Origin of the sequence: Roseovarius spongiae (assembly GCF_003651245.1) — a bacterium.
In the GTDB taxonomy this organism is placed as follows: domain Bacteria; phylum Pseudomonadota; class Alphaproteobacteria; order Rhodobacterales; family Rhodobacteraceae; genus Roseovarius; species Roseovarius spongiae.
The window spans coordinates 109972-220891 of record NZ_RAPE01000005.1; the positions used below are offsets into that span (position 1 = coordinate 109972).

A 110920-nucleotide genomic window follows, 5' to 3' on the forward strand; every position below is an offset into this window, starting at 1 on the left:
GCAGCAGGACCTGCGTGACCTTGGCATGAACGGCCCGTTCTTCGGGGCGATGACCAAGCCCATCGGTTTCGCGCTCAACCCGCTGAAATACGTCCAGGGCCTCGCGACCGCCGTGCGCGCCGCCGGGGTGCGCGTCTTCGGGCAGAGCCCGGTGCAGCGCATCGACCACGGCAGCGGCTTTACCCTGCTGACCGCGCAGGCGCGGATCAACGCCCGCCGCATGATCGTGGCGACCAACGGCTATTCCTCTGACGATCTGCCCGACTGGATGGCGGCGCGCTACCTGCCGACGCAATCCAACGTGATCGTCACCCGCGAGATGACCGAGGACGAGATCGCGGCGCAGGGCTGGTCCACGCACCAGGCCTGTTACGACGACCGCTTCTTCCTGCACTACTTCCGCCTGATGCCAAATCGCCGGATGCTCTTCGGGATGCGGGGCGGGCTGTTCTCGGGCGACTGGGCGGACCGGCGGATGCAGGGCAACATCCGCGGCCATTTCGAGCGCATGTTCCCCGCCTGGAAAGACGTCGAAACACCGCATGGCTGGCACGGGCTGCTCAGCATCTCGCGCGACCTCACGCCCTATGTCGGCCCCATCGACACCATGCCGGGCGCGTTCACCGGCCTCTCCTATCACGGCAACGGCGTCGCGATGGCCAGCTACGCGGGCGCGCTTCTTGCCGATCTGGCGATGGACCGCACGCCCGTCCGCCCCTACCCCGAGATCATGCAGCGCCCGCCGAGGAAATGGCCGCTGGGGCGACTGCGCCGGGCATGGTTCTGGCCGATTTACGGCGCGGCCTGGCTCACCGGGCAGTAGCTCAGCCCTGCGGCGTGCGGAACGCGCGCGCCGCGCCGCGCTCAAGGCCGAGCCGGTGTTCACGCACGATGATGACGATCCCCGCCAGCACGATCAGCGCCGCGCCTCCCAGCATCGGCAGCGTCGGAACCTCGTCGAAGACGGCATAGCCGATGGCCAGCGCAAAGAGGATCGAGGCATAGTCGAAGGGCGCCACCACGCTCGCATCCGCGAAACGGAACGCGGAGGTGAGGAATATCTGCGCCGCCCCGCCCAGGAGCCCGGCGAGGATCAGCAGCATCACCGTGAATCCGTCCGGCACGACCCAGCCGAACGGCAGCGTGATGAGCGATAGCGCCGTCGCGGTCACGGAGAAGTAGAACACGATGGCCGAGGTCTGTTCATACTGCACGAGCTTGCGGATGTAGATCTGCGCCAGCGCCGCGCACATCGCGCCCATCAGCACCACCATCGCGCCGACCGCCTGCGCGTTCTCCACGACGCCGTCCTCGAACGCAGTAAGCCGCGGCGCGAGGATGATGAGCACCCCGGCAAAGCCCAGCATCACCGCGCTGATGCGAAAGACGCCGACGCTTTCGCCCAGGAACATCGCGGCGAAGATCACCACCAGCAGCGGCGCGGCATAGCTCAGCGCCGTCACCTCGGGCAGGGGCAACAGGCCCAGCCCGGCAAAGCTCAACCCCATCGCGCCGGTCCCCGCGATCCCCCGCCAGACATGACCCATGACCGACTGCACCCTCAGCCCGGTGCGCAGATCACCCCGCATGATCAGCCAGAGCAGGATAACCGGGATGGCGAAGAACGATCGGAAGAACACCGCCTGCCCCGGCGGCACGGTTTCGGAGGCGGCCTTGATGAGCGCGGACATGACGATGAAGAGCATGACCGCGCAGAGCTTGAGTGATATTCCCTTGACCGGCTGCATCGGCGCGCTCCTACCCCGCCATGCTTGGGGCGCGTTCGCGCGAAGGTCAAGCCGGAGCGCGGGTCAGGCCGGCGTCTTGGTCCGGGGCAGCACCCAGTCGGGCCGCGGGAAATGACAGGTATAGCCGTTCGGCACCCGCTCGAGGTAATCCTGATGCTCGGGCTCCGCCTCCCAGAAGTCGCCGGCGGGCTCCACCTCGGTCACCACCTTGCCGGGCCAGAGGCCGCTCGCCTCCACATCCCGGATGGTGCGCCGCGCCTCGAGCTTCTGGGAGTCGTCTGTGTAGTAGATGGCCGAACGGTAGCTCAGCCCGATATCGTTGCCCTGTCGGTTGGGCGTCGTGGGATCGTGGATCTGGAAGAAAAGCTCGAGCAGCCGCCGATAGCTAAGCTTCTCGGGGTCGAAGACCACCTCGATCGCCTCGGCATGTGTGCCGTGGTCGCGGTAGGTCGCATTCGGCGTGTCGCCCCCGGAATAACCCACGCGGGTCGAAATCACGCCGTCCATCTTGCGGATGAGGTCCTGCATACCCCAGAAGCAGCCCCCGGCCAGTATCGCGCGTTCGCTCATCTCACGTCCTCCACCTGGTCAATGTAGTCGCCATAGCCCTCGGCTTCCATATCGTCGCGATGGATGAACCGCAGGCTGGCGGAATTGATGCAGTAGCGCAGCCCGCCCCTGTCCTGCGGCCCGTCAGGAAAGACGTGGCCGAGATGGCTGTCGCCATGCGTGCTGCGCACCTCGGTGCGCACCATGCCGAGGCTCTCGTCGCGCAGCTCGGTCAGATGGGCGGGCTCGATCGGCTTGGTGAAGCTCGGCCAGCCGCAACCGCTTTCGAACTTGTCGGAGGACGCGAAGAGCGGCTCGCCCGAAACGATATCGACATAGATCCCCGGCTCCTTGTTATCGAGCAGCTTGCCGGTGCCGGGGCGCTCGGTCCCGCTTTGCTGGGTGACGCGGTATTCCTCGGGCGAAAGCCGGGCGATCGCGTCGGGATCCCTAGTGTAACGTGTCATGTGCGGCGTTCCTCGTGGCTCGGTTCCGGCCCAATATCGTAATATGACGCCCCCGGTCGGAACAATGCGCAATGCGAAATCAACCGGGCGCAAACACGCATTTGTGAGGTGGGCGTCGTGAAATCATCGCCACCCGGCGTGTCGCGCGCGGATGGCCGAGCCCCTGCCCCCGAACGACAAAGGCCGCCGGTCCTGCTGAACCGGCGGCCAATCGCATCGTCCCGCGCCGCGTCCGACAGCCACCCGCCGTCCGGAAACGCGCCACGAGCATTCGTTACTTCAGACGCTGCCCGTTGGCGAGGATCTGGCCCTCTTCCGTGAATTCGATCTTCGATTTCAACGCGTCGTCGCCATCGCCCGGCACCGCGAAAAGACCCATCATCATCCGCGCGCCCATCGCCTGATCCTGGGGGACGAAGCCCATCTCGACCAGCTTGTCCAGAAGCGCGTTGGCCCCGGTCATGTTCAGGTTCACGGTTCCGACCGGCTTGGGCAGGCCGTCATAGCTTTCCGTGTCGGAGTTGTCGAAGGTCAGATCGCCGGCGCCGGTCAGTTCCGCGCCGATCAGCCGCACGGTCAGATCGTTGAGCGTCATCGTTTCCAGCTCACCCGGCATCTCGCCGCTTTCCTCGGCCGCCTCGATCTGTTCGGGATCGAGCAGGTCGAGGAACAGCTTGGCCTGTCCCGCCAGGTCGAAGGCGACGGTCGCGGGATCGCGGGGCAGCTTGCCCGCCGGATCGAAGATCCCCCAGATCATGTCGCTCATGGTGAAATCGCCAAGCACCAGCTTCAGCCCGAAATCCTGGCTCTCCTCGCTCTCGGCGACGGGCATCGTCAGGTTGAAAACCGCCTCTTTCATCGCCATCGCCACCGGGAACGGAATATCTCCGCCCGCGAATTCGACGTTAAGCCCGTTCACCCCGACATTGTAGTCGAGCCCGTCGTCGGCCATCGAGAAGCCGAACGCGCCGCCTTCGCTGCTGGTGGCGCCCTGCGTAGTCTTGCCGGCTTCGGTGATCGAGAACTGCGATTCACCGGGGCCGAATTCATAGCCGCCCTCCCCGGAGAACCCTGCGTCGATCGCTGCGCCCATTTCCTCGAAGTCCATCTCGGGCGGCACTGCGACGGTGGAGTTCATCGCGAGGCTGTCGGTGCGGCCGTTCGCGACGATCCGCGCCTCGGCGTCGTCCGGGTTCGTGATGTCGACGGAATAGGACACGGGCCCGGAGGTGATCCTCTGCACGATCTTGCGCAGGTTGCCCTGCGTCACCCGCGACTCCCCCTCGACATCCGTCATCTCGATCCTGGCCTCGCCGATGTCGATCGTCTGGCCCTCGGCCCCGACTCCGGTCAGCTCCATCGCCGCCGAGTCGGCGGAATATGTATAGACAATATCGTCGGCGTCCCCCGCCGCGACCATGTCCCAGCCGGACGTGACGTAGTCGAGCGTCACCTCGAACGGATCGGAGCCGGTCGCCGAGATGGACACCGGCAGCGGCGACGGAAACTGGATGGAAACGGCGCCGTCGCCGTTGTCGATGAAGGATATCTCGGACATGGCGATTTCGACCGTAATGTCGTCCTCGGGGACGGTCATGCTCATCACGATGTCCGACACGGTCAGCCCGTCGCCTCGCGCGCTCTCGGTCGCCGTGACGTCGTAACCGAAGCCTTCCATGTAGGCTTCCCAATCGTCCCAGACCTGTTGCGCGCTGACATCGGCCAGGGCCGCGCTGCCGCTAATGGCGATTGCTGCCGCGGCGGCGAGACCGCCCGCATAGCTCAAGGTGTTCATGACAACCCTTTCGTTTGAATGTATCCGCGACAGCTTCTGTGGTTCTCGGGTTCGGGTCAAGTAGGGTTCTGGCTGGACCGGCGCGGCCCGCGGCGTTACCACCGGGGCGATGCAGACCCAATGGAAAGGCGCGATATGCAAGCGACGGACATGACCGGTAAAACGGTGCTCATCACCGGCGCGAGCCGTGGAATCGGGGCCGCGGCAGCGCGGGTTTTCGCCGATGCGGGCGCCTCTCTGCTGCTGGTGGCGCGCAGCGAAGCGTTGCTTGGGGAGCTCGCCGCGGAGCTCGGCCCCCGGACGCGGGCGCTGGCCTGCGACGTGGCGCGCTTCGATCACATGCAGCGCGCGGTCGACACCGCGCTGGAAGCGTTCGGCCGGCTCGACGTGCTGATAAACAACGCCGGGGTGATCGAGCCGATCGCGCCACTCGCCGAGTCCGATCCGGACGGCTGGGCGCGCGCCATCGATATCAACCTCACCGGCGTCTATAATGGCATGCGCGCGGCGATCCCGGTCATGCAGCAGGCCGGCGGCGGCACGATCCTCAACGTGTCCTCGGGCGCGGCGCACAACCCGCTTGAAGGCTGGAGCCATTACTGCGCCTCCAAGGCGGGCGCCGCGATGCTGACGAAATGCGCCCACCACGAATGCGCGGCAGGCGGCCTGCGCGTCATGGGCCTGTCGCCCGGCACGGTCGCCACGCAGATGCAGCACGAGATCAAGTCCAGCGGCGTCAACCCGGTGAGCGCGCTCGACTGGTCCGATCACGTTCCGCCTGAATGGCCCGCGCGCGCCCTGCTCTGGATGTGCTCGACCGACGCCGACGACCTCGCCGGCACGGAGATCTCGCTGCGCGACGCCGGGATCCGCGCGCGGATCGGCCTCGCATGATCGGCCTCGACAAGGAGGGCGGCGTCTGGACCGTGCGGATCGACCGCCGCGACAAGGCCAACGCGCTCACCGCCGAGATGCTGACGCGGCTGGCCGACATCGCCGAGGACGCGGCCGAGGCGCGGGTGCTGATCCTGACCGGGGCGGGCGAGGTGTTCAGCGCCGGCGCCGATCTCGACGCGGCGCGCGCGGGCCTCGCGACCAGCCCGGACTGGGAGCGCCTGTCAGGCGCCATCGCCGCGCTTCCGGGGCTGAGCATCGCCGCACTCAACGGCCCGGTGGCCGGCGGCGCGCTCGGCATGGTTCTGGCGTGCGATCTGCGCATCGCAACGTCCGAGACGCGGATTTTCTACCCCGTCATGAAGCTCGGCTTCCTGCCGCAACCGTCGGACCCGGCCCGCCTTGCCGCGCTGGTCGGCCCGGCCCGCGCCAAGCTGATCCTGATGGCCGGCCAGAAGATCGACGCACACACCGCCCGGGCATGGGGCCTCGTCAACGCGCTCTGCGCGCGCGATGCGCTCCTGCCCACGGCGCACGCGCTCGCCGCCGATACGCTTCAGGCGGCGCCCGACCACGCGACCGCGATAAAGTCCATGATTCCCTAAAGCTTTTCCCCGGTGGAAATGCCTCTCCCCCGGCTGCGTCGGACGTGCGCCGCCGGCTGCGGCGCGCCGGTCTGACCCTTGGGTCAGACCCGAAACAACCAGCGCGCCGCAAGGCGCTCATCCGGATCAGTCCAGTTTACGCGCCTCGTCGGCGAGAAGCACCGGGATGCCGTTGCGGATGGGATAGGCAAGGCCCGTGGGGCGGCTCAGCAGTTCCTGCGCCTCGGCGTCATACTCAAGCCGCTGATGCGTTTCGGGGCATACCAGCGCCTCGAGCATGCGGCGGTCGAACGCCGGGGTTTGGGGGGTCTCGGTCATTGCATCGTCTCCTCTTCGCCACCGCCGCCGCGCAGAGCGTATTCGATCAGCGTCACCAGCGTCTCGCGGCGCGTGCTCAGCGACGGCGCCTCGAGCAGCGCCTGCTTGTCCTCGGGCTCGAACCCGAGCAGCATGGACAGCGAATTGATCAGCAACTCGTCATCGGCCTGTTCAAGGCTCTCCCAGTCCGTGTTCAGATCGCGCGCGGCGAAAAACTGGCGGAGGAGCGACATGAGCCGGGGCCGATCGAACCCGGGATCGTCCTCGTGCGGGCCGAGATCGCGTTCGAACCCGGTCCAGGAGACCTGCGCGCGGCGGTAGGGGGTGAAACCCTCGATTTCCTCGCCCAAGCGGAATCGCGATACGCCGGTCAGCGTTATCATGTACCGCCCGTCCTCGGTTTCGGAAAACTGCGTGACGCGGCCCATGCAGCCGATGGCGTGCAAACCGGCGCCGTCGCGTCCGGGCGTCACGTTCGGCTGGATCATACCGATCGCGCGTTCCGGCGTCTTGAGCGCATCCTCGAGCATCACGAGGTAGCGCGGCTCGAACAGGTGCAGCGGCAGGCAGGCGCGCGGCAGAAGCAACGCGCCTGGCAACGGAAAGATCGGTATGACCTCGGGAAGGTCGGGGCGTTTGCTCATGCTCCGTAATTTAGCCCGCGCGCAGCGTCAGGCAAATATCATCGAGCTGAGTTTGCGCCGGCCGCTGAGCACGATCGGATCATTCGGTTTCAGCGCCTCGAAGATGGTGAAAAGCTGCTGCTTGGCCGCGCCGTCATTCCATTCGCGATCCCGGCGGAAGAGGTCGAGCAACTGATCCACCGCCTCCTGCGTCTGGCCATTGGCCTGCAACGCCTGCGCCAGGTCGAACCGCGCCTGCAGATCGTCCGGGTTGGCGTCGACCGCCGCCTGGAGTTCGCCCACCGGGCCAACGCCCGCGGCCTGCCGCAGAAGCGCGAGTTGCGCGTGCGCCGCCTCGATCTCGGGGGCGGTGCTGATGTCGGCGGGCGCGCCGTTCAGGATCGCCTCGGCCTGATCGGTATCGTCGAGCGCCATGTAGGCGCGCGCCATGCCGGCATAGGCCCTCGCGCTGGTTGGATCCTCCTGCACGATGGCGGCGAAGGTTTCGGCGGCGTCGGAGGCCGCGCCCTGGTCGAGCATCTCCTCGGCCGCATCCAGCGCGTCGTCGAGCCCGCCGCCGCCCTCACCGGCCTGACCGCCCGCGGCAGCGACGACGCGGCCAACGAAGGCGTCGATTTCGGATTGCGGGACCGCGCCCTGGAAGCCGTCGACCGGCTGGCCCTGCCAGAAGGCGTAAACGGTCGGGATCGACTGCACCCGCAGTTGCCCGGCGATCATCTGGTTCTCGTCCACGTTGACCTTGGCCATGCGCACCGCGCCGTTGGCCTTGGTCACCGCCGCCTCGAGCGCGGGACCGAGCGTCTTGCAGGGACCGCACCAGGGGGCCCAGAAGTCGACGATCACCGGGACGGTTTGCGACATCTCGACGACCTCCGCCATGAAATCGGCCTCGGTGACGTCCTTGATCAGGTCCGTCGCAGGGGCGGCTGTTCCTCCAAGTTCAATCATCTCTCAACATCCAATAAATGCGGTTTCGCGTGTCCCGTTTTACATGGCGCAGCGCGGCCCCCCTTGCAAGGGGGGGGCGCCGGGCGTCCCTGGGTCAGAGCGGGTCGAGGTAGCCGTCCCAGAGCGCGTTGCGGAAGACGAGATCGGGGTCGAGATCGCGCTTGGCCGCGGCGAAGGGGCGGGCGCGCGGGTAGGCGTCCGAGAACTGTCCGAGGCTCGCATGCGGGCGGTAGGGCAGGTAGTATGCGCCGCTCATTTCCATCACGCGGTAGATCAGTTCACGCGTGAGGCGGGCCATGTCGGCCTCGGCCCGGCGGGTCATTTCCTGGCTGAAGGACAGGGCGAGGGCGATGCGGGGTTCGGGTGCGTAGGTCAGCCAGCTGTCGGAATCGCGCCCCACGTAGCGCAGGGTTGCGTCGAGGCAGGATTGATAGGAGGCCGGGATCACCTCCCGGCAGGCGGCGAGGAAATCGGCGAGGCGGTCGGGCGGGACGAAATATTCATGCCGGATGTCAGTGCGCATCGGATGGTCCCCGGGGCGCGCGGCGACGGGGGTGTCGAGCAGGCTGTTGCGCGTCACCCGGCCCGCGCCCAGCGCCGGGGCGAGGCCGGTTTCGGTCCACCAGCGAAACCGCTTCGCCCGCTCATTACCAAGCTGCGCGCGATAGACGCGACGGGCAAGACGCGCCTCGAGCCCCGGGGCGCGGATCGCGGGCAGGTCATCCTGGTCGCCGGAGGGGCGGTAAGTGACCATGAGGGCGTGATCGAAGAACGCGGCGCGATCCACGTTGAGGCGGCCATAGGCCATGCTGACGCCGTCATCGGCGATCGCCTGCAGGAAGCGCGGGCCGAATGCGGCGGCGGGCATTTCCTGATAGGCGGGTTTCAGGCGCTGGTTCGGGGCGATCTCGACCTCAAGCCGGGTGATCGCGCCGGTCAGGCCGTAGCCGCCAATCGTCATGCCGAAGAGGTCGACGTTGTGCGCGCGCGAGCATGTGACCAGATCGCCGGAGGGCAGGATCATGTCGAAGGCGCGCACGGTCGCGCCCATCGGCCCCATCCGCACCGGCCACCCGTGGGCGTTGACGCTGAAACTCGCCGCGACGCCGAAATCGCTGTTGGACTGCATTACCTTGGGACCGTATCCCAGCGGGTCGAGTGCGGCGATCACCTGGCGCCAGCGGGCGCCGGCATGGACCTGCATGACGCCCGCTCCGGTGTCCGGTTCGATCCAGCCGTTGTCATAGGTGATTGCGTGCCCCTCGCGCGGGATCGCCTGCCCGCCCATCGAGTGCCGCGCGGCGCCGACATTGACGGGTCGGCCTTCGGCCCGGGCCTCCGTGATCTCGCGACGGAGCGCGGCGTGCAGCGCCTCCGTCGGGTCGTCGCGCAGCGTGACGTGGCGGAAGATCGGGGTCTCGGCAAGGCGGCTGGCGTCGTTCAGCGTGCGCTCGCCGCGCTTGGGCGCGAGCGAGGCGGTTCCCTCCATGTTCGGCAGTTTGTCCGCCCAGCGCCGCGTGGCCCATGCGCCGAGCCATGCCCCGGCCCCGAGGAGCGCCGCGCGTCTCGTGAGTTTGAGCATGGGCGATCCCTCTGCCATTCGCGGCCAATTTCGGAGATTTTCTCTGGAATGCAAAGGTCCCTGGCGCGCGACCGTGGCCGGGCAGCGAAAAAAGACCCCCGGACCCGGCCCGGCACGGCTGTTTCAGAGGTCGAACGTGGCGAAGACCGGGGCGTGGTCGGAGGGTTTCTCCCAGCCGCGCGCGGGGCGCAGGATGCGGCTGGAATGGGCGGCGGCGGCGATGTCGGGCGAGGCCCAGACGTGATCGAGCCGGCGCCCCTTGTCGGCGGCGTCCCAGTCGCGGGCGCGATAGGACCACCAGCTGTAGAGCTGCCCGTCGGGAATATCGGCGCGGGTCACGTCGGCCCAACCACCAGCGTCCATCACGTCGCCCAGCGCGTTCACCTCGACAGGGGTGTGGCTGACGACCTTCAGGAGCTGCTTGTGCGACCAGACGTCATCCTCGCGCGGGGCGATGTTGAGATCGCCGACAAGGATGGATTTCTGCGGCTTGTCGCCGTGGAACCAGTCGCGCATCTCTGCGAGGTAGTCGAGCTTCTGGCCGAATTTCACGTTGACCTCGCGATCCGGGACGTCGCCGCCGGCGGGAACGTAGAAGTTATGGATCACGGTCCCGTTCTCCAGTCGCCCCGCGACGTGGCGGGCGTGGCCGAGCTGGGCGAAATCCTGATCCCCGATATCCTCGATCGGCAGCTTGGAGAGGATCGCCACGCCGTTGTAGCCCTTCTGCCCGCGCGCGATCATGTGGGTATAGCCGAGGGCGGTGAAATCCTGCACCGGAATCTTGTCCACGGGGCTCTTGCATTCCTGGAGACAGAGGATGTCCGGGGCCTCCTCGCTCAGCAAGCGGCACACGAGAGGCGCGCGCAGGCGGACCGAATTGATGTTCCAGGTGGCGAGGGTGAAGGACATGGGCGGCTCCGGCATGTGGGGTCGGGCCTGACATAGCAGACGGGTTCGATGCGGACCAGCGGCGGGAAAGGTTAACGATCCGTTGACAGTGAGACCTATCAAGATATTGATTTTGCTTGATTTTATGATCTCTTTCCCGTATAGGTTGTGACATGCTGGACTCGAAGGGCACGCGGCCCCCGGGGATGCGGAGGGGCAACGCACCGCAACGGCATGAGGCAACGTCAAGCATGAGCATGATAACCCCCGACGAGGGGCCTACGGACCTCGGCTTCGCGATCACGTCACTGAAGGAACAACTGGGTGACATGCGCGCGGAGCTCGAGGCGATACAGGCCGGGCTGAGAGCAGGCAAGCATGACCTGGCGGGCGCGAGCCGGATGAGAAGCGATATCCGGCAGTGGCTGAAACTCGCAATTGATGTGGAGATGGAAATTGAGAAACGCGAAAAGACGGACAAGGGAATCGTCAACGGATACGCGCTCGACCTCGACGCCGCGCGGACTTCGGTCGGGTGCCGCCTGGATCGCCTCCGAAGGGCCAGATGCCCAAAAGGATTTCCTCGACAGCCTTGAGGATAGCGACGTGCTGGCGCTTCCCTACCTGTTCGAGTTCTGGGCGCTCGATCACCAGTTGCCGCCCGAGGGCGACTGGCGGGCCTGGGTCATCATGGGCGGGCGCGGCGCGGGCAAAACCCGCGCCGGGGCCGAATGGGTGCGCGCGCAGGTCGAGGGCGCGAAGCCCACGGATGCGGGGCGGCGCCGGCGGATCGCCCTGATCGGCGAAACGGTGGCGCAGGTGCGCGACGTAATGGTGTTCGGCGAGAGCGGCATCCTCGCCTGTTCGCCCCCAGATCGGCGGCCGGTCTGGGAGGCGACACGCCGCCGCCTGGTCTGGCCCAACGGGGCGGTCGCGCAGGTGTTTTCGGCGCATGACCCCGAGTCCCTGCGCGGGCCGCAGTTCGACGGGGCGTGGGTCGACGAGCTGGCCAAGTGGAAGAAGGCGCGCGAGACCTGGGATATGCTGCAATTCGGGCTGCGGCTGGGCGAGGCGCCGCAGGTCTGCGTCACCACGACGCCGCGCAACGTGGGCGTTTTGAAAGACATCCTGAGCGCCGACACCACCGTGGTGACCAGCGCGCCGACCGAGTCCAACCGCGCCTTCCTTGCCGACAGCTTCCTGCGCGAGGTGCAGGCGCGCTATGCCGGCACGCGGCTGGGGCGGCAGGAGTTGGAAGGCGTGCTGCTGGAGGATGTCGAAGGCGCGCTCTGGACGCAGGCCGCGCTCGGATCGGCGCGGGTCGAGGAGGCGCCCGAGATGGACCGGATCGTGGTCGCGCTCGACCCGCCGGTAAGCGGAAAGGCCAGTTCGGACGAATGCGGCATCATCGTCGTCGGCGCCTGCACGCAGGGACCGCCCGAGAACTGGCGGGCCTGCGTGCTGGCCGATGCGAGCGTGAGCGCGTCCGGCCCGACCGTTTGGGCGCGCGCGGCGGTGCGCGCGATGGAGGTCTGGGGGGCCGACCGGTTGGTCGCGGAGGTCAACCAGGGCGGTGATCTGGTGCGCGAGGTGCTGCGCCAGGTCGACCCGCTGGTTGCCGTGCGCGCGGTTCACGCCACGCGCGGCAAGGTCGCGCGGGCCGAGCCGGTGGCCGCGCTCTACGAGCAGGGGCGGGTGCGGCACATGCGGGGGTTGGGCGCGCTCGAGGACCAGATGTGCGCGATGACGACCCAAGGTTTCGAGGGCAAGGGCAGCCCGGACCGCGTCGATGCGCTGGTCTGGGCGCTGTTCGATCTGATGATCGAACCGGCGGGCAAGTGGCGGACGCCGAGGGTGCGCGCGGTCTGATTCAGTTTTCTTAAACCTTTCGGTGTCTGATGCACGCAACGGCAAGAAGGCCCGGTTCTGCGGGACGGGCGGCCAGCGGAACAACAAGGAGTGAGGCGCGATGATCATGGATTTCTTTCGGCAAGGCGGCGCGCAGGCGGCGGCCCCGGCCGAGACCAAGGCGAGCGCGACGGGCCGGGTCATGGCCTGGCACGGGGCGGGCCGGGTGGCGTGGAGCCCGCGCGACGCGGCGACGCTGACGCGCACGGGCTTTGCCGGCAACCCGGTGGGTTTCCGCTGTGTGAAGATGATCGCGGAGGCCGCGGCGTCCCTGCCGCTCGTGCTTCAAGACGACCGTCAGCGGTTCGCGACGCACCCCGTGCTCGACCTCATCAAGCGGCCCAATCCGGCGCAGGGCCGAGCGGAGCTGTTCGAGGCGCTATACGGCCAGCTTCTGTTGACCGGCAACGGCTATATCGAGGCCGTGGGCCACGAGACCGGCGCGCCGGTCGAGCTGCATGTGCTGCGCTCTGATCGGATGAACGTAGTGCCGGGCTCGGATGGCTGGCCGGTGGGCTATGAATACGCGGTGGGCGGGCGCAAGCACCGCTTTGACGTGAGTCAGGGCCATCCGGCGGTTTGTCACGTCAAGAGCTTCCACCCGCAGGACGACCATTACGGGCTGTCGCCCATGCAGGCGGCGGCGCAGGCGGTCGACGTGCACAACGCCGCCTCGCGCTGGTCCAAGGCGCTCCTCGACAACGCGGCGCGGCCAAGCGGGGCCATCGTCTATCGCGGGGCCGAGGGGCAAGGAATGCTGAGCGGCGAGCAATATAACCGCCTGGTCGACGAGATGGAGAGCCATCACCAGGGCGCGCGCAACGCCGGGCGGCCGATGCTGCTGGAAGGAGGGCTCGACTGGAAGCCGATGGGCTTCAGCCCCTCGGACATGGAGTTCCAGAAGACCAAGGAGGCGGCGGCGCGCGAAATCGCGCTGGCCTTCGGGGTGCCGCCGATGCTGCTGGGCGTGCCGGGCGATGCGACCTACGCCAACTACCAGGAAGCGAACCGCGCGTTCTTTCGCCTGACGGTGCTGCCGCTGGCGACGCGGGTGGCGGCGAGCATCGGCGACTGGCTGAGCGGGTTCGGGAGCGAGACGCTGGAGCTTTCGCCCGACCTTGACCAGGTCGCGGCGCTGGCGAGCGAGCGGGACGCCCAATGGTCGCGCGTCGCAGGCGTCGATTTTCTGAGCGTCGCGGAAAAGCGGCGTTTGCTGGGGCTGCCCGCCGAGGCCGGGGATGAATGAGGGGCCGGAGGCGCGCTACGGGTTCGAGGCGTTCGATTGCGCCCCGGCGCTCAGGCTCCAGGCGAACGAGCGGGTGGCGAACCTGCAGTTCTCGGCGCTGAACGCGCGGATGGCCAAGCTCGAGGCGGCGATGGAGCGGCTCGAGCGGCGGCTGTGGCTGGCGGTTTACGGCGTGGTCGCGACGATACTGGCGCAGGCGTTTCAGCCGCTTCTGGCGGCGGTTCAATAGGCGGAGCGGCGGGTGGCACCCGCCCTATGGGAAAAGGATGAGGTTGATGGACATGAACACGGGGCTCGAGCGGAAATTCGCGCGGTTGGGCGATGACCTGACGGTGACGGAGGACGCGGTGATCGAAGGCTACGCGAGCTATTTCGGCGAGGGCGACCAGGGCGGCGACATCGTCGTGAAGGGCGCCTATGCGGCCTCGCTCGCGCGGCTGGAGCGGGAGGAGCGCAAGGTGCGGATGCTCTGGCAGCACGACCCGGCGCAACCCATCGGCATATGGGACGAGGTGCGCGAGGACGACCGCGGGCTTTACGTCAAGGGCCGTCTGCTCGACAGCGTGGCGCGCGGGCGCGAGGCGATGGCGCTGATCGGCGCGGGGGCGATCGACGGGCTCAGCATCGGCTACCGCACGGTGCGAGCCGCGAAGAATGACGAGGGCCGCAGGCTCTTGAGGGAACTGGAGCTGTGGGAGGTGTCGCTGGTGACCTTCCCGATGCTGCCCAGTGCGCGGGTGGCCGCCAAGGGCGAGAGCCTGGTCGGCGCGGACCTGCGCGAATTGGCGGCGGCCTTCGAGGACGCCCGCCGGGAGTTGGCGCGCATGTAGCGTTCGCCGCCTTTTCACAACCGAAGGACCAAGTGATGACGATACCCGAGGAAAATCCTCGGACCGGGGGAGATCTGTCTGCTGACACGTCTCCGGCGGCCGAGGTGAAGTCAGCCGTGGCGGGCTTCATGAGCGACTTCAAGGGCTTCCAGGCCGATATCCGCAACCGACTGCAACAACAGGAAGAGAAACTGACCATGTTCGAACGCAAATCCTTTGCCCCCGCCCGGCCTGCGCTGGCCACGCGCACCGACACCGAAGCGCCACACCAGAAGGCGTTCAACGCCTACCTGCGCTCGGGCGACGATGACGGGCTGCGCGGGCTCGAGCTCGAGGGCAAGGCGCTGGGCACCTCCGTCGCCGCCGACGGCGGCTACCTCGTAGATCCGCAGACCGCCGACACGATCAAGTCGACACTGTCTTCCACTGCATCGATCCGCGCCATCGCCAATGTCGTGGCGGTCGAGGCGACGAGCTTTGACGTGCTGATCGATCATTCGGACGTCGGCCACGGCTGGGCCACCGAAAGCGCGGCGGTCACCGAAACCGGAACACCGGCGATCGACCGGATCACCATCCCACTCCATGAGCTGAGCGCACTGCCCAAGGCAAGCCAGCGCCTGCTGGACGACAGCGCGTTCGATATCGAGACCTGGCTTGCGACCCGCATCGCCGACAAGTTCGCCCGCGCCGAGGCGGCTGCGTTCGTGTCGGGTGACGGCGTGGACAAGCCGCGCGGGTTCCTAACTCATCCGACCGTCGATAACGACGTCTGGGCCTGGGATAACATCGGCTATGTGCCGACCGGCGCCGATGGCGACTTCTCCGGCGCGGATGAGATCATCGACCTCGTCTATGCGCTGGGCGCGCAATACCGCGCCAACGCGTCCTTTGTGATGAATTCAAAGACCGCCGGCGCGGTGCGCAAGATGAAGGACGCCGATGGCCGGTTCCTGTGGTCGGACGGTCTTGCCGCTGGCGAACCCGCGCGGCTGCTGGGCTACCCGGTGCTTATCGCCGAGGACATGCCTGACATCGCAAGCGGGTCGATGTCGATCGCGTTCGGCGATTTCGGCGCGGGTTACACCGTGGCCGAACGGCCCGATCTGCGCGTGCTGCGTGACCCGTTCAGCGCCAAGCCGCATGTCCTCTTCTACGCGACCAAGCGCGTGGGCGGCGATGTGAGCGATTTCGCCGCGATCAAGCTGCTGAAGTTCGCCACCTCCTGAGGTTGCGCGAACGGGCGGGGGTGTAACGCCCCCGCTCCGGGGCGCGCGCCGCCAATCCAACCGCGTCTTCCAGCTGCTCCCCCTCCGTGCGGGGCGCGGGGCCGCGCGCGCCTTGACCCCGGAGGGACCGGGAAATTCGGAGTAAATCCATGATCTTGATCGAAGAAACGGCTGTTCCGCTCTCCGCGTTGCCGGTAAGTGAATTCAAGGCCCACCTGCGGCTCGGCACAGGGTTTTCGGATGACAACATCCAGGACGGCGTGCTCGAGGGGTTCCTGCGGGCCGCGCTGGCCGCCATCGAGGCGCGCACCGGCAAGGCGCTGATCGCGCGGACGTTCAGCTGGGAGATCCCAGCCTGGCGCGGGGCCCAGGGACAGGCGTTGCCGGTCGCTTCGGTGGCGGAGGTGCTGGAGCTTGCGCTGCGCGACGCGGAAGGAGCGGAAACGGTCGCCGATCCCGCGACCTATCGCCTGGAGCGGGACACGCACCGCCCCCGGCTGCTGCCGAGGGGAACCAGCCTGCCGGCGATCCCGGCGCGCGGCGCGGCGATCATTCGGTTCAGTGCGGGATACGGATCCGTATGGGGCGACCTGCCGGCCGATCTCGGGCAGGCGGTGCTGCTGCTGGCGGCGCATTACTACGAATACCGGCACGAAACCGCGCTGGGCGGCGGCTGCATGCCGTTCGGCGTGACCAGCCTGATCGAACGCTACCGCACCGTGCGGCTGCTGGGCGGGGGGATGGTTTGATGAAACGGATCACGCTCAACCGGCAACTGGTGCTGGAAGCGCCCGAGCGCGTCGCGGACGGCGCGGGCGGCTTTGACGAGACATGGGCGCCGCGCGGCACGCTTTGGGCCGAGGTTCACGCGCGCACCGGGCGCGAGATGACCGGGGGCGCGGCGCAGGTGTCCAGCACCGGCTACCGCATCACCGTCCGTGCGGCGCCATATGGCGCGCCGTCGCGCCCGAAACCCGAACAGCGGTTCCGCGACGGCGCGCGCATCTTTCGTATCGAGGCGGTCGCCGACATGGACCCGGTGGGGCGTTACCTCACCTGCTTTGCCGAAGAGGAGGTGGCGGTATGAGCTATGGCGTCTCGGCCGCGCTGCAGGCGGCAATCTATCAGAAACTGTCCGGCGACGGGGCGATCGGGGCGATTGTCGGCGACGCGATCTATGACGCGATCCCGGCGGGGCCGCTGCCCGAAACCTACCTCGCGCTTGGCGCCGAGGACGTGCGCGACCGCTCGGACGGCACGGCGGGCGGGGCGTGGCACCGGTTCACCATCTCGGTCGTCACCGAGGCGGCCGGGTTTCACGCCGCCAAGCTGCTGGCCGCCGCCGTGTGCGACGCGGTGGTGGACACGGACCTGGCGCTGAGCCGCGGGCGGCTCGTCGGCTTGCATTTCGACCGCGCCCGCGCCCGGCGGGAGAGCGGCGGGCAGAACCGGCGCATTGACCTCACCTTTCGCGCGCGCATCGACGACGCGCCAACCCCCTAACCAACGGAGACCAGACACATGGCAGTTCAGAACGGCAAGGACCTTCTCATCAAGGTCGATCTCACGGGTGACGGCAATTTCCAGTCGGTGGCTGGGCTGCGCGCGACGCGCATCAGCTTCAACGCGGAGAGCGTGGACGTGACCAACCTCGACAGCGACGGGGGCTGGCGCGAATTGCTGGCCGGCGCGGGGGTCAAGTCGGCGGCGATCAGCGGCTCGGGCATCTTTCGCGACGCGGATTCGGACGAGCGCGCGCGCCAGATCTTCTTTGACGGCGAGACGCCTGATTTCCAGGTGGTGATCCCCGATTTCGGCATCGTCGAGGGGCCGTTCCAGGTCACCTCGATCGAATATGCCGGCGCCCATGACGGCGAGGCGACCTACGAGCTTGCCCTCGCCTCGGCGGGGCGGCTGATCTTCAGCGCGCTCTGAACCGATGGCGAATCCCTGGGCAGGCGAGGTGGCGCTGACCATCGACGGCGAGCGGCGTGTGCTCAAGCTCACGCTGGGCGCGCTGGCCGAGTTGGAGGCGTCGCTCGACGCCGGATCGCTGGTCGAGCTGGTGGAGCGGTTCGAGAGCGGCGCGTTCCGGTCGCGCGACGTGCTGGCGCTGATCGTGGCGGGGCTGCGCGGCGGCGGATGGCGGGGCCACGCCGCCGACCTCGTCGCCGCCGAGATCGAGGGCGGCCCCCTTGGGGCCGCGCGGACGGCGGCGGAACTGCTGGCGCGCGCCTTCGCGCTGCCGGAGCAGGCATGAGCGGGTTCGACTGGCCCGCGCTCATGCAGGCGGGGCTGCGCGGCCTGAGGCTGCGCCCGGCGGAGTTCTGGGCGCTCACCCCGGCGGAGTTCCGGCTGATGCTGGGCGAGGCGCAGGGCCTTGCGCCGCTGGCGCGCGATGGGCTGGAGGCGTTGATGCGGAGCTTTCCGGACATGAACGGAGATGTGAAAGATGGATGACACCGACCACATGGATGCGCTCGACGCGCAGATAGAGGCGCTCGATGCGTCGCTGGGGGACGCGACGCAGATGGCCGCCGCCTTCAACGCCGAGTTGGGCCGCGTGCGCGCCGGTTTCGAGCAGACGGGATACGACGTGGCGACGCTGGACCGGGGCATCAGCCGCGGCTTGCGCGGCGCGATCAAGGGCGCGGTCGTGGATGGCGACAACCTGTCCACGTCGCTGCGGAGCCTTGCCAACACGATGATCAACACCGCGTTCAACGCCGCGGTGAAGCCGGTGACGAACCATGTTGGCGGGTTGCTGTCGACCGGGATCGGCGACTTCGTGGGCGGCCTGCTGCCGTTCGAGAAGGGCGGCACGTTCGCGCAGGGGCGCGTGCAGCCCTTCGCCAACGGCGGCGTGGTAAACGGGCCCGTGACCTTTCCGATGCGCGGCGGCACGGGCCTGATGGGCGAGGCGGGGCCGGAGGCGATCATGCCGTTGGCGCGCAGTGCGGACGGCAAGCTGGGCGTGCGCGGCGCGGGCGGCGGCGGTCCGGTCAACGTGGTGATGAACGTCAGCACGCCGGACGCCGACAGTTTCCGCCGCAGTCAGGGTCAGATCGCCGCGCAACTGGGCCGGGCCATCGGGCGCGGCGGGCGCAATCGCTGAGAAAGGGGAGCAAGAGCATGGGATTTCACGAGATACGGTTTCCGGCGAACCTGAGCTTCGGCGCATTGGGCGGGCCGCACCGGCATACCGACATCGTCACGCTGGCCAACGGACACGAGGAGCGCAACACGCCCTGGGCGCATTCGCGCCGCCGCTATGACGCGGGCGTGGCGATGCGCAGCCTGGACGACATCGAAACCTTGATCGCCTTCTTCGAGGCGCGCCAGGGTCAGATCCACGGCTTCCGCTGGAAGGATTGGTCGGATTACCGCACCTGCGGCGGCGCGCGCGTGCCGGAATACACCGACGTCACCATCGCCCACGGCGACGACGTCACGCCGGTCTTTCCGCTGGTCAAGACCTATCGCTCGGGCGAGCAGGGCTATGCGCGCCCGATCACCAAGCCGGTGCGCGGCACTGTGCGGATCGGAATCGGCGGGGACGAGCAGCAGGAAGGCATACATTACGAGGTGGACACCGCCACGGGTCTGGTCACCTTCGCCCACCCGCCGAACGATGGTGAGCCGATCACCGCGGGGTTCGAGTTCGACGTGCCGGTCAGGTTCGACACCGACCGACTCGAGGTGAGCATCGCGAGCTTTCGCGCGGGCGAGGCGCCGAGCGTGCCGGTGGTGGAGATCCGGACATGAGCGCGCTCAACCCCGCGCTGGCGGCGCATCTGCGAACCGGGACGACGACGACCTGCCGCTGCTGGGCGCTGGCGCGCGTTGACGGCGTGGTCATGGGGTTCACCGATCACGACGGGCCGCTGGAATTCGACGGGATCACCTTCCGTGCCGATACCGGGCTCAGCGCGCTCGCCTTGCAGCAGGGCACCGGGCTTGCGGTGGATAACACCGAGGCGCTGGGCGCGCTCAGCGATGCGGCGATCCGCGAGGACGATATCGAGGCGGGGCGCTATGACGGGGCCGAGATCCGCGCCTGGCTGGTGAACTGGCGGGACGTGAGCCAGCGCCACCTGCAGTTCCGCGGGACCATCGGCGAGCTGCGCCGCAAGAACGGCGCCTTCGAGGCGGAACTGCGCGGGCTGACCGAGGCGTTGAACCAGCCGCTGGGCCGGGTTTACCAGAAGCCGTGCTCGGCGGTGTTGGGCGACAGCGCGTGCGGCTTCGACATGAGCAAGCCGGGATACACGTCCGAGCGGCCCGTCGAGGAGGTAGAGGACCGGCAGGCGTTCCGCTTTGCCGCGTTCGGCGGGTTCGATGACGGCTGGTTTCAGCATGGCCGGCTCAGGGTGCTGAGCGGCGCGGCGGAGGGATTGGGCGGCGTGGTGAAACGCGACCGCGAGATCGACGGCGTGCGCCGGATCGACCTGTGGCAACCGCTGCGCGCGCCCATCGCGCCGGGCGACGTGGTGCGGCTCGAGGCGGGCTGCGACAAGCGCGTGGCGACCTGCCGGCTGAAGTTCCAGAACTTGGTGAACTACCAGGGCTTCCCCGACATTCCCGGCGACGACTGGTCGATCTCGGATCCGGCCAAGGCCGGGAACCTCGACGGAGGAAGCCGGAGATGAGCGGTTTCGAGCAACGGATCGTCACCGCCGCGCGCGGCTGGATCGGCACGCCCTACCTGCATCAGGCGTCATGCAAGGGGGCCGGAACCGATTGCCTCGGCCTTTTGCGCGGCGTCTGGCGCGAGGTGCTGGGCGCGGAGCCCGAGACGCCGCCCGCCTACTCGATGGACTGGTCCGAGCCTGCGCGGATCGAGGCGCTCTGGGCGGCGGCGCGGCGGCATCTCTGCGCCAAGGCGCGCTTGGCCGCCGCGCCCGGTGACGTGCTGCTCTTCCGGATGCGCGAAGGCGCAATCGCCAAGCATCTCGGCATCCAGGGGCGCACCGGCGCAGAGGCCAGTTTCATTCATGCCTATTCCGGCCACGCGGTGGTCGAAAGCCCGCTGGGCGCGCCATGGCGGCGGCGCATCGTGGCGCGGTTCACCTTTCCAGAGGAGCGTTCCTGATGGCGACCATACTTCTTTCAGCGGCGGGCGCGGCGATCGGCGGATCGGTCGGCGGCAGCATCCTCGGCCTGTCGATGACGGCGGTGGGCCGCTTCGCGGGCGGCGTGATCGGGCGCTCCATCGACCAGCGCCTGATGGGTGGCGGTTCGGAAGTGGTCGAAACGGGCCGCGCGCAGCGGCTGCGCCTCACCGGTTCGGGCGAGGGCGACGCGATCGCGCAGGTTTACGGGCGGATGCGCGTGGCCGGACAGGTGATCTGGGCCACCGAGTTCCGGGAGGAGGTCACGACCAGCGGCGGCGGGCGCGGCAAGGGCGGAGGGCCAAGCCGCCCCACGACTCGGAAATACAGCTATTCGGTGAGCCTTGCGCTCGCGCTCTGCGAGGGCGAGATCAGCCATGTCGGCCGCGTCTGGGCCGACGGGAACGAGATCGCGCGCAGCGACCTGGCGATGCGGGTCTATACGGGCGCGCGCGACCAGTTGCCCGACCCAAGGATCGAGGCGGTCGAGGGCGCGGGCAGCGTGCCCGCCTATCGCGGCAGCGCCTACGTTGTGATCGAGGACCTCGAGCTGGGCGAGTTCGGAAACCGCGTGCCGCAGTTCACCTTCGAGGTGATGCGCCCGGCGCAGGCAGACGCGCCGGGGGCGGAGCTCGACCCGCCGCAGGCGGTGCGCGCGGTGGCGATGCTGCCCGGGACCGGCGAATACACGCTGGCGACGACGCCGGTGACGATGAATTACGGCTATGGCTCGAGCGGGCTCGCCAATGTCAACACGCCATCGGGGCAGGCGGATTTCGCCACGGCTCTGGAATCGCTCGAGGGCGAGCTGCCGAATTGCGGCGCGACCTCGCTGGTGGTGAGCTGGTTCGGCGACGACCTGCGGGCGGGCGAATGCAAGCTGCGGCCCAAGGTCGAACAGCAGGAGTATGACGCCAGCAACATGCCTTGGCAGGTGGCCGGGTTGACCCGCTACACGGCGCAGCCGGTGGCGCGCGACGCGGAGGACGCGCCGGTCTATGGCGGCACGCCCGCCGACGCGGCGGTGATCGAGAGCATCCTCGCGCTGCACCAGGCCGGGCAGGACGTGATGTTCTACCCTTTCATCCTGATGGAGCAGCTGGACGGCAACCTGCGCGCCGATCCCTACAGCGACGCCGACAGTCAGCCGCCCTTGCCCTGGCGTGGGCGCATCACGCTGAGCGAGGCGCCGGGGCGGGACGGCAGCCCCGACGGGACCGCCGCCGCCGATGCCGAGGTCGCCGCCTTCTTCGGCACGGCGCGTGCAGCGGATTTCACCGTGCAGCCGATCACCCCAGTGCCGCCGCCCGCGCCCGCCAACGGCGCGCTGGACCTGCTGACCTATGGCGGGCCGGTCAAGCTGAGCCCGGTGGTCTATACCGGCCCGGACGAGTGGAGCTATCGCCGGTTCATCCTGCACAACGCGGCGCTGTGCGCCGCCGTGGGCGGTGTCGAGAGCTTCTGCATCGGCTCGGAAATGCGCGGGCTCACGCAGATACGCGGGGCCGGGGGCGGCTTTCCGGCGGTGGCGGAACTGGTCGCGCTCGCGGCGGAGGTACGCAGCATCCTGGGGCCGGATGTCAGGATCGGCTATGCCGCGGACTGGTCGGAATATTTCGGCTACCAGCCACAGGACGGCAGCGGCGATCGGTATTTCCACCTCGACCCGCTCTGGGCGGACGCCAATATCGATTTCATCGGGATCGACAATTACATGCCACTCTCAGATTGGCGCGAAGGGCGCGATCACGCCGATGCGGGGCATGGCTCGATCTACGACCTCGGCTACCTGCAAGGCAATATCGAGGGCGGCGAGGGCTATGACTGGTTCTACCACTCGCCCGAGGCGCGCGCGGCGCAGATCCGCACCCCGATCACCGACGATGAGCATGGCGAGCCTTGGATATGGCGTTACAAGGATATTCGCGGCTGGTGGGAGAACGCGCATCACGAGCGGGTGGACGGCGTGCGCGCCGCCAAACCGACCGCCTGGGTTCCGCAATCCAAACCGATCCGCTTTACCGAGATCGGCTGCCCGGCGGTGGACAAGGGCACGAACGAACCGAACAAGTTTCTGGACGCGAAATCCTCGGAATCCGCCCTGCCCCGCTACTCGACGGGCCGGCGCGACGATCTGATCCAGATGCAATACCTGCGCGCGATGATGGGTTATTGGAGCGATCCGGCGAACAACCCGGTGTCGGTTGAGTATGAGGCGCCGATGATCGACATGGATCATGCCCATGTCTGGGCATGGGACGCGCGGCCCTTTCCGTTCTTTCCGAACAACCGCACCCTCTGGGCTGACGGGGCGAATTACGCGCGCGGGCACTGGATCACCGGACGCAGCTCGGGCCGCAGGCTGGCGTCAGTCCTAGAGGAGATATGCGCACGCGCCGGAGTGCGCGCGCTCGATACCGAGGAATTGCACGACTACCTGCGCGGCTACACCATCGAGCAGGTCGGCGAAGCGCGCAGCGCGCTGCAACCGCTGATGCTGCGCTACGGGTTCGACGCGGTGGAGCGTGACGGCGCGCTGCGCTTCGTGCCGCGCGACGGGGTGGCCGACGCCGCCGTCGCGGCCGAGCGGTTGGTGCGCGACCCGCGCTCGGGCGAGACGCTCGAGGAAACCCGCGCGAGCGCGGCGGAAATCGCCGGACGCGTGCGGCTGCGCTTCATCGAGGCCGACGGCGATTACGAGGTGATCGCCGAAGAAGCGATCGTGCCGGACGACGCCACGCACGCGGTGTCGACCTCGGAGATGCCGCTCGCCATGACCCGCGCTGAAGGGCGCGCCGTCACCGAGCGTTGGCTGTCCGAGGCGCGGGTTTCGACCGACGCGGTCAGCCTGACGCTGCCGCCTTCGATGCAGCACCTGGGCGCGGGCGACGTGATCGCGCTGGACGAGACGGGCGGCCAGGGCCTTTTTCGCATCGACCGGGTCGAGAACATGGGCGGCGCGCAAGCAGTCGAGGGTGTGCGGATCGAGCCCGAAAGCTATGTCCCGATGGACATCACGGTCGAGCCGCCCACGGTGCGCCCGTTCACCGCGCCGGTGCCGGTGCTGCCGCTCTTCCTCGACCTGCCGCTGATGACGGGCGCCGAGGCGCCGCACGCGCCGCATCTCGCCGTCACCTCGTCGCCCTGGCCCGGAAACGTAGCGCTCTATGCGTCCGATTCGGACGCCAACTACCGGCTGAGCGACGTGAGCGAAGCGCGGTCGCGCGTGGGCGTGACCGAATCGGCGCTCGCCGCCGCGCCGGCGGGGCTGAGCGACGGGGGCGAGGGGCTGTTCGTCCGAATGCTGTCTGGGCAGTTGGAAAGCGTGGGGTCGGATGCGCTGCTGAACGGCGCCAACCTCTGCGCCATTGGCGACGGCACGCCGGAGGGCTGGGAGCTGATGCAATTCCGCGACGCGGAGCTGGTGGCTGCGAACACCTACATCCTGCGCCACCGCCTGCGCGGGCAGTTGGGCACCGATGCGGCGATGCCGTCGCAATGGCCTGCGGGCAGTTATGTCGTCATGCTGGACGGCACGCCCGAGCAGATCGCGCTGAGCGAGGCTGCGCGCGGGCGCGCGCGACACTACCGCATCGGACCGGCGGGGCGCGCGGTGGACGACCCGTCCTATCAGCATGCGTTCATCGCCTTTGAGGGACTCGGGCTGCGCCCCCTTGCGCCCGTCCACCTGCGCAACCGCTCGGAGGACGGCGACGATTCGATCAGCTGGATCCGGCGCACCCGCGTCGACGGCGATCGATGGGACACGCCGGACGTACCGCTGGGCGAGGAGAGCGAGCAATACGCCGTGCGCGTGCTTCGGGCGGGCGCGGTGAAGCGCGATGAACTGGTGAGCGCGCCGCGCTGGACCTACACCGCCGCGGCGCGCGCCGCAGACGGTGTCGCCGGCGCATATCGCGTGGAGGTCGCACAGGTCTCGGCCCGGTTCGGCGCGGGGGTCTTCGCGGGGCTGGACGTACCGGCCTAACCGCGCGCGCAGCTGATGCACCTTGTCGCGGCCGGATCGAGATCCAGCCGCGCAGGCGCGATATCGTCGCCGCAATCCTCGCAATACCCGAATTCGCCCTCCTCGACTCGTTCGAGCGCGGCGAGCAGGCGCTTGCGCTCGGCCCCGCGCCGGGCGTGCGACGCCTTGGCCATCGCCTGGTTCTGCAGCGCGTCCATGCGGCTGAGCCGACCGACCGACTGCTGGTCGAGCGTGACGGTCGATTGCCCTTCCGCCCCGCGGTCATCGGCGGATTCGAGCGCGGCAAGACGCGCCTTGATCTGCTCGCGGAACTTTCGGGACTGTGTTTCATTCATACCAAGAGATGCTCCGATCACGGCTTTCGTTTTTGCCATCGTCGCCGATCTGGTATAATCGGGCGCGAACACGAAGGAGACTCCGATGGCCGGAACCCGCGCGCAACTGTCCGAATTCGATCCGGTCTGGCGTCAGATTACCACCGAGGCGCAGGCCGCCGTCAAGGACGAGCCGCTGCTCGGCGGGCTCGTCCATTCGAGCATCCTGCATTACGACAACATCGAAGCCGCCCTCGCCTACCGGATTTCGCTTAAACTCGCCTCTTCCGAGATGCCCGAGCAGATCCTGCGCGAGATCTGCGACTGGGCCTATCGCTCGGACCCGGACCTCGCGCTGGCGGCGCGCGCCGATATCGTCGCCGTCAACGACCGTGACCCGGCGTGCGACCGCTATATCCTGCCAATGCTGTTCTTCAAGGGGTTCCAGGCGGTGCAGGCCTACCGCGTGGCGCATTGGCTCTGGTGCGAGGGACGGCATGACATGGGGCGGTTCTTCCAGATGCGCGCCTCGGAAGTGTTCGGCGTCGACATCCACCCGGCAGCAAGGATCGGCATGGGGATCATGATCGACCACGCCCATTCCATCGTCATCGGGGAAACTGCGGTGGTGGGCGACAACGTGTCGATGCTGCACTCCGTGACCCTTGGCGGCACCGGCAAGGAAGAAGAGGATCGCCACCCCAAGATCGGCGACGGCGTCCTGATAGGCGCGGGAGCCAAGGTGCTGGGCAACATCAAGGTAGGCCGCTGTTCGCGCATCGCCGCCGGGTCGGTCGTGCTCGAGGAGGTGCCGCCGTGCAAGACGGTGGCCGGCGTGCCCGCGCGCATCGTCGGCGAGGCTGGCTGCGATCAGCCGTCGGTGTCGATGAACCAGCTTCTGGGCGTGCGATAGGGTCGCGCAAGCGACGAGTGGCGCGCTAGCTCACGACTGATCATTCCTGCCGGCGCTTTCCAGCGCACTGACCGTGATCGCGGGCGGCACGGCAAAGGGCTGGGTCGCGGCCTGCGATTCCGCGGGCGGCAAGAAGGCGACCTTGCCCGCCATGGCGAGGGCGGCCAGGCTCAGTAGAAACACGGCTTTCATCTCTTGGACCTCCGGATTTCGGGTTGGCCAGCGCGCGGATGGCGGCTGGCGCTGGACCGAAATTGAGGCCAAAGCTGCGTGTCATTCAAAGACAGCCCGCGCACGACGGGCCGTTATCGGATATCATGTGCGACAAGCGCCTGATCTATCCGGGAAAAATGATCAACTCGTCCGGACCCGAGGCATATCGCGTGCGAACCGGTTCACCAGCCGGCCCGAACGCATTCGCTTTGCAAACGCTGTCCCTCGCCGGTGGAAGGATGCTGAAAACGACACGCTATCGCCTGCGCGGTTCCGCGTCAGGTCACGCCAGCATCACCATCGGGTTCTCCAGGTTGTCGACGATGTGCTGCAACAATTCGGCCCCCAGCGCCCCGTCGATCACCCGGTGATCCACCGAGAGCGTGACCGACATGACCGTGGCCACCGTCAGTTCGCCGTCCTTGCCGACGACCGGCTTCTTCACCCCCGCCCCTACCGCGAGGATGGCGCCATGCGGCGGGTTGATGACCGCGTCGAAATTGTCGATCCCGAACATGCCGAGGTTGGAGACGGCAAAGCTGCCGCCCTGGTATTCCTGCGGCGCCAGCTTGCGGTCGCGCGCGCGGGTGGCGAGATCCTTCATCTCGGCGGAGAGCGTCGAGAGCGATTTCATCTCGGCGTCCTTCAAGACCGGCGTGAACAGCCCGCCCTCGATGGCGACCGCCACGGCCACGTCCGACGGCTTCAACTGCAACACCCGGTCGCCGGCCCAGACCGCGTTGGCCGCGGGAACCGATTGCAGCGCCAGCGCGCAGGCCTTGATGATGAAGTCGTTGACGCTCAGCTTGACGCCCCGCCCCTCGAGCTGGCTGTTCAGCTCACCCCGGAACTTCAGCAGCGCGTCGAGCCGGATGTCCCGGCGCAGGTAGAAATGCGGGATGGACTGCTTGGCCTCGGTCAGCCGCGCGGCGATGGTCTTGCGCATCCCGTCGAGCTTGATCTCCTCGTATTCGCGCCCCTCGTACATGGCGGCCACGGCGTCGGCGGAGGGTCCCTTGGCCGGGGCCGCCGCAGCGGGTGCGGCCTCGGCGGGTGCGGCCTCGGCAGGTTTGTCGCCCGGCTTCGCCTTCTCGACATCGGCTTTCACGATCCGCCCGCGCGGGCCGGAGCCCTTGATCTGCGCGAGGTTCAGCCCCTTGTCCGCCGCGATCCGGCGCGCCAGCGGCGAGGCGAAGATGCGCTCGCCATCCGCCGACTTCGGCGCGGCGGGCGCGGACGTGGTCTCGCCCCGGCCTTCCGGGGCCTCGCCGCCATCGGCGCCGCCCTCGTCCGCGCGCGGCTTCGGGTCGGGGGTAGGCGCGGGTTTGCTGTCGCCGCCCGCATCCCCTATATCCTCCGCGCTCTCACCCTCTTCGAGCAGCACCGCGATGGGGCTGTTGACCTTCACGCCCTCGGTGCCCTCCGCGACGAGGATCTTTCCGATGACGCCCTCGTCCACGGCCTCGAACTCCATCGTCGCCTTGTCGGTCTCGATCTCGGCCAGCAGGTCGCCCGAGGACACGGTATCGCCCTCCTTGACCAGCCACTTGGCGAGCGCGCCCTCCTCCATCGTCGGGCTGAGCGCAGGCATGAGAATTTCCGTCGGCATCACTCCACCTCCTCGACCAGAACACGATCCCAGGGTTCCTTGACCCAGCCGCCCTCGATCCGGGCGGTATAGGCGCCCAGGATATGCGGCAGGTTCCGCGTCAGCCAGGCGCGCCGGGCCGCAGCGTCCGCCTCTTCGCCCAGTTCCTCGTTCACGAAGCCGCGGGCGATGACGATGCGGTAACGGTCGTCCCCCGACGGCCCCTCGAGGACATAGGCATCCCGGCTCTCGTGGTATTCGAACGGATCGCTCATCTGTAGGTCACCTTGTTCACCGCTTCCAGCACCTCTTCGGTCGAGGTCAGCGCCAACCGCTCGAGGTTGGCCGCGTAGGGCATCGGCACATCCTTGCCCGTGCAGCTCAGCACCGGCGCGTCGAGGTAGTCGAACGCGCGCTCCATGATCGTCGCGGCGATATGGTTGCCGATCGCCCCCACCGGCCAGCCTTCCTCGACGGTGACGCAACGGTTGGTCTTCTGCACGCTGGCAAGCACCGTGTCGTAATCGATGGGGCGCAGCGTGCGCAGGTCGATCACCTCGGCCTCCACCCCGTCGGCGGCGAGCTTCTCGGCCGCCTCGAGCGCATAGGTCATGCCGATGCCGAAGCTCACGATGGTCACGTCGGACCCTTCGCGCCAGACGCGCGCCTTGCCGAAGGGCACGGTGAAATCGTCCAGCACCGGCACCTCGAAGCTTTTGCCATAAAGGATCTCGTTCTCGAGGAAGATCACCGGGTTGGGATCGCGGATCGCGGATTTGAGCAGCCCCTTGGCATCCGACGCCGAATAGGGCTGCACCACCTTGAGCCCGGGGATCTGCGCGTACCACGCGGCGTAATCCTGGCTGTGCTGCGCGGCCACACGCGCCGCCGCTCCGTTCGGGCCGCGGAACACGATAGGACAGCCCATCTGCCCGCCCGACATGTAGAGCGTCTTGGCCGCAGAGTTGATGATCTGGTCGATCGCCTGCATGGCGAAGTTCCAGGTCATGAATTCCACGATCGGCCGCAGGCCGGCGAACGCCGCGCCGACCCCGATCCCGGCGAACCCGTGCTCGGTGATCGGCGTGTCGATCACGCGCCTTTCGCTGAACTCATCCAGCAATCCCTGGGTGATCTTGTAGGCGCCTTGGTACTCGGCCACCTCCTCGCCCATGATGAAGACGTCGTCATCGCGGCGCATTTCCTCGGCCATCGCGGCGTTGAGCGCCTCGCGCACCGTCTGCTTCTGCGTTTCGGTCCCCTCGGGCCAGTCGGGGCTACGATCCGGCTGCGGGGCCTTGGCCTCTGCCGGGGCCGGCGTCTCCTTGCTGGCTGGACGAGCCTCCGGCTCGGCCGCCGGGGCAGGCTCGCCACCGGCGTCGTCGATATCCTCGGCGCTCTCACCTTCTTCCAGCAACACCGCGATGGGGCTATTCACCTTTACCCCCTCGGTCCCTTCGGCAACGATGATCTTGCCGATCACGCCTTCATCGACGGCCTCGAACTCCATCGTCGCCTTGTCGGTCTCAATCTCGGCGAGGATGTCGCCGGAGGCGACGGTATCCCCTTCCTTCACGAGCCATTTGGCCAATGTCCCCTCTTCCATCGTCGGGCTGAGGGCGGGCATGAGAATTTCTGTGGGCATGTCAGCGACCCTCCTGCGGTGTAATCATTCCGACGACATTGCCCTGACCGTCCTCGACATAGGCGCAGCGCCCGATGCCGGGATAATCCGCGGGCGGCAGCGCCTCGGCCCCGCCATTCGCGAGCGCCCAGGCATACCGTTCATCGCAATCGGCGACCTCGAATGTCACGACGCCGCCCCGGATCGGCCCACCGGAGACGCCGGGACCATCCGCGCGTTTCAGAATGCCGCCGCTCAGCGCCTTGTCGGCGCCGATATCGGACCCCTCGACAAGATGATAGGCGACGGCGTCGCCCCCCTTCATCGCGTCGAAACGCCAACCGAAGAGACCGCCGTAGAACGCCTTGGCGGCGGGGACATCATCGGCATGTATCTCGAAATGCGGCATCAGGCCTGAGCCTCCTGCGGGACGACGTCGGTATAGATGTCGGTCCACAACTCCTCGATCGCGGGTTCGGGGCTCTCCTTGGCGAACTCGGCCGAGTCGTTGACGATCTTCTTGATCTCCTTATCGATCGCCTTCAGGTCCTCCTCGCTGGCGTGCTTGCCGGTCAGCAGCAGGTCGCGCACATGCTCGATCGGGTCCTTCTCGTCGCGGATCTTCTGCACTTCCTCGCGGGTGCGGTACTTGGCCGGGTCGGACATGGAATGCCCGCGATAGCGGTAGGTCCTGACCTCAAGAATGTAGGGTCCCTTGCCGGACCGGCAATGCGCGACCGCCTTCTCGCCTGCTTCCTTGACCGCCAGCACATCCATGCCGTCGACGATCTCGCCGGGGATGCCGAACGCCTCGCCGCGCTTGTAGAGGTCGGGCGTCGAGGTCGAGCGTTTCTGCGCGGTGCCCATCGCGTACTGGTTGTTCTCGATCACGAAAACCACTGGCAGGGACCAGAGCGCGGCCATGTTGAACGTCTCGTAAACCTGGCCCTGGTTCGCCGCGCCGTCGCCGAAATAGGTGAAGGTCACGCGATCATTGCCGCGATACTTGTCCGCGAATGCCAGCCCGGCGCCCAGCGGCACGTTGGCCCCGACGATGCCGTGCCCGCCGTAGAAATGCTTTTCCTTCGAGAACATGTGCATCGAACCGCCCTTGCCCCGGGAATAGCCCCCGTCGCGGCCCGTCAGTTCGGCCATGACGCCGTTCGGATCCATCCCGCAGGCCAGCATATGGCCGTGATCCCGATAGGCTGTGATGCGCTTGTCGCCCTCTTCGGCGGCCGCTTCGAGCCCGACGACCACCGCCTCCTGCCCGATATAAAGGTGACAGAACCCGCCGATCAGCCCCATACCGTATAACTGCCCTGCCTTCTCCTCGAACCGGCGGATCAGCAGCATGTCGTGGTAATGGGCCTTCAACTCGTCGGCGGAGGCGTTCGCTTTCGCGGCGGATTTCTTGGCAGCCATTGGCGCGCAGCTCCTCTTGCAGCCATCGGTGTGTCATAATAGTTTAACGTTAAACTACATTATACACCCTTCTGACGCCTCTGACGACCCGATTCTTTTTCACGCCCGGCCACAAGGGCCTCGCCTGCTTCTTCTTGCCTGAAAATATCCTCGCCGAAGGCCGCCATCCGAAGACGCCCGCTAGGGCGGATGAGGCGCGCGTTCAGCGAATGACGATCTCGTCGCTGCGCAGCAGACCCAACACGTTGCGCGCCTGTTCGTCCAACAGATCGAGATCGAGATAGGTGTCCGACAACCGGTGCGTCAGGTTCTCCATCCGCTCGACCTGCCGCTCGATCTCGCTCAGCTGCGCCTGCAACTCGGCGCTCTCAGCCTCGATCTCGGCCCGGCTGAAAAGCCCGTAATCCCCCTGCACCGCGGCAAACGTGAAATACGCCCCGAGCCCGAAAGCCACGAAAAAATACGCCAGGACGCCAAAACCGGGCCGGGAACGGGTGGTCATGCTGCTCTGCCTTCTGCCTCGCGCGCCTCTTTGCGGGCGCAGCCACGCGGACATTCGCACAGAAGCCGGCGCTTGTGAATCGTTTTCCGGCCCCTCGACGCTATGTGTTGCATCCGAAGCGTTGCAATCAGAACGTGCGATCCGCTTAATGCCCGGCGACAGGAGGCCGCCAAATGCACGCATCACCCCCCCACCCCGAAACCGACACCCACGAGGTCACGAACCAGCCCCTGCCGCGCGGCGATCTCGACCTCTGGGCTACCGATCCGGCGCTGCGCGATCACGCCTTCGCCGCCGACGCCGCGCACCTCGCGCGCTACGGCGCCAAGATCGGCCGCGCGCCCATGCGCGAGGCCGGGCGCGAGGCCAACCGTCACCCGCCCGAGGCGGTGCTGTTCGACGCCGGCGGGCGGCGGCTCGACGAGGTGCGCTATCACCCCGCCTATCACGACCTGATGCAGACCGGGTTCGCCGCGGGATACGCCGCGCTGCCCTGGGAGGGCGCGGAGGGCGGCCATTCGACCCATGCGGCGATGGTCTATCTGCACAGTCAGGTCGAGCCGGGTTCCTGCTGCCCAATGACGATGACCTACGCCGCCGTGCCCGCCCTGCGCGCGGACAAGGCGCTGTTCGCGGAATGGGTGCCGAAACTGACCGCGCGTCTGTTCGATCCCACGCCCGCCCCACTGCGGCACAAGGCGGCGGCGACGATGGGCATGGCGATGACCGAGAAGCAGGGCGGCTCGGACCTGCGCGGCGTCTCGACGCGAGCGGTGCGCGACGGCGATCTCTACCGGCTGCGCGGGCATAAATGGTTCTGCTCCGCACCGATGTCCGACGGGTTCCTCACATTGGCGCAGGCGCCCGGCGGGCTCACCTGTTTCGTCGTTCCGCGCTGGCGCGAGGAGGGGCGGAACATGATCCATATCCAACGGCTCAAGGACAAGCTCGGCAACCGCTCCAATGCCTCGGCCGAGATCGAATACGCCGACGCCTACGCGCACCGCCTCGGGGACGAGGGCGCGGGCGTGCGCACGATCATCGAGATGGTGCACCACACCCGGCTCGACACCTCGCTCGCCCCTGCCGGGCTGATGCGCGCGGCGCTGGGGGAGGCGCATCACTGGGCCGCGCACCGCACCGCGTTCGACGCGAAGCTGATCGACCAGCCGCTGATGCGGCAGGTGCTGGCGGATCTCACGCTCGACTGGGAGGGCGCGCTCGCGCTCGGGATGCATGTCGCGCGCGCCTTCGACGGCGCGGACGACGCGGCCCGCGCGCTGGCCCGAGTCGGCGTGGCGCTGGCGAAATACCTCAACAACAAGCTCTGCCCGTGGCTGGTGCATGAGGCGATGGAGTGCCTCGGCGGCATGGGCTATATCGAGGACACGCCGCTGCCCCTGCTCTACCGCGAGGCGCCGCTCAACGGCATTTGGGAAGGCTCGGGCAACGTGATCTGCCTCGATATCCTGCGCACGCTCACCCGGATGACCGCCGCGGCCGAGGCGCTTGACCTTGAGCTCGACGCCGCGACCGGGCAGGACCGCCGCTATGACGCCGCACTGTCCGCGCATCGCGACCGTTTCCCGGAGCCGGCCGAGGAACACGAGGCCCGCTGGTATGTCGAAAGCCTGGCGACGCTGCTCACCGCCTCGGTGCTGATCCGCCACGCGCCGCCCGCGGTCGCCGACGGCTATTCCGCCACGCGGCTCGAGGCGCGTGGGCGCACGGCGGGGGCGATCCTCGGGGGGGATGTGGACGGTATCCTCGCACGCCTCGACGGCTGAGTCAGAGGCTCCGCACGGCCGGCTGTCACCGCTCGACCTGCGCGCGATAATACTCGGCCTCCTGGCGCGCCTCGCGCAGCCCGTCCATCGTGGCCGAGAGCTCAGCCTCGGTCTGGCTCAGCTGGTTGGTCAACTCGGCCTCACGCTGTTGCAGGTAGGTGATCGCCTGGTCGCGGGTTTCCTCGGCCTCGTGCAATTCCTGCGCCAGCCGGTCAAGTTCGCCGACATCGGACGACGACACCCTTATGAAACGGCTCACCAGCCAGTTCGCGAACCAGCCAAGGCAGAACGCCACGAAAAGGATGATCGCCGTGGCGAATATAAACTCAGTCCTGTTCATCGCTCGCGCCTTCCCCCTCGGCGGCCTCGCCGTCGCCTTCTTGGGCCGCTTCCCCGGCGCTTTCAACCCCTGGTTCGCCCTCTTCTTCGGTCTCGGGCTCGATCAGCCTGAATTCGATCCTGCGGTTGGCCTCGCGGCCCGCCTCGGTGGCGTTGTCGGCGATCGGGTCGGCCTCGCCATGGCCAACGGCGGTGAGGTTGCCGGTGATGACGCGCCGCATGCGCAGGGCTTCCAGCACGGCGTTGGCGCGGGCCTGGCTCAGTTGCTGGTTCATCACCTCGCGCCCCTGGCTGTCGGTATAGCCCGCGATCTCGACCGGGATATCGCCGCAGGAGTTCAGGATATCGGCAATATCGTCGAGGATCGCGGCGCTTTCGCCCACGACATCGGCTTCGCCGGGATCGAATGTCAGCTTGCGCCCGACCTGCGCCTTGGCGATCAGTTCGATGCACTCCTCGGGCGTGGGAATGCCGGAATTCGGGTCGAGCTTCTCGTCATAGGTCACGGAGATGTCGAACCGCTCGGCCTCGCCCAGCTTCTCGGCCAGCAGGCCGGCGATCTGCGCACTCGCGTCCTTGCGCCCGGTCTGGCCGCTGACGGTCAGCGTGTCGGGCGTCACCGTCACCGCGCCATGGGCCAGAAACGACATGGCTTCGAGCCCGGTCAGCACGCGCACCGGCCAGTCCTCGGGCAGACCCTCAACCACGCGCGCCTTGGTATAGACCGCGTCCGAGCGGAACCGCGCCTTGGCGAAACTGTCGACCATCTGGCGCAGACGGTCGCTTCCCAACCGGCCGCGCAGCTGCACCAGACCCTCGGGTGACAGGGTGGCGACGAATTCGGGCGTCACGGGGGCGGAATCGTCGGGCGGGGGCGGCAGCACCGCGTGTAGCGCAAAGACATCCGGCAGGTCGCTGTCCAGCGCGCCCACCACGTCATCGAACAGGCTCTCGGGCGTGCCCTGCGCGGCGATCAGCGAAACATCCGCATCCGCGAAGGTCACGCTGCCCGCGCCAAGCCGGCCCAGCGCCTTGATGGCGAGCGCTCCGGCGCGCCCCCATTGTGGCGTCGGCACGCCAAGCCCGATCACGCAATCCACGCCACCCGTCAGCCCGACCTCGCGCGCGGCGGCGAGGATGCGCGCGCGAGCCTCCTCGGTATCCGCAGAGCAGGCGTCGAAATGCGGCCTGTCGTCCTCGATCAGGAACCGCAGGGTAAAGGGTGTGATGACCGGACGCGGCGCCGAGACGTCGATCGACAGCTTGATCCCCGGCGGCGTCCGGCGGCTCAGTTCCTTTTCGAGCGTCAGCTTTTCCTCGACGCTGTCGGCCATGGTGGTGATCGCGACGCGATTGGCGTCGGCCGATATCTTGGCGCGCGGCAACTTGCCCAGGGCGCGCACCGCGTAATCCATCGCGATCTCCCAGCGGTCGGGCATCGGGTAATCGGCGCTTTCCAGAAGGTCGGTCACCTCTGCTTCCCCGGCCGCCGAGCGCACCCGCGCGAGAAACGCCTCGCGGTCCATCTCGGCGGGGACCAGGCCGATCAGCGACAGCCCGCTGTCGTTGCGCAGAATCTCGACCGAGAAATGCGGCGGCGTGATGTCGGCCGCATCCTCGACCAGCATCTGGTCGAGGACCCGCGCGGCGTCCACGACCCTTCCGGCGACCGACAGCGCGCCGAACCGGCTCGCCTCGGTCGGGGCGGTGCCGGCAAGGAACACCTGGAGCCCGTCGGTATCGACCTCGACCCAGGTCATGCCCTCCATGTCGAGCGCGTTGCGCACGTCGGCGCGCGAGTTGTCCTCGATCACCGTGACCGAGAACCCGGCCACGATCCAGCACAGCACCGCGGCGGCCACAAAGGTCCCGATGATGACGAAGAGCGAGGAAAGGCGCATCCGCAAGGCCGTTCATTGTTGTTGTTGGGCCAACTCTTTAGGCCCGTGCAGACCCAAGCACAATCAAAGGAGAAGCGCGACGGCAAAAAACGGCAGAGGCAAAAGACCGGAATCCCGGTTCGACCTGAAGAGCCGAAGAAGCCCCTGCGCGCTCTCCGGTTCGAAGCGCGTGAGCTGCCACATCAGGTGCAGCCCGAAGGCCCACGGCCCCAGCAGCGCGACGAGAACCGCGATCGGGTCGCCGCCGCGCAGCGCGAGGATGACCGCGATGCTCATCAGCGCGACCGACGCGACGAGGAACCGGCGCAGCCAGGCGGGCGTGTGGACGCCGAACAGTCGCGCGGTGGATTTCACCCCGATCAGCGCGTCGTCCTCGACATCCTGCTGGGCGTAGATCGTGTCGTAGAACAGTGTCCAGGCGATGCCCGCGAGGTAGAGAACGACCGCCGGCCATTCCAGCCGCCCGGTATGCGCCGTCCAGGCCAGCAGCGCGCCCCAGTTGAAGGCGATCCCGAGGAAGATCTGCGGCCACCACGTGAACCGCTTGGCGAAGGGGTAGATCGCGACCGGCCCCAGCGCGACGACGCCAAGCAGGATCGCGGCGGCCGGGAATGTCAGCAGGATGCAGAACGCCGCCAGCGCCTGCGCCGCAAGCCACGCCAGCGCGCCGGCCACGCTGACCTGCCCCGAGGGGATGGGCCGCGACGCCGTGCGCGCGACGCTGCCATCGATGTGGCGGTCGGTGATGTCGTTCCACGTGCAGCCCGCGCCACGCATCAGGAACGCGCCGATCCCGCAGCCGGCGAAGATCCATAGGTCCAGCCAGCGCGCCTGCCCGTCCGACAGCATCGCCAACAGCAGCCCCCACCAGCAGGGCAGCAGCAACAGCCAGGTGCCGATGGGCCGGTCGGCGCGGCTCAGCCGCAGGTAGGGGCGTGTCACCGGCGGCGCCAGCCGGTCGACCCAGTTGCCGCGCACGGCGTCGGCGACCTCGCCTGTTCCGGCCTCTGGTCTCGGCCCGTTCCCGGTCATATGTTGCCCCCATGCGCAGCGCGAAGATCAGGCTCTATGTAGAACACCCTCTGGCGGAGGGGCAAACGGTTCCCCTCACCCGCGAGCAGGCGCATTACCTGTTTGGCGTGATGCGGCAGGGCGCGGGGGCGGCGGTTCTGCTCTTCAACGGGCGGGACGGCGAATGGCTGGCCGAGGTGGCCGAGGCGGGCAAGCGCGGCGGCGCCTTGCGGGTCTTGCGGCAAACCGCGCCGCTGCGCCGCCCGCCGGATCTCTGGCTGCTTTTCGCGCCGATCAAGAAGGCGCGCACCGATTTCATCGTCGAAAAGGCGGCCGAACTGGGCGCCGCGCGCATCTGCCCGGTGCAGACCGAATTCACCAATTCCGAACGCATCCGCCGCGACCGACTGCAGGCGCACGCCGTCGAGGCCGCCGAGCAATGCGGCGGCACATATGTCCCCGAGGTGGCGGAGCTGCAGAAGCTCGACCGCGTGCTCGCCGAGTGGGACGCAACGCGCCGGATCCTCTTTTGCGACGAGGCGCTGGCCGGTCCCTCCTCCGCCCTGGCGGGCGTCGGCGGATCGGATGCCCCCTGGGCCATCCTGATCGGCCCCGAGGGCGGGTTCTCCGACGCCGAACGCGCCCGGCTTGCCGCGCTGTCGCACGCGCGCGCCGTCAGCCTCGGCCCGCGCATCCTGCGCGCCGACACCGCCGCCGTCGCGGCGATGACGCTCTGGCAGCAGGCGTTGGGGGACTGGCGATGAGCTTTGTTCGCCCCGAAGCGGCGCGCGCGATCCTGCGTTGGCGGGCGGTGATCCTGTCCGCGCTGGTCGTTCTCGGCGGTCTCTGGTGGGCTTGGGCCAGCGTCGGGCCGATCGCGTGGATCGGCTGGGTGATCGCCGCGCTGGGCGTTGGCGGCATTCTCTCCGCGCTGCAACGGATGCGGTTCCACAGCGGCCGGGAAGGCCCCGGCGTGGTGCAGGTGGACGAGGGCGCCATCGCCTATTTCGGGCCGCTCACCGGCGGCGTCGTCGCGCGTTCCGAGATCACCGCACTGGCGCTTGATCGCGGGATGAAGCCGCCGCACTGGGTTCTGAGCCAGCCGGGCCAGCCCGACCTTATGATCCCGCTCACCGCCGCGGGGGCGGACGCGCTATTCGACAGTTTCGCGAGCCTGCCGGGCATCCGCACCGAGCGGATGCTGACCGAGATGCGCCGCGGAGGGCGCGACCGGGTCGCGATATGGCAGCGCGCCCCGTCGCGCCAGCACGCATTGCTGCACTGAGCCGCGACTTGACACCCCGCGCCGGTCACGGCACGACGTGGCAAGCGCACAACCGGAGGCCGCGGCCCATGTCCATTCCACAGTCCGGCGGCGGGCCGATCGAATCGCACGATCAACTGGCGCAATACTTGGCCGACGGCTGCAAGCCCGTCGAGGCATGGCGCATCGGCACCGAGCACGAGAAGTTCGGCTATTGCAAGGACACCCACGAGCCGATCCCCTACGCCGGCGAACGCAGCGTGCTGGCGGTGCTCGAGGGGCTGCGCGACGTGCACGGCTGGGCGCCGCTGACCGAGGACGGGAACCTCATCGGTCTGGAAAAGGACGGCGCCAACGTGAGCCTTGAGCCCGGCGGGCAACTGGAGCTGAGCGGCGCCCCGCTCGAGACAATCCACGAGACCTGCGACGAGGTGAACGCCCATCTTCGCGAGGTGAAGGACGTGGCCGACAAGGTCGGCGTCGGCTTTATCGGCCTCGGCGCCGCGCCGGAATGGTCGCACGAGGACATGCCGCTCATGCCCAAGGGGCGCTACAAGCTGATGGACGCCTACATGGGCAAGGTCGGCACGATGGGCCGGGTGATGATGCGCCGCACCTGCACCGTGCAGGTGAACCTCGATTTCGCGTCCGAGGCGGACATGGTGCAGAAGTTCCGCGTGGCGCTGGCGCTCCAGCCGGTCGCGACCGCGCTCTTCGCCAATTCGCCCTTCTTCGAGGGCAAGCCCAATGGGCACAAGTCCTGGCGCTCGCGCGTGTGGCGCGATCTGGACCCGGACCGGACGGGCATGCTGCCCTTCGTCTTCGAGGACGGGATGGGGTTCGAGAGGTATGTCGACTACGCGCTCGACGTGCCGATGTATTTCGTCTACCGCGACGGCGTCTACATCGATGCGCTCGGCATGTCGTTCCGCGATTTCCTGCGCGGCGAATTGCCCGCGTTGCCGGGCGAAGAACCCACGCTGAGCGACTGGGCCGATCACCTGACGACGATATTCCCCGAGGCGCGGATCAAGAAATTCATGGAAATGCGCGGCGCCGATGGCGGGCCGTGGCGCAGGCTCTGCGCGTTGCCGGCGTTCTGGACCGGGCTGCTCTATGATCAGTCGAGCCTCGACGCGGCGTGGGACGTGGCCAAGGGCTGGAGCACCGAACAGCGCGAGGCGCTACGCGTCGCGGCCAGCGAATCCGCGCTAGACGCGCGCGTTGACGGCATCGACATGCACGACCTCGCGCGCGAGGTGCTGGACATCGCCGAGGCCGGCCTGAAGGCGCGCGCCCGTCCCGGCGCGGGCGGTCTGATCCCGGACGAGACGCATTTCCTCAACGCGCTGCGCGAAAGCGTCGACACCGGCCAGACGCCCGCGGACGAGCTGCTGTCGCGCTATCACGGTGAATGGGATGGCGATCTGGGCCGGATCTACGACGAATTTTCCTACTGAGCGGGGCTGTCGCTCTGCTAGAGTCGGGTCGGAACCGGCTACGTGTCGCGCCGGCCCGAAATCAAGGCGCGCTTGGGTGCCGCCGGGCGGCGCACACCCGCGGTCGGATGCCGCCCGGCGCGCGGCGCGCAAACCGATCGCGCTTTCTCCCGTTCACTTCCGCCGCGCCTTCGGGATCGTGTGCACCACGCCCCGCTCCGCGTCCCCCTGGTAGATGCCGAACTTCCCGTGCCGGTATTCCTGCCGGTAGCGCTCGAGCATCGCGCGTTCGGCCATGCTCTCCACGCGGGGCAGCGGCACCTCCTCGAGCGGGACATAGCGCATGCCCTCGGGCGCCTCTCCGGATGCGGCGCCGTGGTAGATGATCGCATGATCATTGCGCCCGGCGTCCTCGTAGACCGAGTAGAGATGATCGAGCGTGACCGACAGCCCGGCCTCCTCGAGCATGGCGATCAGCCCCGGCAGCGTCGGCGCGTCCCCGGGCGCGACCGGAACCGTCATCCGCCCATCCGCGTCCTCGCGCAGCAGGATCGCGCCCTCGCGCTCGAGGATCGCGCCGATGCGGATCACGCCCGCTCCGGCGATGGCGTTGACCAGCCGGTCCTCCAGACCGATCGAAAAATAATTGCCCCGGTGATACCCCAGCGGCGGCCCCTCGGAGACATCGAAGCTGACCACGCGACCGATCAGGACGACGTGATCGCCCGCCTCGACCTCCTCGTGGCGCTCGCAGACCATCCGGCAGAGCGAACCGGGCAGCAGCGGCACCCCTTCCGCACCCGGCCGCCATGAGGTCTGCGCGAACTTGTCGGGTTCTTGCGACGCGAACAGCCCGGACAGGTCGCGCTGATCCTCCGCGAGGATGTTGACCCCGAAATGCGACGCCGCGCGAAAGGTCGCGCAGCTATGCGCCGCGTTGGCGATGCAGATCAGCACCAATGGCGGATCGAGCGACACGGAGGTAAAGGAATTGGCCGTGAAGCCGCGCGGCGCGCCACCGGGTTCAAGCGCGGTCACGATGGTCACGCCGGTCGCGAAGGCGCCGAACGCATCGCGCAGCGCCCGCTTTTCCGCTTCGGTCATGGCTGGGGTCGTCCCGCTCACACGCGCCTCGTTTTGCTGCCGCGCCGCTCTCGGGCGGTCCTGCGGCCGGTTTCCACCGGGTATGCGCGAAAATGCCGCGGGATGCCACATTCAACATGGCGCGGGTCAGCCGATTGCGGTGACCTCGACCTTCTCGCCGCCCCGTTCCGCCGAGCACCCGATCGCCTGCATCGCCGCGACGCCGGCCAGGATGTCGGCGGCCGGGATCGGCCAGTTTGCGCCGCCGCGGATCGCGCGGGCGAAGACCGACAGTTCCGCCCCGAGCGAATTGCCCGCCGGAAGCGCCGTGCGCGTCGGCGCATCGCCGTCCAACCGCTCGACCGAGTCCTGGTCGGGCATGGCGATCCAGCCTTCGGTTCCGGCGACATGCAACCGCCAATATGTCGGCGAAGCCATCAGCGTCGTCAGCGTACCCGCCGCGCCCGAGGCGAAATCCAGCAGCGTGACCGTGGTGTCGTGCAGGTCCGACTCCAACGCCTGCGTCCGGCTCAGCGTGCGCACCGCGGCGACCGGCCCCATCAGCGCAATCATCGCGTCGAGCACGTGGATCCCCATCGCCGCCATGCCGCCCGCCGGGTTCTCGGCCGCGCTGCCGCGCCACATGTCCGCGCTGTAGCCGAATCCCCACGGCCCCGAGAACTGCCCCTCAATGAGCAGCGGCTTGCCGATGGCGCCTTCCTTCATTCGGTCCCGCATCTCCCGAAACGCCGGCATGAAACGGCGGTTGAACCCTACGGCGAGGCAGCGGCGATGCGCCGCGGCGGCGTCGGTCATCTCGCGCGCGTCACCGAGGGTGAGCGCGAACGGCTTCTCGACGAAGATGTGCTTGCCCGCCTCGGCGGCGGCGATCACCTGCTCGTGGTGCTGGCTGTGGGGCGTGGCGAACACGACCGCCTCGACCTCGGGGTCGGCCAGAACCTCGCGGTAATCGTCACAAAGTGGCAGGTCGTGCTCCGCGCAGAAATCCTCGGCCTTCGCCGGCGTCCTCGTCGCCGCCCGCACGAAGCGCAGCGGCGCGTCCGCGTTCCCGGCCGCGGAAGTGACGAGGTTCCGCCCCCACCTGCCGAGGCCGACAATCGCGCATTTCACCTGGGTGTCGGTCATGTCGCTCCTTACTTGTCAAACAGCCAGTTGGGCAGCCAGAGCGCGATCTCGGGGAAGACCACCAGCAGCGCCGCCCCGATGCACATCAGCACGAAGAAAGGCAACGCAGCCAGCGCGACGCGCATGATCGGCGTGCCCGTCAGCCCCTGGATGATGAACAGGTTGAACCCGATGGGCGGCGTCACTTGCGCCAGTTCGACCATGACGACGAGGAACACGCCGAACCAGATCGGATCGTAGCCTGCGGCGATGATCAGCGGCAAGGTGATCGGCAGGCTCATCACCGTGATCGAGATCCCTTCGAGGAACATGCCCAGCAGGATGTAGAATACCGCGAGGATCACGATCAGTCCGACGGGCGTGAGGTCGAGCGCGGCGATCGCGTTGGCCACGTCCTGCGGCACATGCAAGAACCCCATCGCGGTCGACAAGAACGCGGCGGCGACGAGGATGATCGCGATCATGCAACTCGTGTGGACCGAGGAGCGCAGGCTGGCGAAGAACATCCCGAACGTGAACTGCCCGGTGAGGATCGTCATCGCGATGGTGGCCACGACGCCGACGGCGGCCGCCTCGGACGGGGTGGCGTAACCGGTGTAGATCGACCCCAGCACCAGCACGATCAGGATGGAGATCGGGATCAGATCCATGATCCCGCGCAGCACGTCGCGGAACCCGGGCCGCGCGCGGTCCGGCGGCGCCGCGCCGGGTTGCAGCAGGCTCGCCATGATGACGTAGCCCGAGTAGAGCCCGGCGATCATCATCCCCGGAAAGACCCCGGCGGCGAACAGGCGCGAGATCGAGACCTCGGCCAGCACGCCATAGACGATCATCACGATCGAGGGCGGGATGAGCAGCCCGAGGCTGCCCGCCCCGGCGAGTGACCCGTAGGTGAGCGACTTGGAATACCCGCGCTTGCTCAGCTCGGTGATGGTGATCTTGCCCACGGTGGCGGTGGTCGCGGCGCTAGACCCGCTGATCGCGGCGAACAGGGCCGATCCGGCGATGTTGGTATGCAGAAGCCGTCCGGGCAAATGATAGGTCAGCGGCGACAGGCCGCGAAACAACCGGTCCGACATGTCGGTGCGCAGCATCATCTCGCCCATCCAGATGAAGAGTGGGATCGCCGACACCTCCCACGCCGTCGCGCTGCGGATCACCAGCGGCCCCATGATCGTGCCGACGCGGAACCATGACATGTCGATCAGGAAGACGAGGCCGGTAATGCTGACCAGCAGCAAGCCGGCGAAGACCCAGACCCCGAGGCCCAGGAAAAACATGATGAGGATGAGGATGACGAAGGCTATGAAGAGGCTGGTCATGCGTCGCTCTCCACGTCTTCGGGAACGCCCTCGGTGATCGCCTGTATGGCGCTGGCGACCAGTTGCACCATGAACAGCGCCAGCCCGACAAAGATCACCGCATCCATCCACCACAGCGGCACCTCCATCAGCGTCGGACTGACCGAACCGCGCGAGAAGTCGCGCGCCAGCGTGCGCCAGATGAACCGCGCGAGGAACAACGTGACCCCGAAGGTGAGCGCGATGCAGATCAGCTCCACCGCCAGCGCCGCGCGCGTCCCCTGGAGATAGCCGGTGAGGATGCTCACGCGGATATGCTTGCGATGGCGAAACGTGTCGGCCAGCGCGAGGAACGTCATCGCGCCCACGGCGTAGCCGACGAATTCATCCATCGAAAAGGTCGAGGTGCTGAAGAAGCTGCGCAGGATGATCTCGAGCGTGATGTGGCAGGTCATGTAGACCAGCAAACCCGCCGAGATCCACATGGCGGCCGCGCTCGCCATGTTGTTGATGTGGATGAAGGCTCTGGCGATCATGTCGTCCCCTTCTGCAAAAAACATGCGGGCGCCGTCCGGCGGCGCCCGCACCGTCGCTTTATCCTACCGGATTACATGCCACGTGCGGCATTATAGGCGTCAAGGATTTCCTGACCTTCCGGCCCCATCTTATCCAGCCAGTCGGCATAGACGTTCTGCCCGGCCTTTGACAGCGCGGCCAGGAATTCGTCCGGCACCTCCTTGGTGACGGTGACGCCATTTGCCTCCATGTCGGCATAGTTCTGCGCGACCCGCTCTTCCAAAGCTGCCCATGCCATGTCGCTGGCGATCTGCGCCGCCTTCTGCACCGCGGCCTGCTGATCCTCGGAGAGCGAATTGTACACGTCCGCGTTGATATGCGTCATGCTCAGGTTCATGGAATAGTTCACCGCCGAGAAGTTCGACAGGTGCTCCCAGAACTTGGAGTTGGCGCCGCCCTCGGCAGAGGTCAGCACCGCCTCGATCCCGCCGGTGGCGAGCTGCGGCACGACGTCGGCCCAGCTAAGCTGGATCGGCGCGGCGCCCACCGCCTTGAGCGTGATGACGCCGCTGGCGTCCCAGGCGCGGATCTTGAGATCCTGAAGGTCCTCGACCGATGTGATCGGCTTGTTCGCCCAGATGCCCGCGGGGGGCCACGGAGAAGCATAGAGCAGGATCTGGTTATTGTCCTCGAACACCTTGTCGTAATAGGGCCGCGCCGTTTCCCACAGGAGCTTGGCGTCATCCGCGCCCCGCACGAGGAACGGCAATGACGAAACCAGAAGCAGCGGCTCGATCCCGGCCAGCGGGCCGGAATTGGTGTTGGCGATGGGCAGCGCGCCATCCGCGACCGCGTCGAACTGTTCAAGCGACTTGTAGCCAAGGGATGCGCTGAAATGGTTGGTGATCTTGATCGCGCCGTCGGTTTCCTCGGCCAGCACCTCTCCGAACTTGATCTGCGCCTGCCCGTGCAGCGAGTTCTCGGCGTATTCGTTGGCCATGTCCCACCGGATGTCCTGCGCGCCCGCGGTGGTGGCCGCGAGGACGGAAACGGCGATCGCGCCCAGTGTTCTGCTGATTTTCATGAGTATCTCTTCCTCCTGTTGCGCCCATGATCGGGCAGTTCGATCCCTGGTCGGACGGGGTCGTCAGACCGTGAATTTCTCCAATGCCGCCTCGTCCAGCTCCACTCCGAGGCCCGGCGCATCCGGCGGCGCGACGCCGCCATCGCGCACGTCCCACTTGTCGCCCAGCACCAGATCCTCGTCGATCCAGTTGAAAAGCGCCTGCGCCGGGCGCTGCACCTCGGGGACGGCGACCATGAAGTGACACATCGCCGCCCATGAAATCCCCAGTTCCCAGACCGAGCGGAACCACGGCCGTTTGCCCAGCGCATGAGCGCGGATCGCATGGTTGCGCCAGGCCTCGAGCCCGCCGAGGCTGTGCAGGTCCGCGACACAGCCGGTGACCGCGTCATGGGGTTTCAGCGCGTCGAGGTTGAAGCAATGGCTCGACACCGGCACGCCGAACGCGCGCGCGAGGCGGTTCATCTCGGTCAGGTCCGCGACGGGTTCCTCGACATTCTCGAACCCGACATCGCGGGTGGCGGTCAGGAACGTGCGCGCCTCGTCCGCGCTCCATCCCATGTTGGCGTCGATGGCGATCCCCACGTCCGGGCCGAGGCGGTCGCGCACCGCATGGGCGGCGGCGATGTCATGGGCCAGCGGATAGACTCCGACCTTGAACTCGAAGACCGACGCGCCCGACCGGGCGATCGCCGCCTCGGCCTGGTCCGCCATCGCCCGCGCGGTGGCGGCGGGTGACGTGGCCTTGTCCGCGTCCACCACGTAATCGTAGGCGACGAAGGGCGCGCGCTCGCGCACCTTGCCGCCCAGCAGCGCATGAAGCGGCATCTTCGCGGCCTTGCCGGTCACGTCCCAGACCGCGAGGTCGATAGCGGTATAAGCGTTCGCATCGACCAATTGCTCGGGGTAGCCGTGATCGAAAGCGTCCGGAATACAGAGCCGCCGCAGCGCCCGGCGATCCGCGACCGGCTGCCCGGCAAGCGCCGGAGCGAAGCGCGTGTTGATGATGTCCGCCGCCCCGGTCCCGCGTGTCTCGCCCACGCCGCGCAGGCCGGTATCCGTTTCCAGCACGACGATGGTGCGATCCGCGTGGGTCCGCTCGGCGCGGGTGAACGTCCCCTTGCGGGCAAGCGGGATGCGAACGGCATAGGCGCTGATCTGCGTGATTTTCAACTGCGGCCCTCCCACCCCGTCGGCTGAATCGGTGAATCACCTTGACGGATTTATTAATACACAGATAATACACGACGACAACCATTAGTATTCACGAGGGAGCGGCACATGGGATGGATCATCGGCGTGGACGTGGGCGGGACGTTCACCGACTTTCAGGCCATTCACTCCGAAACGCGCGAGATGCACCTGGGCAAGCGCCCCTCCACCCCCGAGGATCCGTCTCGCGCCATCCTCGACGGGCTGCAAGAGATCGCGGCCGAGTTCGACATCGACCTCGCCGAGGTGGACCGCCTGTCGCACGGCACCACGGTGGCCACCAACGCGCTGATCCAGCGGCGCGGCGGCGAGGTGGCGCTCATCACCAATGCGGGGTTCCGCGACCTGCTCGAGATCGGGCGCCAGACCCGGCCGCACATGTATGACACGCATCTCGACGCCGAGGCGCCGCTGGTCGGGCGCGAACGGCGTCTCACGGTGGGCGGGCGCATCCTTGCCGATGGCAGTGAATTCGCCCCGCTCGACATGGACGCGGTGGACGCGGCCATCGAAAAGATGCGCGAGGCGGGCGTCGAGGCCTGCGCCGTCTGCCTCATCTTCTCGTTCCTCAATGGCGATCACGAATCGCAGATCCGGGACCGCGTGCAGGCCGCCCTCCCCGACGTGAGCCTGTCGCTGTCGAGCGAGGTGCAGCCCGAGTTCCGCGAATTCGAACGCTTCACCGCGACCACGATCAACGCCTACCTGCGCCCGGTGATGGATGCCTATATCGACCAGCTGGGCGCGGGCCTCGCGGACCTGATCCCCAACGCGCGGATCAGCATCAACCAATCGAACGGCGGGCTGATGTCGCTCGGCATGGCGCGGTCATTTCCGATCCGCACGGCGCTGTCGGGACCGGCGGCGGGCGTAGTGGCGGCGGTCGATACATCCAAGCTGACCAAGCGCGCCAACGTCATCACGCTCGACGTGGGCGGCACCAGCGCGGATCTCGCGCTCATCCGCGACACGGCGGCCAAGCTCACCTATGAAAGCGACGTTGCGGGCTTCCCGATCCGCCTGCCGATGGTGGACGTGAGCACCATCGGCGCGGGCGGCGGCTCGATCGCGTGGTTCGACCGCGACGGGCTGCTGAAGGTCGGCCCGCAAAGCGCGGGCGCCGTCCCCGGCCCGGCCTGCTACGCGCGCGGCGGGACCGAACCCACCGTGTCGGATGCGAACCTGATCCTCGGCCGTCTGTCGCCCACCCTGATCGAGGGCGGCATGACGCTTGACGTGGACCTCGCGCGCCGCGCGTTCGAGCCGTTGGCCGAACGGCTCGGCATCCCCATCGAGGAGGCGGCGCAGGGCGTCATCGACATCGTCGTCGCCAACATGGTGCGCGCGATCCGCACGATTTCGGTCGAACGCGGGCACGATCCGCGCGACTTCGTGCTCATGCCCTTCGGGGGCGCCGGGCCGCTTCATGCCCGCCCCGTCGCGCTTGAACTCGGCATCACCGAAATGATCGTGCCCGGCGCGCCCGGCATCCTCTGCGCAGAAGGGCTGCTGGTGTCGGACCTGAAGGAAAGCTTCGTGCAGAGCCACCGCACCGACCTCGCCGATGGCGCGCTCGAACGGATCAACGCCACCGCAGCGGACCTCATGAAACAGGCCGAGGACTGGTTCGGAACCGAGGGCATATCCGAGGCCGACCGCAGCTATGAACTCAGCCTCGACATGCGCTTCGTCGGCCAGAACTTCGAGCTGAACGTGCCGGTCTGGTCCGGCCCCACGCCCGAACGCACGGCCTTCACCGATGTGGACACGCTGCGCCAGGCGTTCTTTGACGAACACGACACGGTCTACGGTTTCCACAACGCGGAGGCGCCGGTCGAGATCGTGAACTACCGCATCTCCGCCAACGGCCGCCAGAGCCGGAACGAGGCGGCCGCCAAACCGCAGATCGAAGCGGGGGGCGGGGAACCATCCTCCACCCGGCAGGTCTGGTTCGAGGGCGGCGAGAGCGTCGAAACCCCGGTCTACACCCGCAAGACGCTCGATATCGGGCAGACCCTCACCGGGCCGGCCATCATCGAGCAGCTGGACGCCACGGTCCCGCTGCATCCGGGCGACCGCGCCACTGTCGACCCCTTGGGCAACCTTCTTATCGAGGTGAAGAAATGACCGACATGACCCCCGCGACCGTCGACCCGATCAAGCTGGAGATCCTTTCCAGCGCCTATAAATCCGTGACCGAGGAATGCTTCATCTCGCTGATGAAGAGCGCATACTCGACCAACATCAAGGAACGCAAGGACCACTCGACCGCGATCATGGACGCGGATGGGCGGCTGGTGATGCAGACGATGGTGTCACCGATCCACATCGCGTCGATGACGGCGAGCCTTGCGGCGGTGCTGGAGAAGTTCGGCGACGGGCGCAACGGCGGGATCAAACCCGGCGACATGTTCGTCGGCAACGATCCTCACGTCGCGGGCGGCACGCACCTGCCGGACGTGAACCTGACCTCGCCCATCTTCAGCGGGGGCAAGCTGATCGCCTTCGCCGTCAACATCGCGCACCACGCCGATATCGGCGGCATGGCGCCGGGCAGCATGATCGGCGGCATGACCGAAATCTACCAGGAGGGCTTGCGCATCCCCTGCGTCAAGCTCTTCCGCGAGGGCGAATTGCAGCAGGACATCATGGATCTTCTGCTGCTCAACGCGCGGCTGCCGGCCGAACGCCGGGGCGACTACTTCGCGCAGATCGCCGCCTGCCGCCTCGGCGTGCGCCGGGTGGAGGAAATCATCGGCGTGCACGGCGCCGACACCGTGGTCGCGTCCTTTGATGAACTGATCCGCCGCACCCACGCCCGGATGCGCGATTCGATCGCGACGGTGAAGGACGGAACCACCACCTTCGAGGACGTGATGGACGATGACGGGCGCGATGCGCGCGACATCCCGATCAAGGTCAGCGTCACCATCGACGGACCCAGCATCGCCTTCGATTTCACCGGCACAGCGCCACAGGTCGAAGGCAACGTGAACGTCACCATGAACGCCACTGTCGCCAGCGTCTGCTACGCGGTGCAGGCGCTGCTTGATCCCTACATGACCAACAACCAGGGCGTGCTCGACGCGATCGACATCCACGCGCCCGAGGGTTCGCTGCTGAACGCGGTGTTCCCTGCCGCCGTGGCGTCGCGCGCGCATACTTGCCAGCGGATCGTGGACGTGGTGATCGGCGCGCTGGCGCCGCTGATGCCCGAACGCGCGGTCGCGGCCGGCAACGGGGCCAACACGATGGCGGTGTTCTCGGGCAACGATCCGCGCACCGGCGAGGGGTATGTCTACCTCGAGACGATCGGCGGCGGCATGGGCGCGCGCTCGGACAAGGACGGCAAGGACTGCGTGCAGGTGCATATCACCAACACCTCGAACCTGCCGGTCGAGGCGATCGAGATGGAATACCCTCTCTTGATCGAAGAATACGGGCTGGTTCCGGATTCCGGCGGCGCCGGCGCGTTCCGCGGCGGCTGCGGCATCCGGCGGGTGGTGCGCCCGGTGGATCACGAATTCACCTTCAGCGGCGTCGGGGAGCGGTTCAGACACAAGCCCTGGGGCATCTTCGGCGGCCATGACGGCAAGACCGGGCGCTTCGCGCTCGCGCCGCAGGACGGCGCGGAGACCGTCCTGCCGGGCAAGCCGTCGAACGTGCGGGTGAAACCCGACACCGCGGTGATCCTCGAATCCCCCGGCGCGGGCGGCTATGGCGCACCTGAAAACCGCAGCCCCGAGAACGTTCAGGCGGACCGGCGCAGCGAGAAGTTCTCGGAAGACTACTTGTCGGTTTACGAATCTTCGGCATGATGCGGGGCGGCGCCTGCGGGCGCTGCTTTCGCAACACCGAAAACCGCGGGGAGCCAGGACATCGCAAAGGGATCGAAAGAAACGGGCAAGCGGCGGCTCATCAAGGGGACCGGCAGCCAGGTCGTGTATGACATCCTGCGCGCGCAGATCCTCAACCTCGACCGCGAGCCGGGGACCGATCTGGACGAGGCCGCGCTGGTCAAGGAGATCGGCATTTCCCGCACCCCCGTGCGCGAGGCGATCATCCGGCTCGCCTCCGAAGAGCTGGTGACGATCCTGCCCAATCGCGGCGCGATGGTCGCCCCGATCAACCTGACCGATTTTCCGCGTTATCTCGAGGCGTTCGACCTCCTGCAGCGCGCGGTGACGCGGCTGGCCGCGATCCGGCGCAGCGATGCGGACATGGGGGCGATCGAACAGGCCATGCAGGATTTCGACACCCAAGCCCGCGCCGGCGATCCGGTCGCCACCACGATCGCGAATCGCGACTTCCACAACACGATCGGCGCCGCGTCGGGAAACAGGTTCCTGTGCGATCAATACGCGCGGATGCTGAACCTCGGCATGCGGTATTCACGCTTTCCCTTCGGGATCGGAACCGACGACCGCGACGAAGAGGGGCTGGAGCAGCACCTGCAAAACGTGATGAACGATCACCACCGCATCGCGCAGGCGATCCGGGCGCGGGATGCGGAGCTTGCCGAACGGCTCGGGCATGAGCACACGATCCTGTTCCGCGAACGGATCATGAAATACCTGAACGACAGCAAGACGACCAAGATCGCCTGCGCCCAATCGGACGTCTTCTCGGCCTGACGGCGTCGCCGCGCCTCACCCCGGAACGAGCGCCTGCACCAGCCTGCGGATATCCTGCGCCACGCTGTCGAACTCCGCGCCGCCATTGGCGATCCCCTGGCTGGCGTTGAACAACAGCGCGGCAAGGCGTGACGCCTCTCCGGCCTTGCTTCCGCCGACGCGCAACTCGGCGGCGATCTCCGCCTCGATAGCCCGGTCGAGTGCTGCGAAACGGCCGCTGCTCGTGCGGGTCTTTTCCGCGAACAGGTCATCCGCGAAGGGCGAGCGGCGCACCAGTTCGTCAATGATCCGATGCTTGGCGATCAGCGCGGCTGCGATCCGCGTGGGCGCCGGCCCGTCGCCGGCAAGCGCGGATTCCACGGCATGCTGCAACCGTTCCGCAACCCGATCAGCGGCGGCGGCAAAAACCGCGTCCTTGTCCGGCGCATAGCCGTAGAGCGTCGCCTTGGACACGCCTGCGGCCTCGGCGATCCCCTCCATCGTCGCGCCTCGGAACCCCCGCGCGACAAAGACCGCCTCCGCGGCGTCGAGGATCTTCTGCCAGCGCGCGGCCTTCAGCGGCGAGAGCGGAGGCGTCGGCATCTTGCGTATCGTCTTGTCAAAATCATACGAAATCGCTTATATTCGTTCATATTGTATGATTCAATCGGGAACATCATGACCGATTCCATCCTTCTGAGCGGCGCGACCGGCTTTATCGCCGGCCACGCGATCGAGTCGCTTCTCGCCGCCGGGCATCGCGTCAGGGGCACGGTGCGCGACCCCGCACAGACGGACAGGACGGCGCATCTGCGCGCCATGCCCGGCGCGGAGGAGCGGCTCGAACTGGTCGCCGCCGACCTCACGGATGACGACCCGTTCTCGGCCCACGCGGATGTCGACGTCGCGCTGCACATGGCGAGCCCCTACGTGCTGAACGTGACCGATCCGCAGCGCGACCTGGTCGATCCGGCGGTGCAGGGCACGCTGTCGATGCTGACCGCGGCGGCCGCGTCGAAACGGGTGCGCCGGGTGGTCCTGACCTCCTCCATGGCGGCGATCACCGACCAGCCCGACGGGCGCATCCTGACGGAGGAGGACTGGAACGCGCGCAGCAGCCTGACCCGCAACCCCTATTACTACTCCAAGACGATGGCCGAACGCGCCGCGTGGGATTTCATGGAGCGCGATAAGCCCGGTTTCGACCTGGTCGTGATCAACCCGTTCATGGTGATCGGCCCGGCGCATACGGATGCGATCAATACCTCCAATCAGGTTCTGGCGGACATCGCGACCGGCAGGTATCCGGCGATCATGGCGCTGGAATGGGGCTTCGTCGACGTACGCGACGTGGCGGCGGCCCATGTGGCGGCGCTGGATCCCGACGTGCCGTCCGGTCGATATATCTGCGCCAGCGGCAACATGGACATGGCCCAAATCGTCGACCTGATGCGCCGCGAGGGCTATGGCCGTGGCAAGCTGCCGAAGCTGCGCCTCGCCGGCAGGTTCGGCACCGCGCTGATGCGCCTGGCGAGCCGCACCCAGCCCGCCGGAGTCGGCTCCTACCTGCGCACGCACCTGGGGCGGGCGCCGCATTTCGACAACTCCAAGATCCGGCGCGAGATGGGCCTCACATTCCGCCCGCCCGAAGAAAGCGTGACCGACGCGCTGGCCGACCTCGCCGCACGCGGGCATGTCCCGGCCCCGCGCGCCTGACGCCTGAAGGAAACGCCGCGACGTGGTTCCAGTAGCCGCGGCGATGAGCTAAGGGTGGGGGCGACTCAATCGAAAGACCCCGAGAGATGACGATCGCGACCCGCTCCGGGACCCATCTGGCCGTGTTGGTGGCGCTGGGTTCCACACATCTTCTCAACGACATGATGCAATCTCTGATCCCGGCCTCCTACCCGATCCTCAAGGAGGCCTACGCGCTCGATTTCGTGCAGATCGGCATGATCACCCTCACCTTCCAGGTCGCCGGCGCGATGCTGCAACCCGTGGTCGGCATGGTGACGGACCGCCGCCCGGCGCCCTATTCGCCGGTGGTGGGGATGATGTTCACGCTGTCGGGTCTGGTCAGCCTCGCCTATGCGCATGGCTATGCGATGATCCTGTTCTCGGTGGCCTCGATCGGCATCGGCTCTTCGATCTTCCACCCCGAGGCGACGCGCACCGCGCGCTACGCCGCCGGGGGGCGGCAGGGGCTGGCGCAGGGGATCTTTCAGGTGGGCGGACAGGCGGGCGGCGCGCTCGGGCCGGTCTTCGCCGCGCTGATCGTCGTGCCCTGGGGGCAGCCCAGCCTTGCGTGGTTCGCGGTTACCGCGCTCATGGCGATGATGCTCCTCCTATGGATCGGCAGCAAGCAGAGCCAGCTCAGCGCCGAGTTCACCGCGATGCGCGCGCGACGCCGCGCCACGGTCGAGCCAGTGACGCACGCGCCGCTGACCATCGGTATCGGCCTCGTCGTGCTGACCTTCCTGATGTTCACGAAGAACACCTATAACGAGAGCTTCCGCTCGTTCTATACCTTCTACCTGATCGAACGGTTCGACCTGTCGATCCCCGCTTCGCAACTGATGCTCTTCGTCTTCCTGCTGGCGGCGGCGGTGGGCGTGCTGATCGGCGGCATCGTGGGCGACCGGATCGGGCGCTACCGGATCATCTGGATCTCGGTGCTGGGGCCGCTGCCGCTCACGCTGATTCTGCCTTATGTCGATCTGTTCTGGACCGGGGTGCTGACCATCGCCATCAACCTGATCATGGCCAGCGCCTTCGCCTCGATCCTCATCTACGCGATGGACCTGCTGCCCAACCGGATCGGCCTGATCGGCGGGCTGTTCTACGGGCTGAACTTCGGGCTGGGCGGGATCGCCGCGGCGCTGCTGGGCGTGCTGGCGGACAGTTACGGGGTCGAGACGGTCTATCGGATCTGCTCGTTCCTGCCGCTCGCCGGGTTGCTGGCGTGGTTCCTGCCCCGGATCGACGAAGAGGGCGGCGGCTGATCCCGCAAAGGCGCCGGGAACCGATGCGCCCGTCTCACGTTATGTCCGCAATGCAGATATTAACGGAGATGCAACATGGAATATGGTCTTTTCGGCCTTCTCATCCTAATCGCGGACATTTACGCGATCTACCAGGTTCTCACGTCCGGCGCGAGCACGGCGGCCAAGGTGATCTGGACGCTGGTCATCCTCATCCTGCCCGTGCTTGGCTTTATCATCTGGCTTCTCGCGGGACCGAGGGCTAGCGCCGCGCGGGTCTGACGCGCGCAACGCAGGAAGGGGCGCAGGGATGCGCCCCTTCACGCGCAATCCGCCTTCAGAAATCGAAGAGATCCTCGAGAAACCCGCCGCGCTTTTTCTTGCGGCGCGGTTGCTCATTGCGGTCGTGGCCTGACGCCTCGTAGATCCGCGCCTGCGGTTGCGGAGGCACTTGGGCCGAGCGTTCAATGATCTTGTCCAGCTCGCCGCGATCGAGCCAGACCCCGCGACACTTGGGGCAGTAATCGATTTCCACACCGGCGCGCTCGGTCATGACGAGGTCGGCGCCGTCGATCGGACATTTCATCGGGTTTCTCCGTCTTTCGGTTTCATCCGCACGGATGTGGGGACCGCGGCGTCCCGCCGCAACGGGCCAGTCGGCATTTCGCCATTGCCCGCGCGCACGGCGCGCCTATAGTCCACCGCATGAGCCCGCCTTTCCCAACAGTACCACGCCGCAAGAAAACATGCGCCTTGCCGCGCGCGGGCGCCGGGGCTTCGTGACCGGACGGATTATCGAAACCGATGCCGACGTGGCCGAGGGGGCCGAGGCGCTCGCCAAAATGTGCCCGCGGATGGCGCATGGCTATGCGCTGATCGGCGCGCTGCCGCTCAGGCGCCGGCCGGACGGGTTCGCCGAGCTGCTGAGCGCGATCATAAGCCAGCAGGTCAGCGTCGCCTCGGCCTCCGCGATCTGGGCGCGGATGGAGGCGGCGAACCTCACCACCGAGGCGCGCGTCGCCGCCGCCGGAGAGGACGCCCTGCGCGCGGTCGGCCTCAGCCGGCAGAAGATACGCTATGCCCAGGCCCTGGCGGAGGCGGAGATCGACTATGCCGCGCTGCGCGACGCGCCCGACGAGGCGGTGATCGCGACATTGACCGCCGTACCGGGGATCGGCGCCTGGACGGCCGAGATCTACGCGATGTTCAGCCTTGGTCGCGCAGACGTCTTCGCCCCCGGCGACCTCGCGCTGCAAGAGGCGGCGCGGGTGCTCTATGGCCTGCCCGACCGCCCGAAGGAACGCCAGTTCCGCGAGATGGCGCAGGCATGGGCGCCGTGGCGGTCGGTTGCCGCGCGGCTGCTTTGGGCCTACTACCGCATAGACAAGCAAAGGGAAGGGATCAGATGACACGCGTATTGCAGGCCGGCCGCCGAGAGCCGCACTCGGGCGTGACAAGATCCATCGTCGTCTTTCTGCATGGCTACGGCGCCAACGGCGCCGACCTGTTGGGCCTTGCCGATCCGCTGGGCGAGCACCTGCCGGACACGCTCTTCGTCTCGCCCGACGCGCCCGAAATGGTGCCGGGCATGCCGGGCGGCTATCAGTGGTTCCCGATCCCCTGGATCGACGGGTCGAGCGAGGAAGAGGCCGAGCGCGGGCTGCTGGCCGCTGCGGACGATCTCGACGCCTTTCTCGACGCGCTGATGGTGGACGAGGACGTGCTGCCCGAACAGGTGGTGCTCTTCGGCTTCTCCCAGGGCACGATGATGGCGCTGCACGTCGCGCCCCGGCGCGAGGACGAGGTGGCGGGGATCGTGGCGTTCTCGGGCCGGCTGCTGCGCCCTGAACTGCTGGCCGACGAGGCGGTCAGCCGCCCGCCGATCCTGCTGGTGCACGGCGACGCCGACGACGTGGTGCCGCCGCGCTCGCTGCCCGAGGCGGCGGAGGCGTTGCAGACGGCGGGCTGGAGCGATGTCTACGCCCATGTGATGAAGGGGACCGGCCACGGCATCGCGCCCAACGGATTGCAGGTGGCGCTCGCCTTCATGGCGGACAAGCTGGGGCTGGGATAGGCGCGAGAGTCGTCGAAGGTTTTTGCGAGGGCTATTGGTAACAGCCCTGCCCCTACCTCACGCAGCCGCGCGCGGGCGCATCACCAGCCAGATCAGCGCGCCGCCCGCCAGAGCGAGAAACGGCGCCATCGCCAGGTTCACGGCGGTCCAGCCGGCCTGCGCGTCCCCGCCCGAGCAGTTCATCAGCCCGCCCGAGGCCATGGATGCGACGGTGACGCCGCCGAACACCATCAGGTCGTTCAGCCCCTGCATCCGGCCGCGCTCATGCGGGGCGTGCGCCCCCGCGAGCATGGTCGTCGCGCCGATAAAGCCGAAATTCCAGCCCAGTCCCAGCAGGATCAGCGCGATGAAGAAATTTTCCAGCGCGACCCCCTGAAGCGCCACCGCGCCCGCGCCCGCGAGGACGAACAGCCCCACGCCCATGATACGCTCGACCCCGAAGCGCGCGATCAGGTGCCCGGTGAAGAACGAAGGCACATACATCGCGAGCACATGAAGCGACACCACGTCGGCGGCGTTGTTCGCCTCGAACCCGCATCCGACGACCGCCAGCGGGGCCGAGGTCATCACCAGGTTCATCAGCGCGTATGACACCATCGCGCAGATCACCGCGACCGCGATCCGCGGGGTTTTCAGCAACTCCAGCCTTGAGCGCCCGCGCGGGGCGTCCTGATCGGGCACCGGCGGCCTCGGGATGTCGAGCAGCAGGAACAGCAGCGAGCCGACGATATTGACCCCGATCACCGCGATATAGGTGCCGAGGAAAGGCACGACCATCGCGTCGCTGGTCAGTTTCACGAGCTGCGGGCCGATGATGGCGCTGACCAGCCCGCCGGCCATGACGTAGGAGATCGCCTTGGGGCGGAAGGCGTCGCTTGCGGTATCGGCGGCGGCGAAACGGTAGAAGCCGTGCGCGCTCATGTAGACGCCGGTGAGGAAGCTGCCCAGCAGGAAGACCGGGAACGAGGCGATCGCCAGTCCATAGGCGCCCACCGCGCCCCCCAGCGCGCCGCCGAAAGCGCCGGCGAAGAACCCCGCGCGGCGCCCGAATTTCTGCATCAAGGCCGCCATCGGCGTCGCCGTCACCATCGACCCGATGATGATCATCGTGATCGGCAGCGTGGCGAAGCAGACGTTGCTGGCCAGCGATTGCCCCGCCAGACCTCCGACGACGAAGATCATCGGCATCTGCGCGCCCAGAAGCGCCTGCGCGGACACCAGCACCGCCACGTTGCGGCGCGCGCGACTGTCGTCGTGGGGAAGGGCTGCATCGGTCATGCGACCGGTGCTAGACGGATTGGTTCACCGCCGCAAGTCCGTCCGCTCGCTCAACACGCCTCTGCCGGACGCCCCCGGGCCAGCGGGTCGAGGTCGCGCGGCGCACCGCCGGCCATCATCCCCTGCCAGTCCAGCACCTGGCGCATCAGCACCGAGCGGCCCACGCAGAGCAGCGCCGGGGGTTCCAGCCCGCTGGCCGCGATATCGGCCGCCATCCGGCCCAGCGTCGTCTCGAGCACCTTCTGTTCCGGCGTGGTGGCTGCGCAGACAACCGCGCAGGGCTCGTCCGCCGGGCGGCCCGCGTCGAGCAGCGCGGCGCTGATACGGGCGGCGTGCTTCATGCCCATGTAGATCACCAGCACCTGCGATCCCTCGGCGATCGCCTTCCAGTTCAGCGACGAGGGCGTCTGCCCCGACTGATCGTGCCCGGTGATGAAGGTCACCGACTGGTTCACGTCGCGATGGGTGACCGGGATGCCCGCATAGGCCAGCCCGCCGATCCCGGCGCTGATGCCGGGGATGATGCGCACCGGAACGCCGTTCTGCACCAGCGTCTGCGCCTCCTCGCCGCCGCGTCCGAAGACGAAGGGATCGCCGCCCTTGAGCCGCAGCACCCGCTTGCCCGCGCGGGCGAGTTCAACAAGGCGCAGCGATATGTCGCGCTGTTTCGCCGAAGGCTTGCCGCCACGCTTGCCGGCGTAGATGTGCCGGGCCTTCGGCGCCCAGCGCAGGATATCCTCGGACACGAGCGCGTCGAAGACCACGACATCCGCCTGCCGCAGCGCGTTGAGCGCGTGCAGCGTCAGCAGCCCCGGATCGCCGGGACCGGCCCCGCAGAGCCAGACCCAGCCGGGCTCAAGCGCGGGCCAGTCGCCCGGCGGAAAGGGAATCGGGTCTTTCATCCGTCTTCTATGGCGCGGTTCGTAGGACGCGAAAAGAGGGCCGGACGTGCGCGCGGGCGGCGCCGGCGGCACGGACGTTCGGACAGGCGCAGGGAGGCTGGCGCGCAGTTTCGCCGCTGTGCGGGAAAGTGGAACGATATCACTGCCGAATGGGAGCGCCGCGGAATATCGTCCTAATTTTCACGCAGTCCGCGCCGCGGTTCGCTACCATTTCCCGCTGAACATGCGCGCCATCAGCGCCAGCCGGTCCCGCAAGGGCGCCGGTTCGAGCCCGCCCTGTGCGACGAGATGGGGTCGCTTCGCCGCGCGGCGCAGGACCCTGCCCGCCTGCCAAGCGCCAAGCAGGGCCGGGGCTGCGGCGCTGCTGACAGCCCGCCGGGCGGCGCGCGCGCGGCTCAGCCGGGCCAGCCCGTCCCGCGCCAGAGCGCGGATCGCATCCGGGCGGCCATCCACCAGCGGCACGCGCTGCGCCGCCTCGAGCCTCGGGATCGCCCGCAGGTAGCTTGCCAGTCCGACCGCATAGCCCGCGTCCAGAGGCGGGGTGTCCTCCGTCTCGCCCAGCGCGCGGGCGGCGGCCAGCATCAGGTTCCCGGCAGTGTCGGTCAGGTAGCGGTCGAAATGCGCTTCGTCCTCGAATGCATCCTTGTAGATGTCCCAGCGCCGCGCCACGATCAGCGCGTCGAGCAATGCGGCCCCGCGCGCATCCAGCACCCGCGCAAGCGGCGTCACCACCTCGTGCCGTCGCACGTTCCCGCCGCTGCCGATTTCCTCCAGCGCGTCGCGCCACCATTGCAGGCGCATCTCGGCGATCATCGGCTCCTGCGTGACCCAGGGTGCGCGGGACACCTCTATGTTGAAGGCGTAGATCGGGAACAGCGCGCGCCGCGCGGCTACGGGCGCGGCCATAACCGCGATGAACCGGTCGGGATCGCCCCGCCGGACGAGATCGGCGCAGGCGATCAGGTCATCGTCGAACTCTTCGGCCATCAGGCGGGCTGCGCCTGTGCGGCGTCCCCCTCGCGAACGAGCTTCCAGTTGATCGCGTCGAGCAGCGCGTCGAAGCTCGCGTCGACTATGTTCGCGCTTACTCCCACGGTGGACCAGCGGCGCCCCTGCCTGTCCTCGCTATCGATGATGACGCGGGTGACGGCCTCGGTTCCTCCCTGGGTGATGCGGACCTTGAAATCGACGAGGTGCATGTCCTCGACCGCGCCCTGGTAGCGGCCGAGATCCTTGGCCAGCGCCTTGGCGAGCGCGTTGACCGGGCCGCGGTCACTGCCCGATTCGTCCATCGATTCGCTGACCGACAGCTTCTTCTCGCCGTCGACCTTGACCACGACCACCGCCTCGGAGAGCGACACCATCCGGTCATACTTGTTCTTGCGCCGCTCGACCGTGACCTTGTAGCGCTTGACCTCGAAGAAGGCGGGCAGCAGCCCCAGCTCGTCCCGCGCCAAGAGCTCGAAGGACGCCTGCGCGCTGTCATAGGTATAACCCTGGTCCTCGCGCTCCTTGATCCGCTCGAGGATGCGCGGCAGCGCCGGGTCGTCCCTGGCCACCTCGAGCCCGGCCTCGGCGAGGCGGCGGCGCAGGTTCGACTGGCCGGCCTGGTTCGACATCGGGATGACGCGCGCATTGCCGACCAGCGCGGGGTCTATGTGCTCATAGGTCGCCGGGTCCTTGAGGATCGCGCTGGCGTGCAGCCCGGCCTTGTGCGCGAAGGCCGACGCGCCGACATAGGGCGCCTGACGCATCGGGATGCGGTTCAGGATATCGTCGAGCTGGCGGCTGATCTGCGTGAGACCGGCGAGCGCGTCGCGCGTGATCCCGGTCTCGAACCGCCCGGCATAGGGCTCCTTGAGCAGCAGCGTCGGAATCAGCGTCGTCAGGTTCGCGTTGCCGCAGCGCTCGCCCAGCCCGTTGAGCGTGCCCTGCACCTGCCGCGCGCCCGCGTCGACGGCGGCCAGCGCGCCCGCCACGGCGCTTTCGGTATCGTTATGGGTGTGGATGCCGAGGCGCTCCCCGGGGATGCCGGCGGCGATCACCTCGGAGGTGATGCGCCCGATCTCGGTCGGCAGGGCGCCGCCATTGGTGTCGCACAGCACGATCCAGCGCGCCCCCGCGTCATGCGCGGCGCGGATGGCGTCCAGCGCATAGGCGGGATTTGCGCGGTAGCCGTCGAAGAAATGCTCGGCGTCGAAGATCGCCTCGCGCTCCTGCGCGGTGATATGCGCGATGGATTGCGCGATGTTCTCGGTGTTCTCGTCCAGCGTGATCCCGAGCGCGGTTTCGACGTGGAAATCATGCGTCTTGCCAACGATGCAAACCGCATTGGTCCCTGCGTTCAGCACCGCGGCAAGGACGTCGTCATTCTCCGCGCTGCGCCCCGTGCGTTTCGTCATGCCGAAGGCGGTCATCGTGGCGCGGGTCGGCGGCGCCGCGTCGAAGAACGCGCTGTCGGTCGGGTTCGCGCCCGGCCAGCCGCCCTCGATATAGTCGATGCCGAGTTGATCGAGCGCCCGCGAGATGCGGATCTTCTCGGGTGTGGAGAAGGAGACGCCCTGCGTCTGCTGCCCGTCGCGGAGGGTCGTGTCGTAGAGGAAGAGGCGCTCGCGGGTCACGATCTTCCCCCGCCGAGAACCTGACCCGGGGCGGCGTCACAAGCCATGAGGGCCCGGGGCCAGCCCGGGACGGGATAGGCTTGGTCGCGCGCCCTCTCCAGCGCCGCCGGATCGCCTGCGATCCGGTTCGCCCCCGACCCGCCCCCCAGGGCGGGGGCGAAATCGCCCCCACCCTCGGGCCGGGGGCGAACCTCTGTAGGGCGTGGCGCGGTCATTTCAGGGACTCCAGCTTTGCGGGATCGAAGTCAGGCAAGCGAGTGATTTTGGTTCCGCGCGGGGAGTTGCTGACCTCGGCGCCCGCTTCCGACAGTGCTTTCTTTAGCCGGTCTGCGGTTTTATAATCCTTGTTTTCGCGCGCACGGTCGATACAAGCGGCAAGGTTCGACAATTCTTCCCTGACCGCACTTTCTTGCTGATCGAGCAGGGCGTGAGATACGACGTTTGTGGCCTCATCCTTGTGCCGGGCAGCATCAATAGCTGTCTTAGACTCTTTCAGGTTGAATCCCAGCAATGTTTGACTGGCATAAAGTCGTGACAGGAACGGCTCTTGTTCTGCGGGCACTTTCGGAAACTGTTTCAAACGTTTGCGGACCGCCTCTATCGCCGCGTAAGTATCGAGATCGTCGGCCAATGCAGTCACAACTTCCTCAAAAGGCTTAGCGCGCGAAAGGTCCTGCAGCGTTTGGCCCCCCCCTTGACCCAGAGCTTTCGCAAATTCTATCACGACCTTGCGCGCCTCATGTCGCCGTTCGACCCCGAAATCCATCGGGTCTCGGTAGTGAGATAACAGGAACGACATGCGGATCACCTCGCCCGGCACGCCCTGGTCCAGCAGGTCCCGCACGGTAAAGAAATTGCCCAGCGACTTGGACATCTTCTTGCCCTCGACCTGCAACATCTCGTTATGCATCCAGACATTCGCGAAATCGTGGCCGGCGCATTTCGATTGCGCGATCTCGTTCTCGTGATGCGGGAACATCAGGTCGTTGCCGCCGCCGTGGATGTCGAAACTCCCGCCCAGCAGCTCATGGCTCATGGCCGAGCATTCGATATGCCAGCCGGGCCGCCCATACCCCCAAGGGCTCTCCCATCCGGGCTGGTCCCCGGTCGACGGCTTCCACAGAACGAAATCCATCGGGTTGCGCTTGTAGGGCGCCACCTCGACCCGCGCGCCGGCGATCATGTCATCGACCGAGCGCCCCGACAGCGCGCCATATTGGCCATAGCTCTCGACTGCGAACAGCACATGGCCCTCGGCCTCATAGGCGTGGCCGCGGGCGATCAGATCCGCGATTATCGTCACCATCTGCGCGATGTAGCGCGTCGCGCGCGGCATCTCGTCGGGCTCGAGCGCGCCCAACGCGCCCATGTCCTCGAGGAACCATGCGATCGTCTCCTCGGTGATCTCCCCGATATCGCGCCCGGTCTCGGCGGCGCGGGCGTTGATCTTGTCATCGACGTCGGTGAAGTTGCGCACGTAGGTCACGTGCTCGGGCCCATAGACATGACGCAAGAGCCGGTAGAGCACATCGAACACCACCACGGGCCGCGCGTTGCCCAGGTGCGCGCGGTCATAGACGGTGGGGCCGCAGACATACATGCGCACGTTGTCCGCATCGATGGGCGCGAACAGCTCCTTCTTGCGGGTCTTCGTGTTGTAGAGCTTGATCTCGGTCATGGGCGTCCTCGCGCGCGGGGTTGCGGCGGGCTTAGCAACTAACCGAAAGGTTTGGAATAGAAGACCGGCCCGCCGAGAAATCTCAGCAGGGAATGCAGCGGCGAATGGCGATGCATCGGGTCATGCGAAGACGGTAGAACGCGAATCGACCCCGGTCAAGCGCCACGGCGCTCCACACGCGCGCCCGCTTCGTCTTGCCGACAAATATCCTTGCCTGACGCATCCCGCCCCATCCGCCCGCGCCGCCGCCCGGACGGCGCGCGCCGGCGACGAGGATTGACATCCCCGCCTCGCGCGGCCACCTGTCCGCCGGCGGACGGAAGAAGGAGGCGGGATCATGCAGATATCGCGGCGGCTGCGCAACATTAACCAGGGCGGATCGGACGGCTGGGAGGTCTTCACCCGCGCCCGCGAGATGAAGGCGGCAGGTCTCCCCGTGGTCGAGCTCACGGTCGGCGAACACGACATTCCGACCGATCCCGAGATCCTGCGCGCGATGTACCAGGCGGGGCTCGACGGGCATGTCGGCTACCAGAACTTCCAGGGCCAGCCGGCCCTGCGCGAACGGGTGGCAGAGCGCGTGGAGCGCAGCACCGGAACCCCTACCGCACCCGAGGAGATCCTGATCGTGCCGGGCGGACAGGCGGGGCTCTTCGCCACGCACAACCTGACCTGCGATCCCGGCGATACCGCGCTTTATATCGATCCCTATTACGCGACCTATCCGGGCACCATCCGCAGCGTCGGGGCGGTCGCGAAACCCGTCACCGCCCGCGCCGAAGACGGGTTCCAGCCCGACCCGGACGCCATCGACGCGGCGGCGGAGGGGGCGAAATCGCTGCTGGTCAATTCGCCGAACAACCCGACCGGCGTGGTCTATTCACGCGACACGATGGAGGGGATCGCGCGGGTCTGCCGCGACCGGGACCTGTGGCTGATCTCGGACGAAGTCTATGACACCCAGGTCTGGGAGGGCGACCACCTCAGCCCGCGCGCCCTGCCGGACATGGCCGAGCGCACGCTGGTCATCGGGTCGATGTCCAAGAGCCACGCGATGACCGGCAGCCGCATCGGCTGGGTCGTCGGCCCGCGCGAGGCGATCAGCTACATGGGCGACCTGACGACGAACACCACCTACGGCGTCGCCGGCTTCGTGCAGATGGCGGCGGTGCACGCGCTCGACATGGGGCCCGCTTTCGAGGCGGAGATCGCGGCGCCCTTCCGGCGACGCCGCGGCGTGGTGATGCGCGCGCTCGAGGGGCAGAACGTCGTGCGCGCGATCCCGACCAAAGGAGCGATGTATGTCATGCTCGATTTGCGCGCGACCGGCATGAGCGGCGAGGATTTCGCGATGGCGCTGCTCGATACGCATCACGTCGCGGTCATGCCGGGCGAGAGTTTCGGCCGCGCCGCGGCGGGGCATGTGCGCGTCGCGCTCACCGTCGCCGACGAGCGGCTGGAAGAGGCGATGCGCAAGCTGGTCGCCTTCGCGGCCGGGCGCGTGCGCTGAGCGCGGAAACCGCCGCCCGACGGTCTGAAAACGACACGAGTCGCAATTGGGACAGACAGCCCCTTGTCGGCGGCCTCAACTGGAGGCGCCAACAGGAGGGCTGGCCATGTCGCCAAGCTGCAAGATCACGCTGGTGATCTACACGATCGGGGCGGAGCGGGGCCGCGCCGCGCGCGGCGACCCGCAGGCGGGTTGATCCCCAAACCCCCTGTTTTCCACCGCAGCACCGGAAACCCGACCCATGACAGACACCATATCACGCCGCACCGGCGGGCGCGCCGCGCGCCGCGCCAGCCGCGCCGCCCCTCTCAGCGACGCCATGCGCCCCATCCGCCCCGGCATGAGCGGCGGCGCCTATCAGCCGCTCACCCCGCAGGACGTGGAGCGCATCCACCGGACCGCGCTCACCGCGCTCGAGGAAATCGGCCTTGCCGACGCGCCCGAAAGCGGGATCGCGCATCTCACGCGCGCGGGCGCGATCCTCGGGACCGACGGGCGGCTGCGCTTCCCGCGCGCGCTGGTCGAGGACACGATCGCCAAGGCCAATCGCGAGATCACGCTTTTCGGTCGCGACCCGCGGCACGACATGGAGCTCTCGGGGACGCGCGTGCATTACGGCACCGCCGGGGCCGCGGTGCACATGGTCGACGTGGACGGGCGCAACTACCGCGAATGCACGGTGCAGGACCTGCACGACGCGGCGCGTATCGCGGACGTGCTGGACAACATCCATTTCGTGCAGCGCCCGATGGTCTGCCGCGACATTCCCGACAATTACGAAATGGACATGAACACCGTCTATGCCTGCTGCGCGGGCACGACCAAGCATGTCGGCACCTCCTTTACCGAACCGGGATTCGTCAAGGGCGCGCTCGAGATGCTGCACATGATCGCGGGCGGCGAGGACAAGTGGCGCGAACGCCCCTTCGTCAGCAACTCCAACTGTTTCGTGGTCCCGCCGATGAAATTCGCGACCGAAGCCTGCCAGGTGATGGAGGCCTGCATCGAGGGCGGCATGCCGGTGCTGCTGCTGAGCGCGGGCATGGCGGGTGCGACCGCGCCCTCGACCATCGCCGGGGCCATCGCTCAGGCCACCGCCGAATGCCTCGCCGGTCTGGTTTACGTCAACGCGGTCAGCCCCGGGCATCCGGCGATCTTCGGCACCTGGCCCTTCGGGCTTGACCTGCGCACCGGCGCGATGACCGGCGGCTCGGGCGAGCAGGCGCTGCTGAGCGCGGGTTGCGCGCAGATGCATCGCTTCTACGGACTGCCCGGCGGCGCCGTGGGCGGCATCACCGACGCCAAGCTGCCGGACATGCAGGCCGGATGGGAGGCGATGTGCTCCAACGTCATGGCCGGCCTGTCGGGTCTCAACATGGTCTACGAGGCGGCGGGCATGCATGCGTCGCTGCTGGGGTTCTGCCATGAATCGCTCATCCTGGGGGACGACCTGATCGGCCATGCACTGCGCTGCGTGCGCGGCATCGAGGTGGACGACGAGACGCTCGGGCTCGACCAGATGCGCGAGGTCTGCCTTGGCGGGCCGGGGCATTACCTCGGGACCGGGCAGACGCTGGCGCGGATGCAGACGGACTACCAGTATCCCGCCCTCGGCAACCGGATGAGCCCCAAGCAGTGGGACGAAAGCGGCAAGCCCGACCTCATGGCCGAGACTATCGAGCGCAAAGAGGAGATCCTCGCCGAGCGTTCCGCCGCGCGGTTCGATGCGGCGACGGACGCGGCGATCCGCGAAACGTTCACGATCCACCTGCCCGCGTAGGCCAAGACAGCTGATCCCCCCGCGCGCAGACCGGCAACCGGCAACGCGGGGGCGATCGTTGTGCAATGAGTATCTAAGGAATATTGAAAGATGGGGTGGAGGCTATCGGCCAATCATCCACGCACCGTCGGGCCAGAAGGCGTCGAAGGCGAAGGCGAACATCACGTCGTGCGCAAGGTCGCGACCTTGCGCATCGCGCACGCGGACTGCGCCGACCTCCCTGCCCTTCGCGATACTCGCCGTATCCAGCGCCGAGGCCTGCCCGGACTCCCAACTCAGCGTGACGCCGTTCTCGGTCAGGGCGCCCGCCGCGCGGATGCGGGTCAGCGGCCATGCCGCCTTGCCCACGCGCACGACGCGGGCCAGCGCGGGAATGCCGTGCGGCGGCGGCGCGCCATCATAAAGGAAAGGCCGCTCGAGGCTGTCATACCCGCCATAGGGATTGCGCCCGTATTGGCGCGGGAAATCCGGCTGATCCATCACCAGCCCGCCGGGAGTCCGCGCGCGAAACGTCGCCCAGCTTTCCATCCATGTCGGCAGTTGCCTGAGGCGCGCGCCCGTCAGTTCGCCGACGATGGCCAGCCCCTGCGCCTGTTGCCACCAGCTCTCGGTCTGGCGGTCATACATGATCATGTCGGAATTGCGCAGCTTGCCCGACACCCCGAAATCGAGCACGCCATGCGCGGTGCGCCGGTCGAACGTGACCCCCGAATTGCACAAGGGGCAGAACGTGACGGCGACGGGGACGCCGCCCACCGTGTCGTTCACGATCTCGTGCCAGATGAGATAGCGGATCGGATAGGCGCGCGCGGGCGCATCGCCGATTTGGACGGTGATGACCGGTTCAGTGCCGGCGATGCGCGTTTCCGACGCGGCCGGGCGGAAGGCGGGGGCGTCGATCGCCGGGATGCCGTCCTTCGGCGGGCCGCCCGATTTGATCTCGGCCCAGCTTGCCACGCTCTTGCGGGTGAAATCGGTCCGCGGCCATTCGTGTTTCCAGGAGGCGGGATCGGCGGTCGCCGCGCCGGTCAGCAGCATGACAGCGGCGAGAAGGGCGAAGAGGCGGTGCATGGGCGCTCCTTTGGGCAAGGTCGGCGCCGCAGCATGCGCCGCGAAGGCGCGCCGCGCCACCCCCTTGCACGCGAAAGTGACGGCGCGTCAGTCGCCTGCGCGGTCGGCGTCTATCTTTTCCATCACCGCGTCCCAGCGACGGGCGTTCAGCACCTTGCGGAATGCGCGTTCGAGTTCCTCGACCGCGCCGCGCTCATACCACTGGCCGTGGGCGAGGATCAGGCGCTCGGGGTTCCATGCGATCATCCGGTCCACGGCATCCGCCAGCAGATCCTTGCGGCGGAAACTGAACGCCATGTCGGGCGGCATGCGCCCCCTGGGCGCATCGATCCCGGCCAGCCAAACGAGGGGGCGCATCCAGGCGGGCAGCTTCGCGGTTTCGAAATTCTCGATCAGGTCGGTGAGGATCAGGGTTCTTGAGGCGCGGTGATGGAACACCGCCTCGCGATGGGTCTTGCTGCCCTCGACGATCATCTGGTCGATCTGGCCCGCCCAGGGCGTTTCCGCCTTGGCGCCGAGATCGTGGTCGAAATGCAGATCCAGGCCGTGTTTCGCGGCGCGCTGCGCGACGCCGGGCGCGGCCCATGCCAGCGCCTCGGGCCAGGCCGCCTGCCAGTCGGCGACATGGGCGTAATGAATCCAGTTGGGCGCGATCAGGTGCCGGACGGGGCCGAGCGCGTCGATCTCGGCGCGCAGCCCGTCGGTCAGGCGGGTGGGCGAATGCACCCAGAGGCCGCCATTCTCCAGCCGCACCACTGTGGCGCGGGTGGAGAACGGCAGACCGTAGAAGCGGATATGCGGCCCGTCGATCAGCCAGAGCGACGGGGCCAGGGGCTTGGGCGTATCCAGCGGCTCATAGCCGGTCGGACGCGCCGCCATCACTCGGTGACGGTCACATCGGTCATCACGTCGGGCTTGCCCACGACCGCGCCGTTGGGGCCGGTCCCGCGCTTGATCGCGTCGACCACGTCCATGCCGTCCGTCACCTTGCCGACGACCGTGTATTGGCCGTTCAGGTGCGGCGCGGCGGCGAACATGATGAAGAACTGGCTGTTGGCGCTGTCCGGATTCTGACTGCGGGCCATGCCGATCACGCCGCGCTCGAACGGCCGGTCCGAGAATTCGGCGCCAAGGTCGGGCAGGTCGGAGCCGCCCGACCCCGCGCGAGCCATGTCGCCGCCGTCGAGCTTGCCGAACTCCACGTCGCCGGTCTGGGCCATGAAGCCGTCGATCACCCGGTGAAACACGACGCCGTCATAGGCGCCCGCCTCGGCCAGTTCCGTGATCCGGGCGACGTGTTCGGGAGCGACGTCCTCGAAGAGATCCACGGTCACGGTCCCGTTGGCCTCGCCCGCGATGTCGATCGAAAGACCGGTAGCGACGGCCGGGCTTGCGGCCAGGAGCGCGAGTGCGGTGATGAGGTTACGCATCGGAGGCCACCTTCATGCTGATCATGCGGTCGGGGTTCGCGGGGGGCTCGCCGCGGGCGATCTTGTCGACATGCTCCATGCCCTCGATCACGCGGCCGTAGACGGTGTATTGGCCGTTCAGGAAATGGTTGTCCGAGAAGTTGATGAAGAACTGCGAATTGGCGCTGTTCGGGTTCTGGCTGCGCGCCGCGCCGATGGTGCCGCGGTCATGCGGCAGCTTGGAGAACTCGGCCTTGAGGTCGGGCTTGTCGCTGCCGCCGGTGCCCGCGCGGCCGGGATTGTAGTCCTTTTCCATGTTGGCGTGCTGCACGTCGCCGGTCTGGGCCATGAATCCGTCGATGACGCGGTGAAAGGCGACGTTGTCATAAGACCCGGCGCGGGCCAGTTCCTTCATCCGTTCGGCATGGGCGGGGGCCACGTCGGGCAGAAGCTCGATCACAACGGGGCCGTCCTTCAGCTCCATCAGGATGGTGTTCTCGGGGTCCTTGATCTCGGCCATCGGGGCCTCCTTGAGTGTCTCGGTTGCACGGTTACCTAGGGGTTCGGACGGGGAATGAAAAGGGCGGCGGTTGACCTCTGCGCGCCTTCGCGCCAAGAGAACGCGCGACGAACCGGGACGGGGATTGGGCGATGGGCTGGAAAACGCTGGACGACATGGACCTTGCGGGCAAGCGCGTGCTTACCCGCGTCGACATCAACGTGCCGGTGGAGGATGGCCGCGTCACCGACGCCACCCGGATCGAGCGGATCGCGCCCACCATACGCGACATCCTCGCGGCGGGCGGAACGCCGATGCTGATCGCGCATTTCGGCCGGCCCAAGGGGAAGGTCGTGCTCGACATGTCGCTGCGCGTGGTGCTGCCCGCGCTCGAGGCGGCGCTCGGCCGCAAGGTCACGCTGATCGAGACGCTGGACGGCGCCGAGAACCTCACCGAGGAGGCGCGCGCCGCCGATGTGCTGCTGCTCGAGAACATCCGCTTCCACCCCGGCGAGGAAGCCAACGATCCCGAATTCGCCCGCCGCCTCGCGGGGCTGGGCGACGTCTACTGCAATGACGCGTTCTCGGCCGCGCACCGCGCGCATGCGAGCACCGAAGGCGTCGCGCATCACCTGCCCTGCTGCGCCGGGCGGCTGATGCAGGCGGAGCTTTCCGCGCTCGAAGCCGCGCTCGGCGCGCCGAAACGCCCGGTGGCGGCGGTGGTGGGCGGCGCCAAGGTGTCGACCAAGCTCGACCTCCTGGGCAACCTCGTGGAGAAGGTCGACACGCTCGCCATCGGGGGCGGCATGGCCAACACCTTCCTCGCCGCGCAGGGGCTTGGCGTGGGCGAGTCGCTTTGCGAACACGACATGGGGGGCGCCGCGCGCGGGATCATGACCAAGGCCGCCGAGGCGGGTTGCGAGATCGTGCTGCCCGCCGATATCGTGGTGGCCCGCGAATTCGCCGAGAACGCCCCGCACGAGGTGGTGGCGGCGCATCTCTGCCCCGGGGACGCCATGATCCTCGACGCCGGCCCGCGCAGCATCGAGCGGCTCAGGGCGGTGTTCGGCGCCGCCCGCACGGTGATCTGGAACGGCCCGCTGGGCGCGTTCGAAATCGCGCCCTTCGACGCGGCCACCAACGCCGCCGCGCGCCATGTCGCAGAGCTGAGCCGCGCCGGTCGGCTGGTGTCGGTCGCCGGCGGCGGCGACACGGTCGCGGCGCTCAACCACGCCGGCGCGGCCGACGATTTCACCTATATCTCGACTGCGGGCGGCGCGTTCCTCGAATGGATGGAGGGGAAGGATCTGCCGGGGGTCGCCGCGCTCAAGCGCTGACGGCGGTTCGGTTTGCGTAACGTGGGCCGGGGAAGGTTCGCCGCGGATCTATGGCGCAATTCTTTGCGCCCCCGGCGGTTGATCGCCCTTTTCCGCGCCAGACCCCTGATTTCTGCAAGGTATGTGAATCCGCCATTGCCTAACGCGCGCGCAGCCGCTTAGCTGACGGTTGAAACCGTCACGCGAAGGAAGCCCCATGCGTCACATGAAATCCGCGATCCTCGCCGCCATGCTCGGCGCCACGCTGGCCGGGCCCGCCTCGGCGCAGGGCGATCCGAGACCATCGCTGATGGACGTCATCACGCCCGACAACATCGCCGGGTCGCTCGCCAGCCTCGCGATTTCGGGACTGCGAACGCAGATGGAGGTCGAGTACGAGCACCTCGCGACCGACGTCATGCGCGGGGTCGTGACGCTTTCGGGGGTCACGCTGCGCCCGCAGCTGCCCTACGACCAGGCCCGCCAGTGCGAGGTCTCGGTCGAGCGGATCGGCTTCGACCTTGGCCAGCCCGCGCTCGGCTTCACGGCATGGAGCGCGTCGGTCACGGTGGTCGGGGCGCGGGCGAACATGGCCTGCGTGGAGCGCGAGGTCGGCCTTGCGCTGCGCTCGGCGGGATATACGGAACTCGAGGTGGATCGCCTGATCATGGAGGCGGATTACCTGCATGGCAGCGGCGAAATCCGGATGAACGGGTCGGCCACGGTCAAGGACATGACGACGATCGACCTGGCGGCGACCGGCGCGATCCTGCCGCGCCTCAGCCAGTATGGCGGCCCCGGCGATCCGGCGATCCGGGTGCGCCGCGCCATCCTCGGGATCGAGGATCACGGCGGCTGGAACCGGCTGTCGGCGCTGATCCCCGAGAACCTGCGCCAGCCCGACGTGATCAAGGGGCTGGGCACCGAGGAACTGACCAACATGCTGGGCAATGGCGGCGCCCGGGCGCTGACCGCGACCGAACGGCGGTTCATCGACGACCTGATGAGCCACGTGGCCGATTTCATTCGCGAGCCGAGCGAGATCACCATCGAGGCGCAACTGCCCCCTGGCGGCATCGTGATCGAGCCGGAACTCTACGAAAGCCCCGCGGACCTCTTGCTGGCGCTGGCGCCCGATGCGCGCACCGCGCCGCTGGCGCAATCACAACTGGTGGACGGCGCGCTGCTGGCGCGGATCGACGATGACAGCCTGACGGATGGCGAACGGCTCGACCTCGCCCGTGCGCTGCTTTCCGGGACCGGAGTCCCGCGGGCCGAGGCGCTGGTGCCCGATCTGCTCGCCCCGGTGGCGAACGCGCAGGGGGACGATGCGGCGCAGGCGGCGCTGCTGACCGCGCGGGCGCAGCTCCCGTTCGCGCCGGCCGAGGCCTATCGCAACGCGCTCGCCGCAAGCAGCGCGCGCCTCAAGGGGGCGATCCCGCTGCTCGACGCGCTCGAGGCGCAGTTAACCACCGCGGACGTGATCACGGCGCAGGACGCGCACCTGGTCGGGACCGGCGCCGCGTCTCCGGCCGACGCGCTCGGGCAGACGCGGGACATCCGCGCGGTTCGACGGCTGGCGCTGGCGCATTTCACCGGGCTTGACGCGCCGCGCTCCTACCGCATGGCCTATTACTATGCGCTCATCGCCGAGGCGGCGGGCGATATCGGCGCCACGCCGCTGCGCGAGGATATCGAGGCGCGCTTCGCGGGCCGCGGGGCGGAGGTCGCCGCATTGTGGACGGCGCTTCGGGCCAAGATCCAGCGGCAGGCCCTGTCGGACTGGATCGCGCTCGACCTGGCCGACCGGTTCGGGCGGGACGATTGAGCCGGCCCGCCGTTAGCGCCACCAGGTTTGCAACGCGGGTCCGGCTGCCCTAGAGGTAGCCACTGATCCCATCGCGAGCGGAGCCGAACAGATGCCCAACCAGACCCAAGCCGAGAAGATGCGCAACGCCGACGGTTTCGTCGCCGCCCTGGACCAGAGCGGCGGCTCGACGCCCAAGGCGCTCCGGCTCTACGGGATCGACGAGGACGCCTACGACTCCGAGGCCGAGATGTTCGACCTCATTCACGCCATGCGGTCGCGGATCGCGCAGGCGCCCGCTTTTACCGGCGACAAGGTGATCGGCGCGATCCTGTTCGAGATGACGATGGACAGACAGATCGCCGGCCTGCCCTCGGCGCGATACCTCTGGGAAGAGCGCGGCGTCGTGCCTTTCCTCAAGGTCGACAAGGGGCTGGCCGACGAGGTCGACGGCGTGCGCCTGATGAAGCCGATGCCCGACCTCGACGCGCTGCTGGAGCGCGCGGTCGCGGCGGGGATCTTCGGCACCAAGATGCGCTCGGTCATCGACGCGGCCTCGGCCCAAGGCATCAAGGCCAACGTGGCGCAGCAGTTCGAGGTCGGCAAGCAGATCCTCGGGCACGGGCTGATCCCGATCATCGAGCCCGAGATCACCATCTCGATCCCCGACAAGGCCGAGGCCGAGGATATCCTGCTGGCGGAACTGACCAACGCGCTCGATGGGCTGTCCGATGGCACGCAGGTGATGCTGAAGCTGACGCTGCCCGAAACCGCCAACCATTACGAATCGCTGGTCAATCACTCCGCGGTGATGCGCGTGGTGGCGCTGTCGGGCGGCTATTCGCGCGAAGAGGCCAATGCGCGGCTTGCCCGCAACACCGGCGTAATCGCCAGCTTTTCCCGCGCGCTGACCGAAGGCCTATCGGCGGATCAGAGCGACGAGGCGTTCAACGCGACCATCGGCGAGACCATCGACAGCATCTACCGCGCCTCCGCGGCGGGCTGACCGGGAAAAATTCACGAGTTTTTTCATGCATGCGGCGGGCCTCAGCTCCAATCGACATCCGCGAGGAAGATGTAGCCGGCGCCGTAGATCGTCTTGATCAAGCGGGGGTTTTTCGGGTCTTCGCGCAGCTTCGTGCGCAGGCGCGAGATGCGCACATCCATCGCACGATCAAAGCTCTCGCCCGCCACCCCGCCCAGCGCCTCCTGCATCGCCTCGCGCGAAATCAGCCGCTTGGGCCGTCCCAGAAAGAGGCGCAGCACCTCGCCCTCGGCATGGGAAAAGGGCGTTTCCTCTCCGGCGTCGTCGATCAGCACGAAACGGTCGAAGGCCGCCGTCCAGCCGCTGAAGCGCGCGATGTCGGCGCTGCGGGCGGCGGGGCCGTCGCGGCGCAGGCGGGCGCGGATGCGCGCGACGACCTCGGCGGGGTCGAAGGGCTTCGTGATATAATCGTCAGCGCCGAGCTCGAGCCCCGTCACCCGGTCCTGCACCTGCGCGCGCCCCGAGATGATGATGACCGCCGCGCCGCGTTCGAGCGCCAGACGATGCACCAGCGCCAGCCCGTCCCGGTCCGGCAGCGACAGATCGACGAGGCAGACATCGGGCGCGGTCGTGCGCAACGCCGCCTCGAACTCGGTCGCGCGACCGAAGGCCAGCGTGCGAAAGCCCGCCTCCTCGAGCGCGTCGACGAGCATCCGGCGGATCTCGGGCTCGTCGTCGAGGATGCTGACCAGCGGCGCGGTCACTGCCCGGTCCCTTGCTGCGCCGGGGCGGCGGCGAGAACATCGCGCAACTCTCCCGCGCCGAACGGCTTGCGCAGGAGCGGTGCGAGCCGCGCCGCGGCCGCGTGGCGCGGATCGGCGGGCGGCAAGGAGGTCATCAGGAAAACCGGGCACGGCGCCTCCGCCGCGAGGTCGAGCCCCGTTTCCTCGCCTTCGAGCACGATGTCCGACAGGATCGCCGCGATTTCGGGCAGTTCCGCCAGCAGCGCGCGCGCCTCCGCGACCGAGGCCGCCTCGATCACGCTGTGGCCCGCCTCGCGCAGCATGCCGCGCACGGCGCCGCGCAACTCCGCGCTGTCCTCGACCAGCAGGATCAGCCCGCCCGCCTGCGCGCGCGGCGCGCGACGCAGGGGCAGCCGCAGCGTGACCGACGCGCCGCACGATGCGGCGTTGGCGATGCTCACCCGCCCCCCGGCGAGCTTGGTCATGTCGTAAACCATGACGAGCCCGAGGCCCGAGCCCTCGCCGCCCTTGGTGGTGAAGAACGGCTCGAACGCGCGGGCGAGCGCCTGCTCGGAAAAGCCGGGGCCGCTGTCCTCGACCGTGAAGTCGATCCAGGTCTGTTGCACCGAGCGCACCGTCAGGGTGATCCGCCCCGCGTCCCCGCAGGCGTCGCGCGCGTTCAGCAGAAGGTTCAGCAGCGAATCCTGCAACATGCCCGCATCGATCAGCACGCGGCCGGGCGTCGCCTGCCGGTCGATCGCAAACCGCACGCCCGCCGGCAGGACCGAGCGCGCCAGCGTCTCGAGCTCATCGAGCGCCGCCCCGAGATCGGTCGGCGCGGGCATGTGTTCGCGCCGCCCGGTCATGTCCGCGATCCGGTCGAGCAGCGCGCCCCCCCTGCGCGCCGCCGACAGCGTGGCCGAGACCAGCGTCGCCGCCTCCGCCGGCAGGTCCATGCGTTGCAGTTTCGACTGCATCCCGAGGATGATGGTCAGCAGGTTCGAGAAATCATGCGCCATGCCGCTGGTCATCTGCGCTGCCGTCTCGCGCCGGCGGGTCTGTTGCAGGGCCGCGCGGGTCTGAGCCTCTTCGGTGATGTCCATCGACAGGATATAGACCCCGCCATGCACCTTGTCGGGGGTAAAGGCGACGCGGAAACGCCTCGCGCTGGCCGCGTCGGTGAACTCGAACACCGACGCCGCGCCGGCGAATGCCCGGTCGAGCCGCGGCGCGATGGCTCGGTAGGTGGCCGGATCCAGCGCCTCCTCGATACGCATGCCGACAATGTCAGGCCTCGCGCTCGGCATGATCCGCGCCAGCCGCTTGTTCGAAAAGGTGTAGCGCCGATCGGCGCCGACATGAGCGATATGGGCCGGCATCATCTCGGCGGTCAGCCGGGTGCGCGCCTCGATCCGGGTGATCCGGCGCTTGGCCTCCTCGAGCGCGGTCACCGTCGCCTCGAGCTGGCGGTTGGCGGCCGAAAGTTCCTCGGCGTATTCGGCCAACTGGCCCGACAGTTCCTCGGAGCGGGCGCGCAGCAGCGCCTCCTGCCGGCGGGCGCGGGTGATGTCGGTATAGACGGTGACCCAGCCGCCCTCTGGCAGGGGGGAGCCTTCGACGCTGATGGTGCGTCCGTTGGCGCGGGTGCGCTCCATGTAATGCGGCTCGAAGGCGCGGGCGATCTCGACCCGCACGGCGACGAAAGGTTCGAGGTCGGCGACCTCGCCGTAATCGCCCCGCTCGGCGAGAAAGCGGACCGTATCGGCGAAATCCGCGCCCGGCGTGGCCAGCCGGTCGGGCAGTTCGAACATCTCCTGAAAGCGCGCGTTGCAGGCCGCCAGCCGCAGGTCGCGGTCGTAGATCGTCAGCGCCTGCTGGATCAGGTTCAGCCCGGCCTGCGTCATCTCGTGGCTGGACAGGCCTGCGGGCGCGTATTCCGCCGCGTCGCTCATCCCCGCCGCTCCGCTCGCTTCCGCCGCACGCTATCTCCCTCGCCGTCTGTTACAATTCGTAAGGATTGGGCAATCTTTGCGAAAGACTCGGCAATCAGTGTTAGCTTAACAGCCTGCACGGTGAAAGAGTATCGCCCATGCCGGGCGGCCCGCGGCAAGGACGGGCATCTGGGAGGAAGACGACCTTGGCAAAACACCCCGAGCCGGTGGAGGGGCTCGCCTCTATTCCGGCGCTGTTGCAGCGCAACGCGACGCAATACGCGAACCGCCCGGCCTACCGCGAGAAGGAGTTCGGCATCTGGCAGTGCTGGACCTGGGCAGAAGCCGAGCGCGAGATCGAGGCGCTGGCGCTGGGCCTGATCGACATGGGCGTGGCCGAGGGCGATTTCGTCGCGGTGGTGGGACGCAACCGCCCCTATTTCTACTGGGCCATCGTCGCGGTGCAGTCGATCGGCGCGGTGCCCGTCACGCTCTACCATGACGCCTCTGCCGATGAGATGGCCTTCGTGATGGAACATTGCGGCGCCCGCCTGGCCATCGTCGAGGACCAGGAACAGGTCGACAAGGTGATCGAGGTACAGGACGGCCTCAGCAAGTTTGAGCAGATGATCTATATCGACCCGCGTGGCCTGCGCAAATACGACCACGGCAAATTGCACGCCTATTCCGACATCCAGGAAAAGGGCCGCGCCCGGCGCGCCGACCTTCTGGACGAACTCGAGGCGCGGCGCGGCAAGCTCGATTACGACAGCATTTGCGTGATGCTCTACACGTCCGGCACCACCGGCAAGCCCAAGGGCGTGGTGCTGAGCAACCGCAACATCATCGAGGCGTCCAAATCCTCGTCCGAGTTCGACAACCTGCGCCCCAAGGAGGAGGTGCTCGCCTACCTGCCGATGGCCTGGGTGGGCGATTTCATCTTTTCCATCGGGCAGGCCTACTGGTGCGGGTTCTGCGTCAACTGCCCCGAAAGCGCGGACACCATGCAGGTCGACCTGCGCGAGATCGGGCCGACCTACTACTTCGCCCCGCCCCGCGTGTTCGAAACGCAACTGACCAGCGTGATGATCCGCATGGAGGACGCGGGCCGCACGAAGAAGTGGCTCTTCGATCACTTCATGGCGCACGCGCGCAAGGTGGGCGGCGATATCCTCGACGGCAAACCCGTGGGCGCGTGGGACCGGCTGAAATACGGCCTCGGCAACCTGCTGGTCTATGGCCCGCTCAAGAACACGCTCGGCCTCAGCCGGGTGCGCGTCGGCTATACCGCCGGAGAGGCGATCGGGCCGGAGATCTTCAGCTTCTACCGCTCGCTCGGGATCAACCTGAAGCAGCTCTACGGTCAGACCGAGGCGTCGGTCTTCATCACCCTGCAACCCGACGGAGAGGTGCGCGCCGATACCGTCGGCGTGCCTGCGCCGGGGGTGGAAATCCGCATCGCCGAGGATGGCGAGGTCTTCTATCGCAGCCCCGGCGTGTTCGAGTGCTATTACAAGAACGAGGAAAGCACCAAATCGACCAAGGATCCCGAGGGCTGGGTGGCCACCGGCGACGCCGGCTTCTTCGACGACGAAACTGGCCAATTGCGCATCATCGACCGCGCCAAGGACGTCGGAAAGATGGCGAACGGCGCGCTCTTCGCGCCGAAATATGTCGAGAACAAGCTGAAATTCTTTCCCAACATCCTCGAGGCCGTGGTCTTCGGCAACGAGCGTGAGGAATGCACCGCCTTCATCAATATCGACCTCACCGCCGTGGGCAACTGGGCCGAGCGCAACAATATCGGCTACGCGAGTTACCAGGAACTCGCCGGGCATCCGCGCGTGCTCGACACGATCCGCGAGCATGTGGAAGAGGTGAACCGCTCGCTCGCCGACGACCCGATGCTGGGCCATTGCCAGGTGCACCGCTTCCTCGTGCTGCACAAGGAACTCGATGCAGACGACGGCGAGATGACCCGCACCCGCAAGGTGCGCCGCGGCGTGATCTCGGAGAAGTTCGACGATCTTCTTGGCGCGCTCTACGACGGCTCGGACGAGATATTCACCAAAACCGAAGTGACCTACGAGGACGGCCGCAAGGGAAGCATCTCCGCGACGCTCAAGATCGTGGAGGCGGCGGTGAAGCCGGTAGAGGACGCGAGACAGGTGGCGGCGGAATGAGGGGGGAGTGCATGTTTCACCTGCGCCCCGCAACCAGCGCCGCCCCCCGGCCTCTCCCCATCTCGGAAGATGGCTGGGCGGGCTCTCCCCATGCCGGAGGCGCGCCATGCTAGACGCGAGCGAAGGCTACACCACCGAGGATGGCCGCAAGATCGGCGGCGTCGTCATGGAGATGAAGAACATCACGCTGCGCTTCGGCGGGGTGGTGGCGATTCAGGACATCAGTTTCGACATCCGCGAAGGCGAAATCCGCGCGATCATCGGACCCAACGGCGCGGGCAAGTCCTCCATGCTCAACGTGATCAGCGGCTTCTACAACCCGCAGGAGGGCGAGGTGTTCTACAAGGGCGAGAAACGCCCGCCGATGAAGCCCTACCAGGTCGCGCGGCAGGGCATCGCGCGCACCTTCCAGAACATCGCGCTGTTCGAGGGGATGAGCGTTCTCGACAACGTGATGACGGGCCGCATCCGGCAGATGAAGGCGGGGCTGCTGGCGCAGGCGCTCTGGAAGGGCCGGGCCGAGCGCGAGGAGGTCGAGAACCGCGAGGTGGTCGAGAAGGTCATCGACTTCCTCGAGATTCAGCACATCCGCAAGACGCCCGTGGGGCGGCTGCCTTACGGGCTCAAGAAACGGGTGGAGCTGGCGCGCGCGCTGGCGGCGGAGCCGTCGATCCTGCTGCTGGACGAACCGATGGCGGGCATGAACGTGGAGGAGAAGGAGGACATGAGCCGCTTCATCCTCGACGTGAACGACGAATTCGGCACCACCATCGCGCTGATCGAACATGACATGGGCGTCGTCATGGATCTGTCCGACCGCGTCGTGGTGATGGATTACGGCAAGAAGATCGGCGACGGCACGCCCGACGAGGTGCGCGGCAATCAGGACGTGATCGACGCCTACCTGGGGGTGGCGCATGACTGAGCGGGCAACCCGGCGCGTTCGCGTGACGCCAAGAGTTTTTGTTGAAAACTCTTGGCAAATTTCTTCGAAGAAATTTGCAGGGGGCGGGACCGATGCCTGACCAATTGATCTTCGCGATGGAGGTCTTCCTCAACGGTCTCATGGCGGGCGTGCTCTATGCGCTTGTCGCGCTCGGCTTCGTGCTGATCTTCAAGGCCAGCGGCATCTTCAACTACGCCCAGGGCGTCATGGCGCTCTTTGCGGCGTTGACGCTGGTGGGGGTGATGGAGGGGCAGGTGCCGTTCTCGCATCTCGTCAACGCGGTGCTGGGGACGGAGATCCACCATTTCGGCTGGCATGTGCCGGCGTTGCTGGCGATCGCGCTCACCATGCTGGTGATGATCGCGCTGGCCTGGGCGGTCAATCACTTCGTGTTCCGCCACCTCGTCAACCAGGAGCCGATCATCCTCTTCATGGCGACCATCGGGCTGGCCTATTTCCTCGAGGGGCTGGGCGACATCATGTGGGGCGCGGACATCAAGAAGCTTGATGTCGGGCTGCCGCAGGGGATCAACACGATCATCGACGAATATACCTACAACCTCTTCGATTACGGGTTCTTCATCGACAATCTCGACATCGTGGCGACGCTGATCGCCGCGGTGCTGGTGGCCGGCCTCATCGTCTTTGCGCAATACACCAAACAGGGCCGCGCCATGCGCGCCGTCGCGGACGACCACCAGGCGGCGCTGAGCGTGGGCATCTCGCTCAACTGGATATGGGTCATGGTCTGGTCGCTGGCCGGGTTCGTGGCCCTGGTTGCGGGGATCGTCTGGGGGACGAAATCGGGCGTGCAGTTCTCGTTGTCGCTGATCGCGCTCAAGGCGCTTCCCGTCTTGATGCTGGGCGGCTTCACCTCGATCCCCGGCGCGATCGTCGGCGGGCTGATCATCGGGGTGGGCGAGAAGCTGTTCGAGTTCCTGATCGGCGCGCCCTACCTCGGCGGGGCGACCGAAAACTGGTTCGCCTACATGCTGGCGCTGCTGTTCCTGGTGTTCCGCCCGCAGGGATTGTTCGGGGAGAAGATCATTGAACGTGTTTGACGATGGCAAAGCGCGGGCCGTTTCCGGGGCTCCGCCCCGGACCGCGGGATATTTCCGGCAAGAAGAAGTAGCGGAGGGGCGGCATGTTCTATCGTGAAGCGGGCGACTTCAAGACGTCCTACGCCGAGGACAACCAGACCTTTCCGATCAAGTTCGACCGCTATCGCTACTATGCCGTGCTGGCGGTGGCGTTCCTCGTCATCCCGTTCATCGTCAACGACTACTGGCTGAACGCGGTCCTGCTGCCGTTCCTGATCTACGCCATCGCCGCCATCGGGCTCAACATCCTGACCGGCTATTGCGGGCAGGTGAGCCTGGGCACCGGGGGTTTCATGGCGGTGGGGGCCTATGCCTGCTACAAGCTGATGACGGCCTTTCCCGATATCTCGATCCTGATCCATGTCGTGCTGGCGGGCGGGATCACCGCGGCGGTCGGCGTGCTCTTCGGGCTGCCGTCCCTGCGCATCAAGGGGTTCTACCTCGCCGTGGCGACGCTGGCGGCGCAGTTCTTCCTCGTCTGGCTGTTCAACCGGGTGCCGTGGTTCTACAACTACTCGGCCTCGGGCCAGATCAGCGCCCCGGAGCGCACGGTGTTCGGAGTGCCGGTCACGGGGGCCGAAACTTCGGCCTGGGCGGTTTATCTCGTCTGTCTCGTGTTCCTGACGGCGAGCGCGCTGATCGCGCGCAACCTCACCCGCGGCATGGCGGGGCGCAAGTGGATGGCGATCCGCGACATGGACATCGCCGCCGAGATCATCGGCGTCGACCCCTTGCGCGCGAAGCTCAGCGCTTTTGCGGTCTCGAGCTTCTTCATCGGGGTTTCCGGCGCGCTGTTCTTCGCGGTCTATCTCGGCGCGGTCGAGGTCGGCGAGGCGTTCGGCATCAACAAGTCGTTCCTGGTGCTCTTCATGGTCATCATCGGCGGGCTGGGCTCGATCTTCGGCAGCTTTGCGGGGGCGGCGTTCCTCGTGCTGCTGCCGGTGTTGCTGAAGAACCTGCTGGTGGGCAGCCTCGGCTGGCCGACTGACGTGGCGGCGCATCTGGAACTGATCATCGTCGGCGCGCTGATCGTCGTCTTTCTCGTGGCCGAGCCGCACGGGCTGGCGCAGCTGTGGCGCGTGGCCAAGGAGAAACTGAGACTATGGCCGTTCCCGCATTAGCGGGCGGCCGGGCGCGGCGGGGAGAGTTCCCCAAGCGCGGAACCATCGGACGAAACCAAGGGAGGAAACCACCGATGAGAAAGATGTTCATGACTGCGGCGCTGGGCGCGGCGCTAGCCGCGGGGCCGGCGCTGGCGGAGCTGGTGGTCCCCGACCTGAGCTACCGCACCGGCCCCTACGGGGCGAACGGCATCCCGTTCTCGGACGGCTATCAGGACTATTTCACGCTGGTCAACGAGCGTGACGGCGGCGTCGGCGGAGAGAAGATCCGCATCGCCGAATGCGAGACCGGCTACAACACCGAGAAGGGCGTCGAGTGCTACGAGGCCACGAAGGATGAGGGCAGCCTCGTCTATCAACCGCTGTCGACGGGGATTACCTACCAGCTGATCCCCAAGACCGCCGCCGACGGCATCCCGATGCACACGATGGGCTACGGGCGCACCTCGGCCAAGAACGGCGCTGTGTTCCGCAACGTGTTCAACTACCCGGCCAATTACTGGGACGGGGCGAGCCACGCGATCACCCATATCCTAAACGAGAATGACGGCGACATCTCGGGGCGCAAGATCGCGCTGGTCTATCACAACAGCGCCTATGGCAAGGAGCCGATCCGCACGCTGGAGGAGCTGGCGAAGAAACATGGGTTCGAGCTGATGCTGCTGCCGGTCGATCACCCGGGCCAGGAGCAGAAATCGCAATGGCTGCAGATCCGCCGCGAGAAGCCCGACAACGTGATCATGTGGGGCTGGGGCGTGATGAACCAGGTGGCGATCCAGGAGGCGGTGAACATCCGTTACCCGATGGACCAGTTCATCGGCATCTGGTGGTCCGGGTCTGAAAATGACGTGAAGGCGGCGGGCGATGGCGCCGACGGCTACAAGGCGCTGACCTTCCACAACCTGGGTGATGACTACCCGCTTTACGACGACATGCGCAAATACGTCGTCGACGCAGGCAAGGCCGCGGGCGCGGGCGACCAGGTGGGCAGCGTGCTCTACAACCGCGGCATGTATGCCGCGATGCTGGCGGTCGAGGCGATCAAGACCGCGCAGGAGCTCGCCGGCACCTCGAACATCACGTCCGAGCAGATGCGCGACGGGATGGAGGCGCTCGAGATCACCGAGGCCAAGATGGCTGCGCTGGGTCTCCCCGCCTTCGGCCCCGAGTTCAAGGTCACCTGCGAAAACCATGGCGGCGACGGCTATGGCGCCGTGTCGCAATGGGACGCAGCGGCGGGCGAATACAAGCTCATCACCGACTACTACCAGTCCGACCAAGAGGTCATCGGCAAGCTGGTCGCCGAGGACTCGGCCGCCTACGCCGAGGAGAACGGCATCACGCCGGGCTGCGACTAAGCGCGCTCTTCCCGGCCGCGGCGCCCGTCGCGGCCGGGGAGTTTGGATATTTCTACCAAGAAAAAGCAGGGGTGGAGCACCCCAACGGGAGGCGATTGCGATGCTCGATGCTGGGGAGACCGACGAGAAGCTGCTCGAGGTGAACAATATCGAGGTGATCTACAATCACGTGATATTGGTCCTGAAGGGCGTCAGCCTGAGCGTGCCCAAGGGCGGGATCACCGCGCTTCTGGGCGGCAACGGGGCGGGCAAGACCACCACGCTCAAGTCGATCTCGAACCTGCTGCGCTCGGAGCGCGGCGAGGTGACCAAGGGCAGCATCACCTATCACGGCGAGCGGATACAGGACCTCGCGCCCTCGGACCTCGTCAAGCGGGGCGTCATCCAGGTAATGGAGGGGCGGCACTGCTTTGAGCACCTGACGGTCGAGGAAAACCTGCTGACCGGGGCCTATACGCGCAGCGCGGGGCGCGGCGACATCGACGCCGATCTCGACCTCGTCTACAGCTATTTTCCGCGGCTCAAGGAGCGGCGGCGCAGCCAGGCGGGCTATACCTCTGGCGGGGAACAGCAGATGGTCGCCATCGGGCGCGCCCTGATGAGCCGTCCTGAAACGATCCTGCTGGACGAGCCGAGCATGGGGCTCGCGCCGCAGCTGGTGGAGGAGATCTTCAACATCGTGAAGTCGCTGAACGACAACGAGGGCGCGACCTTTCTTCTGGCCGAGCAGAACACCAACGTCGCGCTGCGTTTCGCGCATTACGGCTATATCCTGGAATCCGGGCGCGTGGTGATGGACGGCCCCGCGAAGGAGCTGCGCGAGAACCCGGACGTGAAGGAATTCTACCTCGGCATGTCGGACGAGGGGCGCAAGAGCTTTCGCGACGTGCGCAGCTACCGGCGGCGCAAGCGGTGGCTGAGTTGACGGCGCGGATGGGCTGGAGAGGATATTATGTCTAGACATTACGACGAGCTCGAGACCCGCAGCCCGGAGGCGCGCGCCGGCGCGCTGGCCCGCGACCTGCCGGCGCAGATCGCCCGCGCGCAGACGCTGCCCGGTTACGGCGACCGGCTCTCGGGCGTGGACGCTGCGCGCGTCATGTCGGTGGCCGCGCTTGCCGACCTGCCGGTGCTGCGCAAGTCCGACCTCGGCGCGGCGCAGGCCGGTGCGGCGCCCCTCGGAGGGCTGACGACGCGGCCCGCGGCAACCTTCGCGCATGTGTTTCAGTCGCCGGGCCCGATTTACGAGCCGGGCGGCGACGCGCATGACTGGTGGCGCATGGGCCGTTTCCTGCATGCCTGCGGGATCGGGCCGGGGGACATCGTGCAGAACTGCTTCGGCTATCACCTGACGCCCGCCGGCATGATCTTCGAGAACGGCGCGCGCGCGGTGGGGGCAGCGGTATTGCCCGCTGGGACCGGGCAGACCGAGCTTCAGGCGCGGGCGGCGCATGACATCGGCGTGACCGCCTATGCCGGGACGCCCGATTACCTCAAGGTGATCCTCGACCGCGCGGACGAGATGGGCCTGCCGCTCAAGATCGCAAAGGCAGCCGTCGGAGGGGGCGCGTTGTTCCCGAGCCTGCGACGGGAATATGCCGATCGCGGCATCGAATGCCTGCAATGCTACGCCACCGCCGACCTTGGCAACATCGCCTTTGAGAGCGCCGCGATGGAGGGGCTGATCGTCGACGAGGGCGTGATCGTCGAGATCGTGACACCCGGCACCGGCGATCCCGTCCCGCCCGGCGAAGTGGGCGAAGTGGTGGTTACCACGCTCAACCCGGACTATCCGCTGATCCGCTTCGCCACCGGCGATCTGAGCGCGATCATGGAAGGCGCAAGCCCCTGCGGCAGAACGAATATCCGCATCAAGGGCTGGATGGGCCGCGCCGACCAGACCACCAAGTTCAAGGGCATGTTCGTGCGCCCCGAACAGGTCGCCGCGCTGGTCGCGCGCCACGACGAGATCGCCCGCGCCCGCGTCATCGCCAGCCGCGAGGGCGAGAGCGACGTGATGACCGTGCGCATCGAAGCCGAAGGCGGCGACGAGACGGCCTACGCGGCGTCGGTGGCCGAATTGCTCAAGCTCAAGGGCCGGGTCGAAATCGTGCCAAGGGGCGCCCTTCCCAACGATGGAAAAGTCATAGAAGATCAGCGCGAGTACGATTGACGGGGCCAGCAAGCCCGATCAGCGGCTAACTCTCCGAGCCCACCGTTCGGACGCTGAACGTTAAACGCCGACAAGTTGAATCGTTAACGCGGCCTTCACACCGCCCCTGCTATCCCGGTCCTCGGGTGAGTAAATAGGTGGTGGACATGAGTGCGCAGAGCAATGCGCGGCCAGTCATCATCAAGAGAAAGAAGATCGTTCAGGGCGGCGGGCATCATGGCGGTGCCTGGAAGGTCGCCTACGCGGATTTCGTGACCGCGATGATGGCCTTTTTCCTGTTGATGTGGCTGCTGAACGCGACGACGGAAAAGCAACGCAAGGGGTTGGCCGATTATTTCAGCCCGACTATCCCGATCAACCGCGTCTCGGGGGGCGGCGACGGCGATTTCGGCGGCGACAGCGTCTTTTCCGAAGAAACCCTGATCCGCAACGGCACCGGCGCGACCCAGCGCCGCCCGACCGAAGCGGACCGCGCCCGCGGCGACCTGTCCGACCAGGCGGCTGAACTGGCGAAGATGAAGGAGGCCTTCGACACACTCCTGCAAGGGATGAGCGGCGAAAGCACGGTCACGCGCAACCTGCAACGGCATATCCTCACCCGCGTCACGGACGAGGGGCTGGTGGTCGAGCTGTTCGCGGTTGAGGGCGCGCCGCTGTTCGAGCCGGGCAGCGATGCGCCGACCGCGCTGATGCGCGCGCTGGCCGAACTCATGGTCGAACTCGGCGGACTCGTGACCAATGCGCTGGCGATCGAAGGCCACACCAAGGCCGCGCCCGTGGTCCTGCGCGACAACCCGGTCTGGGATCTCTCCACCGCGCGCGCCAACGCGCTGCGACGGTTGCTCGAATCGTCCGGCGTCCGCGCGGGTCGCATGCAGCGCGTCACAGGCCATGCGGATCGCGAGCCGGCGACCGATGATCCGATGGCGGCGCGCAACAACCGCATGGAGGTGATTTTCCTGCGATCCGATATCTGACGAAGACGCGACAGGCGCGCGGGGAATAGGCCGAATTTTATCTGTTAGCACGCTGTTAAAGGGAGAGGCGCTATGCCTTGTGCCCAGGAACAGCCGATGCAGCAGAAAGGCGTATTCATGACAATTTCCTCCTCGTTGAACGCAGGCGTGGCCGCGCTCAGTGCGAATGCCTCGCGGCTCGCGGCCATTTCGGACAACATCGCCAACTCAGCGACCTACGGATACAAGAGGGTCGAAACCGATTTCCAATCGATGGTCATAAGTTCGGGTGGCGGAAGCTATTCCGCGGGCGGCGTACGTTCTTCGACCCAGCGCCTGATCGACCAGGGCGGGTCGCTGGTCATGACGTCCAACGCCACCGATCTGGCCGTGCGCGGCCGCGGCATGCTGCCGGTCGCGCGCGAGACCCAGCTCAACGTCGGCAACGGCGACAGCCAGATGCTGCTGACGACCACCGGCTCTTTCCGCACGGATTCGCGCGGTATCCTGCGAACCGAATCGGGGCTGGTTCTCTTGGGCTGGCCGGCCAATCCCGACGGCACGGTGCCCGAGTTTCCGCGCGACACCAGCGACGGGCTGGAGCCGGTGCAGATCAACGTCAACAAGCTGATCGGCGAGCCGACCACCAAGATCGATCTCGGGCTGAACCTGCCCGCGACCGACACCGCCTCGACCGCGACGGGCGATCCCCAGCAACTGTCGGTCGAATATTTCGACAATCTCGGCAAGTCGGAGACGATCGGAATCGAATTCGCCCCGACGATCCCGGGGTCGGGAAACTCGAACGAGTGGACGATGACCCTGCGTGATTCCGCCTCCGGAAACGCTGTTATCGGGGAATACACGCTGACCTTCGACGATGCGCGCGCCTCGGGCGGCACGCTCCTGGGGGTGGCGACGGGCGGGACCGGCGGGACCTATGATCCGGCCTCGGGCACGGTGATCGTGAGTGTCGCGGGCGGCCCGATGGAGGTGAATATCGGGCGGCTCGGCGCCTCGGACGGGCTGACGCAGCTTTCCGACAGTTTCGCGCCGCTCTCGATCTCCAAGGACGGCTCCCCGGTGGGCAACATGACCTCGGCGGAGGTCGACGAGAACGGCTTTGTCCGCGCCTCCTTCGACACCGGGATGACGCGCGTCATCTACCAGGTGCCGCTGGTGGACCTGCCCAACCCGAACGGCATGGTGTCGCTCGACAAGCAGACATTCATGCCATCGCCCGAAAGCGGGTCGTTCTTCCTCTGGGACGCCGGCGACGGGCCGACGGGCGATATCGTCTCCTTCGCCCGCGAGGAAAGCGCCACGGACGTCGCCGGCGAACTGACCGACATGATCCAGACCCAGCGCGCCTATTCGTCGAACGCCAAGGTGATCCAGACCGTCGACGAGATGTTGCAGGAAACCACCAACATCAAACGCTGACCCTGACGCGCGGCGCCCTAGCCGGATCGCGCCGCGCGCCGGGACGAACCGAAAGGCACAGCCATGAGCATCTCCAGCGCCCTGTCGAACGCGCTCAGCGGCCTGACCGCCAATGCGCGCGCGGTCAACGTCGTGTCCAGCAACCTCGCGAACCTCGATACCGAAGGCTATGCGCGCCGCGATATCGAACTGGCGGCGAACTCTCACGGCGCCAGCGGCGGAGTGCAGGTGGTCGGCGTCACCCGGCATGTCGACGCGGGGTTGCTCGGCGATCGTCGAATGGCCGACGGCAGCCTCGCCCACGCGCAGACGCGGGCGGGTTTTATCGAGAGCGTGCAGAACGCCATCGGCACGCCGGATGAGCCCGGCTCTCTCTCCGCGCGCCTCGCCGCGCTCGAGGTGAGCCTCGTCACCGCCGCCGCGCGTCCCGACGCGCAGGACCGCCTTGAGGCGGCAGCGCAACGCGCGGGCGAACTGACCGGCGCGTTGCGCTCGGCTTCGAACCACATCCAGTCAAGCCGCCAGGACGCCGAAGCCGGGATCGAATCCGCGGTGCAGATGCTCAATACGTCCTTTGAGCAGGTGCAGGACCTGAACCGGCGGATATCGGATGCGCGGGGCCGCGGGCTCGGCTCCTCCGGCCTCGAGGACCAACGCCAAGTGGTGATCGACCGGATCGCGGAATTCATCCCCGTTCGGGAAGTTCCGCGCAACCGCGGGACCGTCGCCCTGATGACGCCGGGGGGCGCGCTGCTGGTCGACAGCACCGCCGCGACGCTCGAGTTCACGCGCGCCAACGTCATTGCACCGCACTTGACGCTGGACGGCGGGCTTCTCTCGGGGCTTGTCATCGACGGCCAGACCGTCCCGCCGTCCGGGCCGCGCAGCCCCGTGGCGGGCGGCAAGCTGGCCGCGCTGTTCGAGCTGCGCGACGACCTGGCGCCGGACGCGCAGGCTCAGATCGACGCCATCGCACGGGACGTGATCGAGCGGTTTCAATCCCCCTCCGTCGATGCGACCCTCGGCGCGGGCGACCCGGGGCTGTTCACCGATGGCGGCGCCGCGTTCGCACCCGTCAATGAAACCGGCATCGCAGGGCGCGTCACGCTCAACGCGCTGGTCGATCCGGCGCAGGGCGGCGACGCCTGGCGGCTGCGCGATGGCCTGAACGCCGCCGCCCCCGGTCCGGCGGGCAATTCGCGCCAGCTGCACGCGTTGAGCGACGCGCTCTCGGCGCGCGGCGCGCTCGCCTCCGGCGGCCTGGGCGGCGGCGCAGGGGACGCGTCGCATCACGTGGCGAAGCTGACCTCGCATTTCGGACAACTCCAGGTCACCGAGGATCGCGCCCGGAGCCATTCCGCCGCGCTTGCATCCGAAACGCAGGAACGCCTGCTGGAAACCGGGGTCGATTCGGATGCCGAAACCCAGCGTCTGCTCCTGATCGAACAGGCCTACGCCGCGAACGCCCGGATGATCCGGACGCTGGACGAGATGATGCAAACCCTGTTGAGGATCTGACCCATGCCCCTTCCCTCTCTCGGCGATCTGGCCCAGAATTTCGTGACCCGGCGCCAGAACACCGCGCTCAAGACGCGCATGTCCTCGCTCACCGCCGAGCTGGCGAGCGGCCGCACCGCCGACGTCGCGCGCCATCTCGGCGGGCGTCTGTCCGAACTCGGCGATATCGAACACCGCATCACGCTCCAGCAGAGCCGCCAGACTGCGGCACAGGAGGCCGGGATCTACGCCGACGCGATGCAGATCGCGCTCGAGGAGGTTCACCGGAAGGCTGGCGATCTTGGCGTCGCCGCGGCCCTTGCCGCCGGCACGACCGATGCGACGTCCCTGCCGGCGCTCGCGGAGCAGGCCCGCGGAGCGCTCGACTCGATGGTTTCCGCGTTGAACCGGGACGTGGCGGGGCGCCCGGTTTTCGGCGGCGACGACCCGTCCAGCCTGCCGCTCGCCTCCGCCGGAACCCTGCTGGACGCCGCCCGGCTGGCCGTCGCCGGAGCGATCGACGCCGCCGGCGTCGAGGCCGGCCTCGATGCGTTTTTCGGACCCGGCGGCGGGTTCGAGACTACGATCTACCGGGGTGGCGGCGGCAGTCTCGCGCCGCATCGCATCGGCGACGGGACATCGGTCGAACTCTCCGTCAGAGCGGACGACCCGGCGCTGCGCGGCGCGTTGCGCGACACGGTGATGGCCGCGCTCGCGGACGACTCGGCGCTCGGAATCGCGCGAGACGACCGCATGCTGCTGCTGCGCCGCGCAAGCGATGCGCTTCTGACCGGGGCGGGCGCGGTGACCGGGATACAGGCCAGGCTCGGGTCGGCGCAATCGCGGATCGAACAGGCGGTCGCCGGACTGTCAAGCGAACTTGCCGGGCTCGAATCGGCGCGCAACACGCTGCTCGCGGTCGATCCTTATGACACGGCGAGCGAGCTGGAGCAGGTCCAGTTCCAGCTCGAGACGCTTTATGCGATCACCGCGCGCTCGTCGCGCCTCAACCTGGTGAATTTCCTGTCATGATCCTCCTGCGCCTGTGCCGCCTGGCCCTGTTGAGCCTCGTCCTGCCGATCCAGCCGGCCGACGCGAACCAGATACGGATCAAGGATCTGGTCGAATTCGACGGGGTGCGGGGCAACGACCTTGTCGGTTACGGGCTCGTCGTCGGGCTGAACGGCACCGGGGACGGGCTGCGCAACGCGCCCTTCACCGAGGAGATCATGACCAACATCCTTGAACGGCTCGGCGTCAACGTCACTGGTGAGCAGTTCCGCCCAAAGAACGTCGCGGCCGTGTTCGTGACCGGCAGCCTGCCGCCCTTCGCGCGCGCGGGCGGGCAGATCGACGTGACCGTGTCGGCCATCGGCGACGCCAGCAGCCTGCTGGGCGGAACGCTGGTGATGACCCCGCTCAACGCGGCCGACGGGCAGATCTACGCGGTGGCGCAGGGCACGATCATCGCCGGCGGCGCCGCCGCCGAGGGCGACGCGGCGAGCGTCGTTCAGGGCGTGCCGACCGCCGGCGTCATTCCCTCGGGCGCGCGGGTCGAGCGCGAGATCGAGTTCGCGCTCGGCTCGCTGTCGAGCCTGCGGCTCGCGTTGCGCGAACCGGATTTCACCACGGCGGGGCGGATCGAATCCGCGATCAACGCGCGATTCGGACGCGGCGTCGCGGTGATGATGGATTCGGGGACGGTACAGCTCGATATCTCGGGCACGCGCGCCCGGTCGCCAGCCCACGCGCTGGCCGCGATCGAGAACATCCGCATCGACCCTGAGCGCAAGGCCCGCGTGGTGGTCGACCAGCGCTCCGGCACCATCGTGATGGGTCAGGACGTGCGCATCAGCCGCATCGCGGTGAGCCAGGGCGGCCTGACGCTGCGGGTCCGCGAAACGCCCGTCGTGGCGCAACCCAACCCCTTCGCGCCCGGTGAGACGCTCGTGGTGCCGCGCACCGACGCGGATATCGAGGAAGAACCAGGCATCGGCCTGGCCGAGGTGGCGCCGGGCACGACATTATCAGAGGTGATCGCGGGGCTCAACGCGTTGGGCGTCGCGCCGCGCGACATGATCGACATCCTCAAGAGCATCAAGGCCGCCGGCGCGCTGCATGCCGAATTCGTCGTGCGCTGAGGCCCGGCGCCGCGCCGGTACCCATCACGCGCAGGGCTGAGCCCGAGCAGCGGTCGCCGGAGCCGAACGACAATTTGCATGACAACCGGTCGCACTGACGCGCCATGCACCGAATGAGGGTTCATCGGCCTCGGCGACGCCTCTGCCTCATCGGCCATGGCGACCACGCGCGCGGCGGACCGTCGCCGGTATCCAAGGCGGGGCGGGATGGAAACGTTGCGGCTGTAGCGGTCGGATCAGCCCCGGAATGCGGCGCGGCGCAATCGCTCAGAAGTAGCTGCGCACCAGGCTTCCGGCGACCAGCGACCAACCGTCGGCAATGACGAAGAAGGCGAGCTTGAAGGGAAGCGACACGATTGCGGGCGGCACCATCATCATGCCCATCGACATCAGCACCGCCGCGACCACGAGATCGATGATCAGGAACGGCAGGAACACGAGAAAACCGATCTGGAAGGCGCGAGCGATCTCGGAAAGCAGAAAGCTGGGGATCAGGACGGAAAGCGGCGCGTCGGGTCCGCTCGCGATCTGCGCGGTGTCGGGCCGCAGATCCGCCATTGCCGCGAACGTGTCAGGTTCGATCCGGTTCGCCATGAAGACGCGGAACGGTTCAAGCGCGCGCGGCACGGCGTCCTGCACCGGTAGCGCGTCTTGCAGCATCGGTTCAATCCCGGATCGCCACGCCTCCAAGAAGACCGGCTCCATGACGAAATAGGTCAAGAAGAGCGCAAGGCTGATGATCAGCATGTTGGGCGGCGATTGTTGCAGCCCGATACCCTGCCGCAATATCGCCAGCACCGTGACGATGAACGGAAAGCAGGTGATCATGATCGCGAGGCCCGGCGCGAGGCTGAGCACGGTGATCAGCGCGATCAGCTGCAATGTCTGCGCCGTGAGCGATCCGCCCTCCCCGAGCGAGATCGAAATGCCCTGGGCCAGCGCGGGCGTCGCCCCGGCCAAAAGCCCGAGAGCGGCGATCATGGCAAGCCGCGTCCCGGCGCGCATCCGGCATCGCGCTGAACGATCCCGCCCCCTGCCCCCGGCGGATGAGCATGGGTCGATCATCAGAACCCGTCTTGCAGATCGGCGACCTCGGTCAGGCGCACGGCGAGTTGTCCGGCGTTGTCGCCGTCCATCTCTTCAAGCTCGCCGCGCGCGATGAGCCGGTCTCCGACATAGAGTTCGACGGGGTCGTCAACCCGGCTGTCGAGCGGCAGCACCGCGTCTTCGCCCATCTTCAGCAGCTCGCCGATATTGGGCCGCGCCTTGCCGATGGAAATCGTGATCTCGATCGGAACGTTCGAGAACGGGTTTCCGGCGTCCATGTTGCGGGATTTCGTCTCTGGCGTGGTCATCAGGCTCTCTCCTTGGCCGGGGCGCGGGCGGTATGGTCCATGTTCTCGAAGAACCCGCTCACCGCCGCTTCGATTTCGCGCAGGACGGCATCGAGATCGATCCGCGCCTCGCTTTCGCCGACCCGGATATGGACCTGCCCTTCGCCGAGAGACGGCTCGGGACGGACGGTGACATCCGCGCGCTCCACCGTTTCGAGCAGCGATTCGAGCGCGCCGGCGTCGGCGGGGGAGGTCACGATCTGCGCAGGCGCGTCGCCTGCCTGTTTCGCCTGCTCCTCCAGCAGTTCGATGACCCGCACCCCGAGCGTCGCATGCGCGAGCCGCGGCAGGACGGTTTCCACCATCCCGGTCAGCAGCGGCCGCAACCCGGCGAGAAGCCCGGCCTGCGCCTCCTGGCAGGTGAAGGACAAATCCTGGAGATTCGCGGCGAAATCGGCGGAAATCCGGGTGCGGTCGCCCTCCTGGGCCTTGATCGCATCGTCCCAGCCGGCCTTGTAGCCCTTCTCGAACGACTCGAGCCGCTCATCCTCGAGCGAGACCTGGCTGATCGAGATCGTGTCGCGCGGATCGCCGGAGCCGAAATCGCGCAGGAGATGTGCGATGGACATCAGGCCGTCTCCTCTTCGCCTTCGAGCCAGGTGCGCAGCACTTCGACGGTTTCCTCCTGCCGCTCGCCGATCATCGAGCGCAGCCGGGCGACAGCATCCTCGCCGGGCGCAGTATCCTCGGGCAGGGCGCGATCACTGGTGTCGCGGCGGCGCTCGGAGACGATGGGCAGGCTGTCGGTGTCGAAATCTCTGTCGTCGATCTCCCCGGTGAGGGGGGTGAGCGGCGCCGCGTCCTCGGATGCGGCGCCGGCGCGGGCCTGTGCGGCGTCCGATTCGCCCTGCGGCGGCGCAAGCGCCTTGGCGGGCTGTCCGGGCCCGCGCATCAGCAGGGGACGGATGACGAACAGCCCGAGGAGCAATGCAACAAGGCCAAGCACGGCCGCCTGGACAAGCGACATCAGGTCGAGCCCGCTTGAGGCGAAAAGGGACGGCTCGGCGCTGGTCCCGAGCGGCTTTGGGAGGTCGAATTCCATCGTCTTGATCGTGATCGTGTCGCCGCGGGCCTCGTCATAGCCGACGGCGGAGGATACGAGTTCGCGCAGCGCGTCCAGCTCTTCGGCGGGGCGCGGCGAGAACGAGGCCGCGCCGTTGGCGTCGGTCGTGGTTATCCCGTTCACCAACACCGCGACGCTGAGGCGGCGGATCGCGCCGGGCGCCTGGGTCACCTCGCGTTCGGTTTCCGAGACCTCGTAGTTTACCCGTTCGCGTGATTCGTTCGTCGTGCTGCTTTGCGATCCGCCCTGCCCGTTGGCGTCGCCGTCCGGCAGGTTCGACGCGACGGTGACGTCGCCGCCGCCCTGGTCGGTCGACGAATCGGTGCGCTCCTCGGTGTCGGTGCTGATGGCGACGCGGCTTTCTGGATCGATGCGGCGTTCGCGCAGCGTTTCCGTCGTCTTGACGGTGTCGACGCTGACTTCGACCACCGCGTTGCCGTGTCCGACACGCGCCTCGAGCAGCCTCTGAACCCGCTCGCGCAGGGCGGCGGAGCGGTCTTCCGCGCCATTGGCGGGGGTCTCCTCGGCGGCGCCGATCAGGCCGCCATTGGCGTCGATCACCGAAACGTCCTCGGGGGTGAGCCCGGTCACCGCCGAGGCGACGAGGAACCGCAGCGCCTGCGCCTGCTGGGCGGAGATGTCGCCGCCCGCGGGCGTGACCATGACCGAGGCGGTGGGCCGCACGTCGCGCTGAAATGGGTTCGAGCCGGTATTGGCGATATGCACCCGCGCCGCGCCGATGGCGGGGCTGGCGAGGATGGTCCGCGCCAGTTCGCCCTCCTTGGCGCGCCAGTAGGCGGCGTCGAACATCTGCGACGTCGTGCCGAAACCCGACAGCCCGTCCAGCAGCTCATAGCCCTTCGAGGAACTGACCGGCAGCCCCTCGCTCGCAAGGGTCATGCGCAATTCGTCGCGCCGCGCGCTCTCGACGAAGATCGCGCCGCCGCGCACCTCGTAGGTGACGCCGCGCTGTTCCAGCGCGCGCACGACCTCGCCCGCCGGACCGCTTTCGAGCCCGGCGTAGAGCAACGCCATGCTGGGCGTGGCGGCCATGCGGCCGAGTCCGAGAACGGCGGCGAAGACGGCCAGGCTGGCCAGTATGACGATCACCCGTTTGCGGATGTCCAGAGCGGTCCAGAGTTGCGCGATCTGCTGCAAGTGCCATGCCTCCTGCTGGCCCGGCGTTCTGCCGGACGGTGGCGTCATCTTTGGCTCATCAGGCTTAACAATCGGTTAGTGCCTGTCGGCTAAAAGTCGGGAGAGTTGAAACGGGAAGGACCAGGCATGGCCGACACGGATGACGGCGCCGCGAATGCGCCGGCCAAATCTTCGAAACTGCCGCTATTGCTGGGCGTCGGGCTCGCTCTCGCCGGGGCGGGGGGCGGATTCTACGCCGTGTGGTCCGGGCTGATCATGGGCGGCGAATCACATGCCGGCGCGGCGCATGCCAGGCCCGCTTCGGACGGGGGCGGCGCAGGAGAATCGCATGTCGCCATGCCGGACATCGCCTATGTGCCCGTCGATCCGCTCGTGATTTCGCTCGGCGACGGCGCGACCGGCGCCCACCTGCGGTTCCGCGCACAGCTGGAGGTGGCCAGCCGATACCAAGGCGAGGTCGAGACGCTGATGCCGCGCGTGATCGACGTGCTCAATAGCTATCTCAGGGCGCTGGAGACCGCCGACCTGGCGGACAGCACCGCGCTGATCCGGCTGCGGTCGCAAATGCTGCGCCGCGTGCAGATCGTCACCGGAAAAGACCGGGTGCGCGATCTTCTGATCATGGAATTCGTGTTGAACTGAAGGTGTGACATGGAACTTATTGCCGACATTCTGCTGGTGGCCGGGGCGCTCGGCGCGGGGCTTTACTGTTATGTCCTGGGGCGTCGCCTGAGGCGCTTCAACGATCTCGAGAACGGGGTCGGCGGCGCCGTGGCCGTTCTTTCGGTGCAGGTGGATGACCTCACCCGCACGCTCGACGCGGCGCAGGGCGCGGCGGGGACATCGACCGAATCGCTGGAAAAGCTGACGGACCGCGCGGAAGGCGTCGCGCGTCGGCTGGAGCTGATGGTCGCGGCGATGCACGATCTTCCCGACGCACAAGAGGTCGCTCCCGAAGCCGAACAGCCCGAGGCCCGGTTCGCGCGCCACGATCCCTCTGCTTCGGCTACACCTGAGTCGCCTCCGCTCGGTCCGGTATTCCGCCGCCATGAAACGGGCGCCGCGTGATGGCCGCCCGAGGAACAGACGCGCCGCGCCGCAAGCGAAGCCGCGCCGGGCGGGGCACGCTGATCGTGATCGCGGGTCTCCTGGTGGCGTCGGCGATGCTGCGGATGGGCGGCGACGCCGGGCAGGTCTTTGCCCGGGCCGCCGCGCCGGGCGATGTCACGCCGCCGGACGCCGCCGAGCGCGAAGCGCGATCCTGCGAGCCGCCCGAGGAGATGCGCGCCGTCCTCAAGGCGTTCCAGGCGCGCGAGGCGCGGATCGAAGCGCGGGAAACTGCCATCACGGACCGCCTTCAGGCGTTGAAGCTCGCGGATCGCGAGGTGGCGCGCAAGCTTGCCCTGCTCGAACAGGCGGAAGAGGATCTGCGCGCCATGATCGCGCTCGCCGATGGCGCGGCCGAGGGTGACATCGCGCGGCTCACCAAGGTTTACGAAAGCATGAAGCCCAAGGACGCCGCCGCGCTCTTCGAAGAGATGAACGCGGACTTCGCCGCGGGATTCCTCGGGCGCATGCGCCCCGAGGCGGCGGCGGGAATCATGGCCGGGCTCAGCCCCGACGCCGCGCATCGCTTCAGCGTCGTGCTGGCCGGGCGGAACGCGGGCGCGCCGACCGAATGATCCGTCTCCGGGTCAGGGAATTTTAACGCCGCAGTGGCACTGTGGCCCGCGTATGACGCGGCGGAGGACGCAATGATCGGCATTATCGGTATCCTGGTTATCTTCGCGATGGTATTCGGCGGTTACCTCGCCGCGGGGGGCAAGCTCGGGATCATCATGAAGGCGTTGCCCTTCGAGATGATGATCATCGGCGGCGCGGCGGCCGGCGCGTTCATGCTCGGCAATGACGGGGCTGGCGTCAAACACACGATCAGGGACATCGGCAAGGTCTTCAAGGGGCCCAAGTGGAAGCAGGAGGATTATCGCGACCTGCTGTGCCTGCTGTTCGAACTGATCCGGCTCGGCCGGCAGAACCCGGTCGCGGTGGAGGAACATATCGAGGCGCCGCAGGACTCGGCGATCTTCGGCAGGTATCCGAAGATCCTCAAGGATGCCGAGGCGATCGCGCTGATCAGCGACACGATCCGCTCGGCGTCGATGAACTACGACGACCCGCACCAGGTCGAAGAGGTGCTCGACAAGCGGATGGAGGCGAACCTCAATCACGCACTGCATTCGAGCCACGCGTTGCAGACCGTCGCGGACGGATTGCCCGCGCTTGGCATCGTCGCCGCGGTACTGGGCGTGATCAAGACGATGGCGTCGATCGACCAGCCGCCCGAGATCCTTGGCAAGATGATCGGCGGCGCGCTGGTCGGGACGTTCCTCGGCGTCTTCCTCGCCTATGGCCTGGTCGGGCCGTTCGCGGCGAAGGTGAGATCGGTGGTCGAGGAAGACGCGCATTTCTATCAGCTCATCCGCGAGGTGCTGGTCGCCAACCTGCACAGCCACGCAACCAACATCTGCATCGAGGTCGGTCGCCAGAATACGCCGTCACATCGCAGGCCGAGCTTCTCCGACCTCGAAGAAGCATTGAAATCGGTCAAGCAGGACGCGGCGTGATGCGCCGCTTTCTCATCATCGCTTGCATTGCGCTGCTCTGGGCCTTCGGCTCTGCGGTCCCGGCCGCGACGCCGGGGGAAGTGACGGTGCGCTCGGGCGATCACGACGGATTCTCGCGTCTCGTGCTGGCGCTGCCACATCGCGTCGACTGGCGCATTACCGGAACCGGCCGTGATCGGAAGGTGATCGTCAAGGATCGCGCGTGGCGTTTTGACCTCTCGACCGTGTTCGTGCGCATGCGCGACGACCGGCTCAGGAACATCGCGCCGACACCCGGCGGGCTGCGCCTGACGCTGGGCTGCGAATGTGCTATTGAGACGTTCTGGCACGGGCAGTCCATGCTCGTGATCGACATCCGCGATCCAGATATCATCGCGGACGGCGCTGGCGCGCAAAAGACCCGGCCGTCCCCTTCGCCGGAGAAGGTCGTCCCGATACAGGCGGACCGCGGTCCGGCGCATCTCCTGACAGCCGGACGTATCGCCGCGGAACTGGCCGCGGCGTCCCTCGCACAGGACCTTTTTGGGATGGCGCCGGCGCCGTCGCCGCCCGGTGTTCCGCCAAAGCCTGATTTGTCCATCGCGCGGGAGCAACTGGCCAGGCAGATTTCCCGGGCGACGACAATGGGGCTCTTGTCGCCGCAGGTGGACATTTCGCCCGGCGGAACCGAGGCTGAGCCGCCGCCCGGAGCGAATGACGGCGCAGATCCCGTGCGAACGCCGGCGCCGGAACCGGATGCCGGGCCCGGTCTCCAGCTTCGTTCCGAAATGTCCCTGGATCACGAGGTCATCGCGCCAAGCGATACGCTTCAGGTCACTTACAAGGGCAAGGTCTGCCTCGGCGACGACGCTCTGGCGATCGCGCAATGGGGCGATGGCGGGAGTTTCGCGACCCGGATCGGTCCGGCCCGCGCACGGCTTACGGACGAGTTGGGCCGTTTCGACGGGGCCGCGGCGCTCGATCTCGCCAGGCTCTATCTTCACCACGGCTTCGGCGTCGAAGCCCGGCAGGTGTTGCATGTCGCCGGAGTCGAAGGGCGGAAGGTTCAGGTCGCCCGCGCGATCGCAGATATATTCCAGCACGGAGAGGCGGAGGGATCGTCGCTTGCCGGACAGCTCAGCTGCGCGTCCGGTGCCGCAATGTGGTCGGCGCTGTCATACCGGGCGCTGCCGCCCGGTGCGCCTCTCGATCTCGATGCGATCCTTCGCGGCGTCAACGCCCTGCCCCGCCATCTTCGTGATCTCCTCGCACCGAACCTCGCGCGCAAGCTCATGGCGGCGGGCCGCGCCGAAGCGGCCGACGACGTCCTGCGCCAGCTTGAGCGCGGCGGCGCTGCGCCGGCTCCCGGCCAAGGGCTTGCGCGAGCGGAGGTCGAGCTCGCAGCAGGTGACGACGCCGCCGCCGATGAAACCCTGGGCCGGATTGTCGAATCCAACGTGGAGATCGCGGCCGAAGCCCTGCTTCGGCGCATCGATGCGCGCCTCGCTTCAGGACGCGCGATCCCGCAGGACATGGCTGATCTCGCCGGGGCCTATGCGCATGAGCTGCGCGACGCCGAGATCGGTCCTGACCTCGCCCGCGCGTATATCGAGGCGAGCGCCGCGTCGGGCGCATTCAAGAACGCCTTCGACCATCGCGCGCGCCTTGACGCGGAGCTTCCGGAGGCGACGCGCCGGCATGTGACAGATACGCTGTTCGATCTTCTGACGCGAAACGCCGAGGACGTGACTTTCCTGACATACGCGCTGTCCATGCAGCCGGAAATCGACGGCCGTCTAAGCGCGGAAACGGAAACCGCCATCGCCCGGCGCCTCCTGGACACCGGTTTTCCGGTTGCTGCGCAGGCGTACCTGGACGGCGCGGCGCAGGGGCCGGCGCAGCGCGAACGTCGGCTCCTGCGGGCGAAGGCCGCGCGCGCCCTTGGCACGCCGCGACAGGCGCTGGTCGAGCTTCTCGGCCTGTCCGGGCCCGACGCGAACCGGCTGCGCGCCGACGCCCGTAGCATGGCGGGCGAGTTCAACGCGGCCCGTGAACTCTATGCGACGGGCGGCCAACCTGATTCCGCGTTGCGCGCCGCGATGCAGGCAGAGGATTGGGAACTGGCCTCGGCGTTGGGCGATGCGGAGATTGCCCGGCTCGCGAGCGGTTCGGGCGCGCCGGAGGCCCTGTCCGACGGCAATCTGCTGGCGCATGACCGCGCGCTGATCGACGCGAGTGCGACGACGCGGAGCCTGGTCGGCAACCTTCTCGGCGCGCGCCAGATCCCCGGAGAGCCTGACGAGGGCGAATGACGATCCCCGTTTCGTCAAGGAAGTAACCGAATCTCAATCAACCGGAAATAGCGTGACGTCGCAGCGACAGAATGCGCTGACCGAAAAAGGGTGACTCGTGCGACGAAACGAAGACCAAGCGGATCGCGGACGGCGCCCTGCCAAACAGGCGGGGGCGCTTGGCGTCCCCCGCAATGAGGCAGGGTTGCATGACTGGCTGGTGGCTTTGCTGTTGATCGCCCTCCTGTCGGCGCTGCCGCGGCTCGCCCTGGCCGGCGGGCCTGATCCGACAGCAGAGCTTTGCGACCAGGCGGCGCAGCGGGCCGCGCGTCATTCGGGCGTGCCCGTCTCGGTGCTGCGGGCGATCACCCGCACGGAAACCGGGCGCGCGCGCGGCGGAAAGCTGCAGCCCTGGCCGTGGACGGTCAACATGGAAGGAGTCGGGAAATGGTTCGCGACCGAGCGCGAGGCGCGCGCCTATGTCATGCGGCACTACAAGCGCGGCGCGCGCAGCTTCGATGTCGGCTGCTTCCAGATCAACTACAAGTGGCATGGGGCGGAGTTCACGTCCATAGACGCGATGTTCGACCCGCATGAGAACGCCGCCTATGCCGCGCGGTTCCTGAAATCGCTCTTTGCCGAAACCGGCGACTGGACCAAGGCCGCCGGAGCCTATCACTCGCGCACCCCCAAATACGCGGACCGGTACGAGGCCCGCTTCGCCCGCATTCGCAAGACGGTCGGCGGGCCGGCGCCGCCCGCGCCCGTCCTGGCCGCCGTCCGGGACGCGTCTGCCGCCTCCACGCAGGCGGCGCGCGTCAACGCCTATCCGCTCTTGCAGGCGGGGGAAGGCGCGGGGCGGTTCGGATCGCTGGTGCCGCTGGAAGCGTCAAGGCGTCCGGCATTGTTCGTCCTTGCCGCGCAGGAGTCCTGATCGATGAACGGCCTGCGCATCGGCAACCTGTTCCAGCCGACGGTCCTGCTCGCGCTTGCGCTGATGGCGATCATCGTCATGATGATCCTGCCGATGCCGCCTTGGGTGCTCGATGTCGGGCTGGCCGCGTCCTTCGGACTCGCGATCCTGATCTTCACCGTCACCCTCTTCATCGAGCGGCCGCTCGATTTCTCGGCCTTCCCGACGATCCTGCTCGCCTCGCTCATGCTGCGCCTGTCGCTCAACGTGTCCTCGACCAAGCTGATCATCGGCGAAGGCCATACCGGCGCCGGCGCGGCGGGCGACGTGATCGAGGGATTCGCGAGCTTCGTTATGGGCGGCAGCGTCTTCCTCGGGCTGGTGGTGTTCGGCGTGCTGATGATCGTGAACTTCATGGTCATCACCAAGGGGGCCGCGCGCATGGCCGAGGTCGGCGCGCGCTTCGCGCTCGACGGGATGCCGGGCAAGCAGCTGGCGATCGACAGCGACATGTCCGCGGGCGCCATCGACCACGCCGAAGCGCGCGAAAGGCGCGAGCGCGAACAACAGGAAACCACCTTCTTCGGCTCGCTCGACGGGGCGTCGAAATTCGTCAAGGGGGACGCGGTCGCGGGCCTCCTGATCACGTTGCTCAACCTGGTCATGGGGCTGGTGATGGGCACGGTGGTGCATGACATGCCGCTCGGCGCCGCGTTCGAGACCTACGCGATCCTGACCGTGGGCGACGGGCTGGTGACGCAGATCCCGGCGGTCATCATCTCGATCGCGTCGGCGCTGCTGCTGTCGCGGGGCGGGGCGATCGGCGCGACCGACATCGCGCTCGCCGCGCAGCTGGGCCGGCACCCCGCGGCGATGGCGACGGTGGCGTTCCTGATGGCGCTGTTCGCACTGGTGCCCGGGCTTCCCTTTGCGCCGTTCATGCTGGGCGGCTGTGCGCTCGGGGCGACGGCGCTGGTATTGCACCGGCGTGAACGGGCGCGCGCCCATGAGCGCCCCGAACCGCGGGACAGCGCCCCCGAATCGACCGGCAAATCGCTCGGCGACCTGCTCGAGCTTGACGACATCCATGTGGAGTTCGCCCCGGACCTCGTGAACCTCGTGCTCGATCCCGGCACCGGGCTCGACGCGCGGATCACCAACATGCGCACGCATGTGGTCACGCAGTTCGGGATGATCCTCCCCGAGATCCGGCTGACCGACGACCCGACGCTCGGGACCGGGGCCTACATCATCCGGGTGCAGGGGGTCGAGCAGGGGCGCGCCACGCTGCGCGGCGATCACCTGCTCCTGCTCGATCCCGACGGAACGCCCGATGCGCCGGCGGGCGACACGGTGAGCGAGCCCGTCTACGGCGCGCCCGCCCGCTGGATCCCCGAGGCGCGTCAGGATGACGTGGCGCTGACCGGCGCGACGCTGGTGGCCCCCGCGGAAATCCTCGCGACGCATCTGCTCGAGGTGATCCGCCGCAACCTGAGCCGCCTGCTGACGATGAAGGCGATGCGCCGGCTGCTCGACGAGATGGTGAATCTCAGCGACCCGGCCCGCGCCGAGGCCAACCGCAAGCTGCTGGATGAGATGATCCCGGACCGCGTGCCCGCCGACCTGCTCCACGCCGTGCTGCGGCTGCTGCTGGCCGAACAGGTGTCGATCCGCAACCTGCCGCTCATCATCGAGGCGACGGCGGAGGGCCGCCAGATGCACAAGGCGCCCGAGGCGATCTGCGAACATGTCCGCCAGCGGCTCGGCTTCCAGCTAGTGGCGGCGTTGCAGCGCGATGACGGCTCCTTGCCGCTGATCCAGCTGGCGCCGGAATGGGAGGATACGTTCAGCACCTACCAGGTCGACCAGGACCGCGCGCGGCTCGACGTCGCGCTGCCGCCCGAACTCTTCAACCGTCTGACCGAGTCGGTGGCGGGCGAAGTATCCCGCGCCGCCGAATCGGGGGTGTTCCCGGCGATCGTCACCTCGACCGCGCGCCGCCGCTTCCTGCGCACTGTGCTGGCGGCCAAGAGCATCGCCAATCCGGTGCTCTCCTTCGAGGAAATCGGCATCGAGGCGCGCCCCGCGCTTGTCGGGGTGGCGGCGGCGTGAACGCGCTGGCGGAGCTTCTGTCGTTGTCGCGGGAGATGATCTGGCTGTACGCCGTCGTGTTCCTGCGGGTCGGGCCGGTGATGTCGCTCTGTCCCGGCTTCGGCGAAAACTCGGTTCCCGTCCGGATCAAGCTGGCGCTGGCGCTGGTCTTTACCGTTATCGTCGCCCCCGCCGTCGCGGATATGATCGGCCCCGCCCCCGCCACGCTGATCGCCTTCGCCTGGCTCGCCATTGCGGAGGCGGTCGCGGGGCTTGCGATCGGGATCGGGCTGCGGCTGTTCCTGATGGCGCTTCAGACCGCGGGATCGATGGCGGCGCAGGCCACGTCGCTGAGCCAGATCCTCGGCAGCGCCGGGATGGAGCCGCTGCCGGCGATGGGGCATCTGCTGGTCGTGGGCGGCCTTGCGCTGGCGATGCTGCTCGACCTGCATGTGCATCTCGCGCAGATGGTGATCGCCAGCTACACGGTCCTGCCGGCGGGCGAACTACCCGAAACGGCGGCGCTGTCGCAATGGGGCGTGGCGCAGGTCTCAAACGCCTTTGCCCTGGCCTTCAGCCTCGCCGCGCCCTTCGTGATCGTGTCCTTGCTCTACAATCTCACCCTCGGCATCATCAACCGCGCCATGCCGCAGATGATGGTCGTCTTCGTCGGCGCGCCGGTCATCACCTTCGGCGGTCTGTTCCTGCTCTTCCTGCTGGCGCCGACCATGCTCACGCTCTGGATGGAGGCGCTCGACGGCTTCCTCGCCAACCCGTTCGGGGGCCGCTGATGGCCGGGCAGCAGGACGACACGGACAAGAGTCACGAGCCGACGCAGCACAAGCTTGACGAGGCGCGCAAGAAGGGCGAGCTGGTGCGCTCGGCCGATCTCAACACTGCCGCTGCCTATGTCGGTTTCCTGCTCGCGGGGCTGACCGCCGGCGCCGCCTCCGTGGAAGCGGTGAGCGACGTCTTCCTCGGGCTGCTCGGCGGGCCGGATCGCCTCGCGCCGCTGATGTTCGGCGGACAGGCGCGGGCCACGGCGGGCGGACTGATGGGGGCGATCGGCCTCGGGCTCGCGGCGTGGCTGATCCTGCCCGCCGCGGCGGCGCTTTTGTCGGTGCTGGCGCAACGCAGCCTCGTCGTCGCGCCGTCGAAGCTGAAGCCCAAACCCTCGCGCATCAACCCCGTCAGCAACGCGAAGAACAAGTTCGGCCCCTCCGGCCTGTTCGAGTTCGCCAAGAGCCTGGCCAAGCTGGCGCTCTATTCCGTGCTGCTGGGGCTCTACCTGCAATGGCGTCTGCCCGAGATGGGCGGCGCGCTCACCGCAGAGCCGCGCGGCGTGGGCGCATTGATGGTGCGGATGCTGCTCGAGTTCATGATGGTGGTCTGCGTGATCGCCATCGCGATCGGGGCGGTCGATTACCTCTGGCAGCATTTCGATCACATGCGGCGCAACCGGATGTCGCACCAGGAGGTCCGCGACGAGCACAAGCAGCACGAGGGCGACCCGCACATGAAACAGGAGCGCCGCGCCCGCGCCACGCAGATCGCGTCGGAAAAGATGATGACGGACGTGCCGACCGCCGACGTGGTGGTGATGAACCCGACCCACTACGCCGTCGCCCTGCGCTGGAGCCGCGAACCGGGCGCGGCGCCGGAATGCGTCGCCAAGGGGGTCGACCACATGGCGCTGGCGATTCGCGATCTTGCGCGCGAACATGGCGTGCCGGTGCGCCAGGACCCGCCGACCGCCCGCGCCCTTTACGCCACGACCGAGATCGGGCAGGAGATCGACCCTGACCACTACCGCGCCGTGGCCGCAGCCATCCGGTTCGCCGAAACCATGCGCCGCCGCGCCGGGAGGCGGGGATGAGCCGGCAGGATCCGACCGGGTTGGGCGAGGTTGCCGGCCTGCTCTTCGAGACCGAGCAGGCAAAGCTGCGCGACCTCATGCGCCGCGAGGCCGAGCTGCGCCGGGCGCTGGCGGAACTCGACGATCATCGCAAGGCCGCGGCGGCGCTGCCGCCGACGCAACTGAGCGCGCCGCGCGCCGTCGGCGCGGACCTGCTCTGGCAGGGCTGGGTCGGGCGCAGGCGGGCGGAGCTGAACACCGAATTGGCGCAGGTTCTGGTGCGCAAGGCGGGACGCATGAACGATCTGCGCCGCGCCTTCGGACGCAAGGCCGCGATAGACGAGCTTGGGAACCGCGCACGCGCCGAGGCGCGCGAGGCCGCGGGCAAACGCCGCGAAGACGCGGTTCAGGCGCTGGGCGTCATGCGTCCTGGCGGTTGATGTCGGTGATCAGCACGCTTGCGACCTCGGGGCCGATGACGGCCCGCGCCACCTCGAGCAGCGCCGCGCGCAGCACGTCGAGCTTGCGCGCGCTGGTGAACGCGCCCTCGAAACCGCCCATGTTGGCGTGGTCGAACAACACCTGGAGGAACTGGTCGCGCAGCTTCGGTTCGCGCAGGTAGACGGTTTCGGGGCTGCCGCCCGCAAGCTCGATGCTGAGCGACATCACGACGAGCGCGGCGACCTTGTCGCGCGTGACGACGGGCACCACGAACTGGTTGTTGAGCTTGACGTAATCCGCGTCGGCAGGGTTGCCGCCATGATCGTCATCGCGGGCCTTCACGGCCGGCGTTTCGAGCGCCGGTTTCGCGGCCTCCCCGTCAGCCGCATTCCCGTCAGCCGCCACGGGGGCGGCAGGCCTGAGCGCAAGCCCCGCGCCGACGCCGCCGCCGATGCCGGCGAGCATAAGAACCAGGGGCAGCAGTTTCTTCATCGCGCTCTCCTCAGAACGGCAGGACCGCGTCCAGCACCTGCTGGCCGATCCGCGGCTGTTGCACATCGGTGATCTGGCCGCGCCCGCCATAGGAAATCCGAGCCGAGGCGATCTTGTCATAAGTGATCTCGTTCTGGCGCGAAATGTCGGCGGGGCGCACGTAGCCGCTGACCAGCAGTTCGCGCATCTCGAAATTGACGCGCACTTCCTGGCTGCCCTGGATCGACAACACGCCGTTCGGGAGCACCTGCATGATCGTGGCGGCCACCCGCAGGGTCAGCTCCTCGCGCCGCTTGACGGATCCGTCACCGCCCGAGCGGCCGGCGGCATTGATCGACACCGCGTCGGCCATGCTGGCGCCCTCGGGCAGTTTCTCGTCAAGCCGCTGGGGAATGCCGAAGAGCTGCGGCACGCCCATGCTTTCGGAGCTCGAGCGCGAGCGCGAGGTGGAGTTCGATATCTCGGCCTCGTCGTCGATCTCGATCACCACGGTGAGGATGTCGCCCCGCTGCATCGCGCGCCGGTCGCCCAGCAGCGATTGACGCCCCGACGCCCAGAGCGAGGCGCGGTCCGTGGCGCGGTGGGGCTCGAGCGTGGCGGGCAGGTCGCTGCCGAACATCGCCGCCTGCTCGGGCCCGTCCGAGACGGGGGTAAAGCTCGGCGCCTTGCCGAGGTGATCCATCTTGCCGCAGGCCGAGGCGAGGGCGACGAGGCAGAGATAACGGAGCGAACGATGCATGGGTATTCCTTCAGTTCGAAACCTGCACGCGCCCGTCCGGCAGGACGTGGCCCGAAACGGTGAGGCGCGAGGCGAGGTTCATCACCCGCACCCGTTCGCCGGGCCCGGCGCGCGACAGCGAGCGGCCCTCGGTCTGGATGGCGACGCCGCCGGCGGCGTAGATCAGCGCGACGATCTGGTTGCGCTCGACCAAGGCGGGCGGGCCGACATCGCCGGGACGGATGGGCCGGCCGGCATAGAGCGCGACGCGCGCCTCCTGTCCGATGACGGTGTCGACATCGGAAACCGCGCCGACCACGTCGCCCTTCTTGACCGCGACATCCTGCGCCCCGATGAGCGTTTGCGCGCGGATGGTGCGCGCCGCGACGACGGTGTCGGCGGCGGCGGGCGGAGCGGCGAGCGCGGCGAGAAGGGCGAGCGCGCGCATCAGCGGATCTGGGTCGTCGCGCCAAGCATCTGGTCGGCGGCGGAAATGACCTTGGAATTGAGCTCATAGCCCCGTTGCGCCTCGATCAGCTCGGTCACCTCGCGCACCGGGTCGACGGAACTGTCCTCGAGATACCCCTGCCGCAGCGTGCCCAGCCCGTCCTGCCCGGGCGTGGTGGTGAGCGGCGGGCCCGAGGCCTCGGTCTCGCTGAAGAGGTTGCCGCCGCGCGCCTCCAGCCCCTTGGCGTTGGTAAAGCCGGTGAGGGTGAACTGCCCGAGCAATTGCGCCTCGGTGCTGTCGCGGAAATAGGCGTACACCTCGCCCGCGCCGTTGACCGAGATCGAGCGCGCGTCCTCCGGGATCACGATTTCCGGGGCGACGGCGAAGCCCTCGGAGTTGACGATCAGCCCCTCCGCCGAGCGTTTCAGCGCCCCGTCGCGCGTGTAGGCCGCCTGCCCCGAGGGCAGCGTGACCTCGAGATAGCCGTTGCCCTCGATCGCGAGGTCGAGATCGCCGCCCGTGGCCGAGAGCGACCCCTGCTGCAGGTGCACCGACACCGCGGCGGGCCGCACCCCGAGCCCGAGTTGCACGCCGGTGGGCAGCACCGTGCCGTCGGCGGCGTTCACCGTGCCGGGGCGCGCCATCTGCTGGTAGTGCAGGTCCGCAAACTCCGCGCGGCGGGTGTTGTAGCCGGTGGTGGACATGTTCGCGAGGTTGTTCGAGATGGTCTCGACCCGCATCTGCTGGGCCGCCATGCCCGTGGCGGCGATCTTGAGGGCGCGCATGTCAGGCTCCTATCGTGTGGAAATGAAGGTTTGCATCGCGGTGCGCAGGCGTTCGTTCTCGGCGTCGAGAAAGCTCTGGCCCATCTCGTAGGCGCGCTGGACCTCGATCATTCGGGCGATCTGGCCGATGGGATCGACATTGGCCCCCTCGAGATAGCCTTGCAGGATACGGCCGCCGATGGCCGGCTCGACCCCGTTCTCCGAGCGGAACATCACGCCGTCCTCGCGCAGAAGGCCGATGGAATCGGTCGGCATGACCAGCCCGATCTGCGCCAGCGGCCTGCCGTCGCCGCTTATCGTGCCGTCCGCGGCGACGCCGAGATCGGCGGCGTCGGGCGGGACGAACACGGGCGCGCCGCCGGCGTCGAGCACGCGGAACCCGTCCGGCGTGACGAGATCGCCTGTCGCCGAAAACGCGAAGGCCCCGGCGCGGGTCAGCCGCACGCCCTTGGGCGTCTCGACCAGGAAGAACCCGTCGCCCTCGATCGCGAGATCGAGCGCGCCGCCGGTCTGCCTGAGCCCGCCCTGCACCGTCGAGGTCATGCGCACGTCCGCCGAGGCCATCGACAACGACGGGCCGTCCTCCATCCGCTTGACGTGCTCGGCGAAGATCAGCCCCTCCTGCCGGAAGCCGGTGGTGGCGGCGTTGGCGATGTTGTTCGCCACGATCTGCATCTCGCGCATCAGCCCGGATTGCCGGGTAAGCGCGGTGTAACCTACGTTATCCATGTCATCCTCCGATGATGAGCGGAATCAGCCGGTCCTGGAAGAAGGACACCAGCGTCTGCGTCATGAACCCCATCGACATCCAGAACACGGCGACGATCGCGATCAGCTTGGGCACGAAGGTCAGCGTCATCTCCTGCACCGAGGTGAGCGCCTGGAACAGCCCCACCGTCAGCCCGGCGATCAGCGCAACCGCGAGTATCGGGACAGAGACGATCACCGCCACCCAGAGGCCCTGGCGCATCGTGTCGAAAAAGATCAGCTCGTTGTGCATCCGCTCAGACCGGCATCCGCAGGATTTCCTGGTAGGCCTCGACCACCCGGTCGCGCACCGTCACCGCGGTTTCAACCGCCAGTTCCGACTGCGCCAGCGCCTGGACGAGCGCATGGGGGTCGGCTTCGCCCATCATCGCGGCCTTGGCGGTGGTTTCGGCCTCCTGCAAGGTCGCGGCGAAATCCCGCGCGAGGCCGGCGGCCATCTCCCCGGCCCCCCCGCTGCCCGGTTCGGGCTGCGTGGCGGGGCGGGCGGCTGCATATTTCTGCGTGGCGTTGAGGGCGGAGACATCCATTCTGGACTCCTTTCATGAGGTTTCGTTTCTGGTCGTCAGCGGCGCAGCAGGTCCATCAGGCTGGACGACATCTGCCGCGCCTGGTCGAACATCTTGAGGTTCGCCTCGTAGCTGCGCTGCGCTTCGCGCGCGTCCGCGATCTCGATCACCAGGTCCACATTCGAGCCGTTATGGTGGCCGGTTTCATCCGCCATCGGGTGGCCGGGATCGAAGACGCTCTCGAGCTCGCTTTGGTCGAGCCGCACGCGCCCCGGCTCCACCAACCCCGGGATGGCGCCGGACATCGCCGTCTCGAACGAGACGGTCTTGCGCCGGTATCCGGGCGTGTCGGCGTTGGCGATGTTCTCGGACACGTGGCGCAAGCGGCGCGACTGCGCCTTGAGGCCGCTGGTCGACAGGCTGAGGGCGTCGGAAAAGTCGGTCATTCGGGATGCTCCTTGCGGGGCGCGTCAGCGCCGCCCGGCGGCGGCGCGCAGGATGGTCAGGCCGGATTTGTAGATGGCGATGGCGCGGTCATGCTGGCGCTTGACCTCGACCGCATTGAGCATCTCGGCCTCGAGCGAAACAGAGTTGCCGTTGGGATCGCTCATTCCGCCGGGGCGTCGGACGGTTTCGAATCCGCCCCCGCCGGGCGCGCCAGTGAGATGCGCGGCGCGCGTCGCGCGGGCCGCGAAACGCCGGTCCTGACCTTGGTAGGCTTCGGCGAAGGGGGCGATATCGCGCGCGGCGTAGCCGGGGGTGTCGGCATTGGCCATGTTACGCGCCACGACCGCCTGCCGCGCCCCCGCATGGGCAGCCATCGCCTGCGCCATGCGGAAGATTTCCAGTTTCTCGAACATCGGGGCTTCTCCCTCGATCGGTTTCAACCAAGGCTTAACCCTGATTCCTTTAAAAATTGTTTTCAGGAATCGTTTTCGCGAAATTGATGGAGCGCGCGATGCATGACAGCGGATTGGCCGGCCTCGGGGCGGTGATATCGGACCTCCGGGCGGCGCGCGCGGTGGGCCGGGTCGCCACGGTGGCGGGCGCCACGCTCGACGTGTCGGGACTGCCCGATGCGGCGCGGCTGGGCGACCGGCTCTGCGTGATGCGCGCCGGGCAGCCGGCTCTCTGGGGCGAGATCGTTCAGCTGGGGCCCGCGGGCGCCGTGATGCTGCCCGACGAGGATACGACCGGCGTGTCGCTGGGCGATCCGGTGGCGCTGCACGGGCCCGTGAGGATCGCGCCCGCCGATCACTGGATCGGGCGCGTGATCGATCCGTTCGGCGCGCCGCTGGACGGCCGCCCGCTCCTGCCCGGCGCGCAACCCCGGTCGCTGCGCGCCGCCCCTCCACCGCCCGCGCGGCGCGCGCCGCTGGGCGAGCGGCTGGAAACGGGGATGGCGGTCTTCAACACCGCGTTGCCCATCGTGCGCGGGCAGCGGCTCGGGTTGTTCGCCGGCTCGGGCGTGGGAAAATCGAGCCTTCTGGGACGCCTCGGGCGGCACATGCAGGCGGATGTGGTCGTCTTTGCGCTGATCGGGGAGCGCGGGCGCGAATTGCGCGACTTCGTCGAGAACGTGCTTGGACCCGAGGGGATGGCGCGCGCCGTCGTGGTGGCGGCGACGTCGGACCGTGCGCCGCTGGTGCGCCGGCGCTGCGCGTGGACGGCGATGGCGGTGGCCGAACATTTCCGCGATAGCGGGCGCGACGTGCTGTTGCTGGCCGATTCGATCACCCGCTTCGCCGAGGCGCATCGCGAGGTCGCGACCGCCGCCGGCGAGTTGCCGAGCCTGCGCGGCTTTCCGGCCTCCACCGCGCACACGATCATGTCGCTTTGCGAACGCGCGGGGCCGGGCGTCGTGGGGCAGGGGGCAATCACCGCCATCCTCAGCGTGCTCGTCGCAGGCTCGGACATGGACGAACCGGTGGCCGATATTCTGCGCGGCGTGCTTGACGGCCACGTGGTGATGGACCGCGAGATTGCCGAACGGGGGCGATACCCCGCGATCGATCTGTTGCGCTCCGTGTCGCGCAGCCTTCCCGGCGCGGCGACGCCGGATGAGAATGCGACGATCGGTCGGGTGCGCGGCCTGTTGGGCGCCTACGCGCGCTCGGAAGCGATGCTGCGCGCCGGGCTCTACACCGAAGGCTCCGATCCCGAGCTCGACGTCGCGATCCGCGCCTGGCCCGAGCTCGACGCTTTCATCGCCGAGCGCGAACCGGTCTCTGTCCGCAACAGTTTCGACAGGCTTGCACTGATCCTGCGGCGCGCAGGCGCGGCCCGCGCGGGCCAGGCGCCGAAACCAGCCGGTGCGTCCCTGCCGGCGCGTTCGCCGTCCAGTCCCCGGGCGAATACGGGCGATCAATGAAGCCTGACGACGCTGTCGTCGAGACAGGGATGGCCTGTCCCGCTCCGGCGCGTTGTTTTGCGGCGGGCGCCTATCGGCTGCCGCTCTCCAATAGCGCGAGCGCGACGGAGCCGCCGGTCTGCGCCGCGAAACCCGACACCTGTTCGCGCAACAGATAGCGTTCAATGAGCCGCTGACGCATGTCCGCGTCGGCCATCCGATCCAGGCTGTCGATGCCCAGTTGGCGCGCGGCGCGATCCTGGAGCTCCTCGACCTGGCGGTCGAGATCGATCTGACCGAATCCGTCGGGCAGGCCCAGCGCGCGTTCGAAGACCTCGCGCAGCGGCGGATTGCCCATGACGCGCAGCCACTTCGTCTCGTCGCTGGCGGAACCGGCGGCGATGTCGGGCAGGGCGCGCTCGGCCGTCATGGCGAGGCGCATGGACTGGTCCTGCTCGCCCACGGCGACCTCGAACTGGCGGGCGCGAAACCTGGCGGTGATCTGCTGGCCAAACCCTTCGAAACCCGTGCGCGCGCCGACGAGGTTGCCGAACCCGAACGCATCCGCGAACTCGCGGTAGCGTGTATCCGTGAGGCGGGTGGCGAGCGCGCCTTCGGCTTGGGTGCCGCCCTCGAGGATCTTGCGCACGAAGGCCTTGCTGTCGAGATCGTCCTGCAATCCGAATGCGCCAAGCGCGACGCGCAGCAGCCGCCGGTCCGAGACCAGCTGCTCGGCCGTCTCGATCTCGCCGATCTTGGCCTCGAAATACGCGGTGTCGCGGGTGATGCGCGCGCCGCTGTCGAATGCGGCGGCCTGCGCCTCGCGCGTGCGCGTGAGGAAGGACCACCCGGCAAGGCCGCCGAGGGGAATGACCGGCTGATAGCTCATGACGCGCGGTGCGCCAGCAGCCGTTCCTCGCGCGGGAGCAGCGCGCGCAGCGATTTCAGGCACTGGTAAAACTGTCCGTCGAGAATCGCCTGCGTGGCCGCCGTCAGGCGCGCGTGGCTGTCCGGGTCGGTCAACACCTGGCTCAATTCCTCGATATGGCGCAAGAGCGGCAGGCGCGCGTCGGCCGGGTCGGCGTCCCCCGACAGGACGAGTTGCGCGGCGTAGCAGACCCGCCGCACAGGCGTGGTGGCCTCATCGGGGTGGATCGCGTCGCGCAGGCGCAGGATGTTCGCATCCGGCGTGACGATCGACAGGCGCGACCGCCGATCGCCGTTCTCGACCACCGCGCCGTTGATGAGCACACGCTCCTTCGGGCCGAGCTTGAGAACGAGGCCGCTCATCCTTCCCGCCCCCGCTCGCGCAGCCCGCCCATGACGGCGGTGTTGATCTCGATCAGCGGCGCGGGAGAGGCGCCCTCGGTCAGCACCCTGGAGCTGTGCAGATGGGTGAACTCGGCGAGATAGACGATCCGCGCCCTGATCTCGGGCGGCAACGGGTTGGCGTCGTCCGCCACGTCGGTCGCGAGCAGGGTCCAGAGCCTGCGGTTGTCGTGCAGCGCATCGG

At 67.7% G+C, this 110920-nt stretch carries 116 protein-coding genes (2 of these 116 running past the window's edge); 61 read left to right on the forward strand and 55 right to left on the reverse strand.

What is annotated here, in order from left to right:
* On the forward strand, positions 1-823 hold the 3' portion of the coding sequence (locus tag D6850_RS15700) for an NAD(P)/FAD-dependent oxidoreductase (RefSeq protein ID WP_121168560.1). It extends 503 nt beyond the left edge of the window; 823 of the gene's 1326 nt are visible here — the last part of the coding sequence; its start codon lies beyond the left edge, outside the window; the stop codon is at positions 821-823.
* 1 nt (position 824) lies between these two features.
* Here the strand turns inward: D6850_RS15700 and D6850_RS15705 are convergent, their stop codons facing one another.
* The 4 genes from D6850_RS15705 to D6850_RS15720 all read right to left on the reverse strand — a co-directional run bounded on the left by D6850_RS15705 (position 825) and on the right by D6850_RS15720 (position 4559).
* Positions 825-1748 (reverse strand): DMT family transporter, encoded by a 924-nt coding sequence (locus D6850_RS15705; RefSeq protein WP_121168561.1) that lies wholly within the window; start codon positions 1746-1748, stop codon positions 825-827.
* 63 nt (positions 1749-1811) lie between these two features.
* Positions 1812-2318, reverse strand: a complete 507-nt coding sequence (gene msrA, locus D6850_RS15710) for a peptide-methionine (S)-S-oxide reductase MsrA (protein WP_121168562.1) — start codon at positions 2316-2318, stop codon at positions 1812-1814.
* Entirely contained in the window at positions 2315-2764 is a 450-nt protein-coding gene (gene msrB, locus D6850_RS15715) for a peptide-methionine (R)-S-oxide reductase MsrB (RefSeq protein ID WP_121168563.1), read from the reverse strand. The genes msrA and msrB overlap by 4 nt, the downstream gene beginning before the upstream one ends.
* 274 nt (positions 2765-3038) lie before the next feature.
* On the reverse strand, positions 3039-4559 hold the full coding sequence (locus tag D6850_RS15720; RefSeq protein ID WP_121168564.1) for a DUF2125 domain-containing protein: 1521 nt from the start codon (positions 4557-4559) through the stop codon (positions 3039-3041).
* A 150-nt stretch (positions 4560-4709) separates the two neighbouring features.
* On the opposite strand from D6850_RS15720, the gene D6850_RS15725 reads away from it, so the two are divergent.
* Together D6850_RS15725 and D6850_RS15730 are read left to right on the forward strand one after the other, a co-directional pair.
* Positions 4710-5453: an SDR family oxidoreductase gene (locus D6850_RS15725; protein ID WP_245964213.1), complete on the forward strand. Its 744-nt coding sequence runs from the start codon at positions 4710-4712 to the stop codon at positions 5451-5453.
* Complete coding sequence (locus D6850_RS15730) at positions 5450-6058, forward strand: enoyl-CoA hydratase/isomerase family protein (protein WP_121168566.1); 609 nt, start codon at positions 5450-5452, stop codon at positions 6056-6058. Before D6850_RS15725 ends, D6850_RS15730 begins: the two co-directional genes overlap by 4 nt.
* Before the next feature lie 126 nt (positions 6059-6184).
* Here D6850_RS15730 and D6850_RS15735 read toward each other — a convergent pair whose 3' ends face one another.
* The 5 genes from D6850_RS15735 to D6850_RS15755 form a co-directional block, all read right to left on the reverse strand.
* A complete protein-coding gene (locus tag D6850_RS15735) occupies positions 6185-6376 on the reverse strand; it encodes a Trm112 family protein (protein ID WP_121168567.1) in 192 nt (63 codons plus the stop codon).
* On the reverse strand, positions 6373-7020 hold the full coding sequence (locus D6850_RS15740) for an LON peptidase substrate-binding domain-containing protein (RefSeq protein ID WP_121168568.1): 648 nt from the start codon (positions 7018-7020) through the stop codon (positions 6373-6375). The genes D6850_RS15735 and D6850_RS15740 overlap by 4 nt, the downstream gene beginning before the upstream one ends.
* Positions 7021-7047: 27 nt before the next feature.
* Complete coding sequence (locus D6850_RS15745) at positions 7048-7968, reverse strand: thioredoxin family protein (RefSeq protein ID WP_121168569.1); 921 nt, start codon at positions 7966-7968, stop codon at positions 7048-7050.
* 94 nt (positions 7969-8062) lie between these two features.
* Entirely contained in the window at positions 8063-9550 is a 1488-nt protein-coding gene (locus D6850_RS15750; protein ID WP_121168707.1) for an FAD-binding oxidoreductase, read from the reverse strand.
* Between the two features lie 123 nt (positions 9551-9673).
* Positions 9674-10462, reverse strand: coding sequence for an exodeoxyribonuclease III (locus D6850_RS15755; RefSeq protein WP_121168570.1), 789 nt, complete (start codon positions 10460-10462; stop codon positions 9674-9676).
* Between the two features lie 230 nt (positions 10463-10692).
* Between D6850_RS15755 and D6850_RS19750 the strand changes: the two genes are divergently transcribed.
* The 17 genes from D6850_RS19750 (at position 10693) to D6850_RS15835 (ending at position 24753) form a co-directional block, all read left to right on the forward strand.
* Positions 10693-11037 carry a hypothetical protein gene (locus tag D6850_RS19750; protein WP_245964214.1) on the forward strand — a complete coding sequence of 115 codons (345 nt, stop codon included), beginning with the start codon at positions 10693-10695 and terminating at the stop codon, positions 11035-11037.
* A gap of 10 nt (positions 11038-11047) precedes the next feature.
* Positions 11048-12310 carry a DNA-packaging protein gene (locus tag D6850_RS15760; protein WP_484332689.1) on the forward strand — a complete coding sequence of 421 codons (1263 nt, stop codon included), beginning with the start codon at positions 11048-11050 and terminating at the stop codon, positions 12308-12310.
* Positions 12311-12410: 100 nt separating this feature from the next.
* Positions 12411-13595, forward strand: coding sequence for a phage portal protein (locus tag D6850_RS15765; protein ID WP_121168572.1), 1185 nt, complete (start codon positions 12411-12413; stop codon positions 13593-13595).
* Positions 13588-13824 carry a GTA head formation protein, RCAP_rcc01685 family gene (locus D6850_RS15770; protein ID WP_121168573.1) on the forward strand — a complete coding sequence of 79 codons (237 nt, stop codon included), beginning with the start codon at positions 13588-13590 and terminating at the stop codon, positions 13822-13824. The genes D6850_RS15765 and D6850_RS15770 overlap by 8 nt, the downstream gene beginning before the upstream one ends.
* 46 nt (positions 13825-13870) lie before the next feature.
* Positions 13871-14425 (forward strand): HK97 family phage prohead protease, encoded by a 555-nt coding sequence (locus tag D6850_RS15775; RefSeq protein ID WP_121168574.1) that lies wholly within the window; start codon positions 13871-13873, stop codon positions 14423-14425.
* A gap of 35 nt (positions 14426-14460) precedes the next feature.
* The gene (locus D6850_RS15780) at positions 14461-15654 is read left to right on the forward strand and encodes a phage major capsid protein (RefSeq protein WP_121168575.1); all 1194 of its coding nucleotides are present in this window, start codon (positions 14461-14463) and stop codon (positions 15652-15654) included.
* 149 nt (positions 15655-15803) lie between these two features.
* On the forward strand, positions 15804-16403 hold the full coding sequence (locus D6850_RS15785) for a head-tail connector protein (RefSeq protein WP_121168576.1): 600 nt from the start codon (positions 15804-15806) through the stop codon (positions 16401-16403).
* Complete coding sequence (locus D6850_RS15790; RefSeq protein ID WP_121168577.1) at positions 16403-16741, forward strand: phage head closure protein; 339 nt, start codon at positions 16403-16405, stop codon at positions 16739-16741. The genes D6850_RS15785 and D6850_RS15790 overlap by 1 nt, the downstream gene beginning before the upstream one ends.
* Entirely contained in the window at positions 16738-17157 is a 420-nt protein-coding gene (locus tag D6850_RS15795; RefSeq protein WP_121168578.1) for a DUF3168 domain-containing protein, read from the forward strand. Before D6850_RS15790 ends, D6850_RS15795 begins: the two co-directional genes overlap by 4 nt.
* Before the next feature lie 18 nt (positions 17158-17175).
* A complete protein-coding gene (locus D6850_RS15800; protein WP_121168579.1) occupies positions 17176-17589 on the forward strand; it encodes a phage major tail protein, TP901-1 family in 414 nt (137 codons plus the stop codon).
* A 4-nt stretch (positions 17590-17593) separates the two neighbouring features.
* Complete coding sequence (locus D6850_RS15805; protein ID WP_121168580.1) at positions 17594-17914, forward strand: gene transfer agent family protein; 321 nt, start codon at positions 17594-17596, stop codon at positions 17912-17914.
* The gene (locus tag D6850_RS15810; protein ID WP_121168581.1) at positions 17911-18114 is read left to right on the forward strand and encodes a rcc01693 family protein; all 204 of its coding nucleotides are present in this window, start codon (positions 17911-17913) and stop codon (positions 18112-18114) included. Before D6850_RS15805 ends, D6850_RS15810 begins: the two co-directional genes overlap by 4 nt.
* Positions 18107-18769, forward strand: a complete 663-nt coding sequence (locus D6850_RS15815; RefSeq protein WP_121168582.1) for a phage tail tape measure protein — start codon at positions 18107-18109, stop codon at positions 18767-18769. The genes D6850_RS15810 and D6850_RS15815 overlap by 8 nt, the downstream gene beginning before the upstream one ends.
* A gap of 17 nt (positions 18770-18786) precedes the next feature.
* Positions 18787-19419: a DUF2460 domain-containing protein gene (locus D6850_RS15820; protein ID WP_121168583.1), complete on the forward strand. Its 633-nt coding sequence runs from the start codon at positions 18787-18789 to the stop codon at positions 19417-19419.
* Positions 19416-20303: a DUF2163 domain-containing protein gene (locus D6850_RS15825; RefSeq protein ID WP_121168584.1), complete on the forward strand. Its 888-nt coding sequence runs from the start codon at positions 19416-19418 to the stop codon at positions 20301-20303. The genes D6850_RS15820 and D6850_RS15825 overlap by 4 nt, the downstream gene beginning before the upstream one ends.
* Entirely contained in the window at positions 20300-20746 is a 447-nt protein-coding gene (locus tag D6850_RS15830; protein WP_121168585.1) for a C40 family peptidase, read from the forward strand. The genes D6850_RS15825 and D6850_RS15830 overlap by 4 nt, the downstream gene beginning before the upstream one ends.
* Positions 20746-24753, forward strand: coding sequence for a baseplate multidomain protein megatron (locus tag D6850_RS15835; protein ID WP_121168586.1), 4008 nt, complete (start codon positions 20746-20748; stop codon positions 24751-24753). Before D6850_RS15830 ends, D6850_RS15835 begins: the two co-directional genes overlap by 1 nt.
* Here the strand turns inward: D6850_RS15835 and D6850_RS15840 are convergent.
* The gene (locus D6850_RS15840; RefSeq protein WP_121168587.1) at positions 24750-25088 is read right to left on the reverse strand and encodes a TraR/DksA family transcriptional regulator; all 339 of its coding nucleotides are present in this window, start codon (positions 25086-25088) and stop codon (positions 24750-24752) included. The two genes, D6850_RS15835 and D6850_RS15840, sit on opposite strands and share 4 nt — an antisense overlap.
* 85 nt (positions 25089-25173) lie before the next feature.
* Here D6850_RS15840 and cysE point away from each other — a divergent pair, with 85 nt between their 5' ends.
* The gene (gene cysE, locus D6850_RS15845) at positions 25174-25980 is read left to right on the forward strand and encodes a serine O-acetyltransferase (protein WP_121168588.1); all 807 of its coding nucleotides are present in this window, start codon (positions 25174-25176) and stop codon (positions 25978-25980) included.
* Positions 25981-26010: 30 nt separating this feature from the next.
* Here cysE and D6850_RS19555 read toward each other — a convergent pair whose 3' ends face one another.
* From D6850_RS19555 to D6850_RS15875, 7 genes are all read right to left on the reverse strand, one after another.
* Positions 26011-26172, reverse strand: a complete 162-nt coding sequence (locus D6850_RS19555; protein WP_166434094.1) for a hypothetical protein — start codon at positions 26170-26172, stop codon at positions 26011-26013.
* A 304-nt stretch (positions 26173-26476) separates the two neighbouring features.
* Positions 26477-27802, reverse strand: coding sequence for a pyruvate dehydrogenase complex dihydrolipoamide acetyltransferase (locus D6850_RS15850; protein WP_121168589.1), 1326 nt, complete (start codon positions 27800-27802; stop codon positions 26477-26479).
* Positions 27802-28056 carry a hypothetical protein gene (locus tag D6850_RS15855; protein ID WP_121168590.1) on the reverse strand — a complete coding sequence of 85 codons (255 nt, stop codon included), beginning with the start codon at positions 28054-28056 and terminating at the stop codon, positions 27802-27804. Before D6850_RS15855 ends, D6850_RS15850 begins: the two co-directional genes overlap by 1 nt.
* Entirely contained in the window at positions 28053-29426 is a 1374-nt protein-coding gene (locus D6850_RS15860; protein ID WP_121168591.1) for a pyruvate dehydrogenase complex E1 component subunit beta, read from the reverse strand. The genes D6850_RS15855 and D6850_RS15860 overlap by 4 nt, the downstream gene beginning before the upstream one ends.
* A gap of 1 nt (position 29427) precedes the next feature.
* Positions 29428-29814, reverse strand: coding sequence for a VOC family protein (locus tag D6850_RS15865; RefSeq protein WP_121168592.1), 387 nt, complete (start codon positions 29812-29814; stop codon positions 29428-29430).
* Positions 29814-30830 (reverse strand): pyruvate dehydrogenase (acetyl-transferring) E1 component subunit alpha, encoded by a 1017-nt coding sequence (gene pdhA / locus D6850_RS15870; RefSeq protein WP_121168593.1) that lies wholly within the window; start codon positions 30828-30830, stop codon positions 29814-29816. Before pdhA ends, D6850_RS15865 begins: the two co-directional genes overlap by 1 nt.
* 202 nt (positions 30831-31032) lie before the next feature.
* Positions 31033-31332: an FtsB family cell division protein gene (locus D6850_RS15875; protein ID WP_121168594.1), complete on the reverse strand. Its 300-nt coding sequence runs from the start codon at positions 31330-31332 to the stop codon at positions 31033-31035.
* Positions 31333-31505: 173 nt separating this feature from the next.
* On the opposite strand from D6850_RS15875, the gene D6850_RS15880 reads away from it, so the two are divergent.
* Positions 31506-33119 carry an acyl-CoA dehydrogenase family protein gene (locus D6850_RS15880; RefSeq protein ID WP_121168595.1) on the forward strand — a complete coding sequence of 538 codons (1614 nt, stop codon included), beginning with the start codon at positions 31506-31508 and terminating at the stop codon, positions 33117-33119.
* Positions 33120-33144: 25 nt separating this feature from the next.
* On the opposite strand, the gene D6850_RS15885 is transcribed toward D6850_RS15880, so the two are convergent.
* The 3 genes from D6850_RS15885 to ubiA form a co-directional block, all read right to left on the reverse strand.
* Positions 33145-33459 (reverse strand): hypothetical protein, encoded by a 315-nt coding sequence (locus D6850_RS15885; RefSeq protein WP_121168596.1) that lies wholly within the window; start codon positions 33457-33459, stop codon positions 33145-33147.
* A complete protein-coding gene (locus D6850_RS15890) occupies positions 33446-35359 on the reverse strand; it encodes an OmpA family protein (protein WP_121168597.1) in 1914 nt (637 codons plus the stop codon). The genes D6850_RS15885 and D6850_RS15890 overlap by 14 nt, the downstream gene beginning before the upstream one ends.
* A 63-nt stretch (positions 35360-35422) precedes the next feature.
* Positions 35423-36391 (reverse strand): 4-hydroxybenzoate octaprenyltransferase, encoded by a 969-nt coding sequence (gene ubiA, locus D6850_RS15895; protein ID WP_121168598.1) that lies wholly within the window; start codon positions 36389-36391, stop codon positions 35423-35425.
* An 11-nt stretch (positions 36392-36402) separates the two neighbouring features.
* On the opposite strand from ubiA, the gene D6850_RS15900 reads away from it, so the two are divergent.
* From D6850_RS15900 to D6850_RS15910, 3 genes are all read left to right on the forward strand, one after another.
* Positions 36403-37134, forward strand: coding sequence for a 16S rRNA (uracil(1498)-N(3))-methyltransferase (locus D6850_RS15900; RefSeq protein WP_121168599.1), 732 nt, complete (start codon positions 36403-36405; stop codon positions 37132-37134).
* A complete protein-coding gene (locus D6850_RS15905; RefSeq protein ID WP_121168600.1) occupies positions 37131-37655 on the forward strand; it encodes a hypothetical protein in 525 nt (174 codons plus the stop codon). Before D6850_RS15900 ends, D6850_RS15905 begins: the two co-directional genes overlap by 4 nt.
* 68 nt (positions 37656-37723) lie before the next feature.
* A complete protein-coding gene (locus D6850_RS15910; RefSeq protein ID WP_121168601.1) occupies positions 37724-39094 on the forward strand; it encodes a glutamate--cysteine ligase in 1371 nt (456 codons plus the stop codon).
* A gap of 153 nt (positions 39095-39247) precedes the next feature.
* Here D6850_RS15910 and D6850_RS15915 read toward each other — a convergent pair whose 3' ends face one another.
* From D6850_RS15915 to D6850_RS15940, 6 genes are all read right to left on the reverse strand, one after another.
* Positions 39248-40177: a flavin reductase family protein gene (locus D6850_RS15915; protein ID WP_166434095.1), complete on the reverse strand. Its 930-nt coding sequence runs from the start codon at positions 40175-40177 to the stop codon at positions 39248-39250.
* 126 nt (positions 40178-40303) lie between these two features.
* The gene (locus D6850_RS15920; RefSeq protein WP_121168603.1) at positions 40304-41302 is read right to left on the reverse strand and encodes a Gfo/Idh/MocA family protein; all 999 of its coding nucleotides are present in this window, start codon (positions 41300-41302) and stop codon (positions 40304-40306) included.
* A gap of 8 nt (positions 41303-41310) precedes the next feature.
* Positions 41311-42624, reverse strand: coding sequence for a TRAP transporter large permease (locus tag D6850_RS15925; protein ID WP_121168604.1), 1314 nt, complete (start codon positions 42622-42624; stop codon positions 41311-41313).
* Positions 42621-43139: a TRAP transporter small permease subunit gene (locus tag D6850_RS15930; protein WP_166434096.1), complete on the reverse strand. Its 519-nt coding sequence runs from the start codon at positions 43137-43139 to the stop codon at positions 42621-42623. The genes D6850_RS15925 and D6850_RS15930 overlap by 4 nt, the downstream gene beginning before the upstream one ends.
* Positions 43140-43210: 71 nt before the next feature.
* Positions 43211-44203, reverse strand: coding sequence for a TRAP transporter substrate-binding protein (locus D6850_RS15935; RefSeq protein ID WP_121168606.1), 993 nt, complete (start codon positions 44201-44203; stop codon positions 43211-43213).
* A gap of 63 nt (positions 44204-44266) precedes the next feature.
* Complete coding sequence (locus D6850_RS15940; RefSeq protein ID WP_166434097.1) at positions 44267-45376, reverse strand: mandelate racemase/muconate lactonizing enzyme family protein; 1110 nt, start codon at positions 45374-45376, stop codon at positions 44267-44269.
* 108 nt (positions 45377-45484) lie between these two features.
* Here D6850_RS15940 and D6850_RS15945 point away from each other — a divergent pair, with 108 nt between their 5' ends.
* From D6850_RS15945 to D6850_RS15955, 3 genes are all read left to right on the forward strand, one after another.
* Positions 45485-47542: a hydantoinase/oxoprolinase family protein gene (locus tag D6850_RS15945; RefSeq protein WP_121168608.1), complete on the forward strand. Its 2058-nt coding sequence runs from the start codon at positions 45485-45487 to the stop codon at positions 47540-47542.
* Positions 47539-49233, forward strand: coding sequence for a hydantoinase B/oxoprolinase family protein (locus D6850_RS15950; RefSeq protein WP_121168609.1), 1695 nt, complete (start codon positions 47539-47541; stop codon positions 49231-49233). Before D6850_RS15945 ends, D6850_RS15950 begins: the two co-directional genes overlap by 4 nt.
* Before the next feature lie 123 nt (positions 49234-49356).
* A complete protein-coding gene (locus tag D6850_RS15955) occupies positions 49357-50049 on the forward strand; it encodes a GntR family transcriptional regulator (protein ID WP_121168610.1) in 693 nt (230 codons plus the stop codon).
* A gap of 15 nt (positions 50050-50064) precedes the next feature.
* On the opposite strand, the gene D6850_RS15960 is transcribed toward D6850_RS15955, so the two are convergent.
* Positions 50065-50631, reverse strand: coding sequence for a TetR/AcrR family transcriptional regulator (locus tag D6850_RS15960; protein WP_121168611.1), 567 nt, complete (start codon positions 50629-50631; stop codon positions 50065-50067).
* Positions 50632-50706: 75 nt separating this feature from the next.
* On the opposite strand from D6850_RS15960, the gene D6850_RS15965 reads away from it, so the two are divergent.
* The 3 genes from D6850_RS15965 (at position 50707) to D6850_RS15975 (ending at position 53291) form a co-directional block, all read left to right on the forward strand.
* Positions 50707-51744: an SDR family oxidoreductase gene (locus D6850_RS15965; RefSeq protein WP_121168708.1), complete on the forward strand. Its 1038-nt coding sequence runs from the start codon at positions 50707-50709 to the stop codon at positions 51742-51744.
* A gap of 86 nt (positions 51745-51830) precedes the next feature.
* Positions 51831-53030 (forward strand): MFS transporter, encoded by a 1200-nt coding sequence (locus D6850_RS15970; protein WP_121168612.1) that lies wholly within the window; start codon positions 51831-51833, stop codon positions 53028-53030.
* 75 nt (positions 53031-53105) lie between these two features.
* The gene (locus tag D6850_RS15975; RefSeq protein WP_121168613.1) at positions 53106-53291 is read left to right on the forward strand and encodes a PLD nuclease N-terminal domain-containing protein; all 186 of its coding nucleotides are present in this window, start codon (positions 53106-53108) and stop codon (positions 53289-53291) included.
* A gap of 55 nt (positions 53292-53346) precedes the next feature.
* Here the strand turns inward: D6850_RS15975 and D6850_RS15980 are convergent, their stop codons facing one another.
* Positions 53347-53595: a TFIIB-type zinc ribbon-containing protein gene (locus tag D6850_RS15980; protein WP_121168614.1), complete on the reverse strand. Its 249-nt coding sequence runs from the start codon at positions 53593-53595 to the stop codon at positions 53347-53349.
* Positions 53596-53788: 193 nt separating this feature from the next.
* Between D6850_RS15980 and D6850_RS15985 the strand changes: the two genes are divergently transcribed.
* Both D6850_RS15985 and D6850_RS15990 read left to right on the forward strand, forming a co-directional pair.
* Positions 53789-54418 (forward strand): DNA-3-methyladenine glycosylase family protein, encoded by a 630-nt coding sequence (locus tag D6850_RS15985; RefSeq protein WP_121168709.1) that lies wholly within the window; start codon positions 53789-53791, stop codon positions 54416-54418.
* Positions 54415-55083, forward strand: a complete 669-nt coding sequence (locus D6850_RS15990) for an alpha/beta hydrolase (RefSeq protein ID WP_121168615.1) — start codon at positions 54415-54417, stop codon at positions 55081-55083. Before D6850_RS15985 ends, D6850_RS15990 begins: the two co-directional genes overlap by 4 nt.
* Before the next feature lie 57 nt (positions 55084-55140).
* Here the strand turns inward: D6850_RS15990 and D6850_RS15995 are convergent, their stop codons facing one another.
* The 5 genes from D6850_RS15995 to cysS all read right to left on the reverse strand — a co-directional run bounded on the left by D6850_RS15995 (position 55141) and on the right by cysS (position 61562).
* Positions 55141-56361, reverse strand: coding sequence for an MFS transporter (locus D6850_RS15995; protein ID WP_121168616.1), 1221 nt, complete (start codon positions 56359-56361; stop codon positions 55141-55143).
* A gap of 50 nt (positions 56362-56411) precedes the next feature.
* On the reverse strand, positions 56412-57263 hold the full coding sequence (gene cobA, locus D6850_RS16000; protein ID WP_121168617.1) for a uroporphyrinogen-III C-methyltransferase: 852 nt from the start codon (positions 57261-57263) through the stop codon (positions 56412-56414).
* Between the two features lie 204 nt (positions 57264-57467).
* The gene (locus tag D6850_RS16005; protein WP_121168618.1) at positions 57468-58250 is read right to left on the reverse strand and encodes a squalene/phytoene synthase family protein; all 783 of its coding nucleotides are present in this window, start codon (positions 58248-58250) and stop codon (positions 57468-57470) included.
* Positions 58250-59884 carry a citramalate synthase gene (gene cimA, locus D6850_RS16010; RefSeq protein WP_121168619.1) on the reverse strand — a complete coding sequence of 545 codons (1635 nt, stop codon included), beginning with the start codon at positions 59882-59884 and terminating at the stop codon, positions 58250-58252. Before cimA ends, D6850_RS16005 begins: the two co-directional genes overlap by 1 nt.
* A 211-nt stretch (positions 59885-60095) precedes the next feature.
* Positions 60096-61562 (reverse strand): cysteine--tRNA ligase, encoded by a 1467-nt coding sequence (gene cysS / locus D6850_RS16015; RefSeq protein WP_121168620.1) that lies wholly within the window; start codon positions 61560-61562, stop codon positions 60096-60098.
* Between the two features lie 337 nt (positions 61563-61899).
* Between cysS and D6850_RS16020 the strand changes: the two genes are divergently transcribed.
* Together D6850_RS16020 and D6850_RS16025 are read left to right on the forward strand one after the other, a co-directional pair.
* Positions 61900-63072, forward strand: a complete 1173-nt coding sequence (locus D6850_RS16020) for a pyridoxal phosphate-dependent aminotransferase (protein WP_121168621.1) — start codon at positions 61900-61902, stop codon at positions 63070-63072.
* A 241-nt stretch (positions 63073-63313) separates the two neighbouring features.
* A complete protein-coding gene (locus tag D6850_RS16025; protein WP_121168622.1) occupies positions 63314-64852 on the forward strand; it encodes a trimethylamine methyltransferase family protein in 1539 nt (512 codons plus the stop codon).
* Between the two features lie 102 nt (positions 64853-64954).
* On the opposite strand, the gene D6850_RS16030 is transcribed toward D6850_RS16025, so the two are convergent.
* The 4 genes from D6850_RS16030 to D6850_RS16045 all read right to left on the reverse strand — a co-directional run bounded on the left by D6850_RS16030 (position 64955) and on the right by D6850_RS16045 (position 67852).
* On the reverse strand, positions 64955-65923 hold the full coding sequence (locus D6850_RS16030) for a DUF3179 domain-containing protein (protein ID WP_121168710.1): 969 nt from the start codon (positions 65921-65923) through the stop codon (positions 64955-64957).
* An 87-nt stretch (positions 65924-66010) separates the two neighbouring features.
* Positions 66011-66802: a DUF4336 domain-containing protein gene (locus D6850_RS16035; RefSeq protein WP_121168623.1), complete on the reverse strand. Its 792-nt coding sequence runs from the start codon at positions 66800-66802 to the stop codon at positions 66011-66013.
* Positions 66802-67353, reverse strand: coding sequence for a peptidylprolyl isomerase (locus D6850_RS16040; RefSeq protein WP_121168624.1), 552 nt, complete (start codon positions 67351-67353; stop codon positions 66802-66804). Before D6850_RS16040 ends, D6850_RS16035 begins: the two co-directional genes overlap by 1 nt.
* Complete coding sequence (locus tag D6850_RS16045) at positions 67346-67852, reverse strand: peptidylprolyl isomerase (RefSeq protein ID WP_121168625.1); 507 nt, start codon at positions 67850-67852, stop codon at positions 67346-67348. The genes D6850_RS16040 and D6850_RS16045 overlap by 8 nt, the downstream gene beginning before the upstream one ends.
* Before the next feature lie 131 nt (positions 67853-67983).
* Between D6850_RS16045 and D6850_RS16050 the strand changes: the two genes are divergently transcribed.
* The 3 genes from D6850_RS16050 to D6850_RS16060 all read left to right on the forward strand — a co-directional run bounded on the left by D6850_RS16050 (position 67984) and on the right by D6850_RS16060 (position 71960).
* Entirely contained in the window at positions 67984-69168 is a 1185-nt protein-coding gene (locus tag D6850_RS16050) for a phosphoglycerate kinase (protein WP_121168626.1), read from the forward strand.
* 196 nt (positions 69169-69364) lie between these two features.
* Positions 69365-70975, forward strand: coding sequence for a hypothetical protein (locus tag D6850_RS16055; RefSeq protein WP_166434098.1), 1611 nt, complete (start codon positions 69365-69367; stop codon positions 70973-70975).
* Positions 70976-71066: 91 nt separating this feature from the next.
* Positions 71067-71960 carry a fructose bisphosphate aldolase gene (locus tag D6850_RS16060; protein WP_121168628.1) on the forward strand — a complete coding sequence of 298 codons (894 nt, stop codon included), beginning with the start codon at positions 71067-71069 and terminating at the stop codon, positions 71958-71960.
* A 41-nt stretch (positions 71961-72001) separates the two neighbouring features.
* On the opposite strand, the gene D6850_RS16065 is transcribed toward D6850_RS16060, so the two are convergent.
* Together D6850_RS16065 and D6850_RS16070 are read right to left on the reverse strand one after the other, a co-directional pair.
* Positions 72002-72703: a response regulator transcription factor gene (locus D6850_RS16065; protein WP_121168629.1), complete on the reverse strand. Its 702-nt coding sequence runs from the start codon at positions 72701-72703 to the stop codon at positions 72002-72004.
* The gene (locus tag D6850_RS16070) at positions 72700-74634 is read right to left on the reverse strand and encodes a hybrid sensor histidine kinase/response regulator (RefSeq protein ID WP_245964216.1); all 1935 of its coding nucleotides are present in this window, start codon (positions 74632-74634) and stop codon (positions 72700-72702) included. Before D6850_RS16070 ends, D6850_RS16065 begins: the two co-directional genes overlap by 4 nt.
* A 185-nt stretch (positions 74635-74819) precedes the next feature.
* Here D6850_RS16070 and D6850_RS16075 point away from each other — a divergent pair, with 185 nt between their 5' ends.
* The 12 genes from D6850_RS16075 (at position 74820) to D6850_RS16130 (ending at position 89531) form a co-directional block, all read left to right on the forward strand.
* Positions 74820-76796: an AMP-binding protein gene (locus D6850_RS16075; RefSeq protein WP_245964217.1), complete on the forward strand. Its 1977-nt coding sequence runs from the start codon at positions 74820-74822 to the stop codon at positions 76794-76796.
* A 106-nt stretch (positions 76797-76902) separates the two neighbouring features.
* A complete protein-coding gene (locus tag D6850_RS16080; RefSeq protein WP_121168631.1) occupies positions 76903-77721 on the forward strand; it encodes an ABC transporter ATP-binding protein in 819 nt (272 codons plus the stop codon).
* 92 nt (positions 77722-77813) lie between these two features.
* Complete coding sequence (locus D6850_RS16085) at positions 77814-78803, forward strand: branched-chain amino acid ABC transporter permease (protein WP_121168632.1); 990 nt, start codon at positions 77814-77816, stop codon at positions 78801-78803.
* An 83-nt stretch (positions 78804-78886) separates the two neighbouring features.
* Positions 78887-79963: a branched-chain amino acid ABC transporter permease gene (locus tag D6850_RS16090; protein ID WP_121168633.1), complete on the forward strand. Its 1077-nt coding sequence runs from the start codon at positions 78887-78889 to the stop codon at positions 79961-79963.
* 74 nt (positions 79964-80037) lie between these two features.
* Positions 80038-81321: an ABC transporter substrate-binding protein gene (locus D6850_RS16095; protein ID WP_121168634.1), complete on the forward strand. Its 1284-nt coding sequence runs from the start codon at positions 80038-80040 to the stop codon at positions 81319-81321.
* 100 nt (positions 81322-81421) lie between these two features.
* Positions 81422-82246: an ABC transporter ATP-binding protein gene (locus D6850_RS16100; protein ID WP_121168635.1), complete on the forward strand. Its 825-nt coding sequence runs from the start codon at positions 81422-81424 to the stop codon at positions 82244-82246.
* Between the two features lie 27 nt (positions 82247-82273).
* Positions 82274-83494, forward strand: a complete 1221-nt coding sequence (locus D6850_RS16105; RefSeq protein ID WP_121168636.1) for a phenylacetate--CoA ligase family protein — start codon at positions 82274-82276, stop codon at positions 83492-83494.
* 146 nt (positions 83495-83640) lie between these two features.
* The gene (locus D6850_RS16110; protein WP_121168637.1) at positions 83641-84471 is read left to right on the forward strand and encodes a flagellar motor protein MotB; all 831 of its coding nucleotides are present in this window, start codon (positions 83641-83643) and stop codon (positions 84469-84471) included.
* A gap of 117 nt (positions 84472-84588) precedes the next feature.
* Positions 84589-85893, forward strand: coding sequence for a flagellar hook protein FlgE (locus D6850_RS16115; protein ID WP_206019300.1), 1305 nt, complete (start codon positions 84589-84591; stop codon positions 85891-85893).
* 63 nt (positions 85894-85956) lie between these two features.
* Positions 85957-87411, forward strand: a complete 1455-nt coding sequence (flgK, locus tag D6850_RS16120; RefSeq protein WP_121168639.1) for a flagellar hook-associated protein FlgK — start codon at positions 85957-85959, stop codon at positions 87409-87411.
* 3 nt (positions 87412-87414) lie between these two features.
* Complete coding sequence (locus tag D6850_RS16125; RefSeq protein WP_121168640.1) at positions 87415-88422, forward strand: flagellin; 1008 nt, start codon at positions 87415-87417, stop codon at positions 88420-88422.
* Positions 88419-89531, forward strand: coding sequence for a flagellar basal body P-ring protein FlgI (locus tag D6850_RS16130; RefSeq protein WP_121168641.1), 1113 nt, complete (start codon positions 88419-88421; stop codon positions 89529-89531). The genes D6850_RS16125 and D6850_RS16130 overlap by 4 nt, the downstream gene beginning before the upstream one ends.
* A gap of 267 nt (positions 89532-89798) precedes the next feature.
* On the opposite strand, the gene fliP is transcribed toward D6850_RS16130, so the two are convergent.
* The 4 genes from fliP to fliF form a co-directional block, all read right to left on the reverse strand.
* The gene (gene fliP / locus D6850_RS16135) at positions 89799-90512 is read right to left on the reverse strand and encodes a flagellar type III secretion system pore protein FliP (RefSeq protein WP_245964218.1); all 714 of its coding nucleotides are present in this window, start codon (positions 90510-90512) and stop codon (positions 89799-89801) included.
* 83 nt (positions 90513-90595) lie between these two features.
* The gene (locus D6850_RS16140) at positions 90596-90886 is read right to left on the reverse strand and encodes a FliM/FliN family flagellar motor switch protein (RefSeq protein ID WP_121168643.1); all 291 of its coding nucleotides are present in this window, start codon (positions 90884-90886) and stop codon (positions 90596-90598) included.
* Positions 90886-91494 (reverse strand): FliH/SctL family protein, encoded by a 609-nt coding sequence (locus D6850_RS16145; protein ID WP_121168644.1) that lies wholly within the window; start codon positions 91492-91494, stop codon positions 90886-90888. The genes D6850_RS16140 and D6850_RS16145 overlap by 1 nt, the downstream gene beginning before the upstream one ends.
* Positions 91494-93194, reverse strand: coding sequence for a flagellar basal-body MS-ring/collar protein FliF (gene fliF, locus D6850_RS16150; protein ID WP_245964219.1), 1701 nt, complete (start codon positions 93192-93194; stop codon positions 91494-91496). The genes D6850_RS16145 and fliF overlap by 1 nt, the downstream gene beginning before the upstream one ends.
* Before the next feature lie 78 nt (positions 93195-93272).
* On the opposite strand from fliF, the gene D6850_RS16155 reads away from it, so the two are divergent.
* From D6850_RS16155 to D6850_RS16200, 10 genes are all read left to right on the forward strand, one after another.
* Positions 93273-93788 carry a flagellar basal body-associated FliL family protein gene (locus D6850_RS16155; RefSeq protein WP_121168646.1) on the forward strand — a complete coding sequence of 172 codons (516 nt, stop codon included), beginning with the start codon at positions 93273-93275 and terminating at the stop codon, positions 93786-93788.
* Positions 93789-93797: 9 nt separating this feature from the next.
* On the forward strand, positions 93798-94214 hold the full coding sequence (locus D6850_RS16160) for a hypothetical protein (protein ID WP_121168647.1): 417 nt from the start codon (positions 93798-93800) through the stop codon (positions 94212-94214).
* On the forward strand, positions 94214-94828 hold the full coding sequence (locus D6850_RS16165) for a MotE family protein (RefSeq protein ID WP_121168648.1): 615 nt from the start codon (positions 94214-94216) through the stop codon (positions 94826-94828). Before D6850_RS16160 ends, D6850_RS16165 begins: the two co-directional genes overlap by 1 nt.
* A gap of 72 nt (positions 94829-94900) precedes the next feature.
* Positions 94901-95770 carry a flagellar motor stator protein MotA gene (gene motA, locus D6850_RS16170; protein WP_121168649.1) on the forward strand — a complete coding sequence of 290 codons (870 nt, stop codon included), beginning with the start codon at positions 94901-94903 and terminating at the stop codon, positions 95768-95770.
* Positions 95770-98061, forward strand: coding sequence for a hypothetical protein (locus D6850_RS16175; protein ID WP_121168650.1), 2292 nt, complete (start codon positions 95770-95772; stop codon positions 98059-98061). Before motA ends, D6850_RS16175 begins: the two co-directional genes overlap by 1 nt.
* Before the next feature lie 199 nt (positions 98062-98260).
* Positions 98261-98974, forward strand: a complete 714-nt coding sequence (locus tag D6850_RS16180; RefSeq protein WP_425452404.1) for a lytic transglycosylase domain-containing protein — start codon at positions 98261-98263, stop codon at positions 98972-98974.
* Positions 98975-98977: 3 nt separating this feature from the next.
* Positions 98978-101065, forward strand: coding sequence for a flagellar biosynthesis protein FlhA (gene flhA, locus D6850_RS16185; RefSeq protein ID WP_121168652.1), 2088 nt, complete (start codon positions 98978-98980; stop codon positions 101063-101065).
* A 35-nt stretch (positions 101066-101100) separates the two neighbouring features.
* On the forward strand, positions 101101-101835 hold the full coding sequence (locus D6850_RS16190; RefSeq protein ID WP_121168712.1) for a flagellar biosynthetic protein FliR: 735 nt from the start codon (positions 101101-101103) through the stop codon (positions 101833-101835).
* Positions 101835-102920, forward strand: coding sequence for an EscU/YscU/HrcU family type III secretion system export apparatus switch protein (locus tag D6850_RS16195; protein WP_121168653.1), 1086 nt, complete (start codon positions 101835-101837; stop codon positions 102918-102920). Before D6850_RS16190 ends, D6850_RS16195 begins: the two co-directional genes overlap by 1 nt.
* Positions 102917-103339 (forward strand): hypothetical protein, encoded by a 423-nt coding sequence (locus D6850_RS16200; RefSeq protein WP_121168654.1) that lies wholly within the window; start codon positions 102917-102919, stop codon positions 103337-103339. Before D6850_RS16195 ends, D6850_RS16200 begins: the two co-directional genes overlap by 4 nt.
* Here the strand turns inward: D6850_RS16200 and D6850_RS16205 are convergent.
* Genes D6850_RS16205 through D6850_RS16245 form a run of 9 tightly spaced genes read right to left on the reverse strand, consistent with a single transcriptional unit; the run spans position 103320 to position 107917 of the window.
* The gene (locus tag D6850_RS16205) at positions 103320-103832 is read right to left on the reverse strand and encodes a flagellar basal body-associated FliL family protein (RefSeq protein WP_121168655.1); all 513 of its coding nucleotides are present in this window, start codon (positions 103830-103832) and stop codon (positions 103320-103322) included. The genes D6850_RS16200 and D6850_RS16205 overlap by 20 nt on opposite strands.
* A gap of 10 nt (positions 103833-103842) precedes the next feature.
* Entirely contained in the window at positions 103843-104571 is a 729-nt protein-coding gene (gene flgH / locus D6850_RS16210) for a flagellar basal body L-ring protein FlgH (RefSeq protein WP_121168656.1), read from the reverse strand.
* A gap of 10 nt (positions 104572-104581) precedes the next feature.
* Positions 104582-104998, reverse strand: a complete 417-nt coding sequence (gene flgA / locus D6850_RS16215; protein ID WP_121168657.1) for a flagellar basal body P-ring formation chaperone FlgA — start codon at positions 104996-104998, stop codon at positions 104582-104584.
* A complete protein-coding gene (gene flgG / locus D6850_RS16220; protein WP_121168658.1) occupies positions 104998-105783 on the reverse strand; it encodes a flagellar basal-body rod protein FlgG in 786 nt (261 codons plus the stop codon). Before flgG ends, flgA begins: the two co-directional genes overlap by 1 nt.
* 9 nt (positions 105784-105792) lie before the next feature.
* The gene (locus D6850_RS16225; protein ID WP_121168659.1) at positions 105793-106512 is read right to left on the reverse strand and encodes a flagellar hook-basal body complex protein; all 720 of its coding nucleotides are present in this window, start codon (positions 106510-106512) and stop codon (positions 105793-105795) included.
* Position 106513: 1 nt separating this feature from the next.
* Complete coding sequence (locus D6850_RS16230; protein WP_121168660.1) at positions 106514-106783, reverse strand: flagellar biosynthetic protein FliQ; 270 nt, start codon at positions 106781-106783, stop codon at positions 106514-106516.
* A 4-nt stretch (positions 106784-106787) separates the two neighbouring features.
* Complete coding sequence (fliE, locus tag D6850_RS16235) at positions 106788-107078, reverse strand: flagellar hook-basal body complex protein FliE (protein WP_121168661.1); 291 nt, start codon at positions 107076-107078, stop codon at positions 106788-106790.
* 35 nt (positions 107079-107113) lie between these two features.
* Positions 107114-107503: a flagellar basal body rod protein FlgC gene (flgC, locus tag D6850_RS16240; RefSeq protein WP_121168662.1), complete on the reverse strand. Its 390-nt coding sequence runs from the start codon at positions 107501-107503 to the stop codon at positions 107114-107116.
* A 24-nt stretch (positions 107504-107527) separates the two neighbouring features.
* Positions 107528-107917 (reverse strand): FlgB family protein, encoded by a 390-nt coding sequence (locus D6850_RS16245; RefSeq protein ID WP_206019301.1) that lies wholly within the window; start codon positions 107915-107917, stop codon positions 107528-107530.
* 98 nt (positions 107918-108015) lie between these two features.
* Here D6850_RS16245 and D6850_RS16250 point away from each other — a divergent pair, with 98 nt between their 5' ends.
* Complete coding sequence (locus D6850_RS16250) at positions 108016-109428, forward strand: FliI/YscN family ATPase (RefSeq protein ID WP_121168713.1); 1413 nt, start codon at positions 108016-108018, stop codon at positions 109426-109428.
* A gap of 70 nt (positions 109429-109498) precedes the next feature.
* On the opposite strand, the gene D6850_RS16255 is transcribed toward D6850_RS16250, so the two are convergent.
* The 3 genes in view from D6850_RS16255 to flaF are tightly spaced (each overlapping or abutting the next) and all read right to left on the reverse strand, a layout consistent with a single transcriptional unit that may run on beyond the window.
* Positions 109499-110296, reverse strand: a complete 798-nt coding sequence (locus tag D6850_RS16255) for a DUF1217 domain-containing protein (protein ID WP_121168664.1) — start codon at positions 110294-110296, stop codon at positions 109499-109501.
* The gene (flbT, locus tag D6850_RS16260) at positions 110293-110697 is read right to left on the reverse strand and encodes a flagellar biosynthesis repressor FlbT (protein ID WP_121168665.1); all 405 of its coding nucleotides are present in this window, start codon (positions 110695-110697) and stop codon (positions 110293-110295) included. Before flbT ends, D6850_RS16255 begins: the two co-directional genes overlap by 4 nt.
* Positions 110694-110920, reverse strand: the 3' portion of a protein-coding gene (gene flaF, locus D6850_RS16265) for a flagellar biosynthesis regulator FlaF (protein WP_121168666.1). The gene runs 151 nt beyond the window's last position; only the last 227 of its 378 coding nucleotides appear in the window; its start codon lies beyond the right edge, outside the window; its stop codon occupies positions 110694-110696. Before flaF ends, flbT begins: the two co-directional genes overlap by 4 nt.

Excerpts from the sequence above, each read along its gene's own strand:
- D6850_RS15705 (WP_121168561.1), bottom strand. The coding sequence starts at position 1,748 with ATGCAGCCGGTCAAGGGAATATCACTCAAGCTCTGCGCGGTCATGCTC.
- msrA (WP_121168562.1), bottom strand. The coding sequence starts at position 2,318 with ATGAGCGAACGCGCGATACTGGCCGGGGGCTGCTTCTGGGGTATGCAG.
- msrB (WP_121168563.1), bottom strand. The coding sequence starts at position 2,764 with ATGACACGTTACACTAGGGATCCCGACGCGATCGCCCGGCTTTCGCCC.
- D6850_RS15720 (WP_121168564.1), bottom strand. The coding sequence starts at position 4,559 with ATGAACACCTTGAGCTATGCGGGCGGTCTCGCCGCCGCGGCAGCAATC.
- D6850_RS15725 (WP_245964213.1), top strand. The coding sequence starts at position 4,710 with ATGACCGGTAAAACGGTGCTCATCACCGGCGCGAGCCGTGGAATCGGG.
- D6850_RS15730 (WP_121168566.1), top strand. The coding sequence starts at position 5,450 with ATGATCGGCCTCGACAAGGAGGGCGGCGTCTGGACCGTGCGGATCGAC.
- D6850_RS15735 (WP_121168567.1), bottom strand. The coding sequence starts at position 6,376 with ATGACCGAGACCCCCCAAACCCCGGCGTTCGACCGCCGCATGCTCGAG.
- D6850_RS15740 (WP_121168568.1), bottom strand. The coding sequence starts at position 7,020 with ATGAGCAAACGCCCCGACCTTCCCGAGGTCATACCGATCTTTCCGTTG.
- D6850_RS15745 (WP_121168569.1), bottom strand. The coding sequence starts at position 7,968 with ATGATTGAACTTGGAGGAACAGCCGCCCCTGCGACGGACCTGATCAAG.
- D6850_RS15750 (WP_121168707.1), bottom strand. The coding sequence starts at position 9,550 with ATGCTCAAACTCACGAGACGCGCGGCGCTCCTCGGGGCCGGGGCATGG.
- D6850_RS15755 (WP_121168570.1), bottom strand. The coding sequence starts at position 10,462 with ATGTCCTTCACCCTCGCCACCTGGAACATCAATTCGGTCCGCCTGCGC.
- D6850_RS19750 (WP_245964214.1), top strand. The coding sequence starts at position 10,693 with ATGAGCATGATAACCCCCGACGAGGGGCCTACGGACCTCGGCTTCGCG.
- D6850_RS15765 (WP_121168572.1), top strand. The coding sequence starts at position 12,411 with ATGATCATGGATTTCTTTCGGCAAGGCGGCGCGCAGGCGGCGGCCCCG.
- D6850_RS15770 (WP_121168573.1), top strand. The coding sequence starts at position 13,588 with ATGAATGAGGGGCCGGAGGCGCGCTACGGGTTCGAGGCGTTCGATTGC.
- D6850_RS15775 (WP_121168574.1), top strand. The coding sequence starts at position 13,871 with ATGGACATGAACACGGGGCTCGAGCGGAAATTCGCGCGGTTGGGCGAT.
- D6850_RS15780 (WP_121168575.1), top strand. The coding sequence starts at position 14,461 with ATGACGATACCCGAGGAAAATCCTCGGACCGGGGGAGATCTGTCTGCT.
- D6850_RS15785 (WP_121168576.1), top strand. The coding sequence starts at position 15,804 with ATGATCTTGATCGAAGAAACGGCTGTTCCGCTCTCCGCGTTGCCGGTA.
- D6850_RS15790 (WP_121168577.1), top strand. The coding sequence starts at position 16,403 with ATGAAACGGATCACGCTCAACCGGCAACTGGTGCTGGAAGCGCCCGAG.
- D6850_RS15795 (WP_121168578.1), top strand. The coding sequence starts at position 16,738 with ATGAGCTATGGCGTCTCGGCCGCGCTGCAGGCGGCAATCTATCAGAAA.
- D6850_RS15800 (WP_121168579.1), top strand. The coding sequence starts at position 17,176 with ATGGCAGTTCAGAACGGCAAGGACCTTCTCATCAAGGTCGATCTCACG.
- D6850_RS15805 (WP_121168580.1), top strand. The coding sequence starts at position 17,594 with ATGGCGAATCCCTGGGCAGGCGAGGTGGCGCTGACCATCGACGGCGAG.
- D6850_RS15810 (WP_121168581.1), top strand. The coding sequence starts at position 17,911 with ATGAGCGGGTTCGACTGGCCCGCGCTCATGCAGGCGGGGCTGCGCGGC.
- D6850_RS15815 (WP_121168582.1), top strand. The coding sequence starts at position 18,107 with ATGGATGACACCGACCACATGGATGCGCTCGACGCGCAGATAGAGGCG.
- D6850_RS15820 (WP_121168583.1), top strand. The coding sequence starts at position 18,787 with ATGGGATTTCACGAGATACGGTTTCCGGCGAACCTGAGCTTCGGCGCA.
- D6850_RS15825 (WP_121168584.1), top strand. The coding sequence starts at position 19,416 with ATGAGCGCGCTCAACCCCGCGCTGGCGGCGCATCTGCGAACCGGGACG.
- D6850_RS15830 (WP_121168585.1), top strand. The coding sequence starts at position 20,300 with ATGAGCGGTTTCGAGCAACGGATCGTCACCGCCGCGCGCGGCTGGATC.
- D6850_RS15835 (WP_121168586.1), top strand. The coding sequence starts at position 20,746 with ATGGCGACCATACTTCTTTCAGCGGCGGGCGCGGCGATCGGCGGATCG.
- D6850_RS15840 (WP_121168587.1), bottom strand. The coding sequence starts at position 25,088 with ATGAATGAAACACAGTCCCGAAAGTTCCGCGAGCAGATCAAGGCGCGT.
- cysE (WP_121168588.1), top strand. The coding sequence starts at position 25,174 with ATGGCCGGAACCCGCGCGCAACTGTCCGAATTCGATCCGGTCTGGCGT.
- D6850_RS19555 (WP_166434094.1), bottom strand. The coding sequence starts at position 26,172 with ATGAAAGCCGTGTTTCTACTGAGCCTGGCCGCCCTCGCCATGGCGGGC.
- D6850_RS15850 (WP_121168589.1), bottom strand. The coding sequence starts at position 27,802 with ATGCCGACGGAAATTCTCATGCCTGCGCTCAGCCCGACGATGGAGGAG.
- D6850_RS15855 (WP_121168590.1), bottom strand. The coding sequence starts at position 28,056 with ATGAGCGATCCGTTCGAATACCACGAGAGCCGGGATGCCTATGTCCTC.
- D6850_RS15860 (WP_121168591.1), bottom strand. The coding sequence starts at position 29,426 with ATGCCCACAGAAATTCTCATGCCCGCCCTCAGCCCGACGATGGAAGAG.
- D6850_RS15865 (WP_121168592.1), bottom strand. The coding sequence starts at position 29,814 with ATGCCGCATTTCGAGATACATGCCGATGATGTCCCCGCCGCCAAGGCG.
- pdhA (WP_121168593.1), bottom strand. The coding sequence starts at position 30,830 with ATGGCTGCCAAGAAATCCGCCGCGAAAGCGAACGCCTCCGCCGACGAG.
- D6850_RS15875 (WP_121168594.1), bottom strand. The coding sequence starts at position 31,332 with ATGACCACCCGTTCCCGGCCCGGTTTTGGCGTCCTGGCGTATTTTTTC.
- D6850_RS15880 (WP_121168595.1), top strand. The coding sequence starts at position 31,506 with ATGCACGCATCACCCCCCCACCCCGAAACCGACACCCACGAGGTCACG.
- D6850_RS15885 (WP_121168596.1), bottom strand. The coding sequence starts at position 33,459 with ATGAACAGGACTGAGTTTATATTCGCCACGGCGATCATCCTTTTCGTG.
- D6850_RS15890 (WP_121168597.1), bottom strand. The coding sequence starts at position 35,359 with ATGCGCCTTTCCTCGCTCTTCGTCATCATCGGGACCTTTGTGGCCGCC.
- ubiA (WP_121168598.1), bottom strand. The coding sequence starts at position 36,391 with ATGACCGGGAACGGGCCGAGACCAGAGGCCGGAACAGGCGAGGTCGCC.
- D6850_RS15900 (WP_121168599.1), top strand. The coding sequence starts at position 36,403 with ATGCGCAGCGCGAAGATCAGGCTCTATGTAGAACACCCTCTGGCGGAG.
- D6850_RS15905 (WP_121168600.1), top strand. The coding sequence starts at position 37,131 with ATGAGCTTTGTTCGCCCCGAAGCGGCGCGCGCGATCCTGCGTTGGCGG.
- D6850_RS15910 (WP_121168601.1), top strand. The coding sequence starts at position 37,724 with ATGTCCATTCCACAGTCCGGCGGCGGGCCGATCGAATCGCACGATCAA.
- D6850_RS15915 (WP_166434095.1), bottom strand. The coding sequence starts at position 40,177 with ATGACCGAAGCGGAAAAGCGGGCGCTGCGCGATGCGTTCGGCGCCTTC.
- D6850_RS15920 (WP_121168603.1), bottom strand. The coding sequence starts at position 41,302 with ATGACCGACACCCAGGTGAAATGCGCGATTGTCGGCCTCGGCAGGTGG.
- D6850_RS15925 (WP_121168604.1), bottom strand. The coding sequence starts at position 42,624 with ATGACCAGCCTCTTCATAGCCTTCGTCATCCTCATCCTCATCATGTTT.
- D6850_RS15930 (WP_166434096.1), bottom strand. The coding sequence starts at position 43,139 with ATGATCGCCAGAGCCTTCATCCACATCAACAACATGGCGAGCGCGGCC.
- D6850_RS15935 (WP_121168606.1), bottom strand. The coding sequence starts at position 44,203 with ATGAAAATCAGCAGAACACTGGGCGCGATCGCCGTTTCCGTCCTCGCG.
- D6850_RS15945 (WP_121168608.1), top strand. The coding sequence starts at position 45,485 with ATGGGATGGATCATCGGCGTGGACGTGGGCGGGACGTTCACCGACTTT.
- D6850_RS15950 (WP_121168609.1), top strand. The coding sequence starts at position 47,539 with ATGACCGACATGACCCCCGCGACCGTCGACCCGATCAAGCTGGAGATC.
- D6850_RS15960 (WP_121168611.1), bottom strand. The coding sequence starts at position 50,631 with ATGCCGACGCCTCCGCTCTCGCCGCTGAAGGCCGCGCGCTGGCAGAAG.
- D6850_RS15965 (WP_121168708.1), top strand. The coding sequence starts at position 50,707 with ATGACCGATTCCATCCTTCTGAGCGGCGCGACCGGCTTTATCGCCGGC.
- D6850_RS15970 (WP_121168612.1), top strand. The coding sequence starts at position 51,831 with ATGACGATCGCGACCCGCTCCGGGACCCATCTGGCCGTGTTGGTGGCG.
- D6850_RS15975 (WP_121168613.1), top strand. The coding sequence starts at position 53,106 with ATGGAATATGGTCTTTTCGGCCTTCTCATCCTAATCGCGGACATTTAC.
- D6850_RS15980 (WP_121168614.1), bottom strand. The coding sequence starts at position 53,595 with ATGAAATGTCCGATCGACGGCGCCGACCTCGTCATGACCGAGCGCGCC.
- D6850_RS15990 (WP_121168615.1), top strand. The coding sequence starts at position 54,415 with ATGACACGCGTATTGCAGGCCGGCCGCCGAGAGCCGCACTCGGGCGTG.
- D6850_RS15995 (WP_121168616.1), bottom strand. The coding sequence starts at position 56,361 with ATGACCGATGCAGCCCTTCCCCACGACGACAGTCGCGCGCGCCGCAAC.
- cobA (WP_121168617.1), bottom strand. The coding sequence starts at position 57,263 with ATGAAAGACCCGATTCCCTTTCCGCCGGGCGACTGGCCCGCGCTTGAG.
- D6850_RS16005 (WP_121168618.1), bottom strand. The coding sequence starts at position 58,250 with ATGGCCGAAGAGTTCGACGATGACCTGATCGCCTGCGCCGATCTCGTC.
- cysS (WP_121168620.1), bottom strand. The coding sequence starts at position 61,562 with ATGACCGAGATCAAGCTCTACAACACGAAGACCCGCAAGAAGGAGCTG.
- D6850_RS16020 (WP_121168621.1), top strand. The coding sequence starts at position 61,900 with ATGCAGATATCGCGGCGGCTGCGCAACATTAACCAGGGCGGATCGGAC.
- D6850_RS16025 (WP_121168622.1), top strand. The coding sequence starts at position 63,314 with ATGACAGACACCATATCACGCCGCACCGGCGGGCGCGCCGCGCGCCGC.
- D6850_RS16030 (WP_121168710.1), bottom strand. The coding sequence starts at position 65,923 with ATGCACCGCCTCTTCGCCCTTCTCGCCGCTGTCATGCTGCTGACCGGC.
- D6850_RS16035 (WP_121168623.1), bottom strand. The coding sequence starts at position 66,802 with ATGGCGGCGCGTCCGACCGGCTATGAGCCGCTGGATACGCCCAAGCCC.
- D6850_RS16040 (WP_121168624.1), bottom strand. The coding sequence starts at position 67,353 with ATGCGTAACCTCATCACCGCACTCGCGCTCCTGGCCGCAAGCCCGGCC.
- D6850_RS16045 (WP_121168625.1), bottom strand. The coding sequence starts at position 67,852 with ATGGCCGAGATCAAGGACCCCGAGAACACCATCCTGATGGAGCTGAAG.
- D6850_RS16050 (WP_121168626.1), top strand. The coding sequence starts at position 67,984 with ATGGGCTGGAAAACGCTGGACGACATGGACCTTGCGGGCAAGCGCGTG.
- D6850_RS16055 (WP_166434098.1), top strand. The coding sequence starts at position 69,365 with ATGCGTCACATGAAATCCGCGATCCTCGCCGCCATGCTCGGCGCCACG.
- D6850_RS16060 (WP_121168628.1), top strand. The coding sequence starts at position 71,067 with ATGCCCAACCAGACCCAAGCCGAGAAGATGCGCAACGCCGACGGTTTC.
- D6850_RS16070 (WP_245964216.1), bottom strand. The coding sequence starts at position 74,634 with ATGAGCGACGCGGCGGAATACGCGCCCGCAGGCCTGTCCAGCCACGAG.
- D6850_RS16080 (WP_121168631.1), top strand. The coding sequence starts at position 76,903 with ATGCTAGACGCGAGCGAAGGCTACACCACCGAGGATGGCCGCAAGATC.
- D6850_RS16085 (WP_121168632.1), top strand. The coding sequence starts at position 77,814 with ATGCCTGACCAATTGATCTTCGCGATGGAGGTCTTCCTCAACGGTCTC.
- D6850_RS16090 (WP_121168633.1), top strand. The coding sequence starts at position 78,887 with ATGTTCTATCGTGAAGCGGGCGACTTCAAGACGTCCTACGCCGAGGAC.
- D6850_RS16095 (WP_121168634.1), top strand. The coding sequence starts at position 80,038 with ATGAGAAAGATGTTCATGACTGCGGCGCTGGGCGCGGCGCTAGCCGCG.
- D6850_RS16100 (WP_121168635.1), top strand. The coding sequence starts at position 81,422 with ATGCTCGATGCTGGGGAGACCGACGAGAAGCTGCTCGAGGTGAACAAT.
- D6850_RS16105 (WP_121168636.1), top strand. The coding sequence starts at position 82,274 with ATGTCTAGACATTACGACGAGCTCGAGACCCGCAGCCCGGAGGCGCGC.
- D6850_RS16110 (WP_121168637.1), top strand. The coding sequence starts at position 83,641 with ATGAGTGCGCAGAGCAATGCGCGGCCAGTCATCATCAAGAGAAAGAAG.
- D6850_RS16115 (WP_206019300.1), top strand. The coding sequence starts at position 84,589 with ATGACAATTTCCTCCTCGTTGAACGCAGGCGTGGCCGCGCTCAGTGCG.
- flgK (WP_121168639.1), top strand. The coding sequence starts at position 85,957 with ATGAGCATCTCCAGCGCCCTGTCGAACGCGCTCAGCGGCCTGACCGCC.
- D6850_RS16125 (WP_121168640.1), top strand. The coding sequence starts at position 87,415 with ATGCCCCTTCCCTCTCTCGGCGATCTGGCCCAGAATTTCGTGACCCGG.
- D6850_RS16130 (WP_121168641.1), top strand. The coding sequence starts at position 88,419 with ATGATCCTCCTGCGCCTGTGCCGCCTGGCCCTGTTGAGCCTCGTCCTG.
- fliP (WP_245964218.1), bottom strand. The coding sequence starts at position 90,512 with ATGATCGCCGCTCTCGGGCTTTTGGCCGGGGCGACGCCCGCGCTGGCC.
- D6850_RS16140 (WP_121168643.1), bottom strand. The coding sequence starts at position 90,886 with ATGACCACGCCAGAGACGAAATCCCGCAACATGGACGCCGGAAACCCG.
- D6850_RS16145 (WP_121168644.1), bottom strand. The coding sequence starts at position 91,494 with ATGTCCATCGCACATCTCCTGCGCGATTTCGGCTCCGGCGATCCGCGC.
- fliF (WP_245964219.1), bottom strand. The coding sequence starts at position 93,194 with ATGACGCCACCGTCCGGCAGAACGCCGGGCCAGCAGGAGGCATGGCAC.
- D6850_RS16155 (WP_121168646.1), top strand. The coding sequence starts at position 93,273 with ATGGCCGACACGGATGACGGCGCCGCGAATGCGCCGGCCAAATCTTCG.
- D6850_RS16160 (WP_121168647.1), top strand. The coding sequence starts at position 93,798 with ATGGAACTTATTGCCGACATTCTGCTGGTGGCCGGGGCGCTCGGCGCG.
- D6850_RS16165 (WP_121168648.1), top strand. The coding sequence starts at position 94,214 with ATGGCCGCCCGAGGAACAGACGCGCCGCGCCGCAAGCGAAGCCGCGCC.
- motA (WP_121168649.1), top strand. The coding sequence starts at position 94,901 with ATGATCGGCATTATCGGTATCCTGGTTATCTTCGCGATGGTATTCGGC.
- D6850_RS16175 (WP_121168650.1), top strand. The coding sequence starts at position 95,770 with ATGCGCCGCTTTCTCATCATCGCTTGCATTGCGCTGCTCTGGGCCTTC.
- flhA (WP_121168652.1), top strand. The coding sequence starts at position 98,978 with ATGAACGGCCTGCGCATCGGCAACCTGTTCCAGCCGACGGTCCTGCTC.
- D6850_RS16190 (WP_121168712.1), top strand. The coding sequence starts at position 101,101 with ATGATCTGGCTGTACGCCGTCGTGTTCCTGCGGGTCGGGCCGGTGATG.
- D6850_RS16195 (WP_121168653.1), top strand. The coding sequence starts at position 101,835 with ATGGCCGGGCAGCAGGACGACACGGACAAGAGTCACGAGCCGACGCAG.
- D6850_RS16200 (WP_121168654.1), top strand. The coding sequence starts at position 102,917 with ATGAGCCGGCAGGATCCGACCGGGTTGGGCGAGGTTGCCGGCCTGCTC.
- D6850_RS16205 (WP_121168655.1), bottom strand. The coding sequence starts at position 103,832 with ATGAAGAAACTGCTGCCCCTGGTTCTTATGCTCGCCGGCATCGGCGGC.
- flgH (WP_121168656.1), bottom strand. The coding sequence starts at position 104,571 with ATGCATCGTTCGCTCCGTTATCTCTGCCTCGTCGCCCTCGCCTCGGCC.
- flgA (WP_121168657.1), bottom strand. The coding sequence starts at position 104,998 with ATGCGCGCGCTCGCCCTTCTCGCCGCGCTCGCCGCTCCGCCCGCCGCC.
- flgG (WP_121168658.1), bottom strand. The coding sequence starts at position 105,783 with ATGCGCGCCCTCAAGATCGCCGCCACGGGCATGGCGGCCCAGCAGATG.
- D6850_RS16225 (WP_121168659.1), bottom strand. The coding sequence starts at position 106,512 with ATGGATAACGTAGGTTACACCGCGCTTACCCGGCAATCCGGGCTGATG.
- D6850_RS16230 (WP_121168660.1), bottom strand. The coding sequence starts at position 106,783 with ATGCACAACGAGCTGATCTTTTTCGACACGATGCGCCAGGGCCTCTGG.
- fliE (WP_121168661.1), bottom strand. The coding sequence starts at position 107,078 with ATGGATGTCTCCGCCCTCAACGCCACGCAGAAATATGCAGCCGCCCGC.
- flgC (WP_121168662.1), bottom strand. The coding sequence starts at position 107,503 with ATGACCGACTTTTCCGACGCCCTCAGCCTGTCGACCAGCGGCCTCAAG.
- D6850_RS16245 (WP_206019301.1), bottom strand. The coding sequence starts at position 107,917 with ATGTTCGAGAAACTGGAAATCTTCCGCATGGCGCAGGCGATGGCTGCC.
- D6850_RS16250 (WP_121168713.1), top strand. The coding sequence starts at position 108,016 with ATGCATGACAGCGGATTGGCCGGCCTCGGGGCGGTGATATCGGACCTC.
- D6850_RS16255 (WP_121168664.1), bottom strand. The coding sequence starts at position 110,296 with ATGAGCTATCAGCCGGTCATTCCCCTCGGCGGCCTTGCCGGGTGGTCC.
- flbT (WP_121168665.1), bottom strand. The coding sequence starts at position 110,697 with ATGAGCGGCCTCGTTCTCAAGCTCGGCCCGAAGGAGCGTGTGCTCATC.